This is a genomic window from Burkholderia sp. KJ006, from assembly GCF_000262695.1.
GTDB lineage: Bacteria > Pseudomonadota > Gammaproteobacteria > Burkholderiales > Burkholderiaceae > Burkholderia > Burkholderia vietnamiensis.
In genome coordinates this window covers 1202283-1317625 of record NC_017921.1, presented here as the reverse complement: position 1 = coordinate 1317625, position 115343 = coordinate 1202283, and the positions used below count along the sequence as shown (strand labels likewise).

Below are 115343 nucleotides of genomic sequence, written 5' to 3'. Positions count from 1 at the left end.
GCCGGCTTGCTGTCGGGGATGCTCGCGTGCGGGCTGTCCGCTGCGCTGTACCGCGTCGAAGACGGCTTCGCGAAACTGCCGGTCCACTGGATGTGGTGGCCGGCGCTGGGCGCGGTGGTGATCGGCATCGGCGGCTGGCTCGAGCCGCGCGCGCTCGGCGTCGGCTACGACGTGATCGGCGATCTGCTGCACCAGCACATCGCGCTGAAGATCGCACTCGCGCTGTTGATCGTGAAGGCCGTGATGTGGGTGATCGCGCTCGGCTCCGGCACCTCGGGCGGCGTGCTCGCGCCGCTGCTGATGCTCGGCGCGGGGCTCGGCACCGTGTTGTCGCCGGTGTTGCCCGGCGGCGATCCGGCGCTGTGGCCGCTGGTGTGCATGGCCGCGACGCTCGGCGCCACGCTCGGCGCGCCGTTGACGGCGATCGTGTTCGCGTTCGGCCTCACGCACGACGCGAACGCGCTGCTGCCGCTGCTCGCGGCAACGCTCGTCGCGCACGGCTTCGCGACCGTCGTGATGAAGCGCTCGATCATGACGGAGAAGATCGCGCGCCGCGGTTATCACATCTATCGCGAATACGGCGTCGATCCGCTCGAGCGGCACGACGTGGCCGAAGTGATGACGCCGGCCGAGGCGCTCGTCGCGGTCGACGGCGCCACGACGCTCGACGCCGTCGACGCGCAGTACTTCGGCGCGAAGCAGACGCATCGCGCGTACCCCGTCGTGCAGAACGGCCGTCTGCTCGGCGTCGTCGATCGTGCAACGCTCGACGCGCATCGCGCGCAAGCCGGCCCCGGCGCCACGCTCGCCAGCGTATTCGCCGAGCGTGCGCCGGCGGTCGCGCAGGCGCACGAGACGTGCCGCGTGGTCGCGTCGAGGCTCGCGATGCTCGGGCTCGAACGGCTGCCGGTCGTCGACGATCCGCAGTCGCTGCGCATCGTCGGCATCGTGTCGCGCAGCGACCTGATCAAGCCCGCGCTCCAGCACTTCGACGACGAGCACAAGCGCGAGCGGTTCCGTCCCGTCGTACCGGTCAACCTGCGCAACGCCCGCGCACGCAACGCCGGCTGAGCGTTGCGGCGTGCGCACTGCCCCGCCGCCCCGTGCTACGAACATCGTCGCGTTTAAACTTCGTTAACAATTCGTCAGACGAAATTTTGTCATCATGATGCTCATGCGACGGGGCCACCATTCAGCCATTCCACTCGTCATTCAATAAAGACGCGGCGCGACTTGCAGGCACATGCAGCGCGCCGCCGTATCACACCACCACACCCTCGGGGCAGCGAGCGGACCACGCAGCGCATCGTTGCGCATGCAGCGACACCGCGAACGTGCGGATTGCAGTTTGGCAAGCGCGTTAACAACTTGTTGCGCAATCGCCGGAACCGCATATGTCGGACGCAATCTCACAAGCACGCAGTTCTGCTGCGCATCCCACTCAATCAATCACGACTCGAGGGAGATACAACGTGAATCTGAAATATTTACCGTTCATCGCACTGACCGTGGCAATTTCTGCACATGCGGCCGATCCGGCCATGCAGAATGTGGGACAAAGCCAGAAGCCCGCGCAGGACGTGTCTGCGTGCATCGCGAAGACCTGGGCCGACAAGTCGCAGCAACAGGTGATTTCGCAGAACGTGCTGGCCAATGGCCTCGCGACCGACGTCTACGCACCGGGCCAGCAGCCACCGAACGGCGCGGCCGCGATGGTGCGCCCGGCGCGGCAACCCGGCGCGAAAACGTGGGTCGGCATGCGCGGCGACGCGGCATTGGCCGGCGACATCAACGCCTGTCTGTAACGGCGAGTCGGACGGCCTTGCGCCGTCCCGATGCGACAAGCCCCGCTTCTGCGGGGCTTGTCATTTTTGCGCGCCGGCCGCGCGCACCATGCATCGCGGCCGGCGTGCCTGCGTTCGCGCTTACAGGTAGCTGCAGACGTAGTCGAGCGTGTCGAGCACCTCGATGTCGAAGCGGCTGTTGCCCGGCACCGAGAACGATTCGCCGGCGCCGTAGGTTTGCCATTCGTTGCTGCCCGCGAGCTTCACGCGGCACTTGCCGGCCTGCACTTCCATCAATTCGGGCGCGTCCGTGCCGAAGTTGAGCGCGCACGGCAGGATCACGCCGAGCGTCTTGCGCGTGCCGTCCGGGAAGAGCACGGTATGCGACACGCACTTGCCGTCGAAATAGACGTTCGCGCGCTTGACGACCGATACGTTGTCGAATTGGGTTGCACTGGTCATGTGATGCCTCTGATTGCTGGATGCCGGTTGGCGTGTTGTCGAAAGCCGGCCGGGGCGGCAGGCCGGCCGCTATGATACCGGCTCGCAGGCGGCGGTCGATCGGCCGCCGTACCGGATCATCCGGATTTCCCTCCAGTCCGTCGTGCGCGACGTGCCATGCGGTTCATCGCAGCCCCTTGCGACGCGCGGAATCGCGCAGGCAATCGAGCAGCATCGCGGCGGCCGGCGTGAGCGGACTGTCGCGGCGCGTGACGACCTGAACCGACACGGCGGGCAGCCGCTCGCGAATCGGCAGCACCGTGAGCCGGTCGCGCGCCCATTCGCCTTGCAGCAATTGCTCGGGCATCGACGCGAGCAGATCGCAGCCGGTCATCAGGCTGTGCGCGAGCCCGAAGCTCGGACATTCGACGATCCGCTGCGGCAGCGGCAACCCATACGCGACGAACGAATTGAACAGCACCTGGGTCGAGCTTTCCGGCGACGGATTCATCAACCAGTCGGCATCGACGAGCTCGGCGAGCGACGTGGCCGACGCGAGCGGATGCTCTTTGCGCGCGACGATCAGCGAGCGGCTCGCGTAGAGCTCCGCGTGATCGAATTCCGCCGCGAGCAGTTCGGGCACGACGACGGCCACCGCGAAATCGAGCGAGCCGTCGTGCAGCCGCGGCAGCGCGACGCCCGGAAAGCCTTCGATCAGGTTGACGCGCGCGACCGGAAAGCGCCGCCGAAACGCGCGGAACGCATCGGGCAGGATCGTCACCGCGGCGGCCGGCGTGATCGCCGCGGCGACCGAGCCGGTCATCGCGCCCTGCGCCTGCTCGATGTCGTCGCGCGCCCGCTGCATCTCGGCGACGATCAGCCGTGCGCGCACCTGCAGTTGCTGACCGAACGCGGTCAGCTGCACGCCGCGCGCGGTACGCACGACGAGCGACACGCCGAGCGCGATTTCCAGCTCCTTGACCGCCTTCGTCAGCGCTGCCGGCGACACGTTCAGGCGCCGCGCGGCCGCGCGGATGCTCCCTTCGTCCGCAACGGTGACGAATGCTTTGAGTTGATGGTATTTCATGGGGACACGCGTGAATCGGGGAAGCCCGCGCCCCGCGACGCAGGCCGGCTCGGGGTATTCCCGGGCGGCAACCGGTGGTGAGCACCAAAGCAATTTAGCAGCTTCTGGTGCGCGAAAGAAATTTATATGCTTGCTCGTCATATGCGTATCGAGCATCCCACCGCGCCGCCAGGAGAGTCCATGCTGCAAGCCGTGAACCCCGTCATTCCGGGCATCGCCGCGATCGCCGCCGAGCCGGTCGACGCGCGTCGCCGCATCCACGCTCACCCGCACCCCGCAGTCGAGAAGACGCTCGCGAGCGCTGCGTTCGGCGGCTGCATGGCGCACGACTGCGGCCATGATTTCTATGACGATATCGTCGCGATCGCCGCGAGCGAGCGGGTGCGCGCGGCCGAACGCCGGCTCGCGGCCTGACGGCCTTCATCACGCAGTTCTGCGCCTCAGCAGGGGAACCTCATGGAAACGTCCGCCCTTCCGCTCGCCGGCTCGCCGGCCGATGCGCGCGCCGCCGCGCACAAGCGCCGCCTGATCGCGGCCGCCGCCGTCGGCAATGCGCTGGAGTTCTACGACTTCACGGTCTACAGCTTCTTCGCGATCCTGATCGGCAAGCTGTTCTTTCCGGTGCATTCGTCGTTCGGGCAGTTGATGCTGGCCGTCGCGAGCTTCGGTGTCGGCTTCGTCACGCGGCCGCTCGGCGGCCTCGTGATCGGCATGTACGCCGATCGCGCCGGCCGCAAGAACGCGATGATCGTCACGCTGCTGCTGATGGCGCTCGGCACCGCGACGATCGCGGTCGCGCCGACCTTCGCGCAGATCGGCATCGCCGCGCCGCTGTTGCTGGTGCTCGCGCGCCTGCTGCAAGGGTTCGCATCGGGCGGCGAAGTCGGCGCGTCGACGACGCTGCTGCTCGAACAAGCGCCGCAGCATCGCCGCGGCTACTACGCGTCGTTCCAGTTCTCGAGCCAGGGGCTCGCCGCGCTGGCCGGTGCGCTCACCGGCGTCGCGCTGACCTCGACGCTCACTGCCGCGCAGCTCGAAAGCTGGGGCTGGCGCGTGCCGTTCGTCATCGGCACGCTGTTCGTGCCGCTCGGCTACTGGCTGCGCCGCACCGTCGACGAAGTGCCGGCCGCCGCGCCTGCAACGCACGCCGCGCAACCCGCGGTCGCATCGCTGCCGCTCGCCGACGTGCTGCGTCATCACGGCAAGGCCGTGTTCGCGGGGCTCGGCGTGACGATCGGCGGCACGTCGATCCACTACATCATCGTGTTCTACATGGCGATCTACGGCGTGCAGGTACTGCATCTGCCGACGTGGCTGTCGATGACGGCCGGTTGCGTCGCCGGCGCGATCCTGATGCTGGTCACGCCGATCGGCGGCTATCTGTCGGACGTCTACGGGCGCAACCGGATCGTCTGGTGGACGCGCATCGCGCTGATGGTCGCGATCTATCCGGCGTTCATCGCGTTGAATCGCTGGCCGGGCGCCGCGTCGCTGCTGTCGATCATCGCCGCGCTGTCGATCGTGCACGCGATCAACATCGGCGCGACCGGCGCGATGCTCGGCGAGCTGTTTCCGCGTGCGGTGCGCGCGACCGGCGGCGCGCTGGTGTACAGCGTGGGCGTCGCGATCTTCGGCGGCTTCGCGCAGTTCTTCGTCACGTGGCTGATCGCGGCGACCGGCAATCCGAACGCGCCCGCGTGGTATGCGATCGGATGCGGCACGCTGACGCTGCTCGCGATCCGCTCCATGGACGAGAAGGCCGGCAAATCCCTCGATTGAGCGGCGCGTGACGCGCCTGCTGTGAACGACCGCGGCAACGCACGGCCCATCATCGTCCGTGCATTGCCCGCGGCTCGCGCGACGTTCAGAACGTGTGCATCATCCCGACGTAGGCGCCGGTCTGCGATTCGCCGGTCAGCGGGCTCGTGCCGGACGTCGCGTCGCGCGGCGATGCGAGCAGCGAGAAGTTCGAATTGCCGCCGTTGCGCACGTACGCGACCGTGCCGTACAGGAAGGTGCGCTTCGACAGGTTGTAGGTCGTGCCGAGCACATACATCATCGCGTGGCCGGACGGATCGTGCGAGGCATCGCCGCCGCCGTCGCCGACCTTCACGTAGTAGCCGCCGCCCGTCACCGCCCACTGCGGCGTGGCCGTGTAGGTCGCGCCGAGCCAGTAGTGATCGGCACGGTCCGCGACGCCGGCCGGGCTGTCCGGCGCCTGGTAGTGCGTATACGCGCCCTGGATCTTGAACTGCGACACCTTCACGTTCGCGCCGACGAAATACTCGCGCGACGCCGTGAAAATGTTGCTCATCTTGCCGTTGCGGTCGCGCAGCTCGTCGTAGATGCCGCGCACGTCGAGCAGCGGCGAGTGGTACGAGATCATGATCCCGTCCGAGCGGCCGAAATCGTCGGCCGCGCCGTAGTTGAAGCCGCGCGACTGGTTGCCGAACGCATACTGCGCCTGCACGTCGAAGCCGCCGATCACGGGGCTGTGATATTCGACGTTGTTGCTGCTCTGCTGCCAGTTGCGGCCGCGCACGAGCGACGCCGACGAAAACGCCTGCTGGACGAACGGATCGAATTCCCACACGCCGTCGCTGTCGATGAACAGGTTGCGGCCAGCCTGCAGCTGGCCCCACGTGTCGCTCTTCAGGCCGACGTACGCGCGGCGCGACCACATGCGTCCGCCGCCCGTCGTGCCGTTCATCACCTGGAACGCGGTTTCCAGATTGAAGACCGTCGACATCCCGCCGCCGAGATCCTCGAAGCCCTTCAGGCCGAACATGCTGGTGCCCCAGTCGCCGCCCTCCGCGCTCCAGCGCGTCGCGCTGCCGCTCGGCGTCGCGATGTGGTTCAGGTATTCGACGCCGCCGTCGATGCGGCCGTACAGCGTCACGCTCGTCTGCGCGAGCGCGGTGGCCGGCGCGGCGGCTGCCATCAGCCATGCGAAGTGTTTGAGTCGCAAAATGATGCCCCCTCGGAGTCTCGACCGTCCGGCACGCGCCCCATGCGCGCGCCGGCGGCCCGTTCATCCTCGATCGATCGAAAAACGTCCGGGGCCTGCCGCGCACAGTGCGAGCAGGCCGCCGGCGATCGCGATGTTCTTGTAGAAATGAATCATGTTGTCGATCTGCGCGCCGCCCGTCATCGTCCAGTAGCGATGGCCGATGAGTGCGGTGCCGATCGTATACAGCGCCAGCAGCAGCGCGAGCGCGCGCGTCTGGAACCCGACCAGGATGGCGATGCCGGCGAACAGCTCCATCACGACGGCGATCGCCGCCGAGACGATCGGCGCCGGCGCGCCTTCGCTGCCCATGAACGCGATCGTGCCGGAGAAGTCGACGATCTTCTTCCAGCCGAACATCACGAACAGGATCACGAGCAGGATGCGGGACAGCAGCAGCAGCACATCGCGCTGGGACGCGAGAAACGGTTGATTCGGTGTCATGGTGTGATCAACGAAAGCGGTGCGCGCAACCGCACGCACCGGATTGCCTGTGAACCGGGGCGAACGACGCTCGCGCCGCCCGCCCCGCTCTGCAACAACCGGCATCGGGGCCAACCGATGTGCTGTGCTCCTCCTGTCGTCCGTGTTGCCGCGACTTCCGCGCGCGTCAGCGCGCCTTCGCGACGTCCTGCTCGGTCACCTTCGCGGCCGGGTTGCCGAACTGCCCGGTCAGGTAGTTCGTCAGCGCGGCGATCTGCGCATCCGACAGCTCGTTGCGGAACGCGGGCATCCCGACGTCCTCGCTGCCGGCCTTGCGCTGCACGCCGTTCAGGATCACCTGCACGAGGTTCGACGGATTCGACGCACCGACCGTCGAGTTGTGGAACAGCGACGGGTAGTAACCGTCAGGCGTGCCCTTGCCCTGCATCTGATGGCAGGTCGCGCAGTTGCCGAGATACAGCCGCGCCGGATCGATGCCCGACGACGCAAGCCCGACGCCGCGCAGCTTCAGCCCTTCCTCGGCCGGCTTGCCCCACGACGAACGCGACTGCTTCGCATCGCCGTCGGCGACGGCCGGCACCGTGCGGATATACGTCGCGATCGCGCCGATGTCCGAGTCGGTCATCTTCGAGAAGCTGTGCTGGACCGCCTCGGCCATCGGGCCGGCCGCCTGCGCGAGCCCCGGCACGCTGCCGGTGCGCAGATACTGGACGAGCTGCTGCTGCGTCCAGCCGCCGATCCCGGCGTTCGGGTCCGACGTGATGTTGTAGCCGTCCCAGCCCGCCAGCACCGAGCCCGACAGGAAGCTGCCGCCCGTTTCGTCGAGCGACTTTTCCTGCATCGCGATGCCGCGCGGCGTGTGGCACGTGCTGCAGTGCGCGAGGCCCTGCACGAGGTACGCGCCGCGGTTCCACTCGGCGCTCTGCGACGGCTTCGGCTGGTACGCGCCGTCCTTCAGGAACAGCCAGTTCCAGATCTTCAGCGGCCAGCGCGCGCTCAGCAGCGCGGGGATCTCGTTCTTCGGCGGCGTCTGGCGGACCGGCTCGACGCCGTGCATGAAGTAGGCGTACAACGCCTGCACGTCGTCGTCGTTGATCTTCGCGTACGACACGTACGGCATCGCCGGATACAGGTTGTCGCCGTTCTTCGACACGCCGTGGCGCACCGCGCGCTCGAAGTCCTCGAAGGTCCACTTGCCGATGCCGGTGTCCGGGTCGGGCGTGATGTTGCTCGTATAGATCTTGCCGAGCTTCGGCACCGGCATGCCGAGGCCGCCCGCGAACGGCTTGCCGCCCTTCGCGGTGTGACATGCCATGCAGTCGCCGGCGACGGCGAGATATTCGCCGCGCTTGATCTGCGCGGGATCGGCCGAGTCGGCCGCGCGCGCGAAGCCCGGCAGTGCGAGGCAGCCGGCCACGAGGAAGGTGAGAGTAGATTTCCGCACGGTCAGACTTCCTTCTTCAGCGTGTCCGAGATGCGCAGCGCCAGCGCCGCGATCGTCAGCGTCACGTTCACCGTGCCGACGGTCGGCATCGTCGCGCTGCTCGAGATGAACAGGTTCGGATGGTCGAACGTGCGGCAGTCCTTGTCGACGACGGAGTCGCGCGCATCGGCGCCCATGATCGTCGAGCCGGTGATGTGGTTGTTCGGCGCGAACTCGTCGTTGAACACGACGTCCGTGCCGCCCAGCACCTGCGCGGCGGTCGCGTAGACCTCGCGCGTGTGCACCGCGCCGCGCTTCACGTAGTCGTCGATCGCGTAGGTGATTTCCGGACGCGGAATGCCGATCGCATCGGTCGCCGTCTTGCTCGGCACGATGCGGTTCTCGGGCTGCGGCAGGATTTCGTGGAAACAGTCGAACTGCACGTAGCGCGCGGAGCGGTCGCGGATCTGCGAGTCCAGCTCGGCCGGCTTCATCAGCTTGCCGGCCTTGAAGATCTTCTGCGTCTCCTGGTTGATGCGCGACATGTTCGACAGGTGGATCTTCTTCGCGGCTTCGGTCGCGCGGAACGGACCGTCGCGGAAGCCGATCAGCGACGTCATTTCCTGCGGGCCGCGGCCCGGCCACAGCTTCTCGCTCGCATAGAACGACACGCCGGTGCCCGGATGGTCCATCAGGTTGCGGCCGACCATGTCGGAGCTGTTCGCGACGCCGTTCGGAAAATCGCGGTTCGCCGACATCAGCAGGATCTTCGGCGTCTCGATGCCGTTCGCGGCGAGCACGAAGTACTTGCCCTCGACGCGATGGTCGGCGCCCGTCTTGTCCTTGTAGATCGCGGCGACGATGCGCTTGTCCGGGCCGGTCTCCAGCTTGTAGACGACCGCGCTGTCGATCAGCTTCGCGCCCGCCTGCTCGGCCTTCTCGACGTGCACGATGCCGTTGTACATCGCGCCGATCGGGCAGATCGGCATGCAGTTGTTGTTGCCGCAACAGGTCGGCCGGCCGTCGTACGGCCGGCTGTTGCGCGCCACCGGCTCGGTGACCACGTGGTACTTCGCGTCATGGGCGTTCAGCGCGCTCTTGATCGTCTGCTCGTTGAACGACAACGGCAGCGGCGGCATCGGATACGGCTGCTTGCGTGGCGAGTACAGATCTTCCTCGGGGCCGGGGCCCCACACGCCGAGCTCTTCCTCCGCGCGCTGGTAATAGTGTTCGAGATCGTCGTACTGGATCGGCCAGTCGCGACCGACGCCGTACACCGTCTTCATCTTGAAGTCGTTCGGGATGAAGCGCCACGCCGACGCGGCCCAGTGCCACGTCGTGCCGCCCACCGCACGGATGTACTGCGAATTGAACTTGTGCTCGCCCTTCAGGATCAGGTAGTCGTTGGGCGGGCCGTATTCCGGATGCGGTGCCCAGGGGCTCGACGGGTACGGCGCCATGAAGTCCGTCTTGTCCGGCTGGTTGCGAAAGCGCTCGACGATTTCCCAGCGCGGCATGCGCGGGCCTGCCTCGAGCAGGATCACCGATTTGCCGGTCGACGCGAGCTGGTGCGCGACGATCGCGCCCGCGACACCGGACCCGACGACCACGACGTCGGCTTTTTGCGTATCGGTACCGGCCATCAGACTTGCCTCTCGATCGGTTTTTCGGCCCAGAAGCCGGGTTTGTTGGGGCAATACGAAGGAATCACGAGCGTGTCGGAGACGACGTCGAACATCAATGCTTCTTCGTAGGCAATCACGACGTTGTCGACGATGCCGAGATACCACGCGCCGAGAATCGTCAGCGCGGAGGCTTCCTGGTCCGCGCTCAACGAGCCGGACGCGAGCGCGCCGGCGAGCTGCGACAGACCGTCGGCGGTCTTGAAGGAGCCCTTCTGCAATGCTTGCAGATAGCGTTCGCCGAGCACGCGGCTCAGCCCTTTCTTGCCCGTCAACGCTTCGGAGAGCGTCATGAACGTGTCGAGCGGCGCGTTGCCGGGACTGTCGGCCAGGGCCCGCAACGCCAGCGAGCCGGTCAGGCCCGCCGCCGTCAGCGCCAGTGCGCCCTGCAGCCATTGACGCCGCGTGATGCCGCTTGCGGCTGCGTCGCTGTCGCGACGCGATTGGGGGGTGTTGTCGTTGTGCATGTTTCCTTCTCTCGAACACCGGATTCGGGAAAACCACGCTTGATATTTATCAAACTTTCGCGCGGCCCTGAAATGTACGCGCTCAATCCGAATTGGACAATCCTTTTATAGTTCAATAATTGTTCCGCAATCCGACACGATCCGGATTTCGCCGAGATTGTGTGTCGGCCGCGCGACAACGGGCGCGCCCGGTCGCGCTGTCGCAAGCCCGTCACACACCGCTTCCCGCCCTCCGCTCGCCTGCCCGTCGGTTAGAATCCCGTGCAATCAAACAGAAAGCTTCCCTCCGAGGGCATCGAGCGATGAAGCAGCACGACAAACACAACAAAGCCAATCGAACTCACCACATCACACGGCTGCTCTGGCGCATCGGCGCGCTCGCCGCACTCGGCGCCGCGACCGCGGTGTCGCTGCACGCCGGCGCCGCGCGCACCGTGAGCGTGTCGCCGCAAGGCACCGCCACGCAAGTCCGGCAAAGCGTCGTCAAGTTCGACGAAGCGATGGTCCCGTTCGGCTCGGCGTCCGCGCCGGCTCCCGCGCGCATGACCTGCACCGATGCCGCCGCCGCGCGCGGCCAGGGCCACTGGCTCGACGACAAGACCTGGGTCTACGACTTCGAGAACGACCTGCCGCCGGGCGTGCGCTGTTCGCTCGCGCTCAACGACACGCTGCGCTCGGTCGCCGGCAATGCGCTCGCCGGCCCCCGCCGCTTCATGTTTCAAACCGGCGGCCCGTTCCCGGTCAGCATCCGCCCCGGCTCGCACGAGATCGAGGAGCGCCAGGTGTTCGTGCTGAAGCTGAACGGCCCGGCCGAGCCGCGCTCCGCGCTCGCCAACATCTGGTGCGAAGCGGCCGGCATCGGCAACCGGATTCCGGTCACCGCCGCCGACGACACCACCCGCGCCGCGCTGCTCGATCACTTCGGGCTCAAGAAGGACGCCGCGCGCGTGCTGACGCTGTCGTGCGCGCAGGCGCTGCCCGCCAGCGCGAAGATGCAGCTCGTCTACGGCCGCGGCGTCGCGAGCCCGAGCGGCATCGCGAACGACACCGAGCGCCGCTTCGACTTCACCGTGCGCGAGCCGTTCGCCGCGAGCTTCTCGTGCGAGCGCGAGAACGCGAAGGCGCCCTGCACGCCGCTGCGGCCGCTCACGCTGTCGTTCAACGCGCCGATCACCCGCAAGAACGCCGAAGCGATCCGGCTGCGCGGCCCTGACGGTTCGCTTTCACCGACCTTCGCCGCCGACGACCACAGCGACGAAGTGACGACCGTCACGTTCAACCCGCCGCTGCCCGCGCAGACGAACCTGACGCTCGAGCTGCCGTCCGGGCTGCGCGACGTGACCGACCGGCCGCTCGCGAACGCCGACCTGTTCCCGCTTGCAACGCGTACCGCGCCGATGCCGCCGCTTGCAAAATTTTCGTCGGGCACGTTCGGCATCGTCGAACGCTTCGCGGAGCCCGGCACGCCTGCGCTGGTGCCCGTCACGCTGCGCAACGTCGAAGCCGATCTCCACGTCGCGGGCCTGAACACGGCCGATGCGCAATTCTCGAACCTGAAGGTCGACGACGACACCGCGATCCGCGAATGGATGCGCACCGTCGCGCGCTTCGACAACTGGTCGATGACGGCCGGCACGATCGACGAGCAGATCCCGGGGCTACTGCGGCGCAAGGGCCAGCACCCCGTCTACGTGCCGCTGCAGGCCGGGGAAAAGATGCCCGCGCCGGCCGATCGCCGCATCGACGTGCGCTCGCTGTCGCTGCTCGCCGGCGCACCGGGCGCGCACGCGCTGACGCTGCCGAAGGCCGATCCGAAGACGCTGCGCCCGTTCGAGATCGTCGGCGTGCCGATCGACAAGCCGGGCTTCTACGTGCTCGAACTCGCGTCGCCGGCGCTCGGCCGCTCTCTGCTCGCGAAGCCGTCGAGCATGTACGTGCGCACCACGGTGCTGGTCACCAATCTCGGCGTGCACCTGAAACAGGGCCGCGAGAACAACCTCGTGTGGGTCACGACGCTCGACAAGGGCAAGCCGGTGCCGAACGCGCAGATTCGCGTCTCGGATTGCAACGGCGACGAAATCGCAGCGGGCAAGACCGACGCGCAAGGGCTGCTGAAGATCGACGGCCCGTTCGAGCCGCAGCGCGAATGCCACACGTCGGAGCGAGGCTTCGACGATTACTTCGTGTCCGCGCGCGTCGACGATCCGAAGACGGGCCCCGACATGGCCTTCGTCAGCTCGAACTGGAACCGCGGGATCGAAGCGTGGCGCTTCAACGTGCCGACCGACACCGACAGCGCGCCGACCGTGCGTGCGCATACCGTGTTCGACCGCACGCTGCTGCGGGCCGGCGAGACGGTGTCGATGAAGCACTTCGTGCGCACCGAGACGCTGCAGAGCCTCGCGTTCCCCGCGCAATACCCGAGCCGCGTGACGATCCGCCACCTCGGCTCCGACCAGACCTACAAGCTGCCGCTCACGTGGTCGGCCGACCATAGCGCGGACACGCGGTTCACGCTGCCGCAGGCGGCGAAGCTCGGCGAATACAGCGTCACGCTCGAAGGCGGCCCGGACGACGCGCCCACCTCCAGTTACTACAGCGGCAGCTTCCGCGTCGAGGCGTTCCGCCTGCCGGTGCTCAAAGGCACCATCGGCGCGCGCGACGCGCAGAAGAGTCCGCTCGTCGCGGTCAAGGAAGCGCCGCTCGCGGTGCAGATCGACTACGTGTCGGGCGGCGGCGCATCGAACCTGCCGGTGCAGGTGTCGGCGCTGATGAAATGGGCGTCGCCGCCGTTCGCCGACCGCTTCGAGGACTTCAGCTTCGCGCCCTATCGTCCCGAGCGCAGCGACGGCAACGCCGACGACGACGCGCAGGACGGCGACAACACGCCGGCCGCGAACGACGATCCCGACGCGACCCGCCTGATCGCCGACAAGCTGCCGCTCACGCTCGACCGCAACGGCGCAGGCTCGGTCACGCTGAAGGGCCTGCCGGACGTCGACGCGCCGAAGCGCGTCGCGCTCGAGGCCACCTTCGCGGACCCGAACGGCGAAGTGCAGACGATCCGCGGCGACACGATCCTCTGGCCGGCCGCCGTGGTGGCCGGCATCAAGGCCGGCCATTGGGTGTCGGTCGGCCAGCGCGTGCCGGTGCAGGCGCTCGCGGTCGACCTGCAGGGCAAGCCGCGCGCGTCGGTGCCGATCGAGATCAGGGGCGTCGCGCACGTCACGACGTCGTCGCGCAAGCGGATGGTCGGCGGCTTCTACGCGTACGACAACAAGAGCGACACGCGCGAGCTCGGCGTGCTGTGCTCGGGCAAGACCGACGACAAGGGCCGCATGGCCTGCGACGCGAAGCTCGAACAGGCCGGCAACGTGCAGCTGATCGCGGTCGCGAAGGACGGCGACGGCCGCGTGTCGAACGCGGCGACGTCGGTGTGGGTCACGCGCGAGGACGACCTGTGGTTCGGCGGCGACAACACCGACCGGATCGACGTGATCCCCGAGAAAACCTCGTACGAGCCGGGCGAAACCGCGCGCTTCCAGGTGCGCATGCCGTTCCGCTACGCCACCGCGCTGGTCGCGGTCGAACGCGGCGGCGTGATGGAGACGCACATCGTCGAGCTGAACGGCAAGAACCCGACCGTCGACCTGAAGGTCGGCGAATCGTGGGGGCCGAACGTCTACGTGTCGGTGCTCGCGCTGCGCGGCCGGATACGCGAAGTGCCGTGGTACTCGTTCTTCACGTGGGGCTGGAAGGCGCCGGTCGAATGGGCGCGCGCGTTCTGGACGGAAGGCCGCCACTACGAGGCGCCGACCGCGTTCGTCGATCTGTCGAAACCGGCGTTCCGCTACGGCCTCGGCGAAATCAAGGTCGGCACGGCCGTGCATCGCCTCGGCGTGACCGTGACCACCGACGCGACGCGCTACACGGTGCGCGGCAAGGCGCAGGCGCACGTGAAGGTCACGCTGCCGAACGGACAGCCGGCCCCGGCCGGCACGCAGATCGCCGTCGCGGCCGTCGACGAGGCGCTGCTCGAACTGATGCCGAACAACAGCTGGGACCTGCTCGGCGCGATGCTGCAGCGCCGTGCATACGGCGTCGAGACGGCCACTGCGCAGATGGAGATCGTCGGCCGCCGCCACTTCGGCCGCAAGGCCGTGCCGGCCGGCGGCGGCGGCGGCAGCGCGCCGACGCGCGAGCTGTTCGACACGCTGCTGCTGTGGAATCCGCGCGTGACGCTCGACGCGAACGGCAGCGCAACCGTCGAGGTGCCGCTGAACGATGCGCTCACGCGCTTCCGGATCGTCGCGATCGCGGCGGTCGGCCCCGACCGCTTCGGCACCGGCAGCACGTCGATCCGCAGCACGCAGGATCTCCAGCTGATTTCCGGCCTGCCGCCGCTGGTGCGCGAAGGCGATGCGTTCCGCGCGCAGCTCACGCTGCGCAACACGACCGAGCGCGCGATGCAGGTGGTCGTGACGCCGCACGTGACGGGCCTCGACGTCGCGCCGCAGTCCGTCTCGCTCGCGGCCAACGCGGCCGCCGAGGTCGCGTGGACCATCACCGTGCCGCAACAGGCGCTCGACGCGGCCGGCGCGCTGAACTGGCGCATCGACGCGGCCGAGCAAGGTGGCAAGCATGCGTCCGACGCGCTCGCCGTCACGCAGAAGGTCGTGCCGGCGCTGCCGGTCACCGTGCAGCAGGCGACGCTCGCGCAGGTCGACGGCACGCTGACGTTGCCGGTCGCGCCACCCGCGGGCGCCGTGAGCGACGCGCAGGGCGCGACGCGCGGCGGCATCGCCGTATCGCTGCAAGCGAAGCTCGCCGACGGCCTGCCCGGCGTGCGCCGCTGGTTCGAGCGCTATCCGTACCGCTGCCTCGAACAGCAGACGTCGCGCGCGATCGGCCTGCACGATGCCGCGCAATGGCAGGCGCTGGTCGCGCGCATGCCCGTCTATCTCGACAGCGACGGGCTCGCCAGCTACTTCCCGCCGCCGTCGGACGATGCGCACTACGGCAGCCCGACGCTGTCGTCGTACCTGCTCGTGGTCGCCGACGAGGCCGGCCGCCTCGACCCGCGCTTCGCGCTGCCGGATGACCTGCGCACGCAGCTCGAAGCCGGCCTCGCGCGCTTCGTCGACGGCCGCGTCGAGCGCAACGCCTGGGCGCCGCGCCAGGATCGCGACCTGCGCAAGCTCGCCGCGATCGAGGCGCTGTCGCGGTACGGCGCCGCGCAAGGCCGCATGCTCGGCTCGATCGAAATCGCGCCGAACCAGTGGCCGACGTCGGCGGTGATCGACTATCACGCGATCCTCAGGCGCGTGAAGGACATCCCGCAGCGCGACGCGAAACTGGCGCAGGCCGAACAGATCCTGCGCGCACGCCTGACCTACCAGGGTACGCAGCTCGTCTTCTCGACCGCGCGCGACGACGACCTGTGGTGGCTGATGACGAGCAACGAGACCAACGCCGCGCGCCTCGCGCTCGAGTTCGCCGGCGACCCGGCGTGGAAGGACGAGATGCCGCGCGTGACGGCCGGCCTGCTCGCGCTGCAACGCCAGGGCGCGTGGCAGACGACCACGTCGAACGCACTCGGCCAGCTCGCCGTCGAGCGCTTCTCGCATACCTACGAGAGCACGCCGGTCGCCGGCACGACGAAGGTCGCGCTCGGCGGCAGCGAGCGCGCGATCTCGTGGTCGCAGGCGCCGGCAGCCGATGCGGGCGGATCGGCCACCGCGGCCACCGCGGCGACCCGCGCGGCCGCCGCGCGCAGCGTGCTGATGCCGTGGCCGCGCGCGACGCAGGGGCCGGCCACGCTGTCGGTCACGCAGGACGGCACCGGCCGCCCGTGGGCGACGGTCGAGAGCCTCGCGGCCGTGCCGCTGCGCGCGCCGTTCGCGGCCGGCTACCGGATCGCGAAGACGATCACGCCCGTGTCGCCGGCCGCGCGCGGCGTGCTGACCCGCGGCGACGTGGTGCGCGTGCGCCTCGACATCGACGCGCAGAGCGACATGACGTGGGTGGTCGTCAACGATCCGATTCCGTCCGGCGCGACGATCCTCGGCTCGGGCCTCGGCCGCGATTCGGAAGCCGCGACGCAGGACGAGAAGCGGCCCGACGGCGCATGGCCGGCCTTCGTCGAGCGCGACTTCGACGGCTACCGCGCGTATTACGACTATCTGCCGAAGGGCAAATTCTCGGTCGAGTACACGGTGCGGCTGAACAACGTCGGCACCTTCGGGCTGCCGCCGACGCGCGTCGAGGCGCTGTATGCGCCGTCGGTGTACGGGCTGTGGCCGAACCCGCCGATGACGGTCAAGCCGGCCGACGCGGGCAAGTGACGGGCGCGCGATGAACGATCGTGCATCGGCGCGGCCGGCGCGTTTCGCCGTTCGCGCATGGGCCGCCGCGGTGTCGGCCGTGCTGCTGGCCGCGCCGCTCGTCGCGCACGCGCTGCCGGGCTACGACGACGTGCGCCGCAACTGGCGCAGCTCCGACTGGGTGCTGCTCGCCCGCGACGGCACGCCGCTGCAGCGCACCCGCGTCGACCTCAGCGAACGGCGCGGCGACTGGGTGTCGCTCGCCGACGTGTCGCCCGCGTTCCGCGACGCGATCGTCGTGTCCGAGGACAAGCGCTTCTACGCGCACAGCGGCGTCGACTGGCGCGGGATCGCGGGCGCGGCCTGGGGCAACCTGTGGAACGAGCGCACCCGTGGCGCGTCGACCGTGACGATGCAGCTGGCCGGGCTGCTCAGCGATTCGCCGCGCCGCTCGGGGCAGCGCTCGCTGCCGCAGAAGGCGACGCAGGCGATGAACGCGCTGCTGCTCGAACGCGGCTGGCGCAAGGATCAGATCCTCGAGGCGTACCTGAATCTCGTGCCGTTCCGGGGCGAGACGGTGGGGCTCGCCGCGCTGTCGCAGGTGCTGTTCGGCAAGGCGCCGTCCGGCCTCGACGCGCGCGAAGCCGCGATCGCGGCCGCGCTGGTGCGCGCGCCCAACGCCGCGCCGGCGAAGGTCGCCGAGCGCGCGTGCCGGATCCTGCGCGACATGCAGGCAGGCCAGGCCTGCACGTCGCTCGACGGCTACGTGCAGCTCGTGCTCGCGCGCCCGGCCAACAGCGTGCGCGACGACGGCGCCGCGCTCGCCCCGCACTTCGCGCGGCGGATCGCGGCCGAGGTCAGGCCCGCGGCCGGCGCGCAGGTGCGCACGACGCTCGATGCGCCGCTGCAGCGCTTCGCGCGCGACACGCTGCTGCGCGCGTTGACCGAGCTGAATGCTCCGGCCCACCGGCGCAACGTGCAGGACGGCGCGGTGGTGGTGATCGACAACGCGAGCGGCGAGATTCGTGCGTGGGTCGGCTCGTCGGGCGCGTTGTCGAGCGCGCGCGACGTCGACGCCGTGCTCGCGCCGCGTCAGGCCGGCTCGACGCTCAAGCCGTTCCTCTATGCGCAGGCGCTCGACGAGAAGCGGCTGACGGCGGCGTCGCTACTCGACGACGCGCCGATCAACCTCGCGGCCGGCGGCGGCCTCTACATTCCGCAGAACTACGACAAGGATTTCAAGGGCTGGGTCAGCGTACGCAGCGCGCTCGGCGGCTCGCTGAACGTGCCGGCCGTGCGCACGCTCGTGCTCGTCACGCCGCACCGCTTCGCGCGCACGCTGCGAGCGCTCGGCCTGCCGCTCGCGCAGGAAGGCGATTACTACGGGTTCAGCCTCGCGCTCGGCAGCGCGGACGTCACGCTGCTGACGCTGACCAACGCGTATCGCGCGCTGGCGAACGGCGGCGTCGCGCGCAAGGTCGTCGACCTGCCCGCTGCGCCGTCGGCGCGCGCCGACGGCGGCACGCGCGTGTTCAGCGAAGCGGCCAGCTTCGTCGTCACCGACATCCTGTCGGACAACAACGCGCGCGTGCGCACGTTCGGCTTCGACAACCCGCTCGCGACGCCCTTCTTCTCGGCCGTCAAGACCGGCACGAGCAAGGACATGCGCGACAACTGGACGGTCGGCTTCACGTCGCGCTACACGGTCGGCGTGTGGGTCGGCAACGCGGACGGCTCGCCGATGTGGGACGTGTCGGGCGTCACGGGCGCGTCGCCGGTGTGGTCGGCCGTGGTCGGCTATCTGCACCGTGCGCTGCCGAGCCGCGCGCCGGCGCCGCCGGCCGGCGTCGAAACGCGGCGCATCACGTTCGAGCGCGACGTCGAGCCGTCGCGCAACGAGTGGTTCGTCGCGGGCACGGCGCTCGACACGATCCGGCTCGCGGCGCCCCTCACGCCGGGTCACGACGGCGCGCGTGCGCCGCTCGCGATCGGCGCGCCGACCGACGGCACGATCTTCGCGATCGATCCGGACATTCCGCCGAACAATCAGCGGATCTGGTTCGAGCGTTCGTCGGGGCACGCCGCGCGGTTCGCCTGGCGGCTCGACGATCGGGTGATCGGACATGCCGACCGCGTTGCGTGGATGCCGTGGCCGGGCCGGCACCGGCTCGAACTCGTCGATGCGCGCGGCAACGTCGCCGACGCGATCGGCTTCGAGGTGCGCGGCGCGTTCGCGCGCAAGGGCGCGCGCAAACCGTGATGCCGTCTGCGCCGGCAGCGCACGAAAGGGTAAGCAGTACGCGGATCGCAGACCTAGAATACGAAGCGTGCGCCGGCGCGTCGGCGCGCCGCGTCCCCTCTCACGATCCGCCGATCGCCCGACCATGAACCTCCGACCTCCGCGCTTGCTCCGGCCCATCCTGGGCGCCGCCTTCGTGGCCACGCTCGCAGGCTGCAACGGCGAAGCCTGCTTCGGCGTCGACGTGTGCTCCAACGACACCCTGCCATCGGTCGCGCTGTCCGGCACGGCCGCCACCGGCGCGCCGCTCGCGAGCGCGGCGGTGACGGTGAGCTGCGTGCAGGGCTCGGCCACCACGCTGACCGACGGCGGCGGCAACTACCGCGTCGCCCTCAACGCCGCGCTGCCGTGCGTGATCGCGGTCGCGTCGGGCGGCACGAGCCTGCATTCGCTCGCGTACGCGGGCGGCACGTTCAACACGACGCCCGAAACCGAGCTGCTGCTCGTCTATCTCGCCGCGCAGCTCGGCGCGAACCCGGCCGGGCTGATCGGCAATTTTCCGCGCAATACGCATTTCCAGCAGGCAATGGGCAGCGCGAACACGGTGCTGGCCGCGCAATCGGCGGTCGTGGCGAACCTGCAGCAGCGCTATTCGGTCACGCTGTCGACGCCCGCCTTCCTGACGACGCCGTTCGTGGTCGGACAGCCGGGCGTCGACGGCGATCTCGGCGCGCTCGCGGCCGCAGGTGCGATCGACGCCAGCGGCATGCCGGCCGCGGCCGCCGTTGCGCTGCTGACGCAGGCGGGCGCCGCGCAGCCGCTGTGAGCGGGCGGCGCGCCGCCGCGCACAAGTCTCAAGTCACGCGCCGGCCGCGCTCAGGTCGCTTCCCCGCTCGCGCACGCGACGCTGACCGGCTGCTGCTGGGTCAGATGGCGCAGCAGCTTCGTCACCATCCACACGACGACGAACGCCAGCACGACGAAGAACACCGCGAGCGGCGTCAGCACGTGAATCGACACGAAGCCGGCCAGCCCCATCATCGCGGACGACACGAGCAGCAGCGCGCAGCCGAGGATCGCGCTGGTCAGCCCGGCGATATGCGGAAACAGCGAATTGCCCTTGGCCATCAGCGTCGGATACATCGCGCCCGCGCAGAAACCCATCACGAGCACCGGCGTCGCGAGCGTCCACACGCGCAGGCCGACGGTCAGCGCGAGCACCAGCATCGCGACCGCGGCGCCCGCCATCACGCGCGCACCGATACGCAAGCGCTGCTCGGCGCTCGGCAGCCCGCGCCCGTGAATCCGGTTCGACAGCCCGCCGAGGAAATACATCAGCCCGATGCCGAGCGCCAGATAGCCGAAGAAGGTCGGCGGCTTGTGCAGCGTGGTCTGCACCATGAACGGCCCGACGATGTTGAACACCAGCAGGATGCTGTAGCACAGCCCCTGCGCGAGGAAGCAGCTCTGGAACACCGGGCTCGCGAGTACCCTGCCCGCATTCGCGAACAGCGTGCGCGGCGCGAGATGCACCGGTTTCGGCAAGGTCTCGCGATAGCGCCACAGCAGCGCCCACATCGCGAGCGAGTACACCAGCAGGAACACCAGGCAGGCGCGCCAGCCGAACCATTCCTGCAGGTGCGCGCCGATCACCGGCGCGACGATCGGCGCGAGGCCCCACGCGATCGACATGTAGGTGAACGCGTGCATCAGCGCCTGACCGGAGAACGAATCGGTGATGATCGCCTTCGCGAGCAGGTTCGTCGTCGCGATCCCGAAGCCCTGCAGGCAGCGCGCGAGCAGGAAGGTCTCGAGGTTCGGCGCGCCGAGCGACAGCAGGCAGCCGATCGTGTAGATCACGAGACCGAACGCGAGCACGCGCTTGCGGCCGTACGCATCGGCGATGGGGCCGAAGATCAGCTGGCCCAGCGCATACGCGGCCATGTAGCCGGACACGCTCGACTGGATCGCCTGCGGCGTGGTCGCGAACGAACGCGCCATGTCGGGCAGCGCCGGCACGTAGATGTCGATCGCCAGCTGGCCGGCGGACGAGAACAGGCAGATCAGGAACAACAGGAAGCGCGGCGAATTCGATTCGCGCGCGGAAGTGAGCGAGGCGTTCATGACGGGCGGGAAGGATACGGGCGGCGGCATCGCTGCATGCCGGCGCGTTCGGATAGCGAACAGCCGTGCGCAGCGAAGCGCCTATTGTGCCCTTTGTTGCGCGCGCCGGCCGGAATCCCCTGGCGCGGGAGAGGTTGAATGGGGCGGCGGCGCGGGGGGACATAGGCGCCGGTGGCATGGCGGCACGGTGCGCCGTGCACCGCGAGCTTCGAGCTTCGAGCTGTCGGCTGGGCGTTGCGAGCTGTCGGCTCGGCGTTGCAGGCGTCGGCTGCAGCGTCCCGCCTACGTCCATCCGACCGGCTACGCCGCGGTTTTAATCCTGTTTTAAGCCGACCCACGCATAGTCGCCGATGGCTCCGTCCGTGAGCCGCACGATTCGTTCAATGTTGATTCGATCAGTATCGTTTGATGGAGATACGAATATGCGATTCCGTTCGTATATGGCGGCAGGCGCGGTAGCGCTGATGCCCGTGCTCGCGATCGCCGGGCAAGCCGCGCAGGCGCCGGCCGCACAACCGGTGTTCGTCAACGTCGATGGGCAGGCCGTGCCGGTCAAGGCCGATACGCGCGTCGTCCAGACGGCGCTCGGCCCGATGAAGGTCAGCACGTGGAGCTGGCACAGCCCGCATGGCGGCGCGAGCTTCGAGATGCAGACGTCGTCGACGTCGGGCGACGTGGCGCCCGCAACCGCATGGCGGCAGATGCAGGCCGCGCAGTACCGGATGCAGGCCGCTCAGGCGCAGATGGCCGCCATGCAGCAGATGATGGCGCTGCAGCACGCGGCGCTCGCCAACCTGTTCGCGATGCCGGCGCCGCAACCCGTCGGCTTCGCGATGCCGATGTGGGCAATGCCGGAGCCGGTCGTCGTGATCGTGCCGGCGCAGCCGTCCACACGTACGGTCGCGCCTGCACCGTCGGCGCCGGCCAGGCCCGCGGCGCGCGGGCCGGAGATCAAGGCCTGACGCGAGCGACCCCGCACAAAACCAAAACCGAAACCGCCGGCCGCCGCGCCGGCGGTTTTCGTTTGCAACCGTGTCGCCGCGGCCTGCTCAGTACTGCGCGCGATCGGTCGGGTTTCTGAACAGCTGCTTCATCTCGGGCGACAACGGGTAGTTCAGGCTCACGCCCTTCGGCGGTATCGGCTGCATGAACCAGCGGTCGTAGAGTTGCTCGGCCGCGCCGGAGGTCTGCAACTGCGCGATCACGCGATCGACCAGCTGCTTGAACGCGGGATCGTCCTTGCGCAGCATGCACGCGTAGTTTTCGTGGACGAGCGGCGTGCCCGCCACCGTGTAGGCGCCCGGATTGCGATCCTTCGCGATTTCGCCGTACAGCAGCGGCTCGTCCATCACGAACGCGACCGCACGCCCGGTCGTGACGTTCATGAACGCTTCGGCGTGGTCCTTCGCGCTGATGATCGTCATGTTCATCGCCTTCTCTTCGTTGAGCTTGCGCAGCAGCCGCTCGTCCGACGTGCCGGCCGTCGTCGCGACGGTCTTGCCGGCCAGATCCGCGAAGTCCTTCACGCCGGAATCCTTGCGCGTGCTGAAGCGGATCCCGTACAGAAAGATGCTGTTGGAGAACGCGGCCTGCTTCTGGCGCTCCAGCGTGTTGGTCGTCGATCCGCATTCGAAGTCGATCGTGCCGTTCTGCAGCAGCGGAATGCGGTTCTGCGACGTGATCGGAATCTCCTTCACCGTCAGGTTCGGCGCCTTCAATTCGGCCTTCAGCGCGTCGATGATGCGCGCCGCGATGTCGCGCGAGTAGCCGATGTTGTTCTGCTGGTTGTCCGAATACGAGAACGGCACCGACGATTCACGGATACCCAGCGACACGACGCCGGTGTCCTTGATCTTCTTCAGCGTGCCGGTCAGCGCCTGCGCGTGCGCGGCGCCGGCCAGCGCACCGGCCAGCACGAGGGCCAGCCAACGAAAGCGGCGATCCATGCTTTTCTCCTGACGAAACGTTGATCGAATCGCGATCCTACGCCCGACAATATTCGCGCCGCATCGGCCAACGCGTAGTGACGCGTCGAGCCGGCGGCCCGCCGCGCGGGCGCGCGCGTTGCCGTGGCGCGCAAACCTCGTCCTCTCCGTCATCAGGGCCGCCGCAGCGCATCCGGTCGCGCACGGGCGAGCGCGCGGCCCGACAGGAATCGCAAACACCGCTGCGATGCAGCAACGAAATCGTTTGCGCAAACGCTGCCTTTTCTACCAAAACATACTCAAGAACCCCGCTGGACGGCCGTTACCCAATGCATGGCGCGTCGCAGCAAGCCGCTGCAATCGCCAGACAAAAAAGACCAGATCCGGCATCGGCCGGACCACGCACTACCGCCGGCACGACGGTTATCCACGAGGACGAAGTTTCACCATGAGAGCCAATCGTTTCGATTTCGCACTGGCCCGCACCGCTCACGCGCGCGTGCTCGCCGGCATGTTGTCGGCAGCCGCCCTGCTCCCCATCGCCGGCTGCGGCGGCGGTGGCGGCGACGGCTCGAGCCCGGCGACTGCAGCGCCGGCCCCCGCGCCGACGCCGGCTCCCGCACCTGCTCCGGCGCCCGCGCCCGCGCCGACCAACGGCACCACCTGTGCGGCCCAGCAGGCCGCGGTGCAGATGGCCGCGCAGACGGTCGCGCCGACCGAGCCGCCGGTCGATCATCTGATCGTCAGGCTGAAGCCGTCGACGGGAACGCGCGCGATGGCCGCGCTCGACGTCGGCACGCGGCTCGACGCGGTGATCCAGCGCTCGATGACGCGCTGGAGCGCGCCGACGACCAGCGGCGCCGCGCGTGCCTATGCGGCCGCGACGACGTCGCTGAACGTGCAGGTCGAGCGCACGCTGGCGAACGGGGCGGCCGTCCTGTCGATCGGCCAGCGCATCGCATCGGACGACGCGGCCGCACTGGCCGCCGCATTCGCGGCCGACAGCGACGTCGACTACGCGGAACCGGATCACCCGATGCACGTCCGCGACACGCCGAGCGACCCCTCGTACAGCCAGCAATGGTATCTGTCCGACCCGGCGGTCGGCATCAACACGCCGCCCGCATGGACGCGCACCAAGGGCGCGCCGACCGTCGTCACGGCGGTGCTCGACACCGGCTACCGGCCGCACCCCGATCTCGTCGCGAACCTGCTGCCGGGCTACAACTTCATCTCGAACGCCAACACCAGCAACAACGGCCAGGCGCGCAGCAACGACGCGACGGACCCGGGCGACTGGGTCACGCAGCAGGAACTCGACGACGCGACCGGCCCGTACTACCACTGCGCGAGCGAACCGAACAACAGCAGCTGGCACGGCACGCGCGTGATGGGCGTGATCGGCGCCGGCGCGAACAACGGGATCGGCGTGGCGGGCGTGTCGTGGCTCGGCCGCATCCTGCCGGTGCGCGTGCTCGGCAAGTGCGGCGGCACGACCAGCGACATCGCGGACGCGATGCGCTGGGCGGCCGGCATTCCGGTCAACGGCGTGCCGACGAATCCGACGCCCGCGAAGGTCATCAACCTGAGCCTCGGCGGCGTCGGTGCGTGCAGCACGACGTTCCAGCAGGCGATCGACGACGTGAATGCGAAGGGCGTGACGGTCGTCGTGGCCGCCGGCAACGACGGCCTGTCGACCGGCCTCGACCAGCCGGCGAACTGCCGCGGCGTCATCAGCGTCGGCGCAACCGACGCCACCGGCCGGCGCGCATCGTTCAGCAACTTCGGCGCCGACGTCTCGCTGAGCGCGCCGGGCGTGGGCATCCTGTCGACCGCCAACAGCGGCACGACCGTGCCGGGTGCCGACTCGTACGGCACCGCGAGCGGCACGAGCCTCGCGACGCCGCAGGTGTCGGGCATCGTCTCGCTGATGCTGGCGGTGAACGGCAACCTCACGCCGGCGCAGATTCAGCAGAAGCTGCAAGGCGGCGCACGCGCGGCGATGCTGCCCGCCGCCACGACGTCGTGCACCGCCCTGCCGGCCGGCGCCGGTATCGCCGATGCGGGCGCGGCCGTCACGGCCGCCGCGCAATAAGCGCTGCGTCGCCGCGACACGAACGCGCGCATGCCGGCCCGGCGTGCGCGCGTTTTTTCATCGCCGCGCGTGACGGCAGCATGCCGAAGCATCGATGAAAACGCCGTAAAAACGCGGGTAAAGGCGGTAAAGGGTTGACGCTTCGCGCAACGAACCATTACCATCGCCCCCGTCTGATTACATGGAGTGTTCCGTGAACACCGATGCGAGTTGTAGTTGGTCGTCGACCAACCCGACTGCTGCCTGAGGAAACGCGCAGAGCCTCGTCTTCTGCCGCATCCCTGGACAGCAGGATGCGGCGTCCTTCCGGCCTGACCGGCCAGAATCCCCGCCCGATTTTTCGCTGACGCCGAAGCGCGTCGCCGCGCAGCGCCACGCTGCCGCGTGCGTGCATTCGCGCGACGCACTGCGCGCTGCCGCGCGTATTTCATTCACGTGCCGACCGGCCGTGCGCACGCTCGCGTGCGCGGCCGCCGATCGCTCGTGCCGCCCATCCACGACCGAAGGAGCGCAGATGAACGCAGACGACAGTAGTCGATTACCGCTCGCCGGTGCGGCGTTGCGCATCGGCTCTGCGCGCGCAGTCGCCGCGCCGGCGAGCGTTTCCCCCTTTTCCGATCCACAGCCGATCGCGCGTGTCGCGACGCGGCGGGAAGCGTTCGCGCGTCGATAACGTCGCGACCGCTCCCGGCGCGCCGCCGCATGCGCCAGGAGCGAGTCATGACACAACGAAACCCATCCAGGAACCCGCAGCGCGGCTTCGTCGGCGCCGGCAACGGCCGGCAGAACGAACCGCGCATCATGCGCATCGCGCAGGAAGCCGGCCGTCCGCTCGAGCAGACCTTCGAGGCGCTGCGCACCGGTGCACGCGGCCTCACGCACGGCCAGGCCGCCGACCGGCTGCAGCACCACGGCCCCAACGAAATCGCGCACGACAAGCCGCCGCACTGGACGCGCCAGTTGCTGCACGCGTTTCACAATCCGTTCGTCTACGTGCTGCTGGTGCTCGCCGCGATCAGCTTCTGCACCGACGTCTGGTTCGCGGCGCCCGACGATCGCGACTACGTCGGCATGACGATCCTGCTCGCGATGGTGACGATCAGCGCATTACTGCGCTTCGTGCAGGAATTCCGGTCGCGGCGCGCCGCCGAGAAACTCAAGGCGATGGTGCGGACGACGGCCACCGTGCAGCGCGCGGCAACCGACACGTGCGAGCCGACGCGCCGCGACGTGCCGATGTGCGACGTGGTGGTCGGCGACATCGTGCATCTGTCGGCCGGCGACATGATCCCCGCCGACGTGCGCCTCATCACGTCGCGCGACCTGTTCATCAGCCAGGCCGTGCTGACCGGCGAAGCGCTGCCGGTCGAGAAGTACGACACGCTCGGCGCGGTCGCCGGCAAGTCGGCGCAAGCACATGCGCCGGCTGCGGCCGGCGCGCCGCATGACACGCCGCCCGCCGCGTCGACGTCGCTGCTCGATCTCGAGAACGTCTGCTTCATGGGCACCAACGTGGTCAGCGGCACCGCGACGGCCGTGGTCGTCGCGACCGGCGACGATACCTACTTCGGCACGCTCGCGCGCAACGTGGTAAGCCACAAGCGCATCGAGACGAGCTTCGATCGCGGCGTCGCGAGCGTGAGCTGGCTGCTGATCAAGTTCATGTTCGTGATGGTGCCGGTCGTGTTCATGATCAACGGGCTGACCAAGGGCGACTGGCTGAGCGCGCTGACCTTCGCGCTCGCCGTGGCCGTCGGCCTCACGCCCGAAATGCTGCCGATGATCGTCAGCGCGAATCTCGCGCGCGGCGCGATCGCGATGGCGCGCCGCAAGGTCGTCGTGAAGCGGCTGAACTCGGTGCAGAACTTCGGCGCGATGGACGTGCTGTGCACCGACAAGACGGGCACGCTCACGCAGGACCGCATCATCCTCGAGCACCATCTCGACCTGGCCGGACGGCGCGACGAGGACATCCTGCGGCTCGGCTGGCTCAACAGCTTCCATCAAAGCGGCCAGAAGAACCTGATCGACGTCGCGATCGTCGCGCGCGCGGACGAGCTCGGCGACCGTGTGAAGCCGCACGGCTACACGAAGATCGACGAACTGCCGTTCGACTTCGTGCGGCGCCGCCTGTCGGTCGTCGTCGGCGATGCGCATGGCGCGCATCTGCTGATCTGCAAGGGCGCGGTCGAGGAAATGCTCGCGGTGTCGACCCACGTGCAGGACGAGCACGGCGTGCGTCCGCTCGACAGCGTCGCGCGCGAGCGGCTGCTCGAACAGGCGAGCGCGTACAACGACGACGGTTTCCGCGTGCTGGTGGTCGCGACGCGCGCGATCCCGCCCGCCGAGCAACGCGAGCAGTACCGCACCGCCGACGAGCGCGACCTCGTCGTGCGCGGCTTCCTGACGTTTCTCGATCCGCCGAAGGAATCGGCCGCGCCGGCGCTCGCCGCGTTGCGCGAAAACGGCGTCGCGGTGAAGGTGCTGACGGGCGACAACGCGACCGTCACGATCAAGGTCTGCCGCCAGGTCGGGTTGCAGCCGGGCACGCCGCTGCTCGGCGCCGACATCGATGGGCTCGACGACGCGACGCTCGCGCAGGCCGTCGAACGCACGACGGTGTTCGCGAAGCTCACGCCGTTGCAGAAGGCGCGCATCGTCCGCGCGCTGCAGGCGAACGGCCATACGGTCGGCTTCCTCGGCGACGGCATCAACGACGCGCCGGCGCTGCGCGACGCCGACGTCGGCATCTCGGTGGACAGCGGCGCCGACATCGCGAAGGAGACCGCCGACATCATCCTGCTCGAAAAGAGCCTGATGGTGCTGGAGGAAGGCGTGATCAAGGGCCGCGAGACCTTCGGCAACATCCTCAAGTACCTGAACATGACGGCCAGCTCGAACTTCGGCAACGTGTTCTCGGTGCTCGTCGCGAGTGCGTTCCTGCCGTGGGAGCCGATGCTCGCGACCCAGCTGCTGGTGCTGAACCTGATCTACGACACGTCGCAGATGCTGCTGCCGTGGGATCGGATGGACCCCGAGTTCCTCAAGAAGCCGCGCAAGTGGGAGGCCGGCAACATCGGCCGCTTCATGCTGTGGGTCGGGCCGACGTCGTCGGTGTTCGACATCACGACCTACGTGCTGATGTGGACCGTGTTCGGCGCCGGCGCGATGTATCACCTGCACGGCGGCGCGGGCGGCCAGATCGTGATGAACTCGGGCTGGTTCATCGAGAGCCTCGTCTCGCAGACGCTCGTCGTGCATCTGCTGCGCACGCAGAAGATCCCGTTCCTGCAGAGCACGGCCGCGCTGCCGGTGCTGCTGTCGACGTTCACCGCGATCGCCGTCGGCTGCTGGCTGCCGTTCTCGCCGTTCGCGGACGCGCTCGGCTTCATGCATCTGCCCGGCACGTACTGGCTGTGGCTCGCGGCGACGATGGCCGGCTACATCCTGCTCGCGCAGATCGTCAAGACGCTCTATGTGCGCCGTTACAAGCAGTGGTTCTGAACCGCGTCGAACGTAGCGCAGCGGGCCGCCTTCGGGCGGCCCGCTTTTTATCGCGCATCGTTCGCGCCGAACAGCTGCGCGGCGAGCACGCGGCCCTCGTCGGTCAACGCGGCGCGGCCGGTGCCGTCGTCGTTCAACGTCGTCGCGGTGATCCCGGCCGCGTCGAGCTGCGTCAGCACGCGACGCAGCATGCTCATCGGCAACTGCGCGCGCTTCGCGATCTTCGGCAGCGACCACGTACCGCCGGACGGCGCGTGCGCGGCCTCGTTCAGCGTCGCGAGCGTCGCCACGAGCGCGGGGTCCAGCGGGGAGTCGTCAGGTTCTGAAGTCATGGATCGAGATCGGTGCGCCGGTGCCGACCGGCATTCAGGCAGCAGGTGCGTGGCGGACGCGCTGCGTGCGCTCACGCGCCCTTCAACGCCGCGCGCATGAACGACACGAAGCGCGTGGTCACGGGATCGTCGCGGCCGGACAACCACGCCAGGCCGACGCGCCATTTCGCGTCGCGACCGGCGAGCGGCAGCACGGTCGCATCGCGCAGCAGATATTGCGCGCTCGACGGGATGAACGCAACGCCTACGCCGGCCGCGACCGACGTGAGGACCGATTGCACGTCTTCCGCCTGCTGCATGACGTGCGGCACGAAGCGCCGCGCACCGCACCACTGCTCGATCTGCGCGGCGAGGCCGGGGCCGCGCGCACGCTGCAGCGCGATGAAGCCGATTTCGTTGAGGGCGTCGAGATCGGTCGGCACGCGCTTGAAGCCGAGATGCGGCGGCGCGGCGAGCGCGAGCGCCTCGTCGGTCACCCTGAACGAAGACAGGCCTTCGTCGGCCGGCAAGCGCAGGAAGCCGGCATCGAGCTTGCCGGAACGCAGCCGGCGCGTCTGCTCGGACGACGACAGGTCGCTCAGCGTGATCGCGATGCCCGGATTGCACCGCCGGAATTCCGCGATCAGCTTCGGCACGAGCGTCAGCACGGACAGGCAGATGCCGAGCCGCAACTGCCCGCGCTGGCCGCTCGTGACCTCGCGCGCACGCGCGAGCATCTCGTCGGCATCGTGCACGAGCGCCTGCGCATCGGGCAGGAAGCGCTCGCCGAACGCCGTGAGTTCTGCACCGTGACGCCCGCGCTCGAACAGCCGGCCGCCGAGGCTCGCCTCGAGCGCACCGATCTGCTTGCTCAATGCCGGCTGGCTCATGTGCAGCGCGTCGGCCGCACGGCTGAAATGACTCAGCTCGGTGACCGTCAGGAAGGAGCGAAGCAGTTTCAATTCCATTCTTTAAATGAATCCGATCGATCAAAACATTCATTTTACTGATCGAATCCGATGGCGTTCAATACGCACATGCCCTTCCTTGAACATACCGCGATGACCTTCGATCCTGCGGCCGCATGCGCGGCCGATCATTCATCCGACACGGCGGTCGTCGACGAATCCGCAGCGAAGCCCGACGCCGACGCGACAGCGAACGAGCGGCGCGCGGCGCGCGCGGGCGGCCGCGGCCGCCGCGTGCGCTTCGGCGACGTGCCCGACGACGCGCCGCCGCAACGCGTCACGGGCGCGATCGCGCTCAGCTTCGCGGTCGTGTCACGGCGACACTGGCCGCGCTGACGTCGCCGACGATTACCTCGCACGTTCCGCTCCGATCGGCCGCGACGCATCGCAGGAACCCTCACGAACCCGCACGCATCGATCGTCATCGCCCTGCGATCGACCGTATAATTTCCCGCTCCCGTCCACTGTCCACGTGTTTCGCGCTGCCGTAGCGCACGCGAGAAGGAGTACTTCGCTTGACCGGCCTCATCGCGCGCCTGCGCCGCGCCCGCACCCCTCTGATCATCGCGCTGTCGTTCGTGACGCTCGCGTTCGCGGCCAATGCGTCGGCCGCGAACGCGCATCGGACCGCGTCGACGCACGCGCATCCGAAAGTCGTCAAGAGCAAGGCCGCGCATCGCACGCACAAGGCCATCAAGCATCGCCGACCGCGCGTCACGCACCATCCGGTCAAGCATCACGCGGCGCCCGCGCCGCAGCATCGCCGCGCCAAAGGCACGCATCGCAAGCCCCGCACGAACGCGAACCGCCCGCGTCGCATCGAACCGCCACGCCTGCTCGCAAGCTGCGGCTACACGCCGCGCGCCGTGCGCACACTGCACTCGCGCGCCGCGTACGTCGTCGATGTCGACTCCGGCACGCCGCTGCTCGCGCGCAACGCGCGCACGGTGCGGCCGATCGCATCGATCTCGAAGCTGATGACCGCGCTCGTCGCCCGCGATGCCGACCGGCCGCTGAACGGCGTGCTGCGCGTCACGGCGCGCGATCGCGACACGATCAAGTTCACCGGCTCGCGGCTGCCGGTCGGCGCCGAACTGTCGCGCCGGCAGATGTTTCATATCGCGCTGATGTCGTCGGAAAACCGCGCGGCCGCCGCGCTGAGCCGCGATTATCCGGGCGGCCGCGCCGCCTTCGTCGGCGCGATGAACCGCAAAGCGCGCCAGCTCGGCATGCGCGCGACGCATTTCCGCGAACCGACCGGACTGTCGCCGCGCAACGTATCGACCGCCGAGGATCTCGCGCGGCTCGTCGGCGCCGCCGCGCACGACCCGCTGATCCGCTATTTCTCGACCGACACGTCGACGACCATCGAAGCCGGCGACGGCGAGCTGCTGTATGTGAATTCCGATCCGCTGGTGCGCTACGGCCGGCTGCCGATCCGTTTGCAGAAAACCGGCTTCATCAACGAATCGGGGCATGGCGTCGTGATGCGCACGCGCGTGCACGGGCGGCGCGAAACCATCGTGCTGCTCGGCGCGTCGACGCGCGCGGGCGTGTCCAGCGATGCGCTGAAAATCCATCGCTGGCTGAGCTGCTCGATTCAGTAAGCGCCGCTCTTCCGGCGCAGGAGCGATGCGATGGAGCATGAGTACCGGTTCAACGCGTTCGGCCGCCTGCTTGCCGTCGTCCGCACAGGCGACGGCTGGCGCGTGTTCGATCTCGGCGCCGACGGCAAGCGCAGGCCGGCCGGGCTGCAGATTCCGGCGACGCTCGCGGCAGACGAACTCGCCCAATATCTCGGCGACCTGCTCCACGAGCATGCGTCACCGAAGTACCCCGACGTCGTGCCCGTTGCGTCGCCAGCGCGCGGGTAGCGGCGCGTCTCGCCGATTCAAAGCCGCGACGCGACGCCCTCTCGTTTGCCTCGACTCGTAGCCGCATGCCGCCCCATATCGACAGTTAAACTTGCAAGTTAGGCTGTCGTATTCTATGCTTGGCCGCATGAATCCGCCACGCACATCCGGCGTTACCGCCGACACCGTCGCCACCGACCTGACGCTCGCGGTCGGCCAGTTGATCCGCCGTTTGCGCTCCGAAATCGACTCCGAAGGGCTCGGTATGTCGCAGACGAGCGCGCTCGCGCGGCTCGAACGACAGGGCCCGATGACGACCGCCGAGCTCGCGCGCGCCGAAGCCATGAAGCCGCAGTCAATGAAGGCGATCCTCGCGAGCCTCGAGGAAGACGGGCTCGTCGAACGCGAGCCGCATCCGACCGACGGCCGGCAAATCCTGTTCCTGCTGACCGCGGCCGGCCGCGAAGCGCGGCGCAAGCGCAACGCGGCGAAGCACGCGTGGCTCGGCGCCGCGATCGGCAAGCTCGAACCTGACGAAATGCGCACGCTCGCCGACGCGATCGCACTGATCCGGCGTCTCGGCGAGCAATGACCGCCGCCCGCATGCCGCGCGGCCGTCGCGCGCATGCGTTCCATCGTCCCCTTCACGGAGCATCGACACCATGAGCACGACCCGGCTCGACCCGAACACGGCGCTCGTCGTCATCGATCTGCAAAAAGGCATCGTCGCGCTGCCGGCCTGCCATCCGAGCGCCACGGTGATCGCGCACGCGCGCGAACTGCTCGACGCGTTCCGCGGCCGCGGCCTGCCGGTCGTGCTCGTCAACGTCGCGGGCGGCGCACCGGGCCGCACGCAACAACCGCCGCGCACCGCGGCGCTGCCGCCCGACTGGACCGAACTGCTGCCCGAGCTCGACCGTCAGCCGGGCGACCATGTCGTGACGAAGCACACCTGGGGCGCGTTTACCGCGACCGATCTCGACGCGTACCTGAAAGCCGCCGGCGTCACGCAGATCGTGCTCGCCGGGATCGCGACCAGCATCGGCGTCGAATCGACTGCGCGGCAGGCATACGACCTCGGCTACAACGTGACGCTCGCCGTCGACGCGATGACCGACCTCAGCGCCGACGCGCACGCGAACAGCGTCGAACGGGTGTTTCCGCGCCTCGGCGAAACGGGTTCGACGCGCGACATCGTCGCGCTGCTCGCGCGCCGCGACGCGTGAGCGAGCGACACGCGCAGCCGGTGGAGAACCGCCCGGCCGCCCCGCTCGATCCGATGGTCTGGAAAGTCAGCGCGGTCGCGACGCTCGGCTCGCTGCTGTCGCAGCTCGACGCGACGATCGTCAACGTCTCGCTGTCGAGCCTCGCGACCGACCTGCACGCGAGCCTGTCGACGATCCAATGGGTGACGAGCGGCTACCTGCTCGCGCTCACGCTGGTGTTGCCGCTGAACGGCTGGCTGGTCGGGCGCATCGGCGCGAAGGCGCTGTACCTGTGGTGTTTCTCCGCGTTCATGTTGACGTCGGCGCTGTGCGGGCTCGCGTGGTCGGCGGCGTCGCTGATCGCGTTCCGCGTGCTGCAGGGCGTCAGCGGCGGGCTGCTCGCGCCGATGGCGCAAATGATGATCGCGCGCGCGGCCGGCCAGCAGATGGCGCGCGTGATCGGCTATGCGGCGGTGCCGGTTCTGCTCGCACCGCTCCTCGGCCCGGTCGTCGCCGGCGCGGTCCTGCAGCACGCCTCGTGGCGCTGGCTGTTTCTCGTGAACCTGCCGGTCGGCGTGCTCGCGCTCGGGCTCGCCGTCTGGTTGCTGCCCGCCGACCGCGACGAGACGCAGCGCCGCGCGCTCGACTGGGTCGGCCTCGCGCTGCTGTCGCCGGCGCTCGTGCTGTTCCTGTACGGCGCGCAGCGGATCGAAGCCGCGCCCGGCATCGCCGCCGTCGCGGCCGCGATGCTGCTGCTCGCCGCGTTCCTGCGTGTCGAGCGGCGCCTGCGCGAACGGGCGCTGATCGACGTCGCGCTGTTTCGCTCGCGCGTGTTCGGCGCGGCCGCCGCCACCCAGTTCCTGTCGAACGGCGCGGTCTACGCGGGCCAGATGTTGATTCCGGTGTTTCTGATCCAGGCGTGCGGCCGCTCGCCCGGCGAGATCGGTTGGCTGCTCGCACCGCTCGGGCTCGGCATGCTCGTCACCTATCCGTCGATGGGCGCGCTGACGAGCCGGTTCGGCGTGCGGCGGGTCGCCGCCGCCGGCGCGCTGCTCGCGCTGATCGCGACGCTGCCGTTCGCGTACCTCGCGTTGCACGGCTTCGATCGCGACGTGCTGATGCCCGCGCTGTTTCTGCGCGGGATGGGTCAGAGCGCGATCGGCACGCCGTCGATTTCCGCCGCGTATGCGTCGGTCGAACGGCGCAGCCTGCCGATGGCGACGACGTCGCTGAATATCGTGCAGCGCCTCGGCGGGCCGACCTTCACGACGCTCTGTACGCTGTTTCTCGCGTGGCGGCTGCACGTCGAGACGGCGACGAGCGGCTCGCCGAGCGTCGCGTACGCGTGGGCCTTCGGCCTGTTGTGCGCATTGCATGCGGCGAGCTTCGCGACGGCGCTGCGGCTGCCGCTGCGGGCAAGCGGTGCGGGCGAACGGCCGCCCGGCGGCACGCGCTGAGGTTCGACGCAGCGGCCGGCAACGGGCCGCCGCCCGCCATCGCGCGGCGCGGCACAGCGCGCGCTCATCCCGCCGCTCACCGCACCGCGCATTCGGCCGCAAGCCGGCCGAGCACCTTCAACGCCTCCTCGATCTGCCGCGACCACGGGTAGCTGTAGTTGAGCCGGATGAAGTGCCGGTAATTGCCGCTCGCCGAGAACATATGGCCGGGCCCGACCGTGATGCGCTGCGCGAGCGCGAGCGCATACAGCTTCATCGCGTCGACCTGTGGCGCCAGCTCGACCCACAGCACGTAGCCGCCGCGCGGTTGCGACAGCCGCGTGCCCTCGGGGAAGAAGCGCCGCACCATCGCGCTCATCACGCTCGCCTGCTGCGCATACTGCTTGCGCATGCGCCGCAGATGGAAATCGTAGCCGTCGTACTTCAGGTATTCGGCAATCGCGAGTTGCTCGATGGCGGGCGTCGCGAGCGTGTTCAGGAATTTGAGCTTCTCGACCTGGTCACGATAGCGGCCCGGCATCGCCCAGCCGATCCGGTAGCGCGGCGACAGGCTCTTCGTGAACGACGCGCAATGCAATACGAGCCCGTCGCGATCGTACGACTTCAGCGCGCTCGGCGTCGTATCGCCGAAATGCAGCTCGTGATAGACGTCGTTCTCGATCGCCGGCACGCCGTGCTGCGCGAGCAGCTCGACGAGTGCGCGCTTGCGCGCGTCGGACATCTCGAAGCCGAGCGGATTCTGGAAATTCGGCATCACCATGCACGCGGCGATGCGCTCGCTCGCCAGGATCCGTGCGAGCGCATCGAGATCGATGCCGTCGCCCGGGTGCGTCGGCACTTCGAGCGCGCGCATCCCCATCCGCTCGATCGCATGCAGCATCGCGTAAAAGGTCGGCGACTCCACCGCGATCGTGTCGCCCGGCTTCGCGACGGCCTGCAGGCACAGGTTGATCGCTTCGGTCGCGCCGATCGTCACCACGATCTCGCCGGGCTCGACCGCGACGCCGCGCTCCGCATAGCGCCGCGCGATGTGGCGGATCAGCTCCTGGTTGCCGGGCGGCAAGTCGTCGATCACGCCCCAGCGCGTGCGGCGCCGCCCGATCGCCTGGGCGTAGCGCGCGAGACGCTGCACCGGGAAATGCGACGCGTCGGGATACGGTGAGCCGAGCGGCACGGCGTCGTCGCGCGCGATCGAGCGCAGCGTCGACAGCACGAGCCGGCTCACGTCGACGGCCGACGGCTCGGCGGCCGGCGTCGACACGTGCAACTCGGCGTCGGCCGGCGCGGCGGCCCGCGCGCGCACGAAATAGCCCGACTGCGGCCGGCTTTCGATCAGCCCGCGGCTTTCCAGCACGAGGTACGCGCGCAGCACGGTCGTCACGCTGAGCTGTTGCTGCCGGCTCGCCTGCCGCACCGACGGAATGCGCTCGCCGGGCCGGTACACGCCGCGCTCGATCTGCGCCTGGAGATCGTCGGCGAGTCGTTCGTATCGCTTCACGCGCGCTCCTTTCAGCTTCCCTTCAACGATGCCGTCGCGGGCCCGAATGGCTCGTACGGCCCGAATGGCCGCAACTGTACTCTTTTTTGATATGAGAAGGTGTACACACAGCGGTCACGGCGCCGCGCGTACCCTGCACGCACCAACCCCGACACACGCATCATGAAAAAGAAAACCGCCACCGCGCGCATCGAACCATATACGCACCCGGCCGCCGGCTGGGGCGCGCTGAAAGCCGTCACGATCAACCTGATCAAGGAGAAGGTCGCCGGCGGCAACTACCGCACGCTGCTGCGCCAGAACCAGCCGGACGGCTTCGACTGCCCCGGCTGCGCGTGGCCGGACCGCCAGCACGCGTCGACGTTCGAATTCTGCGAGAACGGCGTGAAGGCGGTCGCCGCCGAAGCGACCAGCAAGCGCGTGACGCCCGCGTTCTTCGCCGCGCACACGGTCACCGAACTGCTCGAGCAATCCGATTTCGAGCTCGAGCAGCACGGCCGGCTGACCGATCCAATGGTGTACGACGCGCAGACCGATCATTACGTGCCGATCGCCTGGGACGACGCGTTCGCGCTGATCGCGCGCCACCTGCGCGCGCTGCCGGACCCGAACCAGGCCGCGTTCTACACGTCCGGGCGCGCCAGCAACGAGGCCGCGTTCCTGTACCAGCTGCTGGTACGGCGGTACGGCACCAACAACTTCCCCGATTGCTCGAACATGTGCCACGAGGCGACGAGCCGCGGGCTGCCGGCGTCGGTCGGCGTCGGCAAGGGCACCGTCACGCTCGACGATTTCGAGCATGCGGACCTGCTGCTGATCTTCGGCCAGAACCCGGCGACCAATCATCCGCGCATGCTCGGCGAGCTGCGCGAATGCGCGAAGCGCGGCGCGACCATCGTGTCGATCAACCCGCTGAAAGAGCGCGGCCTCGAGCGCTTCGCCGATCCGCAAAGCCCGCTGGAAATGCTGACGATGTCGGGCACGAAGATCGCCTCGACGTTCATCCAGCCGACCATCGGCGGCGATTTCGCGCTGCTCAAGGGCATCGCGAAGCGCGTGCTCGAACTCGACGACGACGCGCGCGCCGCCGGTACGCCGCGCGTGCTCGACACCGCGTTCATCGACACGCACACAGCCGGCTTCGACGCGTTCGCCGCCGATCTGCGCGACGAAAGCTGGGCCGCGCTGAGCGCCGAAAGCGGCGTGCCGTACGAGCAGATCGACGCGCTCGCGCAGCGCTACGCGCGCAGCGAACGCGTGATCGCGACGTGGGGAATGGGCATCACGCAGCACAAGCACTCGGTCGCGACCGTGCAGATGCTGACCAACCTGATGCTGATGCGCGGCAACATCGGCCGGCCGGGCGCGGGCCTGTGCCCGGTGCGCGGCCATTCGAACGTGCAGGGCAACCGCACGGTCGGCATCGAGGAAAAGCCGACCCAGGCGTTCCTCGACCGGCTCGGCAAAGTGTTCGACTTCGCGCCGCCGCGCGCGCACGGCTACGACGTCGTCGAGACGATCGAAGCGATGCGCGACGGCCGCGTGAAGGTGCTGATCGGCCTCGGCGGCAACTTCGCGATGGCGACGCCCGACACGCCGCGCACGTGGGAAGGCATGCGCCGCTGCGACCTGACCGTGCACATCACGACGAAGCTGAACCGCAGCCACCTGATCCACGGCCGCGACGCGCTGATCCTGCCGACGCTCGGCCGCACCGAGATCGACCTGCAGGACGGCGTAGCGCAAGGCGTGACGGTCGAGGATTCGATGAGCATGGTGCACGTGTCGTACGGGATGAACCAGCCGGCCTCGGCGAACCTGATGTCGGAGCCGGCGATCGTCGCGCACCTCGGTCATGCGCTGTTCGGCAGCGGCACGATCGACTGGCTCGCGTACAAGGACGACTACGCGAAGATCCGCGACGCGATCGAGGCGACCTTCGACGGCTTCCACGATTACAACGCGCGCATCGCGCGGCCGGGCGGCTTCCACCTGCGCGTCGCGTCGCGCGATCGCGAATGGCTGACGCCGACCGGCAAGGCGAACTTCATCGCGCACGCGCTGCCGGCCGACACGCCGATCCAGCGCGCCCGCGCGCTGCACGGCGAACGCCTGATGACGCTGATGACGACGCGCTCGCACGATCAGTACAACACGACCGTCTACGGGCTCGACGACCGCTATCGCGGCGTATACGGCCAGCGCCGCGTGGTGTTCGTCAACCGCGACGACCTCGCGATGCTCGGGCTGCAGGCCGGCGAATGGGTCGACATGGAGACCGTCTGGCACGACGGCATCGTGCGCCGCGCCGACGGCTTCCTGCTGGTCGAATACGACATCCCGCGCGGCTGCATCGGCGCGTACTACCCGGAAACGAACCCGCTGGTGCCGCTCGACAGCGTCGGCGACGTCTGCAACACGCCGACGTCGAAGTCGGTGCCCGTGCTGCTGCATCGCGCGGCGGCGCCGGCGGCGGCCGCCGCCTGACGGAGCGCCGCGATGATCATTCGCCCGCGCGAACACTGGCTGCGGATGCTGCTCGTCTGGAACGGCTCGGTGCTGCCGACGATCCTGCCGCAACTGGTGCTGACGCTCGCGATCAGCCTCGTCGCAGTGTGGGGCGGCGGCCGCGTGCTCGGCGAGAAGGTGCCGCTGAATCCGACGCCGTTCACGCTGATCGGCCTCACGCTCGCGATCTTCGCAGGGTTCCGCAACAACGCGAGCTACGAACGCTACCGCGAAGGGCGGCAACTGTGGGGCGGCATGCTGACCGCCACGCGCACACTGGTGTCGCAGGCGCTCTGCTACGGCGCGATCGGCGACGACGCGGCCGCGCGCCGCGCGTTCGTGCACAAGGTCGTCGCGTTCGTCTATGCGCTCAAGCATCAGCTGCGCGGCACCGATCCGGCGGCCGACCTGCGTGCGCGGCTCGACGACGAGGCCTGCGCGCGCATCGCCGCCGCGCGCTTCGCGCCGGTCGCGCTCGTCCATGAACTGCGCGGCGCGTTCGCCGCGCGGGCGGACGCGGGCAAGCTCGCCGAGACGCGGCTGTGGATGCTCGATGCGCGGCTCGACGAACTCGTGGCGATGGTGAGCGGCTGCGAGCGCATCGCGTCGACGCCGATCCCGTTCTCCTACGACGTGCTGCTGCACCGGACCATCTATGCGTACTGCGCGCTGCTGCCGTTCGGTCTGGTCGACTCGATCGGCGCGGCGACGCCGTTCGTCACCGTGTTCGTCGCCTACACGCTGATCGCGCTCGACGCGATCGCTCATGCGATCGCCGAGCCGTTCGGCGACGGCCCGAACCATCTGGCACTCGATGCGATCGCGCGGACGATCGAGCGCTCGTTGCTCGAGTTGAATCAGGAGCCGCTGCCGGACGAGCTGACGCCGGGGCCGTCGTATCGGCTCACGTGATGTGATGCGGCCGCGCCGGTTGTATCGAATCGTTTCAGCAGTCAACTCGCGTCGTATGCCGCAGGTATACTCCGACGTCAATCCAGCCGCCTGCCGTGTCGACCGTCACCGTCGGCGCGATGCCGGCGGTTTCGTCGCGAAGCCGCCCGTTTCGCGTCCCCCGCTCGCCGGCCCCGACACGACCTGCACGACGATCCCGACCATGAAACGATTCCTGCTGCTCCTTCCCGCCGCCCTGCTCGCCGCCTGCGGCTCCGCGCCGTCGTCCGACTCCGCTTCGTCGGGCTCGGCGCCGATGATCTACGTGTCGTCGGCGCGCCCGGCCTATGCGATCGCGAGCTGCCTCGACAACCGCCTGTCCGACACCGAGCGGTCGCAGCACAACGGCGTGACCGACATCACCGTCGGGTCGCGCTCCTACTTCGTCACGCTGACGCCGTCGGCCAACGGCTCGGTGATCAAGGTCGTGCGCGGCTCGGGCAGCGAGCCGGCGGAGGAAGCGATGCGCTTCGCGATCGCGCGCTGCGCGATCTGAGCGCCGCGCGGGCGGCAAGCGTCCGCCCGCACCGCCGAATATTTTCATCCGGGCCGGCGTCGATGAGAGAATCGCACCACGATTGCCTTTCCACGGAGCCCGCATGAAGCATCTGCTGTCCCGCCTGTTCGTCAGCGCCGCGCTCGTCGCACTCGTTCCGGCGCTGCCGGCGCAGGCCGCGACGCCGCCCGGCATCTTCGTCGTCGCCACCCAGCTCGGCGAATTCACGACGCTCGATCCGAGCGAAATCTACGAGCTGGTGCCGTCCGAGTACGTCGCGAACACCTACGAGCGGCTCGTGCGGGTCGACCTGAAGGATCCGACGCGCTTCGACGGGCAAATCGCGCAATCGTGGACGGTCGGCGCCGACGGCGTGACCTACACGTTCAAGCTGCGGCCCGGCGTCGCGTTCCATTCGGGCAACCCGGTCAGCGCCGACGACGTCGCGTGGTCGCTGCAACGCACGGTGCTGCTCGACAAGGGCCCGGCCGGCGTGCTCGCCGATCTCGGCCTGACGAAGGCGAACGTGATGCAAAAGGTGCGCGCGGTCGATCCGCAAACCTTCGTGCTCGAAACCGACCGCAAATACGCACCGAGCTTCGTGCTGAACGTGCTCAGCGCGTGCCCGGCGTCGGTGCTCGACAAGAAGCTGCTGATGTCGCATCAGCAGGGCAACGACTTCGGCAGCGGCTGGCTGAGGACCAACGACGCGGGCTCCGGGCCGTACCAGCTCGTCAAGTGGACGCCGAACGAGAGCATCGTGCTGCAGCGTTTCGACAAGTACCGCACGCCGTATCCGATGAAGCGCATCGTGCTGCGCCACGTGCCGGAGGCGTCCGCGCAGCGGCTGCTGCTCGAAAACGGCGACGTCGACGCCGCGCGCAACCTGAGCCCCGACAGCCTCGCCGCATTGAGCAAGGCCGGCAAGATCCGGATCGCGTCGTGGCCGGTGTCGGCGCTGCTGTACGTGAGCCTGAACACGAAGAACCCGAACCTCGCGAAGCCCGACGTGCAGCAGGCGATGAAGTGGCTCGTCGATTACGACGGCATTCAGCGCAACATCGTCAGCACCACCTACAAGGTCCATCAGACTTTCCTGCCGGAAGGCTTCCTCGGCACGCTGAAATCGAATCCGTACAAGCTCGACGTCGCGAAGGCGAAGGCGCTGCTCGCGAAGGCCGGATTGCCGAACGGCTTCGACGTGACGATGGACATGCCGAACGATTACCCGTACATCGAGATCGCGCAGGCGCTGCAGGCGAATTTCGCGCAAGCAGGCATCCGCGTGAAGCTGATCCCCGGCGACGCGAAGCAGGCGATCGGCAAGTACCGCGCACGCCAGCACGACATCTTCATCGGCGAATGGTCGCCCGACTACATGGACCCGAACAGCAACGCGCGCGGCTTCGCGTGGAATCCGGACAACTCGGACCAGTCGAAGACGAAGATGCTTGCGTGGCGCAACAGCTGGGACATCCCGCAGCTCACGAAGGACACCGAGGCCGCGCTGGTGGAGCCGTCGCCGGCGAAGCGCGCGCAGCGCTACGAAGCGCTGCAGAAGGCGGTGCTCGCGAACTCCCCGTTCATCATCATGTTCGAGAAGGTCGTGCAGGTCGCGACGCGTCCCGGCACGACGGGGCCGGAGATCGGACCGATCAACGACCTCGTGTCGTACCGGACGCTCGCGAAGTAATCGTCGCCGCCGGCGCGGCCACGTCGCCGCGCGCCGCGTGGCGGCGATCTTCAACGACCGGCATCGCCGCGGATACCGCGCCCGGTACGCGTCGCGGGACGAACACGCGCATTGGAACGGGCACGCCGTGTGCGTGGCGATCGACGACAACGACCGACCGTGGTGCGAAATGCACATGCCGTTCCCGCGCAGCGCCGGACCTGCAGCAGCAAGCTGCCCGCCCGTATCGCGTTCAATTGAATGCCGCCCATACCAGGTACGCGTTCAGCCCGACGATCACGACCGTCGCCGCGCCGGCGACGATCCGCAGCGGCATCCGCATCGCGTAAGCGCCCATCACGTCGGTGCGCGCCGACAGCATCAGCAGCGCGATCATCGGCATCGGCAGCACGAAGCTCAGTACGACCTGACTGACCACCATCGCGCGCGTGACGTCGCAGCCGAGCGCGACCACCGCGAACGCGGGGGCGATCGTCACCGCGCGCCGCTGCCAGATCGACATGCGGCGGCGGATGAAGCCCTGCATCACGACCTGCCCGGCCATCGTGCCGACCACCGAGCTCGACACACCGGAGGTCAGCAGCGCGACGAGAAACAGCGCGCCGGCCGCCGGCCCGAGCACCGGGATCAGCGTGTGATAGGCGTCGCCGATGTCGGTCATGCCCGGCGCGATCGCGTGAAACGCCGACGACGCCATCATCACCATCGCGAGATTCACGAACCCGGCGAGCCCCAGCGCGATCACGACCTCGCGGTTCGAGAAACGCACGAGCCGCCGCCGCTCTGCGTCGTTGCGCGGCGCTGCGCGATCCTGCGTGAGCCCCGAATGCAGATACAGCGTGTGCGGCATGATCGTCGCGCCGATGATGCCGACTGCGATCGTCAGCGCCGCATGGTCCGGAATCTGCGGGACCACCAGATGGAACGCGGCTGCCTGCCAGTCCTGCGGCGCGATCAGCAGTTCGCCGAGATAGCACGCGCCGATCACGCCGACCAGCGTCGCGATCGCGGCCTCCAGCGGCCGGAAGCCGCGTTTTTCGAGCGCCAGGATCGCGCAGGTTGCGAACGCGGTCGCGATCATCCCCGCGAACAGCGACAGGTGGCACAACAGCCCGAACGCGAGCGCGCCGCCGAGGAATTCGGCGAGATCGGTCGCCATCGCGGCGATCTCCGACGCGATCCACATGCCCCACACGACGGGCGCCGGGAAGCGCTCGCGGCACAGCTCGGCGAGATTGCGGCCGGTCACGATGCCGAGCTTCGCCGACATCGCCTGGAACAGCATCGCGATCGCGTTCGCGGCCAGCACGACCCAGAGCAGCCGGTAGCCGTACGCGGCGCCGGCCTGGATGTTGGTCGCGAAGTTGCCGGGGTCCATGTAGCCGATCGACGCGATCACGGCCGGGCCGACGAACGGCAGCAGCGCGGCGACGCCGGTGCGGCGCCCTTCCAGCGCGGCGCGCGCCGCGCCGTCGCTGGGCTCGGCGGACCGGCCGTTCAGCGCGAAGCCGCCGGCGGTTTTGCTCGGGACAGGAATCATGGTGAGTATTCCGTTCGAATGAAGTGGACCGATTCGGGGTTCGGCCCGCCAGGCCAGCAAGCCGCATGCCGGCCACGGCAGGACGCTGGCGGCGTTACAGCGGCACGACGTCGGGGCGATTGCGCGGGAACTGCGCGATCACGTCCGGCGCGATGTTCAGGTGCGCTTCGACGAGCTGCGGCGGCGTGTGCGCGAGCCAGTCGGACAACGACACCTCTGCATAGCGGTCGGCCTTGAAGATCTCGAGGAACACGAGATCGGTGCGGCCGGTGTTCTGCACGTAGTGACCGAGGCTCTTCTTCACATAGCCGACGTCGCCTGCGCGGAAGTCGGCCGTCTGCGCCTTCGGCCCCGTGTCGAACACGGTCATCCGCGCTTCGCCTTGCAGGTAGTACTGCCATTCGTCGGCGTTCGGGTGCCAGTGCAGCTCGCGCATGCCGCCCGGGTGCACGGTGACGAGCGCCGCCGCGACGGTCGTCGACACGTTGAAGTTGGTGCTGTCCGCGATCCGCACTTCGCCGCCGCGCGTCTTCCTGACCGGCTTCATGTCGCCGAGCGAAAACACGAACGGATGCGGCGGCGCACCGGCCGACGCGGCCGACGCACGCTGCGCGTCCGCGAGCGGGCCCGGTTCGTCGCCCTGGAAGATCCACAGGTTGTCGAGCGGCACGTTTTTGAACGCGTCGGCCGGCACGCCGAAGTTCAGCGCGAGCACGTCGGGCGGCGTATGCGCGATCCAGTCGGTCAGCAACAGCGTGTTGAATTCCGACGCGCGACCGTTATCGAAGGCGAGCAGGAATTCGGCGCCGTCGCTGCCGAGGCCCTGCAGCGAATGTGGCAGGCCGGGCGGGAAATACCACAGATCGCCGGTCTTGACGTCCTGCACCGACGGCCGTCCGAGCTCGTCGAGCACCGTGATCCGGCAACGGCCGTCGAGCATGATGGCCCACTCGGCCTGCTGGTGCCAGTGCATCTCGCGAATGCCGCCGCGCGTCAGCCGCATATTGACGCCGGAAATGGTTTCGGAAATCGCGAAATCGTCCTGCGTCACTTCGCGCGCCCATCCGCCATTCTGAATGCGTTTATGGGCATTATTGAAAGATGCCCAGAATAACGGCATCCCGTTGATATCGGTGGCCGGCGGATCCTGAAAAGACGGGAATTGATTGGCGATGGCCGGATTTTTAGGCCCCGGGTCGGACAGGCTCTGGCGGTTGCGGGCATTCACCGCGCCTTCCGGCGGGCTATCCGGGTTACCGAACGAAGCGGCCTTCGCCGTTACCGCAATGCCCGCGGCGGCAATTGCGCCGGCCGTACTCGTCAACATTCTACGTCGAGAAAGATTCGTCATGATTTCCTCTTCATTTTTACATTCGAGAGAATTCCCATTACGGAATACCGGCCGTTTTCGAATCATCGAAAATCGAACATCCCGTGACGCAAGTTAAATCCATATTCATCTAAAAATTAAATGAATTATTAAGCTGAATTAATGAATAAAACTGATCGACTTTAATTTTGTAATTATTGCGATGCAGCAGCGGATGAATATCGAGAAAAAGAGAGCGGGATGCGCGCCGCGCGATGACGGCTCGATGCCATCGACGGGAACGCGAAAGTGCGAATGCGCCGGCTTTCAGCTGCTCAGTCCGGACGGCGGCCGGGTCACTCCCGCGGCAGGTCGGCAAGTCGTTGCGCAGCGAAGCGCAATCCGCCGAGGATGCGTTCGGCGATCCGCGCCGGAAACCCGGCCGGCAGCGCCGCGCCGACCGATTCGATCACGTGCGGCGTCATCGCTACGAGTCGTTCGACGATCGGCGTAGCGATATCGCCGAGCAGGCAATATTCCGCCATCGCAGTGAAGTGCCGACGCGTGATGTCGCGCATCGCATAGTGCTTGCGCTTGCCGTGCACGGCCATCGCGAGCTTCGCCTTGTGCCACGACCACTGGTTCGCGCCGTCCCCCTCGACCGGCCAGATTGACATCACGTCGTAGAGCGGCGTCAGACGGAAGCGGCCGCCCGGCAGCAGGCGCAGGCTGAAGTTCTTTGCATGCCCGTCCGGCGCGGCGAGCATCCAGAACACCACCAGCGCGGTAAACAGCGTGTCGAGGTCGGCCTGCGCCGTTTCCGACCGGCGCAGGATGCCGGCCAGATCGGGCACGCCGGGGCCGCCCTGCGATTCGTATTTCAGATGCGGCGGCACGCCGAGCGCCTGGCAAAAATCCTCTTGCGGCAAGCGCAACAGCCACCCGCCGTCACGATGCAGCGCGCGATCGAAGCGCGCGACGGACAGCACCTTGTGTGCGCCGAAACGCAGGATGTCGGCATGCGCCGTCGGCAGGCCGAACGCGCGCAGGATCGCAAGGCACAGCCACTCGTTTTCGACGGATGTCGTCAGATCCGCACGCTTGTTGCCGACCAGCCCGAGCGGCAACTTGAGGATATGCGTGGTCGGCGTCGAGCCATGCGGACGCATCCAGCGCCCGTCGTGAAACAGCAGCGCGGTCTTTTCCTGCGCGCCGGCCAGCGACAGGCGGAAGTCGTCGTCGTCCTGCGCACCGCCCGCCGCCCCGCTCGCCTGATCGAGCACGCGCGCCACGTCGTCGTCGGACAACGGCGTACCGTCGATCCGGTCATGGCCGGTCGGCGTTTCATCCTCGCCGAGCAACTGCACCGCGCCGACGCAGTCCCGGCCGAGTGCGGCGAGCAGATCGAACGGCTCGGTCGTCGCCGTGCCGAACCGCGACGCAAGCCGGCGCCGGATCGCGTCGCTGTCGGGCAGCAGGTTGTCGAAGTAGTGATTCACGCGCTCGCCGCGCAACGGCGCAGGACCGATGCCGAACGGCAGCGACAGCGACAGCGGGCGGCCGGCATCCGACTGTTTCCAGCCGGCGTCGTACAGCAGTTCCATGTCGCCGCGCGGGGGAATCCGCCAGATTCCGACCCGCACGCCATTGGCCCAGATCGATAGCGCGCGGCTGTGCGATTTGCGTCCCATCGATTACCACTCGACGTCGGCAGCGTCGCGCCCGTCCTTCGTGCGGATGCTGAGCTCGAGACCGTACAGCGCGGTCAATTCGAGCAACTGCTTGAGCGACAGGCTTTCGGTGCGGATCGTTTCCAGCGACGACAGGCGCGATTGGCCGACGCCGATGCGTGCCGCCGCCTCGGCTTGCGTCAGCCCCTTGGCCTGACGCGCGGACGACAGGATTTCGCCCAGTTGAGCAGGGGTATTGACGATGAGATTCACGGCGGGCGTCCTGGATGCAATCTATGCAGTATATCTCTGACAGGCATAAACGTAAATTATTTCTAACAGGCATAAACGCAAAGTATTCCTGTCAGTAATATTTTCACACTGCAGAGCGCTGCTGCCGGCCGTAGCACGTATGCCAACCCCTATCACCCCTCGTCCGTCCATAGTTTTTATTCGCTGGCGCTCATGATTTTGGCTTTGTCAGATATATGACATCTAATCATCAAATGACAGCGATCTAACATTTCGATGACCTGCACGTTCGCCCACACCGTCGAATCGCACTTTGCCGAGCTGACGCCGACCGCAAAACGCATCGCCAGCTACATGCTCGCGAACCTCGATCGGCTCGGCCTCGAAACCGCCGACCAGATCGCGCAGCAGACCGGCACCAGCGGCATCTCGGTCGGACGCTTCCTGCGCAGCATCGGCTACCGGAACCTCGACGACCTGAAACGCGAACTGCGCGGCGGCGGCAACGATCGCCCATGGATGATCACCGACCGGCTCGACGAGTACCGCCGCGCCGCCGCCGCGCCTGCGACCGCCGACGCGCGCGACGGCGATCGTAGCGGCAGCCCGCTCGCCGCATCGCTCGAGCGCGAGCTCGACGCGATCCGCCACGTGTACCGGCTTGCCGAAGAACCGGTGTTCGCGCAGGTCGCGGACCGCATCGCCGACGCCGACGCGGTGTTCATCCTCGGCATCCAGTCGACGCGCGGCATCAGCAACGCATTCAGCAGCTACCTCGAATACCTGCGCCCGCGCGTGTTCTATTCCGACGGCCAGTCGGGCTCGTACGTCGATTCGCTGAACTCCGAATTCGAGCGGCCGTACTGCATCGTCACCGACACGCGCGCGTATTCGCGCAGCGCGCGCCGCTATTGCCAGGCAGCCGCCGAGCGCGGCCAGCCGTTCGCGCTGGTCACCGACCTGTATTGCCCGTGGGCGCGCGAATGGCCGGCCGACCTGCTGCAGGTGAAGACCGACGTCGGCCAGTTCTGGGATTCGCTCGCGCCGCTCACCTGCCTGTTCAACCTGCTGATCACCGCGGTGGTCGATCGCCTCGGTCCGGCGATCGACCGGCGCGTCGCGCGCAACCGCGAGTTGCAGCGCACGTTCGACCAATTCGAATCCTGAGCGAACCGGACCGCCGATGAACCCTCACCGCCTCGTCGAAATCACCCCCGCCACGCATCGCGTCGAGATCGATCTCGTCTACGCGAGCGCGCGCAACCTGACCGGCAAGCCGATCTACCGCCACACGCACTGCCTGCTGCTCGAACCGGCGGAAGCCGCGCTGCGTCGCGCGATCGACGTCGCCGCGCAGGCCGGCTTCACGCTGCGCATCTACGACGCGTATCGGCCGCCGCAGGCGCAGCAGGTGTTGTGGGATTTCCTGCCCGATCCGAACTTCGTCGCCGACCTCGGCCGCGGCTCGAACCACAGCCGCGGCACCGCGCTCGACCTGACGCTGGTCGGCGCGGACGGCGCGCCGCTCGACATGGGCACCGGCTTCGACGAGATGGTGGCCGCGTCGGGCCACTTCCATGCGGGGCTGCCCGAGCACGTGCAGCGTAACCGGCTGCTGCTGCTCGGCGTGATGCACGCGGCCGGCTTCGCGCATATCGACAGCGAGTGGTGGCATTACGAATTGCCCGGCTCACGCGCGTTGCCGCAGATCGACAACGCCGCGAGCGGCCCGTGGCAACTGATGTAGCGGCGAGGCACGCCGCCGTTTCGATGCACGTGCAACGACTTCAACGACTTCAACGAAAGATGGAGAAGCGCCCATGAAACTCCCGATCTCCCGGCTCGTCGCGGCGCTCGCCGCCGCGTCCGTTCTCGCCGCCGTTCCGCTTCGCGCCGCGCACGCGGCCACGCCGAAGGACATGTTCGTGATGGCGACGCTGCTCGACGAATTCACGACGCTCGACCCCGGCGAGATCTACGAGCTGGTGCCCGAGGAATACGTGGCGAACACCTACGATCGCCTCGTGCGCGTGGACCTGCGCGACCCGTCGAAATTCAACGGCGACGTCGCGCAATCGTGGACGGTCAGCGCCGACGGGCTGACCTATACGTTCAAGCTGCGCACGGGCCTGAAGTTCCACTCGGGCAATCCGCTGACCGCCGACGACGTCGCGTGGTCGATCCAGCGCACGGTGCTGCTCGACAAGGGGCCGGCGGCCGTGCTCACCGGCATCGGCCTCACGAAGGCGAACGTCGCGGCGAACGTGAAGAAGCTCGACGACCAGACGGTGTCGATCACGACCGACCAGAAATACGCGCCGACCTTCGTGCTGAACGTGCTCGGCTCGTGGCCGGCGTCGGTGCTGGACCGCAAGCTGCTGCTGTCGCACCAGCAGGGCAACGACTTCGGCAACGCGTGGCTGAAGACCAACGAGGCCGGCTCCGGCGCATACCGGCTCGTCAAGTGGACGGCTGGCGACAGCATCGTGCTGCAACGCTTCGACGGCTACCGGCTGCCGCTCGCGATGAAGCGCATCGTGCTGCGCCACGTGCCGGAAGCGGCAAGCCAGCGCCTGCTGCTGGAGAACGGCGACGTCGATGCGGCGCGCGACCTGAGCCCCGACGATCTCGCGTCGGTCGTGAAGTCGGGCAAGGCAAAGGTCGCGGCCTCGCCGCAGGCGACGCTGCTGTACCTGGGCCTGAACACGAAGAACCCGACGCTCGCGAAGCCGGAGGTGCAGGAAGCGCTGAAATGGCTGGTCGACTATTCCGGCATCCAGGCCAACGTCGTCAAGACGACCTACAAGGTGCACCAGACCTTCCTGCCGGAAGGCTTCCTCGGCACGCTCAATTCGAACCCGTACAAGCTCGACGTCGCGAAGGCGAAGGCGCTGCTCGCGAAGGCCGGCGTGCCGAACGGCTTCTCGGTGACGATGGACGTGCGCAACGACTATCCGTACACCGAGATCGCGCAGGCCGTGCAGGCCAACTTCGCGCAGGCGGGCGTCAAGGTGCAGCTGATTCCGGGCGACAACAAGCAGACGCTCGCGAAGTACCGCGCACGCCAGCACGACATCTACATCGGCGAATGGTCGGCCGACTACATCGATCCGCACAGCAACGCGCAGGGTTTCGCCTGGAACCCCGACAACTCCGACAAGTCGAGCTATAAAATGCTCGCCTGGCGCAACAGCTGGGACATTCCTCAACTGACGAAGGACACCGACGCCGCGCTCGCCGAACCCACTGCCGCGCAACGCGCGCAGCGCTATCAGGCGATGCAGAAGGCGATGCTCGCGCGCTCGCCGTTCGTGATCATGTTCGAGAAGGTCGCGCAGGTCGCGACGCGGCCGGGCGTGAGCGGGCTCGAAGTCGGGCCGATCAACGATCTCGTGTCGTACCGTAACCTGAAGAAGCAATAACACTCGCCGCATGTCGACTCCCGTCTCCTCCCTCGAAGCGCTGCGCACGCTGCCCGCGCGACGCCCGGCCGTACGCTGGGCGCTGCGCGTGCTGCGCTGGGCGCTCACGCTCGCCGTCACGTTCGCGGGGCTGCTCGCGCTGACGTTCGTGATCGGGCGCAAGGTGCCGATCGACCCCGTGCTCGCGATCCTCGGCGATCGCGCGTCGGCCGACGCTTACGCGGCCGAGCGCATCGCGCTCGGCCTCGACAAGCCGCTCGCGACGCAGTTCCTGATCTACGTGCGCGACGTGCTGCACGGCAATCTCGGGATCTCGCTGCTGACGTCGAACCCCGTGCTCGACGACATCCGCCGTGTGTTCCCCGCGACGCTCGAGCTCGCGACCATCGCGACGTTGATCGGCATCGCGCTCGGCGTGCCGCTCGGCGTCGTGGCCGCGGTCCGGCACAACCGGCCGGTCGACCACATCGCGCGCTTCGTCGGGTTGATCGGCAACTCGGTGCCGGTGTTCTGGCTCGGGCTGATGGGGCTGCTGCTGTTCTATGCGCGGCTGCACTGGGTGGCCGGCCCCGGCCGGCTCGATCCCGTGTACGACGGCATGGTCGACCCGCGCACCGGCAGCCTGCTGATCGACTCGGCGCTCGCGGGCGAATGGGACGTGTTCCGCAACGCGGTGTCGCACATCGCGCTGCCGGCCGCGATCCTCGGCTATTACTCGGTCGCGTATCTGAGCCGGATGACGCGCTCGTTCATGCTCGACCAGCTGAGCCAGGAATACATCGTCACCGCGCGTGCGAAGGGGCTGTCGGAGCGGCGCGTGATCTGGCGGCACGCGTTCGGCAACATCGCGGTGCCGCTGCTCACCGTGATCGCGCTGACCTACAGCAACCTGCTCGAGGGCTCGGTGCTGACCGAGATCGTGTTCGCGTGGCCGGGCCTCGGCTCGTACCTGACCGGCGCGCTGCTGAATGCCGACATGAGCGCGGTGCTCGGCGCGACGCTCGTGATCGGCGCGATGTTCATCACCGTCAACCTGCTGACCGACGCGCTGTATCGCGTGTTCGATCCGCGTGCGCGCTGAGGGCCGCTTCGCCATGACCGCTTCCTGCTGCGCTGCCCTTCCCTTCCTGCCGAAGATCGTCCGCCCATGAACATCGAGCGTCCCACGCTGCGTGCGTGGCTTCTTTCCGACGCCCCCGCGTCGCGTTCGCAGGCCGCGTTCGGCCTCGCGTACCGTCGCTGGCGCCGCTTCGCCACCAATCCGCTGAACCTGTTCGGGCTCGCGATCCTGGTCGCGCTGATCGCGGTCGCGATCGTCGGGCCGCTGATCATGCCGCACGATCCGCTGCGTCAGGTGCTGTCCGACCGGCTGCTGCCGCCCGGCTCGCCATCGCACTGGCTCGGCACCGACCAGCTCGGCCGGGACATCCTGTCGCGGCTGATCGGCGGCTCGCGCATCACGCTCGGCATCGCGCTGCTGGTGGTCGTGATCGTGGTGCCGATCGGCCTGCTGATCGGCACCACGGCCGGCTATTGCGGCGGCTTCGTCGACAGCGTGCTGATGCGCATCACCGACATCGCGCTCGCGTTCCCGAAGATCGTGCTCGCGCTCGCGTTCGCGGCCGCGCTCGGGCCCGGCGTGATCAACGCGGTGGTCGCGATTTCGATCACCGCGTGGCCCGCATACGCGCGGCTCGCGCGCGCCGAGACGATCCGCATCGCGCAGGCCGACTACATTCATGCGGCGCGACTGCAAGGCGCGTCGGGGCCGCGCATCCTGCTGCGCTACATCGTCCCGCTGTGCATGTCGTCGGTGATCGTGCGCGCGACGCTCGACATGGCCGGCATCATCCTGACCGTCGCGGGCCTCGGCTTCCTCGGCCTCGGCGCGCAGCCGCCGAGCCCCGAATGGGGCTTCATGGTCGCGTCGGGCCGCAACGTGCTGCTCGACGCGTGGTGGGTCGCGACGCTGCCCGGCGCGGCGATCCTGCTGGTGAGCCTAGCGTTCAACCTGCTCGGCGACGGGCTGCGCGACGTCTTCGATCCGCGTCATGGAGCGTGACATGCAAGCGAATTCCACTGAAACGGCCGCGCCGCTTTGCGAGATCGACGGGCTGAAGATCGGCTTTCGCGGGCACGACGGCGTCGTGTCCGACGCGGTGCGCGACCTGTCGCTGACGCTCGCGCCCGGCGAGCGGCTCGGCATCGTCGGCGAATCGGGCTCCGGCAAATCTCTGACCGGCCGCGCGCTGCTCGGGCTGCTGCCGGACGCCGCGCGCTGGTCGGCGCGCACCATGCGCTTCGCCGGCCGCGACCTGCTCGCGATGACGCCCGGCGAGCGCCGCAGGCTGTGCGGCAGCCAGATGGGGATGATCCTGCAGGATCCGAAGTATTCGCTGAACCCGGTGATGACCGTCGCGAAGCAGATGGCCGAAGCGTTCCGGCGGCACGAGCCGGGGCTGCGCGGCCGCGCGTTGCGCGAGCGGATCGTCGACGCGCTCGCGGCCGTGCAGATCCGCGATCCGGCCCGCGTCGCCGATGCGTATCCGCACGAGCTGTCGGGCGGGATGGGCCAGCGCGTGATGATCGCGATGATGGTGTCGACCGGCCCGCGGCTGCTGATCGCCGACGAGCCGACCTCGGCGCTCGACGTCGCGGTGTCGATGCAGGTGCTCGCGGTGCTCGACGCGATGATCGCGCAGCACGGCACGGGGCTGATGTTCATCAGCCACGACCTGCCGCTCGTGATGTCGTTCTGCGATCGCGTCGCGGTGATGTATGCAGGCCGCGTGGTCGAAACCTGCGCGGCGCGCGACCTGCGCGATGCGACGCATCCATATACGCGCGGGCTGCTCGCGGCGAATCCGCCGCTCGTGAACCCGCCCGACGAACTCCCCGTGCTGCGGCGCGATCCGGCGTGGCTCGAGGCCGCGCCGCCCGCAAGCATGCCGATGCAACCACCGGAGGCCACACGATGATCGACGTCGATCACGTCTCGATCCGCTTTCCCACTCGCACGGGCCACGTCGATGCGGTGCGCGACGCGAGCTTCGCGGTCCGCGACGGCGAGGTGTTCGGGCTCGTCGGCGAATCGGGCTCCGGCAAGTCGACGCTGCTGCGCGCGCTGACCGGCCTCGTCCCGCTCGCCGGCGGCAGCCTGTCGATCGACGGCCGGGCCGTCGGCGGCACGCCCGATCGCGCCTCGCGCCGCCACGTGCAGATGGTGTTCCAGGATCCGTACGCATCGCTGCATCCGCGCTTCACGGTCGATCAGACGCTGCGCGAGCCGCTGTCGATCCACCGGATCGACGACGCCGATGCACGCATTGCGCGTGCGCTGTCGGAAGTCGGGCTCGGGCCGACGTTCCGCTTCCGCTATCCGCACCAGCTGTCGGGCGGGCAGCGCCAGCGCGTCGCGATCGCGCGCGCGCTGATCGTCGAGCCGCGCGTGCTGCTGCTCGACGAGCCGACCTCCGCGCTCGACGTGTCGGTGCAGGCCGAGATCCTGAACCTGCTGCGCCGCCTGCATCGCGAACGCAAGCTGACGATGATCGTCGTGAGCCACAATCTCGCGGTGATCGGCTTTCTGTGTCAGCGCGTCGCGGTGATGCAGCACGGCCAGATCGTCGAGCAGTTGCGGATCGAGGACGTGCGTGCCGGACAGGTCGCGCGCGACTACACGCGCACGCTGCTGCGCGCGACCGAAGGGTATCGCCGTCTCGATCCGGTTGCCTGACACGCGCGCGACGCATGGGCGTGCAATACTCGGCACCCCGCGCGCCGGTGCATCGGTGTGCCGAGCAATGGAACCTGCGCAGCGCGCGCTGGTCCATTGCTGTTCGTCAACAACTCAATGGCAACAGGGAGGCGTTCATGCTGCAATTCATCGAAACGCTGGTGGTCGGGCTCATCGTCGGCCTGCTCGCGCGCGCATTCAAACCCGGCGACGACAAGATGGGCATCCTGATGACCATCGTACTCGGCGTCGTCGGCTCGCTCATCGCGGGCTATGTCGGCCGCGCCGCCGGCTGGTATGCGCCCGGCCAGGGCGCGGGCTGGATCGCGTCGATCGTCGGCGCGATCGTGCTGCTCGTGATCGTCGGGGCCGTACGCAAGCGCGCGGGCTGAGCGAAGCTGCGGTAGCACGAGGCGGCCGCCCGGAATGGGCGGCCGTTTTTTTGGGTTCTTCGTGGAGTGCAGAAGAGGCACGTCGGTGATCGGCCAGTTCAATTGCCTGTATCGATTGCCTGGCGCTCGCCTGGTACACCCCAGCCGCTAGACGCGCGAGGACGTTAGCCCGACTGTCTCGAGGTGACCAACAAGGGCATCGATGAAAACGCGGACCTTTGCCGACATGCTGCGGTGAGTCGGATACAGCGCGTGAAGCTCGATGGGTTCTCGTCTCAATGACGGAAGCACCCGCACCAAGGTACCTGCCCTCAAGGCGGGAGCAGCGAGGTAGCTTGGAAGAAAACCAATCCCGCCCCCGCCTTCAAGCACGATCTTCTGCGCAGCCGCATCAGGAATAATTGCGCTACCACGCGGCCGTATGGTCAATTCCGCCTGGCCATCCTGAAACACCCAGCTCGTGGGCGCCTCTCGAACGACGAGCCGATGTCCATGAAGCTCGCTTGCCGCCATCGGCGCGCCCGACCGCGACAGGTAGGATGGACTTGCGCACAGCCACAATTCGACCGGCGGCAGCCTGCGTGCGACGAGCGACGAGTCGGGAAGTGTACCGACGCGCACCGCTACGTCGATACCTTCGCGCGCGATGTCGACGTAGTTCGAGTCCGTCGTCAGCTCGACGGTGAGCGCCGGATAGCGGTCGAGAAACTCGGGCAGCATGGGCGCAACGAGCCCCTGTGCGAACGATTGCGTCGTGTTGATGCGTAGCAGCCCGCGCGGTTCCCCCGCGTAGCCATCGATGATCGCCTGCGCTTCCTGCAGGTCGTGAACTGCCCGCGACGCGTAGGGCAGCAGCAGTTTTCCCGCATCGGTCAGCCGGAAGTGTCGGGTGGACCGGTCGAAGAGCGCCGATCCAATCTCCGTCTCCAACCGGACGAGTGCCCGGCTTACGGACGATTTGGGCGACTTCAGCGTGCGTGCCGTGCCTGAAAGGCTTCCGCTATCGGCTAAGCGAAGAAATATGATGAGGTCGGCCTGGTCCATTTCGTGTCGTTTTCCGGAACGCGGAGTCTCGATTCAGCCATCTTATATTCAAATTCGGCACGACCTAGACTTCTCCTCGACGCCGTCCACCGAGCGTCGTGACGAACCGAGGGAGTCATGGACAATACACACACGAGCTGTTTGGTCGTCGGCGCCGCCGGCAATCTTGGGCACCGAATCATCGATGCGTTACTTCGCACGCGACCCGCCGGTGAGATCCGCGCGGGAGTGCGCGGCGGTTCAGCAGGTAAACACGGCAATCGTGCAAGGCAGTGGCTTGCGAACGGCGTAACCGTCGTCAATACTGACCTGGACGACCCGCTCAGCCTCGAGCAAGCCTGTGCCGGCGTCGATACCGTTATTTCGGCAGTTCAGGGTGGCCCCGACATCATCGTCGATGGCCAGGCCCGTTTGCTCGAGGCAGCGCTCGCGGCAGGCGTCCGGCGATTGGTCCCGTCGGACTTCTCCGAGAACCTGTTCTCGATTCCGGAAGGCATCAACCCTTACCTCGACATGCGGCGGACCTTCGATCGCAAGGTCGCGCCGAGCGGCATTGGCCACACCCACATCCTGAACGGTGCCTTCATGGAGGCCGTGTTCTCCAACCCCGGCCTGATCGACGCCAAAGCGGGCACGATCGCTTACTGGGGCGACGACGAGGTGCCCCTCGATTTCACGTCCATGAACGACGTTGCAGCCTGGACCGTGGCTGCCGTCGAGGATCCGGCGGCGGCTAACAGGATAGTGTCCGTGGCAGGCGACTGCCGCACCATTGCCCAGATCGCAGCGGACTATGCAGCAGCGACCGGCAAGGAGCTTCATCGGGTGCGTCGAGGCTCGATCGCGGACGGCTATGCCGAGCTACGGCGAATGGCGAAGGCCGGTGCTCATCCGATGGCAATGCTGCCGCTCCAGTATCTGCTGCCGATGATGTCGGGCGAAGGCACCTTGCGCGACATCGCAAATGACCAATATCCGACCGTGCGGCCGACATCGCTCCTGGACTTCATGAAACGTCACTACGAAGGCGCACGCACGAAATTCGACAGCTAAACTTGCAAGTTAGACTGTCGTGATCTATGCTTTTCGCAAGGCCGCGCTCGGGAGCGCCGCCTTGCGCTGGAAGGTGCCGCCTCTGACCTGACGTTGGCGGTCGGCCAGTTTTCTTGCACCGGTCGTGGTTCATCGATTCCGGCGAACCGAATCTGTCGCGCTCCAGCGGGCTTGCCCGCCTGGACCGCGAGAGCCTTCCTCGCAGATGTCGATCGAGACAGTTCGAGCCTCACGACGTCGCGACCCGGGCTGCTGCCAATCCTTTCGGCTGCCGACTCGGCGATTCCGCGCGTCCCTATCCATTCATGCGTTTCACTCCCTTCGAAAGGACGAGTCATGAGCTTCGTTTCAGCCTTCTTTGCAGGTGCCTTCTTGTGCAACGCGATGCCGCACCTGACTGCCGGTCTGCGCGGCGAAGTTTTTCCGTCTCCGTTTTCGCAGCCGCCCGGAAAGGGGCCATCGTCGCCGCTCGTCAATGTCCTTTGGGGCTTTCTGAACGCACTGATCGGCTTGGCGCTGCTGCTCCAGCATCCGTTCCCGCCCGGGGTGAACGTTGATAGCGCGGCGATGCTCGCCGGCGTGCTGGTCATAGGTGTCTTCTCATCGGTTCACTTCGGCCGTGTACGCCGCGAAGGCTTGTTTTGAGCGTGCACGACGTCGGCACGCGAGTGCCCACCTGCGCAATTTACCGACGGCGACCACGACGAACCCATTGTTGGTACTGCGATCCACACGATCGCCGTTGGTTGACTCCCCAACGATTGGCCGGCAAACCGCCGTTCCTTCCACAGCGCTTGCATGCGCCATCCGTACTACCCCGAGTTGCAGTAGTACAAGTTCGAGATAGATTGATCACCGGAACCCGACGTCCCTTGCGTGCCGTCGTCTCCCCGTTCTCACTCAAGAGGTTCGATGAACTTGCCGTTTACGCATACAGCACCGCAGCGTTGACGGCCTGCCATTCGAGCGGCCTCGCTGCGACGCGCTTCCACTCTGGAGCCTGTCATGAAGCATCGCCGTGCTACCGCCTCGTTCGCCCTCGCTGCCGCGCTTCTGGTTTCATCGTCTTCCTTCGCGGCCGGCGCGTCCGGCATAGTTCGCTTCACCGGCATGATCGTCGAGCCGCCCTGCTCGTTCACGGTCGACAGCGCCGATGCGCAGCATGCGCGCATGCGTCCCGATTGCCCGCGCCCGGCCACCGGCCAAGTCGCGTTCGTCGACGCGGCCACGCTGCGCACGGTCGCCACCACGTCGTTCTCCCAGGGTTCGCGCACGATCGTCGTCCCCGAGCGCGCCGGCACCGCCCATGCGCCGCTGATCGCCGTCGTCACCTACCAGTAGGAAGCGTCGCCCGATACTGCGCGCGTCAGTCGCGATGGCAGGCGATCCAGTCGCTGAACGCGCGGATCTTCTGCTGACTGCCGATGCTCTCCGGATAGACGAAGTAGTAGCGCGCGCCGGTCTCGAGCACGATGTCGAACGGCCGCTCGAGCCGGTGTGCGCGGACGTCGTCGTCGACGAGCGTCACGTCGCCGATCGCGACGCCGAAGCCCTGCATCGCCGCATTCGTCGCGAGGTCGAGCGTGTCGAAGGTCGGGCCGCGCTGCGCGTCGACGCCGCGCTCGCCCGCATGCTCGAGCCACGCGCGCCAGTCGCGATGATCGCGCGTCGGATGCAGCAGCGTATGGCGCACGAGATCGCCGGCCGCGTCGAGCGGCGCGGCGTGCCGCAGCTCCGGTGCGCACACCGGCGTCAGCCGCTCGTCGAACAACGGCAGCGCGACGACGCCCGCGCCCGGCGACGTACCGTAGACGATCGCCGCATCGAACGGCTCGGTCGAGAAATCGACGACGTGCTGCCACGCGGTCGTGATCTGCACGTGCAGATCCGGATGCTCGCCCTGGAACCGCATGATGCGCGGCAGCATCCAGCGGATCACGCAGGTCGGCACCTTCAGCGCGAGATCGGTGCGCTGCCGCGTGAGCTTCATCGAGATGTCCTCGATGCGCGCGAAGCTCTCGTTGACGACCGGCAGCAACTGCTCGCCCTCCGGCGTCAGCAGAAGGCCCTTCGCGTGCCGCTTGAACAGCGGAAAACCGTAGTGCGCCTCGAGCGCCTGGATCTGGCGGCTCACCGCCCCCTGCGTGACGCACAGCTGCTCGGCCGCACGCGTGAAGCTGCGGTGGCGGGCCACCGTGGAGAAGATCTGCAGCGCGTGCAGAGGCGGAAGTCGGCGCATGGCGAGGCAGGTAAGCAGACGAACTGCGCGAACCAACGGCGCGCATGAAGCGCGCATCGCGCAGGCACACCGCGCGCCGGGACGGGCGCGGGCTGACCGACACGATAAGCGAAATGGCGGCGTTGCGCGAGCCGCGTCGCTCGCGCAGCGCGCTCAGGCCGTGGCGGTGAGCGCTCCGGTCGCGATGCGCGCCGCCGACGCGACGACGTCCGCGCGCGCAGCGGCGTCGGCCTGCGCTTGCGTGAACGACACCGCGAGCACGATCGGCGCGCGCGACGGCGGCCACACCACCGCGACCTCGGTCGTCGTGCCGTAACCGCCGGTGCCGCGCTTGGCCGCCACGCGCGAGCCCGGCGGCACGCCGGCCGCGATGCCGGTCGCGTCGGGCGCGCCGGCCGTCATCCAGTCGGTGAGCTGCGCGCGCTGCGCTTGCTGCAGCGTGTCGCCGAGCAGCAGCCGCTGCAGCGTATCGACCATCGCAACCGGCGTCGACGTGTCACGCTCGTCGCCGGGCGCGGCACGGTTCAGCTCGGGCTCCCAGCGATCGAGCCGGAACACGGTGTCGCCGCTTTCGTGCGCGAACGCCGTGACGGCCTGCGGGCCGCCGAGCACGTTCATCAGCAGGTTCCCCGCGCCCTTGTCACCCGACTGCAGCATTGCGGCGCAGAGTTGCGCGATCGTCATGCCCGTGTCGACGTGGCTCTCCGTCACCGGCGAGCCGGCCACGACTTCGTAACGGCGATACAGGATGCGACGCGGCAGCAGCGATGCATCGAGCGACGCACGCGCGAGGATCGCGGCGGCCGCGACGACCGCATAGGTGCCGCACAGTGGGAAGCGCTCGCGCGCATGATGCGCGATGCGCGTGCCGTTCGACGTGTCGAGCGCGGCGACGCCGAGCCGGCCGTTCGACGCCTTATCGAGTGCGGCGAGCTCGCTGCGGGCAACATGCGCGCGCCCCTGATCGGCAATGGGAGCCGACGTGCACGCGGCGACGAACGGCGCGGACACGGCGGCGAGCAACAGCGAACGACGAGTCGGAGAATGGTCCATGAATGAAGGCGTTCAGTCGGAAACGGTGGCGAAGCGGTGCGTGGCGCAATACGCGCGGGCATTGGCGAGGCACGCGCGCGTTCATGGCGGCGGCCGGCTCGCGACGATGTGGCCGCGCCTCGCGCGACACGTTCGTCGCCGCCGCGAACGGCGGCCCTCGCGTGAACAGGCCCTAGCGTAGCAGCGAGCGCCGCCGCGTTCCAGCGGCGCGCCGCTTCAGCCTTGCGAAGAAGGCAGATAAGGCATCGGATTGACCGGCTTGCCGTCGCGCCTCACCTCGAACAGCAGCGCGACATGCGCGTTGTCCACGTCGCCCATTTCGGCGATCGCATCGCCCTGGCGCACGATGTCGCCCGTCTTCACGAGCACCCGGCGGCTATGCGCGTACGCGGTCAGAAAATCCGCATTGTGCTGGACGATGATCAGGCTGCCGTAATCGTTCAGGCCCGTGCCCGCATACATCACGCGGCCGTCGGCGGCCGCGCGCACCGGGTCGCCCGGCCGGCCGGCGATCTGAATGCCGCGGTTCTGGCCGGGACGGAACGCATCGACGATCTTGCCGCGGGCCGGCCACGTCAGCGACACCGCGCTCGCGTGCCGCCTGGTTTCGTTGACGACCCGGCGCTCGTTCGCCGGCGACACGTTCGGCTGCGCGGCAGCCGCGGGATTGGTCTGCGCGGCGGGAGCGGCCGGAACGGCACCAGCCGTCGCGTCGCTCGCGCGCTGCGCCGGTGCCGGCTGCTGCTGCCGGACGATGCGCAGCACCTGTCCGCGCCGCAACCTGGCGTGCGCATCGAGCTTGTTCCAGGTACGCAGCTCGGCCACGCTGCAAGCGTGCGCGGCCGCGATGGCGCTCAGCGTGTCGCCGCGCTTCACCACGTACTTCCGTACGACGAGGATCGGGGCAGCCGGCGGCACCGGTGTAGCCGGCAGTGCAGCGGCGGGCTGCTCCGACGACGGTCCCGCGAGCGTATCGCTCGGCGGAACGGGTTCCGTACTTGCACAACCGGCCATGACGAGCACGGCGGCCAGGCCGGGCAGCCAGGCCGCGTTGCGGTACATCTCGCACAGTTTCATGGACGATCGACTCCCGTTTGACAATCTTTCAAGCATCTCAAAAACGGAACGGCCGACGTGTAACCGGATGCAAACAATGATGACAAACGATCACGAGGCGCGCGTCGGCGGGACCTTCGTTCTCGGTAATACGGTCGGAATCGGAAAAACTTGACGGTTTCCTGCACGCCAGGCGGAAATTTTCTCGCCCGAGGACCGCCGGAACGGCATTCGGACGGCCGGCGCGGCCTTCATCGCAGCCAGTCGACCAGCTCGGCGCAGGCCCATGCGACGCCGATGCACAGGAACAACAGGTGCAACGCGATCTTGAACGACACACCCCACGACGGCTCGTCGCGCATCCCGGTCTCCTCCTGGATCGATATGCGGCGATGATCGGTGACCGATCGCGCCCCGAAAATGCGGAAGCGGCGAACCGTGTCTCAGGCTCAGCCTGAGGCACGAGGCACGAGGTCCGAGGCCGGCCCGAGACCGGCGCGGCCGTTCCTGCTAACTTATCGGCCATTCCCGTCCTGACGCCCCGCTCCGACCATGCGCTTCGATCTGACCGACCTGCGGCTCTTTCTGAACATCTGCGAGGCCGGCACGATCACGGGCGGCGCCGAGCGGACCCACATCACGTTGCAGGCCGCGAGCGAGCGCATCCGCGGCATGGAGGACGAACTGGGCGTACCGCTGCTGCACCGGGCGAAGTCGGGCGTGCAGGCGACCGATGCCGGCCATGCGCTCGAGCATCACGCACGCACGGTGCTGCAACAGATCGATCAGATGCGCGGCGAGCTGCAGCAATACGGCCAGGGGCTGCGCGGGCACATCCGGCTGCTGTGCAATACGGCGTCGCTGAGCGAATACCTGCCCGACGCGCTCGCCGCATACCTGCCGCATCATCCGAAACTGTCGATCAGCGTCGAGGAGCGTTCGAGCCAGGAGATCGTGCATGCGATTCGCAACAAGACCGCGGAGGTCGGCATCGTCGCCGATTCGGTCGGCCTCGACGGGCTCGAGCAGCGGCGCTTCCGCGAGGACTGGCTGATCGCGGTCGTGCCGGCCGCGCATCCGCTCGCCGCACGCGAGCACGTCGCGTTCGACGAAATCGTCGATGCGGACTTCATCGGGCTCACCGACGGCAGCGCGCTGCAGGTCCATCTCGCCGAGCAGGCGCGTGCGCTCGGCAAGCGAATCCGCTACCGTGTCCAGTTGAAGAGCTTCGACGCGATCTGCCGCGTGATCGAAAGCGGCGTCGGGATCGGCATCGTGTCGCGCCATGCGGCCGAGCGCGCGGCGCAGACGCTGGACGTGCGGCTCGTCGAGCTGTCCGACGCATGGAGCCATCGCAAGCTGACGCTGTGCGCGCGCTCGTTCGACCAGTTGCCGAAATATACGCAGGCGTTCGTATCGTTTCTGTCGAACGACACGCCGCCGCGCTGAGCGACACGCGGCCATCGAAGCAACCGGAGGACATACGAGGAGGCATTGCCATCATGACCGAATCCGACCTCGCGATCCGCTATCGCGCATACATCGAGTGCCTGAACCGTCAGGATTGGGCGGCGCTGGGCGACTACGTCGCCGACAACGTGATCCACAACGATCGGCCGCTGGGCCTGGCCGGCTACCGCGCGATGCTGCAGCAGGATTTCCGCGACATCCCGGATCTGCGTTTCGAGATCCGGCTGCTCGTGTGCGAGCCGCCGCGCATCGCGGCGCGGCTGCGCTTCGCGTGTGCGCCGCGCGGCACGTTCATGGGGCTGGCCGTCGACGGCAGGCGCGTGACCTTCGCCGAAAACGTCTTCTACGAGTTCGACGACGACAGGATCCGGCAGGTCTGGTCGGTCATCGACAAGGCCGCGATCGAAGCGCAGCTGTGATGGTCGCGCGCGGCCGCGGGCGCGGCGGCGGCCGGCGCTGCACTACGCTGCCCGCTCAGAACTTGTGGCGAATCGCGGCGCGCACCGCGAACTGGTTCGACGACGACGACGGCCCGTCGGTCCCGACGACATAGCCGCCGTCCGCCGCGGTGCCGGTCTTGTCGCCGGCCACTTTCTGCCAGGCGCCCTGCAGATAGACGTCGGTGCGCTTCGACAGGCTGTAGTCGGCCATCAGCCCGACGGTGTGGTACTTCGGCTTGAACGAACCGGCCGCAGCGTCGAACTTGCCGTCGGTGTACACGTACTGCGCGCCCAGATAGAAATCTGGCGTGAGCTGGTACTTGCCGTTGACCTCGAAGTTCTGGAACTTGGTCGCGCTCAGCCCGAGCCCCGAGAACGTCGATGCCGGCAGGTAGACCGTCGACACCGGGTTCTTCACGTCCGTCTTCGTATAGACGAAGCCGACCGTCGCCGGGCCGAACGTGTAGTTGATGCCGCCGCCGAAGATGCGCAGGCGGTCGGCGACGAAGTTCGCGTCGTCGGCGGCGATCGCGCCGGCGTTACCGGCGCCCGGGTTGTTCGCCTGCAGATACGCGGCCGCGACCTGCAGCCCGGCCAGCGAATACTGCGCGCCGAGGCTGTACTGGCGGTTGTTCGAGAAGCCGGTGCTGTTGCTGAAGCTGTAGGTGCCGCCGAACGTCAGGCCGTTCCAGTCGGCGCTCGCGTACTTGACCGTGTTGTTGACGCGGAACGAGTTGTCGGTGTTGTCGTTGTCGAACGGATGCGAGAACAGCGTGCCGCCCCAGTTGCCGTTGGCCGTGAGCGGCGCGAGGTAGTCGACGACCGAGTCGTACTGGCGGCCGAAGCTGAGCGTACCGAAGCGCGATTCGCTGAGCCCGACGAACGCCTGGCGGCCGAACATGCGGCCGCCCTGGCCGAGCCGCCCGTTGTTCACGTCGAAGCCGTTTTCCAGCGTGAAGATCGCCTTCAGCCCGCCGCCGAGATCCTCGCTGCCCTTCAGGCCCCAGCGGCTGCCCTGCGCGTAGCCGCTCGCGAGCTGGTAATTGGTCTTGCCGAGCCCGTTGACGTTCACGTTGTTGGTGTAGTTGAAGCCTTCGTCGATCAGGCCATACAGCGTCACACTGTTCTGCGCAAAGACCGGCGCGGCACAAGCGGCCAGCGCGGCGGTGAGAATGACGTGCTTCTTCATGACGAATCTCCGGAGCCTGGGCCGGGTTGGTCGAGCAACCGGCGCATGTTTGGTCTGTTGTTTACGTGGCCCGCCGTGCGGACGACGCGGTGTGCGGCCGCGTGAGGACAAAATGGTGTCACGTCGGAAATCGTCCGTCCATCGGGCTGCGGGTGCGCGGCGCAAACCGTTGCGCTCGTCCAACTGCGTACTGCGGCGTACTGCGCCGGCGGCCCGCCGCGGCTTGCCGGCGTTGGCCGGACGGGCCGCCATCCGCGTAAACCCGGTGGCAGCGGCATCGGTGGCACAATGCGCATCCGTTCGCCATTTCTTCACGAAGTCATGCTTCACCCCGATTCCTGCGCGGCACGTGCCAGCCGCGCATGCGGCGGGCGCCGGGAGGCGCTCCGATGACCGCGCCGGCCCGGGCCGGCCGCTACGCCGAGCTCGATTTCTTCCGCGGCCTGGTGCTGCTCGTGATCGTCGTCGACCACATCGGCGGCAGCATCCTGTCGCGCGTCACGCTGCACGCGTATGCGCTGTGCGACGCGGCCGAGGTATTCGTGTTCCTCGGCGGCTTCGCGACCGCCATCGCTTACAACTCGCTTGCGGAGCGCCACGACGAGGCAGCCGCGCGCCAGCGCTTCATCCGGCGCGCGTTCGAGATCTATCGTGCGTTCCTCGTGACGGCCGGCCTGATGCTGCTGATCACGGCCATGCTGAACGCGTTCTCGATCGACGGCCCGAACATGCCGACCAACGATCTCGACGGCCTGCTCGAGAAGCCGCTCGTCGCGCTGCGCGACATCCTGCTGTTCCGTCGCCAGCCGTATCTCGCGTCGGTGCTGCCGATGTACGCGTTCTTCGCGCTGCTGGTTCCGCTCGCGCTGCCGCTCGCGCGCACGCAGCCGTGGCTGCTGCTCGCGTTCAGCGGCTCGCTGTGGTACGCGGCGCCGCATGCCGCGCGCTTCCTGCCGACCGTCGAAGGCGTGCCCTGGGACTTCAACCCGTTCGCGTGGCAGTTCCTGTTCGTGCTCGGCGTGATCGCGCGCTGCCAGCCCGTCTACCAGACGCTCGCGCCGAAACCGCAGGGCTGGCTGCTCACGGCCGTCTCGCTCGCGATCGTCGCCGCGGGCGCGTACTACCGGCTGCGCATCGAGCCGTTCCCGACCGATCCGTCGATCAAGCAGAACCTCGGTGCGCTGCGGCTCGCGAACTTCGTCGCGATCGCGTGGCTCGCGGCCAAGCTCGTCCACCTCGGCTGGATGAAGAAGGTCGCGCATGCGATGCCGTGGATCGGCACGATCGGCCGCCAGGGGCTGCTGTGCTTCGTCGCGGGCACCGGCATCTCGCTCGCGGTCGACTCGCTGCTGTACCAGGCGACCGAAGGCTATCTCGACGTGCCGCTCGGGCTGACCGCCGATGTCGTCGCGATGGGGCTGCTGTATCTGGTCGCGAAACTCTATGGGCCGCTCGTGTCGCGGCTGCCGTCGCCGTTCCGTTCGCGACGATGACCGGCCGAGCCGTCATGCGCGGCTGCTACGATAGCGGTCGCCTCCATTGAAACGCTTCGCCATGCGCCGCTTCGTCCTGCCAATCACCGCCGTGCTGCTCGCCGCCACGCTCGCCACCGCTCACGCCACGCCGGGCGGGCCCGCGGTGTCGCCGGGCGCGTCGCCCGCCGCGGCTGCGCCGGCCGCTCAGGAATCGGCGCTCAATCCGGGCAGCAGCATCGCGCTGCGTTCGTTCCGGTCGGCGGCGCTGAAGCGCGACTGGTCGTACACCGTGTACCTGCCGCCCGGCTACAACGCGGAAGGCGCGCGTTATCCGGTGCTGTACCTGCTGCACGGCAACGCCGGCAACGCGAACGACTGGATCACGCAGGGCCGGCTGCAGGTCACGGCCGACACGCTGATCGAGCGCCACGAGATCCCGCCCGTCGTGATCGTGATGCCGCAGGGCGGCACCGACTGGTACGTCGACCGCAAGGAGAAGATGCAGAGCGCGTTCCTCAACGATCTGCTGCCGGAGGTCGAGGCGCATTTCGCGGTGTCGAACCAGCGCGCGGGCCGCGCGATCGGCGGCGTGTCGATGGGCGGCTTCGGCGCGCTGCGCTTCGCGCTGCTCGAACCGGGCCTGTTCTGCGGCGCGATGCTGCTGAGCCCCGCGATCTACGCGAACGAGCCGCCGCTGAATTCCGCCGCGCGTTATGTGGGCGTGTTCGGCGACCGGCAATTCGATCCGCGCGTATGGCACGAGCTCAACTATCCGGCGCTGATGCGCGCTTATTTCACGCGCACGTGGCGCGTGCCGATGTTCATCGCGGCCGGCGACGACGACCTCACGATCCAGGCCGAATCGAGCCTGTTGTACACGCAGCTGCGCCGCGCGCAGAATCCGGCCGAACTGCGCGTCGTCGACGGCGGGCATACGTGGGACGTGTGGCGCGGGCTGCTCGGCCAGGGGCTGAGATACGTGCTCGAATGCGTGAGGTAAGGACGCGGGATCTTGCGCGGGCCGCCCGGCATCGGCGCTGGCACCGGTGGGCGCAGTCACGGGCCGATCGCTTGCGGCAGACCTGCGCGTCAGCGTTCGTGATAGACGGCGAGCCATACGGACGGCTCATCCGGATGCGTCCATGCGACCCGATGACGACAGTGCGGTTCGATCAGCAGGTAGTCGCCGGCGCGCATCTCGAGCCGCGACCCATCGGCTTCGAACTCGAGCACCGCCGCGCCGGACAGCAACGCTACCCATTCGGCGCGCGTATCGTCGTACCAGAACCCAGCGGGACTCGCGTGGCCCATCGACACGATTCGCTCGATATCGACGCGCGCGCCGTGGACGAGCACGTCGACCTGCTCGTCGCGGCTGCGGCTTGCTTCGGGACTGAACAGGTTGCCGGTGTGAAGTTGCATCGTCTGATCCTCGTGTTCGCCCTTGGGTCAAGGTGGTTGACGCTCACTGTAGCCCACTGTCGCGCAGCGTCATGTCGACGGCCGGAACGCCGCAACCTTGTTTCGCCCGGTCGCATTCGCGCGGTATAGCGCCCGATCCGCGGCCTTGATCATGCTGTCGGCTTCCTCATCGCGCTCGGGCGTCCAGCTGGCCAGGCCGATGCTTGCGGTCACGTGCCCATGCTCGCTGCCGACGTGTTCGAGCGCCAGCTCGTCGATTGCCGCGCGAATGCGCTCGGCGATCCGCGCGGCGCCCGGCTCGGGCGTGTCGGGCAACAGCACGACGAACTCCTCGCCGCCGTAGCGGGCTGCGCTGTCGACCGGCCGGCGAATGTTGTCGCCGATGCAGCGCGCCACCGCCGCGAGCGCGTCGTCGCCGGCCTGATGACCATAGGTGTCGTTATAGGCCTTGAAACGGTCGACGTCGACGAACAACAGCGAGAACACCGAGCGCGCGCGCCGTGCGCGACGCCATTCGCGCTCCAGGACTTCCGCGAAGCTGCGGCGATTGCCGAGGCCGGTGAGACCGTCGGTGCGCGCGAGCAGCACGAGTTCCGATTCCGCGCGCATCCGATGCCGCAGCTGCGCGCCGAGCATCACCGACACCGCGATGAACGCCGCACCGAACGTTGCGACCAGCGCGCCGATCGTCGCGGCGCGGTGCCGCCACGACGCGTAGATGTCCTGCTCCGCTTCGGCGACCATCACGATCAGCGGCAGCTTCGGCAGATGCCTGAAGTAGTACAGACGGCGCACGCCGTCGAGCGACGATTTTTCCGAGAACACGCCGTCGCGCGCGGCCTGGAAGCGCCCGAAGGTTGCCCCGCGGCTGACGTCGCGGCCGATGGTTTGCGCATCGTATGGCTGACGCATCACCACGACGCCGTCGTCGCGGATCAGCGACATCGAGCCGTGCTGTCCGAGCGACAGGCCGGCAAACAGCTGGTGGAAGTATTCGAGGTTCAGTGCGATGAGGACGACGCCGGCAAACGAGCCGTCCGGATTCGAGATCCGCCGCGTGAGGCCGATGCTCAGCGCGCCGCCGCGCAGCCGCGACGCGAACGGATCGCTGACATAGAGCCCGACATCCGGATGGTCGCGGTGGACGGTGAAGTACTTGCGATCGGCAAAATTGCCGCGGCGCGGCACGTCGGTAGCCGAATCGAGGACGATGTTACCGTCGGCATCGAGCACCAGCATCGAGCCGAGAAAGCGCGCGGTCATCGCGTTGTCGAACAGCACTGCGCGGCGCACGCTCGGCGGCGCATTCATCACGTCGGGACGCTTCAGGCCGTCGATGACGGCCTGCAGCGACAGGTCGTAGAGCTCGAAGTTGCGTTGGATGTCGCGCTCGACGATCAGGCCGAGGTTGCGCGACGTTTCGCTTGCCCGCTCGAGCGCGTCGGTGCGGCTCTGGAACAGTTGCAGCACGCACAGGCCCATGAGCGCGCAGGCAACCGCGATGCCGATCACGACGATGGTTATGGGAGCCGCCGGCCTCGACTGCATGTGTCTCCTTTGCGACGGAACGGGTGCGTACGCGCATGCCTCGATTACTTCATACTAAAAAAGGTGCGGGCGCAGATCAAGCGGCGGAGTTAGTTGGTGCGTGGGCGAGGGTTGCGCGTTGGGGCCGGCGCCGGTTGTATTTTTTTCACGCGGATCGAAAATCGTTCAAGTGCGTGAAGCGGGCGATCTGTGCGGGGTGGGCGGGTAAGCGTTGAACTTCGGGGGGCTGATGCAGATCGGTTTCGATGGCGTTTGGTGCACCCATGCCTACCGGGGCCGCATATGACTAAGTGAGACTCCCGGCCGCCAGGCTATTCGCCGTAGTACGACGTCGACCGGGCAATGACGCGATTTTCGCCGGGCGGACATGCGCACATGACGATGTCGCCGTCGAGTACACCGTGTGTATTGCCTACACCCCACGTTTTCGCCGTACCGAAAATCGACCCGGTCTGGCCGCAACGGCCGCAGGACGCTCGGCCCATGTGATAAGCATAGGGTTGTCCGTGGTCCAGATCGGACTCGTCACCATCGAGCACGTGACCGCCCGTTGTCGTTGCATTGCCTTTCAGCGCCATCATTTTGTGCATTTCCCGCTACCTCCGATTTTTCCAAGCCCAGTCATCTGCTATCCGGCCGATCCAGGATCATTCGGTAGCCCGATACACCGCATCTCGTTGCGCCGCTCAAGATCGAATAGCGTAATTGCTCAACCCTCATCCTGCGTACCGGGCTGCACCGACGCTTTCGGCTTCGGCGCCGGCGCGCTCTGCTGCGGCGCCGATCGCACGATCGGCCGATCCTTCGCGTCGACCAGCACAAGCGTGTTGTCGCGCACCTCGATCTTCACCGGATCGGTCTTTTTCCACTGCTTCTTCGACACCGCCAGTTTCCACACCGCGCCGTCCCCCGGCTCACGGAAGAACGCCACGACGCCGACCACCTGCGCGTCCGGGTTCATCGGCTCGACCACGCTGGCGCTCGCGCCCGGGCGCAACACGACATCCTTGGTCGCCAGCAGATCCGCCTTCAGCACATCGAGATCGTTGGTCTGCAACTGGGTATAGTCGAGTTGCTCGAAGGTCTTCGCGTCCTTCAACTGATAGAGCCTCACCACCGTCGACAACGGCTGCCCCGCTGCGTTGGCATTGAGCGACGAGCGGGCGACGAGGTCCAGGTTCATCGTCTTCACCTGCGTCGTGAAGGCCCATTTCGCAGCGTCCACCGTGCTGTCCTTCACGGCCTGGCCGACGCCGCAACCGGCGGTCGCAACGACCACCACGGTGGCCACTGCACCGGCCAGGCTTCGTCCAATCGGTATCCTTAAAATGTTCATCTGATTGTTGTCCATGTTTCGAGTTCTGCGTCGCGTTGTGCCAGCGATTCGTACTGCGGGCTTATACGGTTTCCGTCGCCCCGCTCCAGCGCCCCAGCTGCACCCGTGTCACGCGAGTGGGTCCGTGCCCTACCGCAGGCGGCGACCCGAGCTGCGTGGTCAGGCCGAGGTTCGCCTGACCGGCGGCCAACAACGGTTCCGGCATCAGGTCGGGATGCACCTGCATCTCGAGCAGCGCTTCGCTTTCGTAGCCGAGGTAGAAGCGCAGCAACGCGGTGATCTGCCGGTATGCCGGTTGCCCGGGCACCAGCGCGGCGACCGCTTCGCGCGTGTGCGGCGTGATCACGATGCGCACCGTGTTCGCCCGATCGTAGAACCCGCGTCCGAGCAGACATTGTTCGCCGAGCGCTGCAGGCTCGAAATCGTTGACGGTACGCCACACCGGATAGAACTCCTCGACGTCGATCGCGGCATCCGGTATCGCATGTGTCAGCACGCCGGCGAGCCCTTCCGCGGTACGCGTTTTCTGCGCGGCCAGCCCGAGCATCGACAGCAGTGCGCGCGCGCCGACGTCGCGCGGCAGCCCCCAGTCCGGCGCGCGCGTTTCAGGCGAGCGGAACCCCAGTCCGACGAGACTGAGCGCGCCGCGCGACACCGTATCGAAGCCGTCGGGCCGAAAGCCGGCCGGATAGCGGTACTTCCGCCAGATCCGGTAGAACTGCGTCGCGATCCGGTGATGAAACAGATCAAGGAACGCTGCAAGCGGCTCGGCGCCGTCGCGGTTCTGCGCCACTTCGTCGACGAAGTACGCCGGCATCCGCGCGTCGACGCCGTACAAACCAAGGAACGTCGTACGCACCGCAACCGGCTTCGCAGGATCGTCCGCGTCGTATTCGACTGCATCGATCTCGCGCGCCGGAAACCCAAGTTGGCCACGCGAGCGGAACCGGACCGGATCCGTCGCGGGCGAATCGGTGGCGCCGAGCGGCGCTGCATCGGGTGACGCCAGTTCGATCAACGCGCAGAAGCGATAGAAATTCATCCGATGCGCCTGATCCAACAGCGCCGGCAACAACAACCGGTCCGCGTGGGCTGGCGGCAAGGTCGTCAAGCTGCGTTCCGACGGGGTCGCGAGTGCGTTCAAAACGGCGCTCCTTCGCCCTTCGTATCGGGCCATTCGAGCCGCTGACCAGTCGGCTGCGACACGATGACGAGCTTCGTGTACAGGTTGACCGTCGCATAGAGGCCGAGGAACCGGTTCAGCATGGCGCCGAACAGCTCGAGATCGCCGTTGCCCGCGAAACGCGTGCTGTCGATCGTCACCGCAATCTCGACGCCGCGCATCAAGCCGCCCTTCACGAGCTTCTGCAATGGCCGGTGACGCACGTCGGCGATCGCCTCGATGCGCCGCCGGTTCAACTCCCCGTCCGTCCAGTCGTACAACGCGAGCGAGCCGCGCAGGATTTCCGCATCGAGCAGCGACAGATAGTTCGGCGCCAGATGGGACAGCACACGCCATTGGAAGCGATCGCCGGTCGGCGGGTAGACCGGCAGCGTCGGTGCGGTCAGATTACGCACTGCCGCGATGTTGGTGAAGCCCGCGCGCATCCGCGTGATGCTGGCATCGCGCAGCGCCTTGCGCGGCAGCATGCCGTTGGTGCCCGTCACCGACAGCGACAGCGTTTCCGCGGGCAGCGCATGCTCGCTTTCCCAAGCGTGGCCGCCCAGCACGACCCACGTATCGAACCGTCCGGAAGGCGCGCGTCGCACGTGCGAATGGAAATATCGCTCGGGCATCGTATGGCGCAGCATGCCGCCACGATGGCGGAATGCCGCGAACGGCGCATATTCGAAGCGTCGGCCGCGATCGATGCCGTGCACCGCGTCGATCGAGTAGATATCGACCAACGGGCCGTGCTGCTCGCGCGCCCGTACCCGGTACTCGGTCTCGAACTGAGTGACCTTGACCGGATCGGCCTGAACGGGAAACAGGTTGATGATCGGCGTGCAGTAGAGCCGCACGTTCTGCGCGTTGAAACGCATGTCGTCCTGCCACGGCTTTGCCAGCACGATCTCGACGTCGACATGCGGCGCGGACGGTGGAAGCGCCTGGATGTCGAGCCCGAGCAGGTCGACGAACATGAACTTCTCGGGGAACGTGAAGTACTCCAGCAGCAACTGGTAGCCGCCAAACGCGTTGTCGGCCTTCGGCCACAGACGTTCGTTGCCCGCGTAGCCGGCCGCCTCGATCCGAAGCCCCGGCATATCTTGAGGCGCACCGGGGCGATCTTCCGGGAAACCGGGCACACGCACGTGCATTGCCAGCGGTTTCGCCGTCAACGCGGCATGCAGTGCAAGCGCAATCGGGCGGTCCGCGTCGAGATACAGCCGCAGTCGCGGTACATGCAGTCGTTCACGCTGAGCTTGTGGCTGAATCGCCAGGCGCAACCGGATGACCGAGCGACCGTCTTCGCGCGCCCACGCGCCTGCGTCGGTGAGCGTGATCGGGTAGAGATCGATCGGCTGCGTCGTGCGGTACACGCATTCGACGTGTGCGGGTGCGCCCTCTGTGTGGCCCGTCGCGATCGGTCCGGACGTCACCTCGAGGCCGGCGCCGAGCGTCTCGTGCTTTTGCAGCGCACCCATGCCCGGCGTGAGCTCGAGGATCGACAACGACGGAATCATGCGCAGATAGTGCGGCCACAGCATGCTGACGAGCCCTTCGGTCAACTCGGGCAGCTCGTCGTCGAGCTTGTGACGCAGGCGGCCCATCAGGAACGCGAAGCCTTCGAGCAGCCGCTCCACATGAGGGTCGCGCTCGCCTCCGCGATCCAGGCCCAGCTCGCGCGCGCGATCGGGAAATGCATCGGCAAACTCCCGGCCGGCGTCGCGCAAATAGCGCATCTCCGCCTCGTAATAGCGCAGGATCTCGTTATCCTTGATCGGATTCGTCATTCAGTGTCCTGTTGTGTCATTCGGGCAGCGCCCCGCCGGGGATCGGCACGGACGCGTGGCGCGCCGCGGCGAGCGCGCCCGGCGGAAGCGGCGGCGGCTGCAACGCCGTACCGGCCGCTCGGGACGGCGTCGTTCGGGGCACAAAGACGCGTGAAGGCAATGCGAACCCGCGCAACGCCAGCAGTTCGAGCGGCCCCTTGCCGACATCGGTACGCATCAGATAGGTCAGCGGATACGCCAGCGATGCCGGCGCGGGAGCGAGCGGCGCCTGCGCGGTCAACGACTCGCCATCGTCCGTCTTCGCGGCGCCTGCCTTCGACTGCGGCGCCTGCGGCGCGGCCTGCCAAGTGATCAGATAGGTGGCCGTATCCACCGGGCTCACGTGTGCTCGCTCCAGCAGCCGGACCAGCGCCCACCGGCCGCCGAATTCCATGTTCAGGTTCGTGCCCGCTCGCTCGGTCTGCCATTCGAGACGCGTGCCGGCCTTCTGCGGCTCGTTCGACGGCCACGTGAACGTCTGCCACGTCTCCTGCTGGTTGTAGTAGTGCAGCTTTTGACCGTCTACCGTCAGGCGCGTGTCCGTCACGCCGAGGCTGGGTACCGGTTTGAGGTCGAATGCGTACTGCGGCTCGCCCTGCGCCAGCAGGTGATTGGCGATCCGCTGCAGCATGTTGATCGCATTGAGAAAGGCCGGATCGATCGTGCGCGCCGCGCTGCTCGCGCCTGAACCGCTCGATGCCGGCACCCATTGGTCGCCCTGCAACGTCAGCACGCCCGCCAGCTGCGTGGCGAGGAACGAGCCGACCAAGCCGCCCTGCGGTCGCAGGAAGCGCGACAGCTCGGGCAACGATGCGTCGTTGTTGGTGTTGGCGAACGGATAGCGGCCGGCAAACGAGCGGTTCCAGCTCGCGACGACGGTCTGGCGCCATGCGTCGTTCAAGCTCGCCTGTGCCGGCTCCAGAATGGCCTGAGTGGCTTGCGTGACCGGCTGCACGAACAACGACTGCCCCATCCCCGCCCACTGCTCGCCGAGACTGGCGGCGACAAGCTGCGCATAGGCGAGCGTGTCGGCCAGTTCCGAACTCTTGCCTTGGAACAGCGACTGCGCGACTTGTCGCGACTCGCTATCGGCGTCCGGGCTGTCGGCGATTTGTTGCAGCTTCAGACGCAGCATCGTGATGCGTTCGATGAAACGCTGCAGGCTCAGGTCGCTCGTTGCGCCTGCCGTCGCAGCGTTCCCCGGTGCGATCAGATGCAACACGGGGCCGAACGACACGCCGAGCGGTCCGGCCGGGTCGGGCGCGGCCGGCTGCGGCGCATTGTCCTTGCTCGCGAACATGTTCTGCGCCTTGTTCACCAGAGTGTCGGACAGCGATGTCTTCACGACGCCCGCTCCGCCCTGGAACTCGAGCGACTTCATCAGCGAGATCACCGGCGACTGCCGCGAATCGGCGATGAGTTTCAACTGCGCGACGGCGGCCGGCAAGGTCCGCGCCGGTTCGCACGTGATGCTGTTCATGAAGGTTTGCCAACGGTCCGCATAGTCCGCGAAGTAGCGCGTGCGCAACGACGCGCGCAGCGCCTCGGGCGTCGCGGCCGACGCGTTGCGATTGGCGCCGGTCGCGCCGAGCACCCAGTCGGCCGTCACGCCATTGCGTTTCGCCATGTCGTCGATCGCGGCCTCGATGGTCCCGTCCCATGCCTGACGCGTGTACGCGCCGGGCACGCTGGCCGTGGTTTTCAGCAGTCCGCGCGTGTCGGTGCCATCGGTCAGAGACGCGAGCGTCTGGTCCGGGTACTTGTGGCCGACCGATTCGAGGATGCCCTGATAGATCGTGTCTTCCGAGTTTTTCACGCCGATCACGGCGAGCAAGGTCTGGCGGGCGCCCGCGACGAGCTCGTCGCGCGCGGCGATGCGCCAGTCGGGATGCGCGCCGAGGTGCTGCGCGTAGAACGCCAGCAGCCGCTGCGACAGGTCGAGCTTTTCGCCCGGAGACAGTCCGATGCCGCCGTTCCAATGGCGCACCAGTTGCGGCGTCATGAACGCTGCATCGGCGCGCGACGGGTCCGCCATCATCAGGTACGTCTTGAGCGCGGCGTGACCGTCGCGAGCGAGACGATTGACCTGGTCATCGACTTGGGTGGTCGGCATCTGCGTGAGATCGACCAGTTGCCCCTCGATGTCCTGTTGCACGGGCGCAAGCAGTTGCGGGCGCGCTTCGCGCGCATAGGGCTTCCATAATGCGGTGAGCACGTCCTGATCGTGATTCAGGCCGAAGCGCGAGAACAGTGTCGGACGCTCGACGCGCGCTTCGTAGAACTCGATGCGCTGCTGGAGCGCGAGCAAGGCGCGCAGACGGGTCGCCGGACTGTTGGCGCCGTTGAACGTGCGAAGCACGTCATTCGTCAGCGCCAGGCCGCGGGCATTCGTCAGGCCCGAGATGAGCATGCCGGCGCCCCACAGTCCGACGGCGGCCAGCGCAATTCCCGAGACCATCGTGAAAGGATGCGTCGCCGTGCGGCGGCCCGGCGTACGCCTGGCTGCATCGGTCAGATAGCGCCACAACGGAAAGTGAAGACTGTCGGTGCCCGTTGTCGTCGCTCCGGATGCCGGCCACGGTGCGAACATCACACCGGCAACCGGTTGGGCACGACGTTGCCAGTCGGACAAGCTCGCGATCCAGCGAGCCAGCGGTGCGCTGCGCGTATCGAGACGGATCGAGAGATCTGACGCGTAGCGGTCGGCAGGGTTGTGCGCGAGCTGGCCGACACTGACGTCGGCCAAGCGATGGCGTAATTCGAGTAGCGCGGTTTCGATTGCAGGCGCATCAGCAGCGTGCGGGATTTCACAACCGGTGACGGGCGTATCCACACGGTGAACGGTGTCCGTGCCGTCGAGATCGAGGATGAATACCGGCGCAGACCAACGCAGCAGGTGCGTGATACGCGCGAGGTGGATGCCCCATGGACTTGTCGTGCCGCGAACTGCGTCGGGCAGCAATGTCGATTCGTCGACCATCAGGATGATCGCGTCGAGCGGACGCGTGCGACGAAAGCAACGAATCTGCTTCAGCCACATCTCGTCGGGACGACCGTCCGATCCGGTGCGTCCCCACAGCAGCACCGCGTCATCCATGAGCAGCCAACCGCGTTCTTTGAGCTCGGGCAACAAGCGGCCAATAGTTGTCTCGTCGCCCGTCAACAGCAGCCAGGGGCGCGTATAAGCCCATCGAAACCATCGGATTTGCTTCATCTGGAAGCGGAGGTCTTTCAACTGCAAGGCGGCCGATTCAACCTGCTTCTTCCCGGCGTCGGCAGCGGGGTTGATCGGAGGAGGAGGCTCGAGCCCATGATCTTTGGACGCCTGCTGCGCACCGAGCTGCACGAGCCCGCGTCGCTGCAAAGTGAGACCGATCGCTGCCAACAGCATCACTCCAGCGCCGAGGATAGCTAACCGATTTTGGGAGAACCACGCCTTCAGATCCTTGAGATCGACGGTGTACAGAATCAACGCCGTCACGGCCGCGATCGCCGCGATGACGAGCAGGCACCGGCCCAATATGCGTCTTTTCAACGTCACCTCAGATTTCCTTTTGTCTTTTTTTCGGCTGAGCACCGCGAACGATGCAGAGATGCAGCACCTCGTCACCCGGCTCACGCCAGGCGACGAGGTGTGGTTCCCCTTCCTTCGATGCTTCATACGCAGTGGCGAGCGCAATCCAGCTGGTGGCTGGCCCCGCCTCACCCACGATGTGATCGAAGGATCTTTCGATCGGTCTCACCTTAGTGTCGGTAGTAAACGCCGCCGTAATCGCACCGGACTCCGCTTCGCATCGGCTGAACCAGGCGTGAGTGATGTGATCGGGTGAGAGCTGCATCTGCACGAGTTGCTTCAGGTCTGCGTCGCGCGCGTCTGCCGTGCTGATCATCGGACGAAAGACACGGCCCGGCTCCTCGTCGGCCGATTCCATCAGGAGCGCTGCGGCCCCCTCGCTGAAGGTATGCCTGGTCGCACTGTCTGGCCAAATTTGTACAGTAATGAGCAAATGCGGCTCGGTACCGACAAGGTCGACCTGCTGCGTAAGAAACGATGCACAATCCACTGCCGGTTCGGTGTCAATCTTGAATTTGCAAGCAGGCGCGAACCTGCAAAGCGCATCCTCTGCATCCGCTTTCCAGCCGAGCAGGGATTCTTCCGGTGCGTCGGCGACAACCAGCTTGACGCGCAACTCCTTCCGCTCAGCAAGCGCCACCTGCAACTTTTCTGCGATTTGATTGAGCAACTTCTCGCGTCGTTGCTTAAGCGTCTTGTTCTTTGACCATGGAAACGTGCTCGCCCGCCCTCTATTCACTGGGAGGTCCGCATCGGCCTCCCTCATCCCAGCAGCTGGAACAAGTATCGGCAGGATGGCCACGGAAGCCGTTACACAAACGTGGCGTCGGCACCATGATTGCCAAAGAGACATGATCCGCTCTTGCTCACGCTCCAGTTCTTCCGCAGCCGTCTGTTCGCGCTCCCAGCGGTCCAGCCGAATGCCGAGCGCTATCGCGCAAGACACAAGCGGAGCGCCGATGAGCAGTCCCCAGAATTGAAGCCCGTGCGTGGATTTTCCATGAGGCCACAGCAGCAATAAGGCGCCCGCAGCGCCGACCGCGAGTGCCAAGAGACCGGGCACCCATACTCGAAGTTCAGGCGGCTTCGGGTAGGAAACTGAGGTCAGCGTTGGAATAGGCCAAGACATAGTGAAGTAACCAGACGACGATCGATGCGTAGCCTTCAGCGCTGCAACTGCGGAGAGACAAGATCAACCAATCGCTGCGCCTGATTGACCAGTTTGGGATACTCGCTTTGGGAGGGCAGTTTTTTCGCAAAGCATTGCTCATAGGTGATCGATGTCTGTAGATTCGACACAGAACACGCCGGCATACCCTTTACCGTAGCTTTCTCGGTGAAAATGAAAATGCGATCGCCCTGCATGACCGTCACGGCGAGGTTGTCGGGGGGACTAGGTGCGGGGTCATCCTGTCCGACGGCAAACACAATCGCCCGCGCGATTGAATCGCCGCCTCGTGCAGCCACCGGTATTTCGCCATAGGAATAAACGGCTGCATCTCCGTTGAGCGTTGCGGTCGCATTGTAAAATTCTTCAGTCCCCAGCATTTTCCGAAGCGTCGAATAATGCTTGAAATCTTTCCGATGAACCGCCAACCATGACTCCATAATCGGCACAGTCGTAACGAAAAGTAGTGTTTTGGCATCGAATGATTTCACCTCGACTCCGTCCAATCCATCGTACTCGTCGTCCGACCTTGAACCAATAACGCTCTTGCCGCTTCTCGGAAAGCCTTTCGCATTGACCGCGCCCACCAGTCTTTGCAATTTGATCCGCACGTCTTGCATCGCTTTATCGGCGGCCCGACTCAACCGTTCGCTCCCTTGATCGGAGTATTTCGCATGAACGGCTTCGACCGCGTTGTTTCTCGAGGTAACGTAATCGCGGATCGATGTTTCCGAAAAGACCGAAATTGACGTCACCAGAAGAGCGGTTCCAACGATTTTTAAAAGTCTGCTTTTCATTTGATTTTGATGGCCCATAGAAATTTCGTTTTTCGTATTCCGATCAAATTCTAGGAGCCTCCGTATTCTCTCAGGTACTTGTCGAAGTCCGCCTTCATATCGGTCATCGTGTAGCCTTGGTCTTGCCCTCCACCAGGAAGCGATGGCCATTGACGCTTGCGAAGCAGACTCACTGCCTGATCGATATCACCCTGCCGGATATAACCCAAAGCACTGGGAGCGGGCAGACATTCCGGTTTCGGGCCAAAACGTCCCGGCTCGCCCTCCATCAACCACACCGCATAGCGGTCTTGGGTCTGGGGAGTGAAGTCTGAAGGTAACGCGCCGGTGCCCAGAGCGTGTCCTCTTTTCCATGATGACCTGGCAATCTGGTATGCACCTTGGTGGTCTTCCGCTTTTTGGGGATTGGATGGATAGGTTGAAAAATCCTTGATCCCGTTCTGAATCTTGTAGACGCCTTGCGATGCAAAATAGGTCTTTTCATCGCCGAATGAAAAAAACGCTTTGGCCTCCCGTGACCGGATGATCTTCAAAAAAGCTTTCATGCGCGCAAGGGCAAGTGGATCGAAGTATCCAGGCTTGCGATAGATCCCGCTCACCTCATAGAAATGCGTACCCCCGCCTCCACTGAAGCAAAGATAGTTTCGTTTGAAGTCGCTGACATAGTAGTGGTACGTGCGTATGTCAATGTGACCGGGCTGGCCACGACCGTCAGCCGTTTCCGCGTCACCCTTGACGTGGTAGACGATCACGTCGCCGGGTAAGGCCCATCTCGCATCCGGAAGCTGATCGGTGACATTCACGAATCCCTGCGACATCAAGAATTCTCCCGCCACCTTCGCATAGCTACCCCCCGCCGCGTCAAAATCTCCTTTCTTGTTTTTTATGAACTTGATCGCGTTGCCTCGCCACAGCGCGATCTTCACATACATGTAGCATTGCCCCTTCGATTTTTTGGAAGGCTTGCTTCCATACGTAATCGAACCATCCGCGATCTTCTTCAGATTGACGACCGTGGCCGACGACGGCATCGAGTGCTCCGTCTGGCCCTCCGCAATGGAGATCAGCGATTGCACCGCAGTGAGATTTCGTGGCGCACTACTCGTGTTGGCAGCACCGCCCTGTGCAGACGCCGGTGTTTGCGGCCGGACCACTGTCCCTGCCACCGGGTTCGAGTCGAGCCCGAAGATGTCTTCGATGAAGTGCCATGCCGCATGTACCTTGTGGCTTGCCCAGTCGGTAAATGTTTCGGTCGGTGCCGCTTGCGGATGTCCAAGTTTGTCCCGAGCGGCGGTCGTAGTGGTCGACGGCGCACGTTTCCCGGAACTCCCTTTAGCGATCGTGGTGCCTTTCTTCGGCAAGGGAGTCGTCGACGGCTTTGCTGAACCGACTGGCGGCGTCGAGGACGCCGCCGCACCCGGCCTCCCGTCCGTGGCCTTTATCGTTTCGGAATTTCCCGACGTCGCAGCGGCCGGGGTGTTGTCGTTTGTGGTACTTGGTGCACTCGAAGCCCCGCCCGCCGTCGACTCATCTTGAGACGAATAGGCTGGATGCGATTGCGAGCTACGTGTGTCATCGACGGGTGGCGATGGCTCACGCGCCGCGTCGTCGGACGAACCAGCGTGTGGCTGCGTCTCGCTTTCCAACACCATGCTTCCGCTCATCAGCGTCGCCGATGTGTCGGCTGTTGGCACGGTGTAACAGGCGACCTGTTTGTAAGCGCCACTGTCCGTCAATACCAAAACCGCGCAGTCCGCCCCCGCGGAGAACGAATTGACGGGAGCGGCCTTGCCATCGCCATCCGTCACCCCGTCAATGATTGCGCCGTCGGATTCGAAGCGGTATTTGAGCCCATTGATCGGCGTGCCGTCGAGGCCGACAAACACGTGATCGAGCACCGGCGCGCCCGACTCCAGGCCCGAGCGTGGCGCAGAGTCCTGCGTCGTCGTGGCCTCCGGCAACGGCCCGTCGTTAGACGAAGCAGTCGATGCTGTCTGGGTTGCAGGAAATTTGTCGGCCTGGGCAACCGCGGACGTGGTCGTGTCTCCCGATGCGGGAGCGCCCGTCGATGTAGTCGTGATTTCAGATGCTGCTTCGTTCGTCGTCGCCGATTCTTGAACAGGCACTTGTGCGTTGGAAGCGGCACCATCGACCGGGAGAACCGTTGTCGATCCCGTTGCTGCATCGTCAAAAGTCGTTGCCATGTGCGTGCTTCCCTATTCCTGAGGCTCGTTGTCGATCTCGGCGTGCTTCGAGTCGAGAAACAGACGCCAAGGATCGTTGCCGATGTGGTACTTCAGCTTTGAAGACTGTTTGGTGAACGTACGCCCCGTATACCCTGCTTCGTCGAGCATGCCGCTATCAACGATCCGCCCGGTTGAGTCTTTCACCGCATACGGAATATGGTGCAAGGGAAGCGAGAATTCCTTGCCGAGCAGCGGACTGACATCGAGCCGTTGGCTGAACATTTCAATGCCAGCGGGGACGGGCAATTGCGGAACCGGCAGATTCAGAGACTGCGCTCCCTGCTTCTGAATGGTGAGTACTTTCAGGAATAGGTCGCCCGGGCCGCCCAGTGTGATATTGCCGTCCGCGATCTTGATGAACGCCCCGCCACACTCGAGAATGAGTTCTTTCGCGGCGGAGAGATTCACCTTTCCGTTCGCACTGGCGATGCTTACATCCTTCTCTGCCGTGAGTGCCATGGCGTTGCTCTGCGCCTGCAACTCGACTGGCCCCTTAGCCGCAAAGATCTTGATTCCAAGCTTCTGCGCGAACAACGAGACCGCCTCGCCCGCGGCCGCCGTGAAACGCTTCATCACGCTGAAGTCAGCGTTCTTGCCAGCCACCGCCGAGATACTCTCCTTCGCAGCCATCTGCACGCCGCCGCCTGCCACGACGCCGATCGAGGCCGGCGCACTCGCCAGTAAGCCCGGCTGCTTCAGACCGTCGAACTCGTCCTTCATCTGCTGTTGCGCATCCGTGCCGGCCGGAATCGCCTTAGCCGTACGCGCCGCGTCGCCCAGCGACTTCGCCAACGCCAGCGCCTGCTCCAGTTGCGCGATCGTCTCCTGCATGTCGAGTTGCTTCCCGCTCGCACCCGGGCGGTCGTAGGCCGTCAGATGCAGCCCCTTGCCCGCGCGCTCGACACCGTGACCCGACGTGCGCAGTTCGAAACCCTCACCGCGCCGCTCCAGTTTCTCGTCGACCAGATAGCCAAGATCGAGATGGCTCGTACCCGAATGCTCGGTGCTGAGCTTGACGCCCTCCTGCCCCGCCCAGTCCTCCATCCGCAGTTTGTTGTTCGACTGCGTGCGAATCACGTTGCGCGACAGCCAGCGGCGATCGCTCGTCACCAGATCGCGCGCCTGACTGTGATGGTGGAAACCGATGATCTCCGGCTTGTCGGGGTCCGCGTCCCGGAACGCGATCACCGCTTCATCGTTGTCCAGCGCCGAGAAGTGGAAGCCCGTCTGTAACTTGCCCGCGAAGGGCTTTGCCAGCCGCAGCGGCACGCTTTCCCCGCCCGCCGGCCAGTCCGCGAAGTCCACGTCGAACCGGACCGTGTAGTAGCCTGCCGCCGTCAGGTAAGCGTATTTGTAGTTGTCGGGGCTCGTCACCCGAGCGCTCAGCGTCCCGGCAATCTTCGGCCACTTCGCGTCTTCGAGCTGGAGCCGGAAGCGCCGGTTAGCGGGAATCGCCTTATAGCTGTTCGTATAGGCCCGATCGCGCGCGCCGCGATGCGTCACTTCGATCACCACCTGTCCGTCGGGTGCATCGGGCAATACCGTGTCGAGATTCAGCACGCGCCCGGCCTGCAGCGCCAGCACGTTGCTCTCGCCTTCGTACACGATCTGCCATGCGATCGCCGCTTCATGGCGCAGTTGCGCCTCCCATTTCGCGCCGTCCTGATCGAGATGGTGAGTGCCGTAGACGTAGGTCTGGCCGTACGTGGTCGGATCCTGCGGTGCAACGTTTGCGTCGTCCCGGAAACGCTCCCACGCCTGCTCGGGGTTGTAATCGGCCACGACAAACGACTGCGGCACGGTCACCGTATGCGTCTTGAGTGCGGTCACCGCCTCGGCGCCGGTCGCCTCCAGCCCCGCAGTCTCGCGATACGCCGCCGTCAAGTGCGGGTCCCACTGGTAATGGTCGACGTCGTCGGCAAACACCACCTGATCGCCATGCTCGGTCTCGACGATGTAGCTGTAGATGCCGGCCTTCTGCATCAGCATCTGAACATACGACAGGTCGTCGAGCTTGTACTGGAAGCGGAACAGGTGCTTCGGATACTCGCGGCGCAGCCGGAATGCGAACTGGTGGCCTTCCAAGCCATGGCTGCGCAGCACTGCCTCAATGATCTGCGGCGTCGTCTGGTGCTGGTAGATACGGCTGGTGCTCACCGCTTCCAGTCGCGCGAAGTGCGACTTCAGCACGATCTCGTACTTGGTGAAGTCCGCGGTGGTCTGCAGCGTCGAGAAGCGCGCGATAAAACCGGAGAAACGATGTGGCACACCATCGTCAGGCACGATCGTGCAGACCGCGTCGCGATTCAGATAGTCAGTGCGGGCCAGCTGCAGCGGATGCGTGAGCACCACTCGCACCTCGGTGGGATATCCCATCCGCTCGACCGCCATCACCGACACGACCGAGAGTGCAACTGCGCTCTCGGTCCCCGGCACCTCGAAGAAATATGCCTGGCGCCCCGACACCCCGGTCAAGTCCGATACGAACCGCCTCGCATCGTCAAACAGGTTCGACATTGTTGTAACCCCGTATCCAGATAGCGCTGCTAAACACCCGCCTCGCGCTCAGAGCCGAGGAAGAACAGTAACTACACTCGCCCTTGTCGTGGAAGAGCGAGCGTGCATTATTCAGGCCGTTTGTTGTATTTATCCGAAGTCTGACAATTGTTCACGTATTTCGCTATTTTTAAGATGTTCGCCATGCTATATGTCGCATTCCTCTGTTATCCGGCCATGCCAGATGCAACGTCCGATGAGTGAAGGCGCTCAGTGCGACCAATACACCGACGCCAAATTATCTTCAGAAATGCGCATAAATACGATTGCGTGCATCGATTCCGATTTGATCGATTGGTATCTGGCTGAATTGGACGATCAACTCGGCAGACAGCTCGACGCCATCCTCCACCACTGCGCATTTCAGACACTCGAATCGACGTGGCGCGGCCTGCAATTCCTGGTGGATCGGACTGATTTTCGACAAAACGTCAAAATCGAGGTGCTTGATGTCTCGAAAGAAGCGCTGCGTCAAGACTTCGAAGATGCACCGGACATCATCCAGAGTGGCCTGTTCCGGCTGACATACGTCGGCGAATACGACATGCCGGGCGGGCAGCCCATCGCCGCGATCGTCTCGGCCTTTGAATTCGATCACGGCGGCCCGGACATCGCACTATTGCGCAATATCTCGAAAGTCGCGGCCGCGGCCCATATGCCGTTCATCGGCGCCGTCTCGCCTGCGTTCTTCGGGAAAACCACGATGGAAGCCGTCGCAGGCATCCGCGATCTGCCGAGCTGGTTCGAGCGGGCCGAATACCTGAAGTGGAAAGGCTTCCGTGAAACTGAGGATGCACGCTACATCGCGCTCACAATGCCGCGATTCCTTGCACGTTTGCCGTACGGATTCGATACGATGCCCGTGCGCGCATTCAATTACACCGAGAATGTCAGGGAATCTGGTCGCAGCGCATATCTGTGGACAAGCGCGGCGTTCGCTTTTGCGGTCAATATCGTGCGCAGCTTCGTACGAAACGGTTGGTGTGTGCAGATTCGCGGCCCGCAAGCGGGTGGCGTCATCAATGACATTCCCGCGCATCGGTACGACCTCGGCGCCGGGCAACTGGGTAAGATTTCCACGGACGCATTGATTTCGGAAACACGCGAGAATGAATTCGCCGATATCGGCCTAATTCCCCTTTCGTATACCCGCAATCACGATCAAACGTGTTTCTTCTCGGCGCATTCAACGCAACGGCCGCGATCTTACGATGCACGCGACGCCTCCGCGAATAGCCGGATCAATGCCCGTTTACCGTACATCTTCTTGCTGTCACGGATCGCACATTACCTGAAGCTCATCCAGCGCGAAAACATCGGCACGACGCGCGATAGCCGATTGCTGGAGCTCGAGCTGAATACCTGGATTAAATCGCTTGTCACGGAAATGACCGATCCCGGCGATGAACTTCAGGCGGCACACCCGCTGCGGCACGCCAAGGTCACGGTCGAGGACATCGAGGACAACCCGGGGTTCTTCCGCATCAAGCTGTTCATCGTCCCGCATTTTCAGATCGAGGGCGTCGACATCAACCTCTCCCTGGTTTCGCAGATGCCTAAAGCGAAACATTGAACGCGTTCCGTCGCGCACCTCTACACCGCTACTTCCATTCCAGAATCCAACAAGATGAAGATAACCAGACCGCTGTGGGCCAAGGGGATTTTCATGACGCCGCAGCACTTCCAGCAGCAGGCGATATGGGAACAATACGTCCATGACCGTGTAGCACGTATCGCGAGCCCCGACGCTTGGGGTGCCGTCAACGTTGCGCTCGACAGCGAAGCACTGAGCGTCAATCGACTGCAGTGCACGGCGCTCGGGCTGCGCCTGCCGGACGGTACGCTGATCGATAGTGAAACGGCCGACTGGCTTCCTGCGGCACGCAGTCTCGACGACGTGCCGACAACGGTCGACACTGTGACCGTGCTTGCTGGTGTAGCACTGATGGACGCTCAGGGCGGCAACTGCGTCGAACCCGGCGAAAAGCCTGCGCGGCCGCGGCGCGTGACCCGCGAATACAAGCACGTTGCCGATCTGAACGGCGACGGACAGGAAGAAATCAGTGTCGAGCGCAACGTGGTAGCCCTTCTGTTCGACTTCGAGCAGGCCGGAGACTACGTCACCTGTCCGATCGCGCGGCTCGTGCGCACGCCACAAGGGCGGTTCGAACAGGACAAGAGCTTCGTCCCGCCGTGCCTGTTCCTGTCGGCGAGCGATCGCCTCGTGCATCGCGCGCAGCGCATCTCCGAAATCCTGTCTGCCAAGAGCGCCAGCCTTGCGGTGCGCCGCAAAGAGCGCTCGGATCAGATCGCCGATTTCGCCGTGTCCGACGTGGCGCTCTTCTGGCTATTGCATAGCGTCAATAGCACCTGGCCCGAACTCGCCCGTCTCGTACAGGCGCCAGACCAGCATCCGGAACGGCTCTACGCCGTGCTTGCCCGCTTGGCCGGTTCACTGCTGACGTTCTCTACGACCGAGTCGCTCCAGGCGATTCCGCTATACGATCACCACGCACCGGAGCCGATGTTTGCCGAGCTCGAATCGCTGATCAGAACACTGCTCGACGCCGTGATTCCGTCCCGAGTCGTGCCGATTGCACTCGAGCGCGTGCGCGCGACCATATGGGTTGGCCGAATCAACGACGAGCGGCTGACGGAAGGCGCTGAATACTATCTGTCGGTTCAGGCCGCCATGCCCGCACACGCCCTCATCGAGCACCTGCCGCGCCTCTGCAAGGTCGGCGCACCGGACGAAGTCGAGCAGATCGTCAATTCCGCACTGCTCGGCATCGCACTGCGACCGATGTCGCGCCTGCCTGCCGCGATTCCCGTGCGGATAGAAAACCAGTACTTCGCGCTGGACAGCAACGATGCCGCGTTCAAACGGATGATCGACGCGCATGCCTGCCAGATCTACGTGCCGGCGTCGATTCCTGAAGCGTCGCTCGAGCTGTATGCGGTGCTGCCGTCATGAGTGCGGTGACGATGGCAGATTCGCCCCTGCTCCCGGTTGCGTTACGTGACACGGCACGCACGGTCACCGCACTGGCCGAAGAGCCGCTGTCGTTCGACGCGCTTCGAGGCCAATGCAACACGCAGATCGACCAACTGCGCTCCGATCTGGGCTTGCGGGGCCTCCAGGATCACGTGATCAACGATGCGGTCTACGCGCTGTGCGCACTGCTCGACGAGGCCGCATTGAAGCACCTCACGGGAGAAGCTCGCGAAAGCTGGGAGAAGCGGCCGCTCCAGGAGGAACGTTTCTCGAGAAACGATGCCGGCGAGGAGTTGGTACGACGCATCGAGGATCGCTTGCTCGAGCCACGGTCGCCGCGGGTGCTGCTTGCGATATTCGCCGCGGTGCTGTCGCTTGGCTTCACCGGACGGTTTGCGATGGACGGGAGTACAGCGCGTGCGGCGCTTATTCGCACCCTCGACGAACGGCTTGGGCGCACGACTGCGGCGGAGGACAACCCCGCAGCGGCTGCTTCGATCGTGGTGAACAGCACCGACGCCCGCCCGCAGCGCATTTCTCCGCTGACTTGGGTGGTCGCCTCGTGCGTCGCCGTCGGCGTCGCCTGGTTCATGGTCGATCGATGGTTCATCGCGTCGATTGCTCAGCTGGCGCGATAGAGGAGATTGGCCATGTGGACAGGTCCTGGGTTGTTCGAGCGAATCACCCGACATTTTGCGGACGGTTCGGCAGTAGACGACTTCGCCGCGGAGGTTCAGGTCTTTCTTTCGGTTCGCGACAATATCGAGCGCATCTTGAACAGCCGACGCGGATCGCTCGCTCATCTCCCGGACTACGGGCTGGATGACCTATCGGCGATCTATCGGCATCTGCCGTCCTCCGCGCACAAGCTCCAGCGCGCGATCGAGGCCACCCTGCTCGCCTACGAACCGCGGCTCAAGAAGGTGGAAATCGAAATTCATCCGCCCGAACCAGGCATGTTGATCAGCTTCACGATGGCTTGTCATTTGCATCGCGAAGGCTTGGTCCGCTTCGGCACGAATTTCATGCCGGACGGTAAGACCCGCCTGCGCATGCTCCAGGCTGCACTGGATCGGTACTGACTCCCCCATGGCACCGGTGAAGAACAAATGAGCAAGATCATGATGGCCCTGAAGGGCAATACGACCACGACCGGTGGTGTCGTGCTTGACGGTGACGGGGCCATGCTGGATGACGGCGTGCCGCTCGCAAAACATATGGGGCTGGCGTCATGCCCGCGCTGCGGTCAGAACGGGCCCATTTTCGGAACGGCATTGAGCTGGGGACTGACGAGCACGCGGGGCGTGCGCGACAACGACATCGTGATGTGCCGATGCCCGCCCGGGACCAACCGCGTCATCGCACGCTCGACCATTTACGACGAGTAGACGACGCTCCGATCGCGGCCTTCGGAGAAATCCGATCGACGAGCCGCACACGCGAGGACGGTGCGGATGAACGCGTTCTACCGAATCGCGCCTTCTTCCTCGCCGAAGTCCTGCACCTGATCGGCACCATTCCATACTCCGCCGGCAGCGACGAGTCGGTCGCGCGTTCGCGCGGCATCTGCCGGGATAGCCAGGGCAGAATCTCGGATGACTGCCGCATGCGGCCAGACACTCTCCCACGGCCCGCAAGCCACCGAGCCCGACACACGCGCCCCCCCCACACCCTCCCCACCCAGCATTCCTCCCAATCTCCTACACTGTCTATTCCCGACGAGCGGCGCACGGCCGCCCTTCCCGCCATCGCGATGCGCACGTCACGCGGCGCATCGCCCGACAGGAGCACCGGATGCGATACGAACTCTATTACTGGCCCGAAATCCAGGGCCGCGGCGAATACGTGCGGCTCGCGCTCGAAGCGGCCGACGCCGACTACGTCGACGTCGCGCGCGAAACGGGCCGCGGCATGGGCGTGTCCGCGATGACGCGGATGATGGACAGCACGAAGGCCGAATGCGTGCCGTTCGCGCCGCCGTTCCTGAAAGCGGGCGACGTAGTCGTCGGGCAGACCGCGAACATCCTGCTGTTCCTCGGCCCACGGCTCGGGCTCGCGCCCGACGACGAAGCCGGCCGGCTGTGGGTTCACCAGTTGCAGTTGACGGTCGCCGATTTCGTCACCGAAATCCACGACACGCATCACCCGATCGGCAGCGACCTGTACTACGAAGATCAAAAGGCGGAGGCCGCCGAGCGCGCGGCCGATTTCATCGCCCACCGGCTACCTAAATTCCTCGGCTACTTCGACCGCGTCCTCGCGCAGAATCCACACGACAGCGGCTACCTCGCGGGCGACGCGTTGAGCTACGCGGATCTGTCGATGTTCCAGCTGATCGAAGGCCTGCGCTACGCGTTCCCGAACGCGATGAAGCATGCAGCGCGCAAAGTCGGCGGCCTCGTCGCGCTGCACGACCGCGTCGCCGAGCATCCGGGCGTCGCGCGCTATCTGGCATCGGAGCGCCGCATCGCGTTCAACGAGATGGGGATCTTCCGGCACTACCCCGAGCTCGACAGCTAGCGGCGCATGTCGCGTCAGTCGCCGTAGCGATAGCGGTTGCGCATCGCGTCCAGCGGATTGCCGTCGGCCAGCACGCCGCCGAGGCTGTGGATCACCGCGCTCGCCGCGTTGATCGCCGTCTGCACCGCGCCCTCGATCCAGCCGCCCGTAAACGAGCAGCAGCAGCCGGCCAAGTAAATGCCACGGTCCGTCGAAGGCTCGGCGGCCGTCTGGAACTGGTAGAACAGCGCCTGCGAATGGATGTCCTCGCCCGGATAGTTCAGCTTGAACGCGCCGAGCGCATAGCGGTCCGACAGCCAGTCGTGGCTCGTCACGTTGCGCGCGTAATCGTCGTCGAGCGGACGCAGGTGTGCGGCGAACGCCGGCGACACGACACCGATCTCGGCCACGAGGCGCTGGAACCGTTCGACCTTGTCCGTGAGCGACAGGATCTTGTGCGAATCGTCTTCCCACGTGTAGCTGATCAGCACGACGCCGTGCGCGTCGCAATCGTCGGGCGCGTAGTCGAGGCAGTAGATGCCGCGCGCCAGCGTGTCGGTCTGGATGTTGTGCGGCAGCCCGTGCTTGAGCCAGAACTTGTCGCGGGTCAGCACGAACAGCTTCGACGAACTGACCATGTGCGTATCGTTGATCGCGCGCACGACCTCGGGCGCGAACAGGTTCGCGATGCCGGTGATGCCCATGCCGACCTGCATCGCCCGCGTCGTCGTCGCGACGATCACGCGGTCGAACACCTGCGTCGTCCCATCGTCGAGCGTCAGCGCGAAGGTGCCGTCCGGCTGCTTCTCGACGCGCCGCACGGCCGCGTGCACGACGCGGTCGCGTACGCGCGCGGCTTGCCCGCCGTCGTCGAGCAACCGCTGCGCGAGCGCGAAGATGCCGGCCGGAATCAGCCGCTGGTCGACTTCGAGTTCGTTGACGACGATCCGCAGGATTTCGAGGAACGACGCGCGATAGACCGGCTGAAAACCGCCCGAGCCGATCCCGAGCGTGCCGAACAGCCGCAGGTCCTCGCTCCTGCGCCAGCGCACGCCGCCGGGCGGCGTCGCGCCCGTGAAGATCTTGACGATCGCCGAGTAGAACGACTCGTCGCCGAACCGGTCGATGTACTGCTGCCAGCCGCGACGCGCGTCGTCGTAGCAATGCGCGCGCAGCAGCGCCGTCAGCTCGGCCGGCGCGGGCAGCTGCGTGCCGTCGTCGAGCCGCACGCCGTCGCGTATGAACGCGCGCCAGCCGCGGTCGACGCGGTCGAACAGCGCAGGCGGGCGCTCGCCCGCGGGCCAGCGATACGCGTGCCCCTGGTAATGGATCTCGGTATCGACGACACCCGGATCGGGAAACGTCGACGAGCTGTCGATGCCGAACCGCTCGAGATAGTGGTACAGCGCGGCCTGCGATGGCGGGAAACGCATCGCGCCCATTTCGGCGAGCAGGTGCGGATGGTCGGGATTGATCGACTGCGACAGCAGCCGGCCGCCCACGCGCGCCGGGTTCGCCTCGAACACGACGAGCTGCCGCGCACCCGCGCGCAGCAGCTCGCACGCGGCGACGAGGCCGCCCACGCCAGCGCCGACGATCGCGATCCGCGCGTCGCGCGCGCCATCCGCCGGCAGCGTGCCGAGGTGTCCGCCGGTGCGGGCCAGGAAGGCGCCGTAGTCGTACAGCGTGTCGATGTACGGCAGCGTGCGCGACAGAAATTCAGGAGCGTTCATGGGATCGGGGTCGGTAAGGAGCGTGCGCGGCGCACGCGGTCACATCGGCAGCTGGATGCTGCCGAGCGGCGCGTCGGCATTGACGAGATCGACGCGCTTCACGTGGATGCGCAACGCGTCGTCGCGCACCGCCAGCGCGTGCGTGTACCAGCCGGCGAACAAGGTCTGCTCGTCGCGCCGTGTTTCGACGTAGTGAAACGGCGTGCGCAGCAGGTACGCGCCGTGATCGGGCTCAGCGCGATCGACCTGCGGCCGCTGCAGCAGATGATGACCGCGGCTCGCCGGCTGCTGCGAGAACGTGCGGCGCCCGCCGAGCCGCTCGATGCGGATGCGCAGCAGCAGCAGGTCCTCGTCCATCAGCGCGCCGTGCAGCTCGGTGTCGGGCTGATCCGGCGACAGCGGCATCCAGTAGCGCGCATCGTCCGCGTACATCGAGAGCCATTCGTCGTAGCGCCGCTCGTCGAGCAGGCGCGCCTCGCGATAGACGAACGCGACGAGCTCATCGTCACTGAATACGCGCATCGGCGGCCTCCTGCGTCGACGCGGGCGCGATGTAGCGCAGCCATGCGCGGAACTGGTTGCGGATCTGCTGCTCGCTGGTGCCGTTCGTCACGAACGTCGGCTGCGCGAACTCCTGCGGATCGAACAGACGACCGACGTGCACCCAGTCGCGCGACTGCGTCGCGAGCCCGCGCTGCGCGCGCTCGTACATCTCGAGATCGTCGTGCGCGACGATCGACGTCGGCGCATTGATCAGGCGGTTGTATGCGAGCGTGCGCTCGAACAGCGAGTCCGGTGCGCCGACCAGCCGGAACGACCACGACTCGACCAGCGTGCGATCGACGGCGAGCGGCTTGAACACGCGCAGGATCTGGATCGGCCCCTTCACCATCGCATTCGGGAACAGCACGGTGTTGTGACGCACCTCGCCGAGAATGCGCGCGGCGCGCGCTTCGCCATAGGCGGCGACCATCTTCTCGTGATAGCCGGGAATCGGCGTATAGCGCGCATGGATCGAATCGGCGGTGCCGGTATGCCCGTGCCCGTTGGGCCACACGCGCAGCCCCATCTGCTCGAAGAACGCGTGCGGCTGGATGAACGGCTCGAGCAGTTCGACCGCCATCGGCTTCGCGTGCTGCGCGCCGTCGCGCTCCCACACGCGCACGGCCGTGCCGGCCGACGATTCGTGCGCGACCATCGGATGACAGGTGTCGGTCTGGTTCTCGACCAGCATTTTCCAGTTGCAGCCGTGCACGTAGCGGAACACGCCGCCGGCGACTTCGACGCGCCCTTCCGGCGAACGGTCGACCAGATTGTCGAGCGACGACAGCGCGTCGCCGAAATACGCGTGAAAATCGACGCCGGACGGGTTCAGCCGGCAGAACACGAAGCCGCGATGGTCATGCACCGCGCCGACCGCCTGCATCCCCTTGCTCGCCTCGCACGATGCGAAGCCCGTGTTCTCGTAGCCGCGCCGCAGCGGGATCGCGTAGAGGCTGCCGTCGGTCCGATACGACCACGCGTGATACGGGCAGCGGAAGAACGCGCCCGTGTTGCCGCACGCGTCCGTCACCAGCTGCGTGCCCTTGTGCGAGCAGCGATTGTGGAGCACCCGCACCGACCCGTCGTCGTGGCGCACCATCACGACCGGCTCCGCGCCGATCGTCGTCGTCACGTAGTCGCCCGTCCGCGGAATCTGGCTCGTGTGGCCGACGTAGACCCACGTGTTGCGGAACAGCTCGCGCATCTCCAGCTCGAAGATGCGCGGCGACAGATAGAGGTCCTTGTGCACCTCGGTGTCGCGCACGAGCGACGCCGGCTCGTCGATGAACGGTTGCGCCGTCATGCGTGCCTCCGGCTGCGCACGCGCGAACGCCGCGCGCCGGCGCGGCGCGCGGTGTCGATTGCTTTTGTTGTCATCTCTCAGGTTCTGCTTGATATGGCGCCCGGAAGCGCATGCGCGTGCCGCCGCACCGCGCGGCACGCGTCGTTGCGGGTAACGGTCAGCCCGTCACCGGTGTTTCGTGCAGCCGCAGCCAGCCGATGCGGCCGTCCGCATCGCGTTCGAACACGACGGTCGAGCGGCGCACGGTACGCCGGCCGGCTTCGTCGGTCTGCGTCTCGCGATACGCGATCGCCGCGCCGCGCTGCCATGCGCTCACTTCGTGCAGCTCGTCGATCGCGATGCGCAGGCCGGGCCGCGCGCCGTAGCCGCGCGAGAACAGGATGTCGATATCGGCGTAGTCGAGCGCATGGCCCTGCAGCGAGATCATCGAGAACGCGCGCGAGAAGCGCGCGAGCAGCGGCGCGAGCGCGTCGCGCGTGGCGCGGCCGGACAGCCATTGCTCGATGTCGACGTGCGCATCGATCACTTCCTGGAAATACGGGTTTGACGGATTCATGCTGGAACTCACGAACGTTGGGAAGCCGCGCGCGCGGCAGGCGCACGATGCGTGGCGAGGCGTGCGACGAACGGCAGCGGCAGCAGCGTCGCCAGCGCGGCCAGCCCGAAGCATTGCTGGTAAGGCAGCTGCGCGGCGCCGCCCTGCAGCGACAGCAGCAGGTTCAGCGCGCTGCCCAGCACCGCGACGCCGAGACAGAAACTCAGTTGCCGATTGATGTTCCACAGCGCGCTCGCGTCGCCCATCCGCGCGGCCGGCACGTCGACGAACGCCGCGCTTTGCGACGTGCTCGTGCACATGCTGGCGCCCAGCCCCATCGCGACGAACGCGAGCACGCGCCCGGCCTCGAGCGCGGCGAGCGGCGTCGCGAGCAGCACGATGCCGATCGCATCGATCGCGATCCCGCAGACGAACAGCGGTTTCGGCCCCCACTTCGGAAAGCAGCGGCGCGTGGTCGCGATCGCGGCGAACGACGCGATCGCCCACGGCACCATCAGCGCGCCCGTATGGGTCGCACTGAGCCCGAGCGCGTTCTGCAGATACAGCGCGGCGACGAGGTTCACGCCCGTGAACACGCCGGGCACGCACAGATAGACGATCAGCCCGATGCGCAGCAGCGGCTGCGCGACCAGGCGCAGATCGAGCAACGGCGCCGCGGCGCGGCGCGCATGCAAGACATACGCGGCGCCGGCCGCGCTCGCGATCGCGAGCGGCACGAGCGCGTCGCCGCCCGCACCCGGCTGGCCCGCGAACGTGAGCCCGAGCAGCAGCGCGACGAGCGCCGTGGCGCTCAACCCGAGGCCGCGAAAGTCCAGCGCCGGCTGGTTGCCGTCCGGCGCGTCGGCCGGCAGCCATGCGAACGCGAGCACGCTCGTGAGCGCGGCGAGCGGCAGCATCCCGAAGAAGATCGCGCGCCACGATGCGCGGTCCACGACCACGCCGCCGAGCGCTGGCGACAACGCGGGCACGAGCAGCGCGACCATCATCACGATCGACGTCAGATGCGCGCGCGCCTCGGGCGGATACGCGCGATACGCCATCGTCTGGCCGACGGGGATCAGCAAGCCGCCGCCGAGGCCCTGCACCAGCCGCCATGCCAGCAAGGCGCCGATCGACGCCGACAGGCCGACGCCGAGGCTGCCCAACGCGAACAGCAGCAGCGATGCGATCAGCAGCCGGCGCTCGCCGAAGCGCCGCGCGAGCCAGGTGCCGAGCGGAATCACCACCGTGAGCCCGAGGACGTACGTGTTGCCGATCCACGCGAGCTGCGCGACCGACGCGTGCAGCTCGCGCTGGATCGTCGGATAGGCCGCGTTGATGACGAACATGTTCGCCAGGTCGATCGCGAACCCGAGCAGGTAGACGGCAGCGATTTTCGAGCGATCGGTCATGACGGCGGAAAACGTACGGAACGCCGCAGTGTAAGGTTCGGCGCGGCCGTCGATAAGACCGTCCGGGCGGCCACACTGGTCGAAAAATTTTGACAATCGAGGCACCATGTCGGTTTTCCGCCCAGCATCCGACACGCTATGGTGAGTCTCGATCGTTTCGCCGTCTTCCGCGCCGTCGTGGAAACGGGGTCGTTTACGGCCGCCGCCGCCCAGCTGAATCAGGCGCGCGCCGCCGTCAGTTTCAACATCAAGCAGCTGGAGGCCGAGCTCGGCGTCACGCTGCTCACGCGCACCACGCGGCGCGTCGAGCTGACCGACGCGGGCGAGCGCTTCTACGCGCGCTGCGTGCGCGTGCTGGAGGAAGCCGAAAGCGCGATCGACGACGCGCGCAGCGAGCATGGCGGGATGCACGGCGTGCTGCGCGTGACGTCCACGGTCGAGTACGGAACGATGGTCGTCGCGCCGGCGCTGCACGCGTTCATGCAGCGCCACCCGGCGCTACGCGTGCGGCTCGAGACCCATGCGACTCAGGTCGACCTGGTGCGCGAGCGTGTCGACGTCGCGATTCGGCTCGGCCGCCTCGAGCAGTTCCAGGATCTGCCCTACCGCGGCGCGTGCCTCGCGACCTACGAGGTGCGGCCGGTGATCGCGCCTTCGCTGCTCGCCGAGGCCGGCCTGTCGCAGATCGGCTCGCCGGAGCTGCTTGCCCGGCTGCCGCAACTCGGCCATACGCGGCTCGAGCGGATCGCCACGTGGACGCTCACCGATCGCGACGGCAACCCGCATGCGTTTCGCCCGGGCGCGAAGCCGCGCGTGGTGGTCGACAACGCGTCGGTGCTGCGCGTGCTCGCGCGGCAAGGCAGCGGCGTCGCGCTGCTGCCCGAGTGGCTCGTGCGCGACGACCTTGCGAGCGGCGCGCTGGTCGATGCGCTGCCCGGCTACCGGTTTCCGCCGCAGGCCGTCTATGCGCTGTACCCGTCGACCGCACACGTGCCGCAGAAGGTGCGCGCGTGGGTCGACTTCATGAAAGCGTATCTGGCCTGAGCCGGCGCCGCATGCGCAGGCTCACGCGCGTGCCGCATCGTCCCGCAGCCGTGCGTCGACGCGTGCCGCGATCGCCAGCAGGCGGCGGTCGCCGCCCCACGGGCCTTCGAGCATGAGCCCGACCGGCAGCCCCGTTTGCGCGGAGCGGCCGGCCGGCAGCGACACCGACGGTACGCCGGCGAGCGACGCGGGCGAGGTCTGACGCGCGACGCGCGCGAACAGCGCCGCGTCCTGCGCGGCCGTCATCGCAGCGGTGGCGTCGAGCAACGGCGCCTCGCCCGGCACCGTCGGCATCGCGATGCAGTCGACCGGCGTACCGAATGCGTCGTCGTACCAGCGCACGATGCGCCGACGCCAATCGAGCGCATCGGCGTAGGACTGTGCATCGATCGGCGCGGATACGAACGAACGGAAGATCGCGCGGACGTCGTCGCTCGCGATCCGTTCGACGAACGTGTCGAACGGGATGCCGAGCCGTTGCGTCGCGAAACGACGCCAGTACAGGCTGGCCTCGAATGCCGCAATCGGAAAGCCGCACGCTTCGCTCGCGTCGTGCAGCTGCCGCGCGGGCAACGGCACGAGCGTCGCGCCGGCCGCCGCGCAGGACGCGAGCGCGCGTTCGATGCAGGCCGCGACGCTGGGATCCAGCTCGTCGAAATACGGCGCGGCCGGCACGCCGATGCGCAGCTGCGACCAGCCGGGTGCGGCGGCAATGCCGTCGTCACGCGTCAGCACCGCATCGAGCAGGAGCAGATCGTCGATGTGCCGGGCGATCGGCCCGACCGTATCGCGCGTGTGCGACAGCGACAGCACGCCGTGCGACGAATAGCGCTGCGCGGACGGCCGCAAGCCGTACACGCCGCAAAATGCGGCGGGAATGCGCACCGAACCGCCGGTGTCGGTGCCGAGGCCGAACGGAATGCCGGCCGCGACGACCGCGGCCGTACCGCCGCTCGAGCCGCCCGCGATACGGCGCGGGTCGTGCGGGTTGCCGACCGCACCGAACTGCCGGTTGCCGCTCGTGATGCCGAACGCGAGCTCGTGCATGTTGGCCTTGCCGAGCGGCACCGCGCCGGCGTCGAGCAGGCGCCGGACGGTCAGCGCATCGTGCGTCGCGCGATAGCCGTTCACTGCGGGGCTCGCGCCGAGCGTCGGCAGGTCGGCGGTGTCGAGGTTGTCCTTGATGACGAACGGCACGCCGGCGAGCGGCAGCGCGTCGCCTTGTGCGATACGCACATCGATGCGCTCGGCCGTGCGGCGTGCGAGTTCGGCATCGACGTGCACCATCGCATTGAGCGGCGCAATGGCGGCGAGGCGCGCGAGTGCATCATCGGCCACGTCGACGGCACGGCACGCGCCGTGGCACACCGCGTCGGCAAGCCCGCGCACGCTCGCATCGGAAATGAAGGGAGAGGAAGAAACGCGGTTCGGCTGTGTTGTCATGTTGTGTGCTGGACGCGGAATCGATCGGGAAACGGGCGGCGTACCGAAGGCCCTGTCCGGCATGCCGCGCGCAGCGCGATGGTAGCCCGGCGCGCGGGCAGGCGCACGTGGGGCATCATGCAGGCGGTTGGGAACGGTCGGGGCGTAGGCGGCCGGGCGCGCGGCGAATTGCAGGCCGAATCGAATCGCAAGCGGCATGGTGCGGATGCGGCGGATACCTCGGATGCCGTGGATGCTGATGCCGCTGATGCCGCCGATGCCGCCGATGGACCGACGGCGCGCGCGCCGTCGGTCCATCAAGCGCACGGCTCGAACCCCATCTGCTCGCGGCCCAGCCCCGTCAGATCGCGCTCGCATGCGCGCCCGTCGAAATCGACCTCGAAATGATCGGCCGGAAAATCCGGCGGGCTCTCGCCGCGCACGAACGCCTGCCGCTGCCGTTGCAGGTACGCATCGTTCTTCGGGCAGCCGGGCGCGGCCGCGATGTACATCACGTTGCTGTCGCCGCTGCCGCGATGCACGTCTTCGACCGCATGCACGACGTCGCCGTGCCAGAACACCGCGTCGCCCGGCTCCATCTGCGGAATCGGCACCAGCGCATCGAGCAGCAGCGCATGCCACTCGGGCAGGATCGACAGCGCGCGGCCGGGCCGCGCGCCGCACAGGTCGTCGTCGGCGACATCGTCCAGCAGCGCGCGCAGCACGACATACGCCATCGCGTTCGCGACCGGGATCAGCTGCAGCGCGCCGTCGCCGGGGCCTTGCGGCGTCAGCGCGGTCCAGCCCTGGAACGTACGGAACATCGAACACACGGCCGGCGACGCAATCTCCTCGACGTCGGGCCGGAACGCCGCGTCGAACGGGTCGTAATCGCGCCAGCGGCCGGCCAGCACGTGCCGATACACGTGCCGGAAATTCGGCCCGAGCCAGCGTTCGACCGACCCGCCGTCGACGTGCGGCGACAGCCCGAGCGTCGTCGAACCCGGCGGCCGGCGACGGATGCGATCCGCGTACGCGGGAACCCGGTCGGGATCGAAATGCGGGCGTGCGCCATCGGCATGACGCCACAGCCGGTTCAGGAACACGCGCGCCTGCGTCAGCGCCGGCGACTGGCGCGCGGCCACCTGCGGCTTCGACCAGTAGACGCCGTAGATCTGCGGCTTGCCGGACGCGAGGTTGCCGAAGTAGCGATCGTCGGCGCGCGCGTGCAGCCGCTCGGCGAAGCGGTTCGCCTCGAGATACGCACCGATCTCGTCGTTCCAGTCGCGCGCCTGCCGCGCATCGAACACGCCGCGGATCACCGCCGCGCCGTGTGCACGGATTGCGTCGATCGTGCGCGGCTCGACCGCGCCGTTCGCGATCTCCGCGAACCGCAGCACCGGAATCGCATCGCGGCCGTGCGCGTGCGTGCGGCGGATCGCGTCGACCTGCCGCGCGATGTCCCCTTCCAGCTCGAGGAACGTCGTCGCATAGCCGGGCAGGTCCGCACGCAGCGCCCGTTTCGCCGCGCGGATCGCGGACGGCACATCGTCTATCGTCAGGGGCATCGTCGTCTCCTCGCTGAACCATGTCGTGATGAGCGCTCAGCGTACGGCCGATACGTCGCCGCGATCGATACTATCCAGCCGACAATCGATACAATCCGGACAACCTAGCCAGGGCGATGGCAGACGACGCACAGCTTGTTGCCGTCCGGATCGCGGAAGTACGCGCCGTAGTAGTCGCGGTGATAGTGGGGCCGCAGGCCGGGCGGCCCCTCGCAGGTGCCGCCGTGCTGCAGCGCGAGCGCGTGGCAGCGGTCGACCTGCGCGCGCGAGTGCGCATCGAACGCGATCGTATGGCCGTTGCCCGGCTCGGGCTGGTGGCCGTCGAGCGGCCGCCCGAAGAAGAACAGCGGCCGATCGGTGTCGGCCGGCATCCAGCCCGACCAGCCGTCCGGCTCGCGGAACTTCAGGCGCAACCCGAGTTCCGCGAACAGCGGCGCGTAAAAATCGTACGCGCGTGCGGTATCGCTGACGCCCACGCAAACATGTGAAAACATGGCTTCGCTCCGTCGTGACGATCGACCACGATCATGCCACGGTGCGATGCCGCCGTCGCCCGGAGGCCGCGATGAAGCCGCAATACGAACACGTGACGTACGCTCCCGGCTGCTCGATCCGCGTGTATCACCGCCAGCTCGCACGCATTCCGTTCGAATGGCATCGGCATCCGGAATACGAACTGACGCTCACGCTGAACAGCCGCGGCCGGCGCTTCATCGGCGATCACGTTGCCCGCTACGCGGACGACGATCTGGTGCTCGTCCCGCCGAACCTGCCGCACACCTGGTCGTCGAATGCGCGCATCGATCGCGCCGCGCCCGAAGTCGCGCTCGTCGTGTGGTTCGACGGCGACTGGGCCCACCGCGTCGCCGACTGCTGCGCCGAATATGCGCCGCTGCGCTCGCTGCTGCGGCGCGCGGCGTCGGGCCTCGCGTTCGACGCCGATACGGCGCGCGCGATGCGCGCCCGGCTGCCGCGCTTGCTCGATGCGTCGCCGCGCGTGCGGCTCGCCGCCGTACTCGACACGCTCGCGGAACTCGCCGAAGCCGGCGGCGAGCCGCTGGCCGGCGCGCACGCGCGCAGCCGGTCCGAGCGGATCGAGTCGTCCGTCGACGCGTCCGCTCCGGAAGCCGAACGCGTCGAGCGCGTGCTCGATGCGATCGATCGCCGGTTCCACGAGCCGCTGCGCATCGACGCGCTCGCGGCCATCGCGCATCTGTCCGAACGCTCGCTGCAACGGCTGTTCGCGCGCCATCTCGGCGAAAGCGTCGGCCGCTACCTGCAGCGGTTGCGGCTCGCGCACGCGTGTCGCCATCTGGCCGGCACCGACTGGCCGATCGCGACGGTCGCCGCGCGCTGCGGCATTCCGAGCGTCGCGAACTTCAACCGTCAGTTCCTCGCCGCACGCGGCATGACGCCGCGCGCATACCGGCGCCTGTTCGCGCAGCATGGCCATGCGTCGGGCGTCGACGTGCCGGGCGCCGATGCCTCGGCTGCCGACGCGCCATCGCTCGACACACGCCCACCGTCGCTGGAACGCAGCACCCGCACGCGCCGCGCGCACAAATGAAAACACCCCGGCGGGATGACCCACCGGGGTGTCGGGGCGTTGCGTTCGCCGGACGCGAACGGCGTTGCGGCCGTTCGCGCCGCGCACGACTTAACGTGCGTTGAGCGGCTTCGCTTCGCGCGGCGTGTCGCCGATGAACAGCTGACGCGGACGGCCGATCTTTTGCTCCGGATCCGCAATCATTTCGTTCCACTGTGCGATCCAGCCGACCGTACGTGCCATCGCGAAGATACACGTGAACATCGACGTCGGGATGCCCAGCGCGCGCTGCACGATACCCGAGTAGAAGTCGACGTTCGGGTACAGCTTGCGCGACACGAAGTACTCGTCTTCCAGCGCGATCTTCTCGAGCTGCATCGCGAGCTTGAACAGCGGGTCGTCGTGCAGGCCCAGTTCGTTCAGCACTTCGTAGCACGTTTCGCGCATCAGCTTCGCACGCGGGTCGTAGTTCTTGTACACGCGGTGACCGAAGCCCATCAGCTTCACGCCCGAATTCTTGTCCTTCACCTGCTTGATGAATTCGGGGATGTTGTCCGGCGAGCCGATCTGCTCGAGCATGTTCAGCGCGGCTTCGTTCGCACCACCGTGCGCCGGGCCCCACAGACACGCGATACCGGCCGCGATACACGCGAACGGGTTCGCGCCCGACGAGCCGGCCAGGCGGACCGTCGACGTCGATGCGTTCTGCTCGTGGTCAGCGTGCAGGATCAGGATACGGTCGAGCGCGCGGACGAGCACGTCGTTGACCTTGTACTCTTCGCACGGGTTCGAGAACATCATGTGCATGAAGTTCGCGCTGTACGACAGCGAGTTCTTCGGATACACGAACGGCTGGCCGATGCTGTACTTGTATGCCATCGCGACGAGCGTCGGCAGCTTGGCGATCATGCGGATCGCCGACACTTCGCGGTGACGCGGGTCGTTGATGTCGAGCGAGTCGTGGTAGAACGCCGACAGCGCGCCGACTGCGGCGACCAGGATCGCCATCGGGTGCGCGTCGCGGCGGAAGCCGCGGAAGAAGAAGTGCATCTGCTCGTGCACCATCGTGTGCTTCGTGACGGTGTCGACGAATTCCTTCTTCTGTGCCGCGTTCGGCAGTTCGCCCTTCAGCAGCAGGTAGCAGGACTCGAGGAAGTCCGCGTTCTGCGCGAGGTTGTCGATCGGGTAGCCGCGGTACAGCAGTTCGCCCTTGTCGCCGTCGATGTACGTGATCGCCGAGTTGCACGAAGCCGTCGACATGAAGCCCGGGTCGTAAGTGAACTTGCCGGTTTGGCCGTACAGCTTGCGGATGTCGATTACGTCCGGGCCCATCGTCCCCTTGTAAATCGGCATTTCGACGCTCGGCGAGTTGTCGCTGAACGATAGCGTGGCTTTAACATCAGACGGAGTCATGGCACATCCTCAATCGAAATAAAGAAACGGGATTCGATAACGGGCGTAACGCTTTAAACGTTGCGCAGCATCTCCAACAGCCGGTGAACATCCGGGCTGTCTAGGTCGCCCTCTGGTTCCTTGCGCGCGAGGAGCAAGTCCATCAGGTCGTTGTCGCTCAGATCGAGCAGGCGCGACAACGCGCCTACGTCTGCATCGGTGAGGTCATGCTCGTGTCTGCTGAAGAAACGCTCGAACAGAATGTCGTTCTCCAGCAGACCCCGCCGCGCGCGCCAACGCAGGCGCGCGCGACGGTGCGGGTCGGATTGATGCGAGTCGTCGCTCATTTCAACCTTAAACCGCGCGGCGAACCATCAGTTCCTTGATCTTGCCGATCGCCTTCGTCGGATTCAGGCCCTTCGGGCACACGTCGACGCAGTTCATGATCGTATGGCAACGGAACAGACGGTACGGATCTTCCAGATTGTCGAGACGCTCGCCGGTGGCGGTGTCGCGGCTGTCGGCGATGAACCGGTAAGCCTGCAGCAGGCCCGCCGGGCCCACGAACTTGTCCGGGTTCCACCAGAAGCTCGGGCACGACGTCGAGCAGCTCGCACACAGAATGCACTCGTACACGCCGTCGAGCTCGTCGCGCTCTTCCGGCGACTGCAGGCGTTCCTTCTCCGGCGGCGGCGCGTCGTTGATCAGGTACGGCTTGATCGAGTGATACTGGTTGAAGAAGTGCGTCATGTCGACGATCAGGTCGCGCACCACCGGCAGCCCCGGCAGCGGACGCAGCACGATCTTCTGCGGCAGATCGTTCAGGTTCGTCAGGCACGCGAGACCGTTCTTGCCGTTGATGTTCATCGCGTCCGAGCCGCACACGCCTTCGCGGCACGAGCGGCGGAACGACAGCGTCTCGTCCACGGCCTTCAGCTTCACCAGCGCGTCGAGCAGCATGCGCTCATGCTGGATCTCGAGCTCGTACGTCTGCATGCGCGGCGCCGCGTCCTTGTCCGGATCGTAGCGATAGAGTTCAAAAATGCGTTTTGCCATTTCGGATTCCTTTGACTCGGCTTAGAACGTGCGCGGCTTCGGCGGCACGGAGTCGACCGTCAGCGGCTTCATTTGAACCGGCTTGTAGTCGAGGCGATCGCCTTCGCTGTACCACAGCGTGTGGCGCAGCCAGTTGTCGTCGTCGCGGTGCTCGTAGTCGCTGTGCGCGTGTGCGCCGCGGCTTTCCTTGCGCGCTTCGGCCGACACCATCGTCGCACGGGCCACTTCGATCAGGTTCTCCAGCTCGAGCGCTTCGATGCGCGCGGTGTTGAACACCTTCGACTTGTCCTTCAGGTGGATGTTTTCCACCCGCTCCTTCAGGCCGGCCATCTGGTCCACGCCTTCCTTCAGCAGCGCCGAGGTACGGAACACGCCCGCATGCTTCTGCATCGTCGAGCGGATGTCGTTCGCGACGTCCTGCGTGTATTCGCCCGACGTCGACTTCTCGAGCTTCGCCAGGCGTGCCAGCGAGTATTCGCCCGCGTCGGCCGGCAGCGGCTTGTGGTCGCGCTGGTTCTTCACGTGCTGGACGATGTGGTTGCCGGCCGCGCGGCCGAACACCACTAGGTCGAGCAGCGAGTTCGTGCCCAGGCGGTTCGCGCCGTGCACCGACACGCACGAGCATTCGCCGACCGCGTAGAAGCCGTTGACCGGCTCCTTGTGATCGCGCGACGTGCCCACGACCTGACCGTGGATGTTGGTCGGAATGCCGCCCATCTGGTAGTGGATCGTCGGCACGACCGGGATCGGTTCCTTGATGCAGTCGACGTTCGCGAACCGCAGCGCGATCTCGCGGATCGACGGCAGACGCTTCATGATCGTCTCCGCGCCGATGTGCGACAGATCCAGCAGCACGTGGTCCTTGTTCGGACCGACGCCGCGGCCTTCCTTGATTTCCTGGTCCATCGAGCGCGACACGAAGTCACGCGGCGCCAGATCCTTCAGCGTCGGCGCATAGCGCTCCATGAAGCGCTCGCCGTTCGAGTTGCGCAGAATGCCGCCCTCGCCGCGCACGCCTTCCGTGATCAGCACGCCCGCGCCGGCCACGCCGGTCGGGTGGAACTGCCAGAACTCCATGTCCTGCAGCGCGATGCCCGAGCGAGCGGCCATGCCCAGCCCGTCGCCCGTGTTGATGAACGCGTTCGTCGATGCCGCGAAGATCCGGCCAGCGCCGCCCGTCGCGAACAGCGTCGTCTTGCCTTCCATGATGTAGACGTCGCCCGTCTCCATCTCGAGGGCCGTCACGCCGAGCACGTCGCCGTCCGCGTCGCGGATCAGGTCGAGCGCCATCCATTCGACGAAGAACTGCGTCTTCGCCTCGACGTTCTGCTGGTACAGCGTGTGCAGCAGCGCGTGACCGGTACGGTCGGCGGCCGCGCAGGCGCGCTGCACCGGCTTCTCGCCGTAGTTCGCAGTGTGGCCGCCGAACGGGCGCTGATAGATCGTGCCGTCCGCGTTGCGGTCGAACGGCATGCCGAAGTGCTCGAGCTCGTACACGACGTTCGGCGCTTCACGGCACATGAACTCGATCGCGTCCTGGTCGCCGAGCCAGTCGGAACCCTTGATCGTGTCGTAGAAATGGAAGTGCCAGTTGTCTTCGCTCATGTTGCCGAGCGACGCGCCGATGCCGCCTTGTGCCGCGACCGTGTGCGAACGGGTCGGGAACACCTTCGACAGCACGCCGACCGACAGGCCCGCACGCGACAGTTGCAGCGCTGCGCGCAAGCCCGAGCCGCCCGCGCCGACGATCACCACGTCGAACTTGCGGCGCGGCAGGGAAGTTTTGATTGCAGCCATTCTTTACACTCTCCAGAGAATCTGCGCGGCGTAGCCCGCACATGCGAGCAGCCAGACGATGGTCAGCGATTGCAGCAGCAGGCGCACACCGACGGGCTTCACGTAGTCCATCCAGATGTCGCGCACGCCGACCCATGCGTGGTAGAAGAGGGAAAGCAGCGTCACGAAGGTCGCGAGCTTCATCCATTGCGCGGAGAAGATCGATGCCCAGCCTTCGTACGAGAAGTCATGCGCGCCGAAAAACAGGACGAGCAGAATGACCGTGTAGACCGCCATGATCGTGGCGGTGACGCGCTGCGCGAGCCAGTCGCGCAGGCCGTAGTGAGCGCCGACGACGAGGCGCTTCGAGCCGATTCGGTTGTTGGCTGCCATTTTCTTAGAATGCTCCGAACAGTTTGAGTGCCATGGCGATCGTCAGCGCGATCGAGACGACAAACACGACCACGGCCGTACGCTTGCCGCCTTCCTTCGAGACGGCGTCATGGTTGACGTCCATCAACAGGTGGCGAATGCCGGCGCAGAAATGGTGGAGGAACGCCCAGGACAACGCGAGGACGATCAGCTTGACGACGATGTTGGAGAGGAAAGACTTGAAGACTTCGAAGCTGAGCTCCGACGTGAGGCTCTGATCGAAGAGGAACAGCAGGAACGGCAGGAACAGGAACAGCAGCGCGCCGCTGATTCGATGGAGAATCGACAATATCGCCGCCGCAGGCATGCGATATTTCATCGTGATGTCGCCGAATCCGATGTTCCGGTATTCCGGCCTCGGCTTTCTTACTGCGTCAGTCATGCTAGACCCCTACTATGTTGTCACACTAATCCGCGATTTTAGCGCCTTTTTATATCGCGCTGCAGCGAAAGTCTGCTCTGGATCGTTACGCAAACGCGAACAAAAGGCGGCCCGATACGTGCTACGCGAACGTGGGGAGAACGCGCGCCCGCAGCTTGGCCGATACGTCGTCAGCTCAAGTCATTGTGATAGTAATACCCGGTTGTGACATACCAGCCGCGCCGCACTTCCACCGGCCGATCGCCGTACGTATAGGACACCCGCTCCACCGACAGCAACGGAAAACCCGCCGGCACGCGCAGCAGATCGGCAACCGCCGGCTCCGCCGCCACCGCCCGGATCTTTTCCGTCGCGCGAATCATGCGCGTGCCGAACTCCGTCTCGAACATCGCATAGAGCGGCCCCTTGTATTCGCTCAAGCGCTCGAACGACAGCCCGCGGAACATCGCTCCGGGCAGCCAGATCTCGTCGAGCACCGTCGCGTCGCCCTCGAACGCCAGCAGCCGGCGCACCTGCACCACCGGGTCGGCCGGCTTCAGGTCGAGCTGCCGCGCGATCTCGGCCGGCGCCCGCAAGCGCCGGCATTCGAGCACGCGACTCACGTGCGGATGCTCGGCGCCGTCGTCGGCGAGCAGCCGCAGAAAGCGGAACTGCGCGCGATCTTCGTTGTGCGTTGCAACAAACGTACCCTTGCCCTGCCGCCTGACGACGAGATTCTCGGCGGCCAGTTCGTCGATCGCCTTGCGCACGGTGCCCTGGCTGACCTTGTAACGGGCCGCGAGCTCCACCTCGCTCGGGATGATCTCGCCCGGCTTCCATTCGCCCGATTCCAGACTCTGCGTGATCAACGACTTGATCTGCTGGTATAACGGACTGAAAGTCGGCGACGGCGCGGCAGGCGCCGGCACGGAATCGCCCGCGCCCGGCTGCCCTGGGCTGCCTGCGCCGGTCGGATTCGCGTTGTTCGCCTGGTTCGATGTCATGGCGCGCATTTCATCACAAACCGCGCTTTTCCGTCCACTCAAATTCAGCAAAACATCTGTCTTATATAAGACATATGATACCGTTTGACTTTGGCCACGCCCGCTCCTACACTCCCGGTCGAGCAAGGGTTCGCGGGTGCAAAACGCGTCCCCGGCTACGTGCCACGGCCGTCTCCAGGTTCACCGCGTCTGCCTTTCGCGAGTCCTCCGCCCTGCTTCACTGCAACGCTACGCGTAACGCGCATAGAATGGCGTTTTGCCTAGCGTCCATCGCTTCATCCCGTCCTGGAGATTTTCAATGGCTAAGCCCGCAAAGCGCGTTGCCGTCACCGGCGCCGCAGGTCAAATCGCTTACTCCCTGCTGTTCCGCATCGCGAACGGCGACCTGCTCGGCAAGGACCAGCCGGTCATCCTGCAACTGCTCGACCTCCCGCAAGCCCAAGCCGCCGTCAAAGGCGTCGTGATGGAACTCGAAGATTGCGCGTTCCCGCTGCTCGCGGGCGTCGTGATCACCGACGATCCGAAGGTTGCATTCAAGGATGCAGACGTCGCACTGCTCGTCGGCGCACGTCCGCGCTCGAAGGGCATGGAGCGCAAGGACCTGCTGTCGGCCAACGCCGAGATCTTCACGGTCCAGGGCGCCGCGCTGAACGAAGTCGCGAGCCGCGACGTCAAGGTGCTGGTGGTCGGCAACCCGGCCAACACGAACGCCTACATCGCGATGAAGTCGGCGCCGGATCTGCCGAAGAAGAACTTCACGGCCATGCTGCGCCTCGACCACAACCGCGCGCTGTCGCAACTCGCAGCGAAGACGGGCAAGCCGGTCGCATCGATCGAGAAGCTCGCCGTGTGGGGCAACCACTCGCCGACGATGTACCCCGACTTCCGCTTCGCGACCGCCGAAGGCGAGTCGATGCTGAAGCTCGTCAACGACGACGTGTGGAACCGCGAAACGTTCATCCCGACCGTCGGCAAGCGCGGCGCGGCGATCATCGAAGCGCGCGGCCTGTCGTCGGCAGCGTCGGCAGCCAATGCGGCGATCGACCACGTGCGTGACTGGGTGCTCGGCACGAACGGCAAGTGGGTCACGATGGGCATCCCGTCGGACGGCTCGTACGGCATCCCCGAAGACATCATCTACGGCGTGCCGGTCACCTGCGAAAACGGCGAATACAAGCGCGTCGAAGGCCTCGAGATCGATGCGTTCTCGCGCGAGAAGATGGACGGCACGCTCGCCGAGCTGCTCGAAGAGCGCGACGGCGTCGCACACCTGCTGAAGAACTAAGCAGGCTGCGTGGCCGGGCCGCCCGCGGGCGGGCCGGCCACGGCACGGGCGGCCGGCGCGCAGCCAGCCAGCCGCGCCGCCCGATCCGATCCGATCCGGGCACGTTTTGCCGCCGGCGCGCAGCGCGCGCCGGCCCAGAACGTGGCCGGATCCGATTTCTCCCCGATGATCCGCTTCCCTGGCGTAGAAGAGATGTCCGCGCTCACTCCTGCACAAGTGCTGTACGACGGGGCGTCGCCGCCCGCGATCCTGCCCTGCTGCGATCACTACGCGGGCAGCGAGAAGCTGATGCGCAAATCGCTCGCGCTCCAGGCCGAACTCGGCCCGGTGTTCGACATCACGCTCGACTGCGAGGACGGCGCGGCCGTCGGCCAGGAAGCCGCACACGCGCAGCTCGTCGCCGAATTCCTCGGCAGCGCCGAGAACCGCTTCGGACGCGTCGGCGTCCGCATTCACGACTTTTCCCATCCGCACTGGCGCGACGACGTGCGCATCGTGCTGCGCGCCGCGCGCGCGCCCGCCTACGTCACGCTGCCGAAGGTCGCCGGCGCCGCCGATGCGGCCGAGATGATCGCGTTCATCGAAGGCACGCGCCGCGAGCTCGGGCTCGCGCAGCCGATTCCGGTCGACGTGCTGGTCGAGACGCACGGCGCGCTCGCACAGGCCGCGACGCTCGCCGCGCTGCCGCTGGTCGGCACGCTGAGCTTCGGGCTGATGGATTTCGTGTCCGCCCATCACGGCGCGATTCCCGATGCGGCGATGCGCTCGCCGGGCCAGTTCGATCACCCGCTCGTGCGCCGCGCGAAGCTGGAGATCGCCGCGGCCTGCCACGCGCACGGCAAGACGCCGTCGCACAACGTCACGACCGACGTGCGCGACATGAGCGTCGTGGCCGGCGATGCGCGCCGCGCGCGCGACGAATTCGCCTTCACGCGGATGTGGAGCATCCATCCGGCGCAGATCCGTCCGATCGTCGACGCATTCGCGCCGCGCACCGACGAGGTCGCGCTGGCCGCCGAGATCCTGCTGGCCGCGCAGGCCGCCGACTGGGGCCCGACGCGCCACGGCGACACGCTGCACGACCGCGCGAGCTACCGCTATTACTGGTCGGTGCTGCGCCGCGCGAAAGCGACCGGCCAGGCCGTGCCGCGCGAAGCCGCGCCGCTGTTCGGGCCGGCCGGCGCAGGCTCCGGTTAAGCCGGCCGAGCCGCCGACATGCGGATTTCATCGAATCTCCGGCGCGCGAACGCGACACAGGTTTGCGAAACGACAAAAAACGTAACCGAGCCCGAAAACCTGAAATATGCGCAGCCAAATAGGTCAAAATAGCGGCCGCTGCGCGCTTCCGGGGGCGCGTGCAGTTTCAAACCGGCCGGCGGCGTCAGCAGCCGGCCCTTGTCAACTGATAATCGAAAGGTTCTGACTCCATGAAGAAACTCCTGATCGCTACCGCCATCGGCGCGTTGTCCGCCACGCTGCTGGTGTCGGCGCCGAGCGCGTTCGCCCAGGGTACGGCCACGACTGCGAAGAAGACGGCCAAGCGCCCGGCACCGGCCAAGCGCCTGATTCCGCGCAGCAAGAAGTCCCTCGCGCGTGCCGCGGCGAAGGTCGATCCGGTACCGGACGGCGCAGTGAGGTGGGCGTGCAAGGACGGCCTGTCGTTCGACCTCGCCGGCGACATGAAGCGCGACCAGCTGGTCACGGTCCACTGGGCGAAGAAGAACTACAAGCTGCCGCGTCAGGCCACGACGACCGGCGCCGACACGTTCTACGATCCGGCCGCCGGCTTCAAGCTGGTCGTGATCCCGACCAAGGCGATGCTGTTCAGCGACGCGAACGGCGGCGAGCGTCTCGCCGACGAATGCGTGACGCCGGAAATGGCGCAAGGCGGCGCCGCACCGACGCAGTCCAACGAGCTGAAGCCGGCGACGAACTAAGCGCGCCCAGGCCCTCGATGTCCGCCCCGGTCTCCAACGTCCGCCCTGCGCCGGATTCGGTACTCGTCGACATCGTCGACTACGTGCTCGACACCGGCATCGACAGCGCGCTCGCGCTGGAGACGGCGCGTCATTGCCTGATCGACACGCTCGGATGCGGACTCGAGGCGCTCTCCTACCCTGCCTGCACCAAGCTGCTCGGCCCCGTCGTGCCGGGCACGATCGTGCCGAACGGCGCGAAGGTGCCGGGCACGTCCTTCCAGCTCGATCCCGTACAGGCCGCGTTCGACATCGGCGCGATGATCCGCTGGCTGGACTTCAACGACACCTGGCTCGCCGCCGAATGGGGTCATCCGTCCGACAACCTCGGCGGGATCCTGGCGACGGCCGACTGGCTGTCCCGCACGGCCGTCGCGGCCGGCAGGAAGCCGCTCGCGATGCGCGACGTGCTCGTCGCGATGATCCAGGCCCACGAGATCCAGGGCTGCCTCGCACTCGAGAATTCTTTCAATGCCGTCGGGCTCGACCACGTGCTGCTGGTCAAGGTCGCGTCGACCGCCGTGGTCGGCCGCCTGCTCGGGCTCACGCGCGACGAGCTGCTCAATGCGGTGTCGAACGCGTTCGTCGACGGCCACGCGTTGCGCACCTACCGCCATGCGCCGAACACCGGCTCGCGCAAGTCGTGGGCGGCCGGCGACGCGACGTCGCGCGCGGTGCGCCTCGCGCTGATCGCGAAGACCGGCGAGATGGGCTACCCGTCCGCGCTGACCGCGAAGACCTGGGGCTTCTACGACGTGCTGTTCCGCGGGCAGCCGTTCCGCTTCCAGCGCCCGTACGGCACCTACGTGATGGAGAACGTGCTGTTCAAGATCGCGTTCCCCGCCGAATTCCATGCGCAGACGGCCGTCGAGGCCGCGCTGCAGCTGCACGCGCGGCTCGCCGCGGCCGGCCGCACGACCGACGAGATCAGCCGCATCACGATCCGCACGCACGCGGCCGCGATCCGCATCATCGACAAGCAGGGGCCCCTCGCCAATCCGGCCGACCGCGACCACTGCATCCAGTACATGGTGGCCGTGCCGCTGCTGTTCGGCCGGCTGAGCGCGGCCGACTACGAAGACGCGACCGCCGCCGATCCGCGCATCGACGCGCTGCGCGCGAAGACCGTGTGCGTCGAGGATCCGCAGTTCACGAAGGACTACCACGACCCGGCCAAGCGCTCGATCGCGAACGCGCTGACGATCGAATTCGCGGACGGGTCGACGCTTGCCGAGGTGACGGTCGAATATCCGATCGGCCATCAGCGACGCCGTGCCGACGGCATCCCGCTGCTGATCGAGAAATTCCGGACCAACCTTGCCCGCCGTTTCCCGGCAAAGCAGCAACAAGCGATTCTCGACGTGTCGCTGGACCAGGCAAAGCTCGATGCGATGCCGGTCAATGAGTACGTCGATCTGTATATGATCTAGCCGTCAGATACAGGACTCTTTGTTTCCTAGCCTTAAACCCAGGAAAATCACCATGGCCCACAATCTCCACAAGACCCTCAAGGAATTCGACAGCGGTTCCGGCAAAGGCAAGTTCTACTCGCTGCCGCAGCTCGGCAAGGAACTGAAGACGAAGATCGAACGCCTGCCGGTGTCGATCCGCATCGTGCTCGAGTCCGTGCTGCGCAACTACGACGGCAAGAAGATCACCGAAGAACACATCGAGCAGCTCGCGAACTGGCAGCCGACCGCGAAGCGGGTCGACGAGATTCCGTTCGTGGTGTCGCGCGTCGTGCTGCAGGACTTCACCGGCGTGCCGCTGCTCGCCGATATCGCGGCCATGCGCGGTGTCGCGCAGCGTTCGGGCAAGGATCCGAAGAAGATCGAGCCGCTGGTGCCGGTCGATCTCGTCGTCGACCACTCGGTGCAGATCGACTACTTCCGTCAGAAGGATGCGCTCGACCTGAACATGAAGCTGGAATTCCAGCGCAACAACGAGCGCTACCAGTTCATGAAGTGGGGCATGCAGGCGTTCGACACGTTCAAGGTCGTGCCGCCGGGCGTCGGCATCGTCCACCAGGTGAACCTGGAATACCTCGCGCGCGGCGTGCACAAGAAGGCCGACGGCGGCGACACCGTGTACTACCCGGACACCCTCGTCGGCACCGACAGCCACACGACGATGATCAACGGCATCGGCGTGGTCGGCTGGGGCGTGGGCGGCATCGAGGCGGAAGCCGGCATGCTCGGCCAGCCGGTGTACTTCCTGACGCCGGACGTCGTCGGCGTCGAGCTGAAGGGCAAGCTGCGCGAAGGCGTGACGGCCACCGACCTGGTGCTGACGATCACCGAAATGCTGCGCAAGGAGAAGGTCGTCGGCAAGTTCGTCGAGTTCTTCGGCGAAGGCACGAAGTCGCTGTCGTTGCCGGACCGCGCGACGATCGGCAACATGGCGCCGGAATACGGCGCGACGATGGGCTTCTTCCCGGTCGACGAAAAGACGATCGAGTACTTCGAAGGCACGGGCCGCACGAAGGCCGAAATCGCCGCGTTCGAGAACTACTTCAAGGCGCAGAAGCTGTTCGGCATCCCGAAGGCAGGCGACATCGACTACACGAAGACGGTCACGCTCGACCTCGCGACGGTCGCGCCGTCGCTGGCCGGCCCGAAGCGCCCGCAGGACCGCATCGAAATCGGCAACGTGAAGTCGACGTTCACCGAGCTGTTCTCGAAGCCGGTCGCCGAAAACGGCTTCGCGAAGAAGGCCGAGGACCTGAACGCGCAGTACACGACGAGCAACGGCGTCGACGTGAAGAACGGCGACGTGCTGATCGCCGCGATCACGTCGTGCACGAACACGTCGAACCCGAGCGTGCTGCTGGCCGCCGGCCTGCTCGCGAAGAAGGCCGTGGAAGCCGGCCTGACGGTCGCGCCGCACATCAAGACGTCGCTCGCGCCGGGATCGCGCATCGTCACCGAATACCTGACGAAGACGGGCCTGCTGCCGTACCTCGCGAAGCTCGGCTTCGAAGTCGCCGCGTACGGCTGCACGACCTGCATCGGCAACGCGGGCGACCTGACGCCGGAGCTGAACGAAGCGATCACGAAGAACGACATCGTCGCGGCGGCCGTGCTGTCGGGCAACCGTAACTTCGAGGCGCGCATCCACCCGAACATCCGCGCGAACTTCCTCGCGTCGCCGCCGCTCGTCGTCGCCTACGCGATCGCCGGCAACATCACGCGCGACCTGATGACGGAGCCGGTCGGCAAGGGCAAGGACGGCTACGACATCTACCTCGGCGACATCTGGCCGACCAGCGACGAAATCCACGCGCTGCTCAAGTTCGCGCTGGACCCGAAGAAGTTCGAGGACAACTACTCGAAGCTCACGAAGAAGGGCGACCTGTGGAGCAAGATCGAGGGCGAAACGGGCCAGGTCTACGACTGGCCGAAGTCGACCTACATCGCCGAGCCGCCGTTCTTCGGCCACGACTTCTCGATGGAGCCGGCCGCGTCGATCCCGACCGTCCAGGGCGCGCGCGCACTGGGCATCTTCGGCGATTCGGTGACGACCGACCACATCAGCCCGGCAGGCTCGATCAAGGAAGACTCGCCGGCAGGCAAGTGGCTGAAGGAGAACGGCGTGCAGAAGGCCGACTTCAACAGCTACGGCTCGCGCCGCGGCAACCATGACGTGATGATGCGCGGCACGTTCGCGAACGTCCGCATCAAGAACCTGATGATCCCGGCGAAGGCCGACGGCACGCGCGTCGAAGGCGGTCTGACGATCCACCAGCCGAGCGGCGAACAGCTGTCGATCTACGACGCCGCGATGAAGTACGTCGGCGCCGGCACGCCGACCGTCGTGTTCGCGGGCGAAGAGTACGGCACGGGCTCGTCGCGCGACTGGGCCGCGAAGGGCACCCAGCTGCTCGGCGTGAAGGCCGTCATCGCACGCAGCTTCGAGCGCATCCACCGCTCGAACCTGGTCGGCATGGGCGTGCTGCCGCTGCAGTTCAAGGGCGCGGACAGCGTGCAGTCGCTCGGCATCACCGGCGAAGAGACCTACGACATCGAAGGCCTCGGCGACGACTTCAAGCCGCAGCAGGACGTCACGCTGGTGATCCACCGCAAGAACGGCGAAACGACCCGCGTGCCGGTGCTGCTGCGCATCGATACGCCGATCGAAGTCGACTACTACAAGCACGGCGGGATCCTGCCGTTCGTGCTGCGCTCGCTGCTCGCAGCGTAAGCGCCCTGCTTTTGCAGGTGCCGCAGCCGCCTCGCGGCGGTTGCGGCCGATTTGGATACCCGACCTCGTGTCGGGTTTTTTTTCGTCCGTACAAAGGCGCGCGCCGCAGCGGCCGGCGGCGCTAGGCTTGCTTGCCGCCGCGCGCCTTCGCACCCGCAGCGGCGCGTGCGTTCTTCTTCAGATGCGCGCGGTTGTAGTCGATCGCCGCGCGAATCAGGCGCTGCAGCGCGCGCCGGTCGAGCTTGTCGCCTTCCATGAAGTCGATCGCGCGGCGCGCGTTGCCGTCGAGGCCCGCGTTGAACAGCCCATCGGGATCGGCCAGCTGCGCGCCGTGCATGAACGTGAGCTTGACCTTGCCCTTGTGCGCGTTCGCGACCGCGATCATCCCGTCGCACGACCAGACGGGGCTGCCCATCCACTTCCATTCCTCGACGATGCCGGCGTCGGCCGCGAGGATCGTCGCGCGCAGCTCGGCAAAGACGTCGCGGCGCCAGTCGGCGATTCCGGCGATCAGCGCGTCGATGCGCGCGGACGGCGTCAGGTCGTGCCCGGCGGCGCTCATGCGTCGGCCTCCCCGCCCTCGTCCTGGCGTGCGAGCAGTTGTTCGAGCGACGCGAAGAACTTCGGCCAGCCGTGCTGCGCGCCACGGTACGCCTGCTCCTGATCGGTGCGGAAGCCGCTTTGCTCCATTCGCAGCAGCGTGCCGTGCGGCGTGGGCGTGAGCGTCCACGTGACGACGCTTTCGAGGCCATGAGCGGCCCACGTGTACGACAGCGCGCGGTGCGGCTCGATCGTCGGCACGGTGCAGTCGACCGAACCCCAGTCGGCGCGAAAACTGAACGCGCGGCCCGCCACCGGTTCGAAATCGCTCTGCATCAGCCACGCGTCGAGCAGATGCGGTTGCGTGAGCGCACGCCAGATCTTCTCGGGCGGATGCGACAGCTCCCGTTCGACGACGACGGTACGGGTTGCGGCGGGATTGGGGTTCATTGGTCCATTCTCCTGAGCAGATCTTCGAGCGCATCGAACCGGTTCTGCCAGAAGGCGGTCATCTGGCCGGCCCAGTCGAGCAACGGAGTCAGCGCCTGCGGCTGCGCGCTGTAGTGCGTCTGCCGGCCCGCGTGACGGTCGCTCACGAGCCCGGCCTGCTTCAGTACACCCAGATGCTTCGACACGGCCGGCTGCGACACGCCGGCGCGGGCCGTCAGCGCGGCGACCGTCAGCTCGCCTTCCGCACACAGTCGCTCGAACAGCGCGCGGCGCGTCGGATCGGCAAGTGTTCTGAACAGCAGGTCGTGCGGGCTTTGCATGCTGGAATCAATAACTTCGTGGTTATGGATTGGAGAATAGCTCGGGGACGGCGCGCGTCAAACATTGGTTGCGATCGGATGTCGCGCGGGGCACGCGCAAGCCGGGTAGACCGAATGCGCGCAAACGCCGCCGCACCGGCGCGCCGCGGACATCGGACGCGCGGCCGAACCCGGCGTCCGGATGCGTTCGAGCAATTCCTCTAATCGGCTCACGCTCTTCGCGAACCGAAAGGACGCTGCAAGGCTCGGCGATGCGACGTTCCACAGTTCGGGAAACCGGCACGTCCGAACGGGTCGAGAATTCCCGCCGTCGCGGCTCGCGCTGCACGCGTCCCGGCCCCGCGCCACCGGGCGCCCACATAGTGCGACGCGCGCCGCATTCCGGCGCGGAGGCGAACGACGCGTGCGCGCACGGCAGCGCCGCGCAATTGCGCACATTCCGATACCGCAACGAACGCGTCATGCGCTCGAACGGCGCGGACGGTCGCACCGGCGCGCCGCAAACCGGTTCCGTCCGTCCGCGCATGCCGTTGCGCGCGCACCCGACGCAGTGCCCGCGCGCGGCACGCCGGTGTCAGAACTGACAGCTATGGAAACTGCCAGCTACCTGAACGACCCCGACACCCTACGCTCGTCACCGCTCGCAGCCCCACAAGGGTTGCGGCTTCCAGCAACGTCGTCTCTCCCGAAAAAGGATTCCCGATGAAAAGGAACGCGCGGTTCGCCCTATCCCTCCCGTCGCCCCGCCGCCTCGCGTGCGCGTGGCCGCTCGTGTTCGCCGCCGGTGCGGCGCATGCGAGCACGGACTGGGTCGATACCCACACGAAGGCCTTTCTGACCGGCCCGCAGCTGATGGCGCGCAGCACGGCGCCGTCGCTCGAACTCGCGGCCGGCGAGACGGCCGACATCGTCGTCAGCCTGAAGCTGCGCAACGCGGCGCAGCTCAAGCAGCTCGCCCGCGACGTGAACCGGCCCGGCAACGCGCATTACGGCCAGTACCTGACGCACGAGCAGTTCCTCGCGGACTACGCGCCGACCGAAGCGCAGGTGAAGTCGGTCGTCGACTATCTGCGCAAGAGCGGGTTCGTGAACATCGAGGTCGCGCCGAACCGGCTGCTGGTGTCGGCGCACGGCACGGCGGGCACCGTGAAGACCGCGTTCAACACGTCGCTCGTGCACTTCCAGTACGCGGGCCGCGCCGGGTTCGCGAACGCGTCGACGGCGCAGGTGCCGCGCGCGCTCGGCGACGTCGTCGGCTCGGTGCTCGGCTTGCAGAACGTCGCACGCGCGCGCCCGATGCTGCGCATCGGCAACGTCGCGAAGCCACAGGCGCTCGCGGCCGGCACGGCCACCGGCCACTATCCGAAGGAGTTCCCCGGCCTCTACAACGCGACCGGCGTGCCGACGGCGGCCGGCGTGACGGTGGGAATCGTCACGATCGGCGGCGTATCGCAAACGCTGCAGGACCTGAAGCAGTTCACGTCG

99 protein-coding genes (2 of these 99 cut by a window edge) are annotated in these 115343 nt (G+C 66.8%); 49 read left to right on the top strand and 50 right to left on the bottom strand.

All coding sequences use genetic code 11. From position 1 onward, the window contains the following. Positions 1-1071: the 3' portion of a chloride channel protein gene (locus tag MYA_RS19920; RefSeq protein ID WP_011882351.1), read on the top strand. The gene continues 717 nt to the left of window position 1, outside the view; the window shows 1071 of its 1788 coding nt (coding positions 718-1788); its start codon lies off the left edge, out of view; the stop codon is at positions 1069-1071. Between the two features lie 401 nt (positions 1072-1472). Then, the gene (locus MYA_RS19915; RefSeq protein WP_014724786.1) at positions 1473-1805 is read left to right on the top strand and encodes a hypothetical protein; all 333 of its coding nucleotides are present in this window, start codon (positions 1473-1475) and stop codon (positions 1803-1805) included. A 120-nt stretch (positions 1806-1925) separates the two neighbouring features. Here the strand turns inward: MYA_RS19915 and ppnP are convergent, their stop codons facing one another. Beyond that, on the bottom strand, positions 1926-2246 hold the full coding sequence (ppnP, locus tag MYA_RS19910) for a pyrimidine/purine nucleoside phosphorylase (protein ID WP_014724785.1): 321 nt from the start codon (positions 2244-2246) through the stop codon (positions 1926-1928). A 163-nt stretch (positions 2247-2409) separates the two neighbouring features. Beyond that, entirely contained in the window at positions 2410-3312 is a 903-nt protein-coding gene (locus MYA_RS19905) for a LysR substrate-binding domain-containing protein (RefSeq protein ID WP_014724784.1), read from the bottom strand. 180 nt (positions 3313-3492) lie between these two features. Here MYA_RS19905 and MYA_RS19900 point away from each other — a divergent pair, with 180 nt between their 5' ends. Both MYA_RS19900 and MYA_RS19895 read left to right on the top strand, forming a co-directional pair. After that, a complete protein-coding gene (locus MYA_RS19900) occupies positions 3493-3726 on the top strand; it encodes a hypothetical protein (protein WP_014724783.1) in 234 nt (77 codons plus the stop codon). Between the two features lie 42 nt (positions 3727-3768). Next, positions 3769-5091 (top strand): MFS transporter, encoded by a 1323-nt coding sequence (locus MYA_RS19895; RefSeq protein WP_014724782.1) that lies wholly within the window; start codon positions 3769-3771, stop codon positions 5089-5091. An 85-nt stretch (positions 5092-5176) separates the two neighbouring features. On the opposite strand, the gene MYA_RS19890 is transcribed toward MYA_RS19895, so the two are convergent. The 5 genes from MYA_RS19890 to MYA_RS19870 all read right to left on the bottom strand — a co-directional run bounded on the left by MYA_RS19890 (position 5177) and on the right by MYA_RS19870 (position 10335). Further along, on the bottom strand, positions 5177-6253 hold the full coding sequence (locus MYA_RS19890) for a porin (protein WP_441301375.1): 1077 nt from the start codon (positions 6251-6253) through the stop codon (positions 5177-5179). A gap of 90 nt (positions 6254-6343) precedes the next feature. Continuing rightward, positions 6344-6763 (bottom strand): DoxX family protein, encoded by a 420-nt coding sequence (locus MYA_RS19885; protein WP_014724781.1) that lies wholly within the window; start codon positions 6761-6763, stop codon positions 6344-6346. A 166-nt stretch (positions 6764-6929) separates the two neighbouring features. Continuing rightward, a complete protein-coding gene (locus MYA_RS19880; RefSeq protein WP_014724780.1) occupies positions 6930-8207 on the bottom strand; it encodes a c-type cytochrome in 1278 nt (425 codons plus the stop codon). Positions 8208-8209: 2 nt separating this feature from the next. Next, complete coding sequence (locus MYA_RS19875; protein ID WP_014724779.1) at positions 8210-9829, bottom strand: GMC family oxidoreductase; 1620 nt, start codon at positions 9827-9829, stop codon at positions 8210-8212. Continuing rightward, a complete protein-coding gene (locus MYA_RS19870; protein ID WP_011882361.1) occupies positions 9829-10335 on the bottom strand; it encodes a sugar dehydrogenase complex small subunit in 507 nt (168 codons plus the stop codon). The genes MYA_RS19875 and MYA_RS19870 overlap by 1 nt, the downstream gene beginning before the upstream one ends. A 302-nt stretch (positions 10336-10637) precedes the next feature. Between MYA_RS19870 and MYA_RS19865 the strand changes: the two genes are divergently transcribed. From MYA_RS19865 to MYA_RS19855, 3 genes are all read left to right on the top strand, one after another. After that, positions 10638-16679 carry an MG2 domain-containing protein gene (locus MYA_RS19865; protein ID WP_014724778.1) on the top strand — a complete coding sequence of 2014 codons (6042 nt, stop codon included), beginning with the start codon at positions 10638-10640 and terminating at the stop codon, positions 16677-16679. Between the two features lie 10 nt (positions 16680-16689). Continuing rightward, entirely contained in the window at positions 16690-18918 is a 2229-nt protein-coding gene (gene pbpC, locus MYA_RS19860) for a penicillin-binding protein 1C (protein ID WP_014724777.1), read from the top strand. A 124-nt stretch (positions 18919-19042) separates the two neighbouring features. After that, the gene (locus MYA_RS19855) at positions 19043-19723 is read left to right on the top strand and encodes a hypothetical protein (protein WP_041494113.1); all 681 of its coding nucleotides are present in this window, start codon (positions 19043-19045) and stop codon (positions 19721-19723) included. 50 nt (positions 19724-19773) lie between these two features. Here MYA_RS19855 and MYA_RS19850 read toward each other — a convergent pair whose 3' ends face one another. Continuing rightward, positions 19774-21021 carry a multidrug effflux MFS transporter gene (locus MYA_RS19850; RefSeq protein ID WP_041494112.1) on the bottom strand — a complete coding sequence of 416 codons (1248 nt, stop codon included), beginning with the start codon at positions 21019-21021 and terminating at the stop codon, positions 19774-19776. Between the two features lie 422 nt (positions 21022-21443). On the opposite strand from MYA_RS19850, the gene MYA_RS19845 reads away from it, so the two are divergent. Further along, complete coding sequence (locus MYA_RS19845) at positions 21444-21983, top strand: hypothetical protein (RefSeq protein ID WP_011882366.1); 540 nt, start codon at positions 21444-21446, stop codon at positions 21981-21983. 87 nt (positions 21984-22070) lie between these two features. Here the strand turns inward: MYA_RS19845 and MYA_RS19840 are convergent, their stop codons facing one another. Further along, positions 22071-22967: a glutamate/aspartate ABC transporter substrate-binding protein gene (locus MYA_RS19840; protein ID WP_011882367.1), complete on the bottom strand. Its 897-nt coding sequence runs from the start codon at positions 22965-22967 to the stop codon at positions 22071-22073. A 427-nt stretch (positions 22968-23394) separates the two neighbouring features. Here MYA_RS19840 and MYA_RS19835 point away from each other — a divergent pair, with 427 nt between their 5' ends. After that, positions 23395-25041 carry a S8 family peptidase gene (locus tag MYA_RS19835; RefSeq protein ID WP_014724772.1) on the top strand — a complete coding sequence of 549 codons (1647 nt, stop codon included), beginning with the start codon at positions 23395-23397 and terminating at the stop codon, positions 25039-25041. Between the two features lie 720 nt (positions 25042-25761). Then, positions 25762-28545, top strand: a complete 2784-nt coding sequence (gene mgtA, locus MYA_RS19830; RefSeq protein ID WP_014724770.1) for a magnesium-translocating P-type ATPase — start codon at positions 25762-25764, stop codon at positions 28543-28545. 47 nt (positions 28546-28592) lie between these two features. Here mgtA and MYA_RS19825 read toward each other — a convergent pair whose 3' ends face one another. Both MYA_RS19825 and MYA_RS19820 read right to left on the bottom strand, forming a co-directional pair. Further along, positions 28593-28877, bottom strand: coding sequence for a hypothetical protein (locus tag MYA_RS19825; RefSeq protein ID WP_034195131.1), 285 nt, complete (start codon positions 28875-28877; stop codon positions 28593-28595). Between the two features lie 71 nt (positions 28878-28948). Further along, on the bottom strand, positions 28949-29824 hold the full coding sequence (locus tag MYA_RS19820; protein ID WP_014724768.1) for a LysR family transcriptional regulator: 876 nt from the start codon (positions 29822-29824) through the stop codon (positions 28949-28951). A gap of 93 nt (positions 29825-29917) precedes the next feature. On the opposite strand from MYA_RS19820, the gene MYA_RS19815 reads away from it, so the two are divergent. From MYA_RS19815 to MYA_RS19790, 6 genes are all read left to right on the top strand, one after another. Then, positions 29918-30160 (top strand): hypothetical protein, encoded by a 243-nt coding sequence (locus MYA_RS19815; RefSeq protein ID WP_081058252.1) that lies wholly within the window; start codon positions 29918-29920, stop codon positions 30158-30160. A 179-nt stretch (positions 30161-30339) separates the two neighbouring features. After that, the gene (locus tag MYA_RS19810) at positions 30340-31431 is read left to right on the top strand and encodes a serine hydrolase (RefSeq protein ID WP_041494110.1); all 1092 of its coding nucleotides are present in this window, start codon (positions 30340-30342) and stop codon (positions 31429-31431) included. Positions 31432-31461: 30 nt separating this feature from the next. Further along, positions 31462-31698, top strand: coding sequence for a DUF7661 family protein (locus MYA_RS19805; RefSeq protein ID WP_011882375.1), 237 nt, complete (start codon positions 31462-31464; stop codon positions 31696-31698). A gap of 115 nt (positions 31699-31813) precedes the next feature. Beyond that, positions 31814-32269 (top strand): MarR family winged helix-turn-helix transcriptional regulator, encoded by a 456-nt coding sequence (locus tag MYA_RS19800; protein WP_011882376.1) that lies wholly within the window; start codon positions 31814-31816, stop codon positions 32267-32269. A gap of 70 nt (positions 32270-32339) precedes the next feature. Next, positions 32340-32903, top strand: coding sequence for an isochorismatase family protein (locus MYA_RS19795; protein ID WP_011882377.1), 564 nt, complete (start codon positions 32340-32342; stop codon positions 32901-32903). Positions 32904-32956: 53 nt separating this feature from the next. Beyond that, positions 32957-34339 carry a DHA2 family efflux MFS transporter permease subunit gene (locus MYA_RS19790; RefSeq protein WP_085954521.1) on the top strand — a complete coding sequence of 461 codons (1383 nt, stop codon included), beginning with the start codon at positions 32957-32959 and terminating at the stop codon, positions 34337-34339. Between the two features lie 76 nt (positions 34340-34415). On the opposite strand, the gene MYA_RS19785 is transcribed toward MYA_RS19790, so the two are convergent. Then, positions 34416-35837, bottom strand: coding sequence for an aminotransferase-like domain-containing protein (locus MYA_RS19785; RefSeq protein WP_014724765.1), 1422 nt, complete (start codon positions 35835-35837; stop codon positions 34416-34418). A 162-nt stretch (positions 35838-35999) separates the two neighbouring features. On the opposite strand from MYA_RS19785, the gene MYA_RS19780 reads away from it, so the two are divergent. From MYA_RS19780 to MYA_RS19765, 4 genes are all read left to right on the top strand, one after another. Further along, on the top strand, positions 36000-38324 hold the full coding sequence (locus MYA_RS19780; RefSeq protein WP_014724764.1) for an FdhF/YdeP family oxidoreductase: 2325 nt from the start codon (positions 36000-36002) through the stop codon (positions 38322-38324). A 12-nt stretch (positions 38325-38336) separates the two neighbouring features. Beyond that, complete coding sequence (locus MYA_RS19775) at positions 38337-39257, top strand: bestrophin family protein (protein ID WP_014724763.1); 921 nt, start codon at positions 38337-38339, stop codon at positions 39255-39257. A gap of 202 nt (positions 39258-39459) precedes the next feature. Continuing rightward, entirely contained in the window at positions 39460-39792 is a 333-nt protein-coding gene (locus MYA_RS19770) for a hypothetical protein (protein ID WP_011882382.1), read from the top strand. Between the two features lie 103 nt (positions 39793-39895). After that, complete coding sequence (locus MYA_RS19765) at positions 39896-41485, top strand: ABC transporter substrate-binding protein (protein WP_011882383.1); 1590 nt, start codon at positions 39896-39898, stop codon at positions 41483-41485. Between the two features lie 232 nt (positions 41486-41717). On the opposite strand, the gene MYA_RS19760 is transcribed toward MYA_RS19765, so the two are convergent. The 4 genes from MYA_RS19760 to MYA_RS19745 all read right to left on the bottom strand — a co-directional run bounded on the left by MYA_RS19760 (position 41718) and on the right by MYA_RS19745 (position 46277). Continuing rightward, complete coding sequence (locus MYA_RS19760) at positions 41718-43025, bottom strand: Nramp family divalent metal transporter (RefSeq protein WP_014724760.1); 1308 nt, start codon at positions 43023-43025, stop codon at positions 41718-41720. A 94-nt stretch (positions 43026-43119) separates the two neighbouring features. Then, positions 43120-44376, bottom strand: a complete 1257-nt coding sequence (locus MYA_RS19755; RefSeq protein WP_041494109.1) for an oxalate decarboxylase family bicupin — start codon at positions 44374-44376, stop codon at positions 43120-43122. A 314-nt stretch (positions 44377-44690) separates the two neighbouring features. Beyond that, positions 44691-46025, bottom strand: coding sequence for a type II toxin-antitoxin system HipA family toxin (locus MYA_RS19750; RefSeq protein WP_014724758.1), 1335 nt, complete (start codon positions 46023-46025; stop codon positions 44691-44693). Positions 46026-46028: 3 nt separating this feature from the next. Continuing rightward, a complete protein-coding gene (locus tag MYA_RS19745) occupies positions 46029-46277 on the bottom strand; it encodes a helix-turn-helix domain-containing protein (RefSeq protein ID WP_011882387.1) in 249 nt (82 codons plus the stop codon). Positions 46278-46532: 255 nt separating this feature from the next. Here MYA_RS19745 and sapR point away from each other — a divergent pair, with 255 nt between their 5' ends. The 8 genes from sapR (at position 46533) to MYA_RS19705 (ending at position 53806) form a co-directional block, all read left to right on the top strand. Beyond that, positions 46533-47423 (top strand): sap1 transcriptional regulator SapR, encoded by an 891-nt coding sequence (sapR, locus tag MYA_RS19740; protein ID WP_034195142.1) that lies wholly within the window; start codon positions 46533-46535, stop codon positions 47421-47423. Positions 47424-47439: 16 nt separating this feature from the next. Next, a complete protein-coding gene (gene ddpX, locus MYA_RS19735; RefSeq protein ID WP_014724757.1) occupies positions 47440-48003 on the top strand; it encodes a D-alanyl-D-alanine dipeptidase in 564 nt (187 codons plus the stop codon). Between the two features lie 73 nt (positions 48004-48076). Further along, positions 48077-49678, top strand: coding sequence for an ABC transporter substrate-binding protein (locus MYA_RS19730; RefSeq protein ID WP_011882390.1), 1602 nt, complete (start codon positions 48077-48079; stop codon positions 49676-49678). 10 nt (positions 49679-49688) lie between these two features. Continuing rightward, positions 49689-50759: an ABC transporter permease gene (locus MYA_RS19725; protein ID WP_014724756.1), complete on the top strand. Its 1071-nt coding sequence runs from the start codon at positions 49689-49691 to the stop codon at positions 50757-50759. Positions 50760-50825: 66 nt separating this feature from the next. After that, complete coding sequence (gene nikC / locus MYA_RS19720; protein WP_011882392.1) at positions 50826-51740, top strand: nickel transporter permease; 915 nt, start codon at positions 50826-50828, stop codon at positions 51738-51740. 1 nt (position 51741) lies between these two features. After that, positions 51742-52656 carry an ABC transporter ATP-binding protein gene (locus MYA_RS19715; RefSeq protein ID WP_014724755.1) on the top strand — a complete coding sequence of 305 codons (915 nt, stop codon included), beginning with the start codon at positions 51742-51744 and terminating at the stop codon, positions 52654-52656. Beyond that, positions 52653-53414: an ABC transporter ATP-binding protein gene (locus MYA_RS19710; RefSeq protein WP_014724754.1), complete on the top strand. Its 762-nt coding sequence runs from the start codon at positions 52653-52655 to the stop codon at positions 53412-53414. Before MYA_RS19715 ends, MYA_RS19710 begins: the two co-directional genes overlap by 4 nt. Positions 53415-53551: 137 nt before the next feature. After that, positions 53552-53806, top strand: coding sequence for a GlsB/YeaQ/YmgE family stress response membrane protein (locus tag MYA_RS19705; protein ID WP_011882395.1), 255 nt, complete (start codon positions 53552-53554; stop codon positions 53804-53806). A gap of 147 nt (positions 53807-53953) precedes the next feature. Here MYA_RS19705 and MYA_RS19700 read toward each other — a convergent pair whose 3' ends face one another. Further along, entirely contained in the window at positions 53954-54850 is an 897-nt protein-coding gene (locus MYA_RS19700; protein ID WP_011882396.1) for a LysR family transcriptional regulator, read from the bottom strand. 117 nt (positions 54851-54967) lie between these two features. Here MYA_RS19700 and MYA_RS19695 point away from each other — a divergent pair, with 117 nt between their 5' ends. From MYA_RS19695 to MYA_RS19685, 3 genes are all read left to right on the top strand, one after another. Continuing rightward, positions 54968-55903: an NmrA family NAD(P)-binding protein gene (locus MYA_RS19695; protein WP_034195147.1), complete on the top strand. Its 936-nt coding sequence runs from the start codon at positions 54968-54970 to the stop codon at positions 55901-55903. Positions 55904-56239: 336 nt separating this feature from the next. After that, positions 56240-56548, top strand: coding sequence for a hypothetical protein (locus MYA_RS19690; protein ID WP_011882398.1), 309 nt, complete (start codon positions 56240-56242; stop codon positions 56546-56548). 360 nt (positions 56549-56908) lie between these two features. Further along, entirely contained in the window at positions 56909-57244 is a 336-nt protein-coding gene (locus MYA_RS19685; protein WP_014724751.1) for a hypothetical protein, read from the top strand. 25 nt (positions 57245-57269) lie between these two features. Here the strand turns inward: MYA_RS19685 and MYA_RS19680 are convergent, their stop codons facing one another. The 3 genes from MYA_RS19680 to MYA_RS19670 form a co-directional block, all read right to left on the bottom strand. Beyond that, a complete protein-coding gene (locus MYA_RS19680; RefSeq protein WP_014724750.1) occupies positions 57270-58142 on the bottom strand; it encodes a LysR substrate-binding domain-containing protein in 873 nt (290 codons plus the stop codon). Positions 58143-58295: 153 nt separating this feature from the next. After that, a complete protein-coding gene (gene bla, locus MYA_RS19675) occupies positions 58296-59195 on the bottom strand; it encodes a class A beta-lactamase (RefSeq protein WP_011882401.1) in 900 nt (299 codons plus the stop codon). A gap of 216 nt (positions 59196-59411) precedes the next feature. After that, positions 59412-60272 (bottom strand): peptidoglycan DD-metalloendopeptidase family protein, encoded by an 861-nt coding sequence (locus tag MYA_RS19670; RefSeq protein ID WP_014724749.1) that lies wholly within the window; start codon positions 60270-60272, stop codon positions 59412-59414. A gap of 531 nt (positions 60273-60803) precedes the next feature. Here MYA_RS19670 and MYA_RS19665 point away from each other — a divergent pair. Together MYA_RS19665 and MYA_RS19660 are read left to right on the top strand one after the other, a co-directional pair. Continuing rightward, on the top strand, positions 60804-61700 hold the full coding sequence (locus MYA_RS19665) for a LysR substrate-binding domain-containing protein (protein WP_014724748.1): 897 nt from the start codon (positions 60804-60806) through the stop codon (positions 61698-61700). Positions 61701-61753: 53 nt separating this feature from the next. Continuing rightward, entirely contained in the window at positions 61754-62140 is a 387-nt protein-coding gene (locus MYA_RS19660; RefSeq protein WP_011882405.1) for an ester cyclase, read from the top strand. Positions 62141-62195: 55 nt separating this feature from the next. Here the strand turns inward: MYA_RS19660 and MYA_RS19655 are convergent, their stop codons facing one another. After that, a complete protein-coding gene (locus MYA_RS19655) occupies positions 62196-63350 on the bottom strand; it encodes a porin (protein WP_014724747.1) in 1155 nt (384 codons plus the stop codon). A 389-nt stretch (positions 63351-63739) separates the two neighbouring features. Here MYA_RS19655 and MYA_RS19650 point away from each other — a divergent pair, with 389 nt between their 5' ends. Both MYA_RS19650 and MYA_RS19645 read left to right on the top strand, forming a co-directional pair. Beyond that, entirely contained in the window at positions 63740-64843 is a 1104-nt protein-coding gene (locus MYA_RS19650; RefSeq protein WP_011882407.1) for an OpgC domain-containing protein, read from the top strand. 61 nt (positions 64844-64904) lie between these two features. Next, positions 64905-65825: an alpha/beta hydrolase gene (locus tag MYA_RS19645; protein WP_014724746.1), complete on the top strand. Its 921-nt coding sequence runs from the start codon at positions 64905-64907 to the stop codon at positions 65823-65825. Between the two features lie 89 nt (positions 65826-65914). Here the strand turns inward: MYA_RS19645 and MYA_RS19640 are convergent, their stop codons facing one another. From MYA_RS19640 to MYA_RS19595, 11 genes are all read right to left on the bottom strand, one after another. Beyond that, positions 65915-66247, bottom strand: a complete 333-nt coding sequence (locus MYA_RS19640) for a cupin domain-containing protein (RefSeq protein WP_014724745.1) — start codon at positions 66245-66247, stop codon at positions 65915-65917. A 69-nt stretch (positions 66248-66316) separates the two neighbouring features. Next, positions 66317-67795 (bottom strand): sensor domain-containing diguanylate cyclase, encoded by a 1479-nt coding sequence (locus tag MYA_RS19635; RefSeq protein ID WP_014724744.1) that lies wholly within the window; start codon positions 67793-67795, stop codon positions 66317-66319. A 311-nt stretch (positions 67796-68106) separates the two neighbouring features. Then, positions 68107-68376 carry a PAAR domain-containing protein gene (locus MYA_RS30090; RefSeq protein ID WP_224056530.1) on the bottom strand — a complete coding sequence of 90 codons (270 nt, stop codon included), beginning with the start codon at positions 68374-68376 and terminating at the stop codon, positions 68107-68109. Between the two features lie 128 nt (positions 68377-68504). Continuing rightward, entirely contained in the window at positions 68505-69146 is a 642-nt protein-coding gene (gene tssJ / locus MYA_RS19630) for a type VI secretion system lipoprotein TssJ (protein ID WP_014724743.1), read from the bottom strand. A gap of 46 nt (positions 69147-69192) precedes the next feature. After that, positions 69193-70173 carry a type VI secretion system baseplate subunit TssG gene (tssG, locus tag MYA_RS19625; protein ID WP_224056529.1) on the bottom strand — a complete coding sequence of 327 codons (981 nt, stop codon included), beginning with the start codon at positions 70171-70173 and terminating at the stop codon, positions 69193-69195. 98 nt (positions 70174-70271) lie between these two features. Then, a complete protein-coding gene (gene tssF, locus MYA_RS19620; RefSeq protein WP_014724741.1) occupies positions 70272-72086 on the bottom strand; it encodes a type VI secretion system baseplate subunit TssF in 1815 nt (604 codons plus the stop codon). A 16-nt stretch (positions 72087-72102) separates the two neighbouring features. Continuing rightward, on the bottom strand, positions 72103-75666 hold the full coding sequence (locus tag MYA_RS19615; RefSeq protein WP_014724740.1) for an ImcF-related family protein: 3564 nt from the start codon (positions 75664-75666) through the stop codon (positions 72103-72105). Position 75667: 1 nt separating this feature from the next. Beyond that, on the bottom strand, positions 75668-76750 hold the full coding sequence (locus MYA_RS19610) for a hypothetical protein (protein ID WP_238539584.1): 1083 nt from the start codon (positions 76748-76750) through the stop codon (positions 75668-75670). A gap of 113 nt (positions 76751-76863) precedes the next feature. Continuing rightward, positions 76864-77682, bottom strand: coding sequence for a hypothetical protein (locus MYA_RS31335; protein WP_060082186.1), 819 nt, complete (start codon positions 77680-77682; stop codon positions 76864-76866). Between the two features lie 32 nt (positions 77683-77714). Further along, positions 77715-79868 (bottom strand): hypothetical protein, encoded by a 2154-nt coding sequence (locus MYA_RS19600; protein WP_011881741.1) that lies wholly within the window; start codon positions 79866-79868, stop codon positions 77715-77717. A 12-nt stretch (positions 79869-79880) separates the two neighbouring features. After that, positions 79881-82427, bottom strand: a complete 2547-nt coding sequence (locus MYA_RS19595; protein WP_041494105.1) for a DUF2345 domain-containing protein — start codon at positions 82425-82427, stop codon at positions 79881-79883. Between the two features lie 289 nt (positions 82428-82716). On the opposite strand from MYA_RS19595, the gene tssC reads away from it, so the two are divergent. From tssC to MYA_RS19565, 6 genes are all read left to right on the top strand, one after another. Then, positions 82717-84039 (top strand): type VI secretion system contractile sheath large subunit, encoded by a 1323-nt coding sequence (gene tssC, locus MYA_RS19590; RefSeq protein WP_014724738.1) that lies wholly within the window; start codon positions 82717-82719, stop codon positions 84037-84039. A gap of 54 nt (positions 84040-84093) precedes the next feature. Beyond that, positions 84094-85440 (top strand): type VI secretion system baseplate subunit TssK, encoded by a 1347-nt coding sequence (tssK, locus tag MYA_RS19585; protein WP_041494104.1) that lies wholly within the window; start codon positions 84094-84096, stop codon positions 85438-85440. Further along, entirely contained in the window at positions 85437-86099 is a 663-nt protein-coding gene (locus MYA_RS19580; protein WP_041494103.1) for a DotU family type IV/VI secretion system protein, read from the top strand. Before tssK ends, MYA_RS19580 begins: the two co-directional genes overlap by 4 nt. Before the next feature lie 12 nt (positions 86100-86111). Next, on the top strand, positions 86112-86543 hold the full coding sequence (gene tssE / locus MYA_RS19575) for a type VI secretion system baseplate subunit TssE (protein WP_014724735.1): 432 nt from the start codon (positions 86112-86114) through the stop codon (positions 86541-86543). 27 nt (positions 86544-86570) lie between these two features. Beyond that, a complete protein-coding gene (locus MYA_RS19570) occupies positions 86571-86849 on the top strand; it encodes a PAAR domain-containing protein (RefSeq protein ID WP_011881732.1) in 279 nt (92 codons plus the stop codon). Positions 86850-87255: 406 nt separating this feature from the next. Then, positions 87256-87981, top strand: a complete 726-nt coding sequence (locus MYA_RS19565; protein WP_014724733.1) for a glutathione S-transferase — start codon at positions 87256-87258, stop codon at positions 87979-87981. A 14-nt stretch (positions 87982-87995) separates the two neighbouring features. Here the strand turns inward: MYA_RS19565 and MYA_RS19560 are convergent, their stop codons facing one another. From MYA_RS19560 to MYA_RS19540, 5 genes are all read right to left on the bottom strand, one after another. Beyond that, entirely contained in the window at positions 87996-89693 is a 1698-nt protein-coding gene (locus tag MYA_RS19560; protein WP_011881730.1) for a flavin monoamine oxidase family protein, read from the bottom strand. A gap of 39 nt (positions 89694-89732) precedes the next feature. Continuing rightward, complete coding sequence (locus tag MYA_RS19555) at positions 89733-90215, bottom strand: aromatic-ring-hydroxylating dioxygenase subunit beta (protein WP_011881729.1); 483 nt, start codon at positions 90213-90215, stop codon at positions 89733-89735. Further along, the gene (locus tag MYA_RS19550) at positions 90199-91539 is read right to left on the bottom strand and encodes a Rieske 2Fe-2S domain-containing protein (protein ID WP_041494102.1); all 1341 of its coding nucleotides are present in this window, start codon (positions 91537-91539) and stop codon (positions 90199-90201) included. Before MYA_RS19550 ends, MYA_RS19555 begins: the two co-directional genes overlap by 17 nt. A 157-nt stretch (positions 91540-91696) precedes the next feature. Next, positions 91697-92095 carry a hypothetical protein gene (locus tag MYA_RS19545; protein ID WP_011881727.1) on the bottom strand — a complete coding sequence of 133 codons (399 nt, stop codon included), beginning with the start codon at positions 92093-92095 and terminating at the stop codon, positions 91697-91699. A gap of 8 nt (positions 92096-92103) precedes the next feature. Continuing rightward, positions 92104-93486 carry an MFS transporter gene (locus MYA_RS19540; RefSeq protein WP_041494101.1) on the bottom strand — a complete coding sequence of 461 codons (1383 nt, stop codon included), beginning with the start codon at positions 93484-93486 and terminating at the stop codon, positions 92104-92106. 138 nt (positions 93487-93624) lie between these two features. Here MYA_RS19540 and MYA_RS19535 point away from each other — a divergent pair, with 138 nt between their 5' ends. Next, entirely contained in the window at positions 93625-94530 is a 906-nt protein-coding gene (locus MYA_RS19535; protein ID WP_011881725.1) for a LysR family transcriptional regulator, read from the top strand. A 21-nt stretch (positions 94531-94551) separates the two neighbouring features. On the opposite strand, the gene iaaH is transcribed toward MYA_RS19535, so the two are convergent. The 3 genes from iaaH to MYA_RS19520 form a co-directional block, all read right to left on the bottom strand. Next, a complete protein-coding gene (gene iaaH / locus MYA_RS19530; RefSeq protein ID WP_148278599.1) occupies positions 94552-95973 on the bottom strand; it encodes an indoleacetamide hydrolase in 1422 nt (473 codons plus the stop codon). 296 nt (positions 95974-96269) lie between these two features. Beyond that, positions 96270-97520 carry a DUF1479 domain-containing protein gene (locus MYA_RS19525; protein WP_014724729.1) on the bottom strand — a complete coding sequence of 417 codons (1251 nt, stop codon included), beginning with the start codon at positions 97518-97520 and terminating at the stop codon, positions 96270-96272. A 104-nt stretch (positions 97521-97624) separates the two neighbouring features. Continuing rightward, positions 97625-98014 carry a VOC family protein gene (locus MYA_RS19520; protein WP_011881722.1) on the bottom strand — a complete coding sequence of 130 codons (390 nt, stop codon included), beginning with the start codon at positions 98012-98014 and terminating at the stop codon, positions 97625-97627. Positions 98015-98085: 71 nt separating this feature from the next. Between MYA_RS19520 and MYA_RS19515 the strand changes: the two genes are divergently transcribed. After that, the gene (locus MYA_RS19515; RefSeq protein WP_041494276.1) at positions 98086-99087 is read left to right on the top strand and encodes a helix-turn-helix domain-containing protein; all 1002 of its coding nucleotides are present in this window, start codon (positions 98086-98088) and stop codon (positions 99085-99087) included. A 90-nt stretch (positions 99088-99177) separates the two neighbouring features. Here MYA_RS19515 and gltA read toward each other — a convergent pair whose 3' ends face one another. From gltA to MYA_RS19480, 7 genes are all read right to left on the bottom strand, one after another. Then, positions 99178-100479: a citrate synthase gene (gene gltA / locus MYA_RS19510; RefSeq protein ID WP_011881720.1), complete on the bottom strand. Its 1302-nt coding sequence runs from the start codon at positions 100477-100479 to the stop codon at positions 99178-99180. 53 nt (positions 100480-100532) lie between these two features. Continuing rightward, on the bottom strand, positions 100533-100805 hold the full coding sequence (locus tag MYA_RS19505) for an FAD assembly factor SdhE (protein ID WP_011881719.1): 273 nt from the start codon (positions 100803-100805) through the stop codon (positions 100533-100535). A gap of 7 nt (positions 100806-100812) precedes the next feature. Next, positions 100813-101514, bottom strand: coding sequence for a succinate dehydrogenase iron-sulfur subunit (locus tag MYA_RS19500; protein WP_011881718.1), 702 nt, complete (start codon positions 101512-101514; stop codon positions 100813-100815). Positions 101515-101535: 21 nt separating this feature from the next. After that, positions 101536-103311, bottom strand: a complete 1776-nt coding sequence (gene sdhA, locus MYA_RS19495) for a succinate dehydrogenase flavoprotein subunit (RefSeq protein WP_011881717.1) — start codon at positions 103309-103311, stop codon at positions 101536-101538. 3 nt (positions 103312-103314) lie between these two features. Then, complete coding sequence (gene sdhD / locus MYA_RS19490) at positions 103315-103683, bottom strand: succinate dehydrogenase, hydrophobic membrane anchor protein (RefSeq protein WP_006399546.1); 369 nt, start codon at positions 103681-103683, stop codon at positions 103315-103317. Positions 103684-103687: 4 nt separating this feature from the next. Beyond that, a complete protein-coding gene (gene sdhC, locus MYA_RS19485) occupies positions 103688-104104 on the bottom strand; it encodes a succinate dehydrogenase, cytochrome b556 subunit (protein ID WP_011881716.1) in 417 nt (138 codons plus the stop codon). Between the two features lie 170 nt (positions 104105-104274). Continuing rightward, the gene (locus MYA_RS19480) at positions 104275-105087 is read right to left on the bottom strand and encodes a GntR family transcriptional regulator (protein WP_193043975.1); all 813 of its coding nucleotides are present in this window, start codon (positions 105085-105087) and stop codon (positions 104275-104277) included. A 298-nt stretch (positions 105088-105385) separates the two neighbouring features. Between MYA_RS19480 and MYA_RS19475 the strand changes: the two genes are divergently transcribed. The 5 genes from MYA_RS19475 to acnA all read left to right on the top strand — a co-directional run bounded on the left by MYA_RS19475 (position 105386) and on the right by acnA (position 112548). Next, positions 105386-106372: a malate dehydrogenase gene (locus MYA_RS19475; RefSeq protein WP_011881714.1), complete on the top strand. Its 987-nt coding sequence runs from the start codon at positions 105386-105388 to the stop codon at positions 106370-106372. 192 nt (positions 106373-106564) lie between these two features. Beyond that, positions 106565-107569 carry an HpcH/HpaI aldolase/citrate lyase family protein gene (locus MYA_RS19470; RefSeq protein ID WP_041494099.1) on the top strand — a complete coding sequence of 335 codons (1005 nt, stop codon included), beginning with the start codon at positions 106565-106567 and terminating at the stop codon, positions 107567-107569. 230 nt (positions 107570-107799) lie between these two features. Further along, positions 107800-108309: a hypothetical protein gene (locus tag MYA_RS19465; protein WP_014724726.1), complete on the top strand. Its 510-nt coding sequence runs from the start codon at positions 107800-107802 to the stop codon at positions 108307-108309. A 17-nt stretch (positions 108310-108326) separates the two neighbouring features. Beyond that, positions 108327-109778 carry a bifunctional 2-methylcitrate dehydratase/aconitate hydratase gene (locus MYA_RS19460; protein WP_014724725.1) on the top strand — a complete coding sequence of 484 codons (1452 nt, stop codon included), beginning with the start codon at positions 108327-108329 and terminating at the stop codon, positions 109776-109778. A gap of 52 nt (positions 109779-109830) precedes the next feature. Next, the gene (acnA, locus tag MYA_RS19455; RefSeq protein ID WP_011881710.1) at positions 109831-112548 is read left to right on the top strand and encodes an aconitate hydratase AcnA; all 2718 of its coding nucleotides are present in this window, start codon (positions 109831-109833) and stop codon (positions 112546-112548) included. 121 nt (positions 112549-112669) lie between these two features. Here acnA and MYA_RS19450 read toward each other — a convergent pair whose 3' ends face one another. Genes MYA_RS19450 through MYA_RS19440 form a run of 3 tightly spaced genes read right to left on the bottom strand, consistent with a single transcriptional unit; the run spans position 112670 to position 113858 of the window. Further along, on the bottom strand, positions 112670-113110 hold the full coding sequence (locus MYA_RS19450; RefSeq protein WP_011881709.1) for a DUF1801 domain-containing protein: 441 nt from the start codon (positions 113108-113110) through the stop codon (positions 112670-112672). Then, on the bottom strand, positions 113107-113538 hold the full coding sequence (locus tag MYA_RS19445) for an SRPBCC family protein (protein ID WP_014724724.1): 432 nt from the start codon (positions 113536-113538) through the stop codon (positions 113107-113109). Before MYA_RS19445 ends, MYA_RS19450 begins: the two co-directional genes overlap by 4 nt. Continuing rightward, positions 113535-113858 carry an ArsR/SmtB family transcription factor gene (locus MYA_RS19440; RefSeq protein ID WP_014724723.1) on the bottom strand — a complete coding sequence of 108 codons (324 nt, stop codon included), beginning with the start codon at positions 113856-113858 and terminating at the stop codon, positions 113535-113537. Before MYA_RS19440 ends, MYA_RS19445 begins: the two co-directional genes overlap by 4 nt. 702 nt (positions 113859-114560) lie before the next feature. On the opposite strand from MYA_RS19440, the gene MYA_RS19430 reads away from it, so the two are divergent. Next, on the top strand, positions 114561-115343 hold the start of the coding sequence (locus tag MYA_RS19430; protein ID WP_011881705.1) for a S53 family peptidase. Its footprint extends 957 nt past the window's final position; the window shows 783 of its 1740 coding nt (coding positions 1-783); it begins with the start codon at positions 114561-114563; its stop codon lies off the right edge, out of view.

Coding starts and splice junctions, on each gene's coding strand:
- MYA_RS19465 (WP_014724726.1), top strand. CDS start 107,800: ATGAAGAAACTCCTGATCGCTACCGCCATCGGCGCGTTGTCCGCCACG.
- MYA_RS19805 (WP_011882375.1), top strand. CDS start 31,462: ATGGAGCATGAGTACCGGTTCAACGCGTTCGGCCGCCTGCTTGCCGTC.
- MYA_RS19855 (WP_041494113.1), top strand. CDS start 19,043: ATGAACCTCCGACCTCCGCGCTTGCTCCGGCCCATCCTGGGCGCCGCC.
- MYA_RS19565 (WP_014724733.1), top strand. CDS start 87,256: ATGCGATACGAACTCTATTACTGGCCCGAAATCCAGGGCCGCGGCGAA.
- MYA_RS19635 (WP_014724744.1), bottom strand. CDS start 67,795: ATGCAGTCGAGGCCGGCGGCTCCCATAACCATCGTCGTGATCGGCATC.
- MYA_RS19670 (WP_014724749.1), bottom strand. CDS start 60,272: ATGAAACTGTGCGAGATGTACCGCAACGCGGCCTGGCTGCCCGGCCTG.
- MYA_RS19535 (WP_011881725.1), top strand. CDS start 93,625: ATGGTGAGTCTCGATCGTTTCGCCGTCTTCCGCGCCGTCGTGGAAACG.
- ddpX (WP_014724757.1), top strand. CDS start 47,440: ATGAACCCTCACCGCCTCGTCGAAATCACCCCCGCCACGCATCGCGTC.
- MYA_RS19730 (WP_011882390.1), top strand. CDS start 48,077: ATGAAACTCCCGATCTCCCGGCTCGTCGCGGCGCTCGCCGCCGCGTCC.
- MYA_RS19775 (WP_014724763.1), top strand. CDS start 38,337: ATGATCATTCGCCCGCGCGAACACTGGCTGCGGATGCTGCTCGTCTGG.
- pbpC (WP_014724777.1), top strand. CDS start 16,690: ATGAACGATCGTGCATCGGCGCGGCCGGCGCGTTTCGCCGTTCGCGCA.
- MYA_RS19900 (WP_014724783.1), top strand. CDS start 3,493: ATGCTGCAAGCCGTGAACCCCGTCATTCCGGGCATCGCCGCGATCGCC.
- MYA_RS19665 (WP_014724748.1), top strand. CDS start 60,804: ATGCGCTTCGATCTGACCGACCTGCGGCTCTTTCTGAACATCTGCGAG.
- MYA_RS19645 (WP_014724746.1), top strand. CDS start 64,905: ATGCGCCGCTTCGTCCTGCCAATCACCGCCGTGCTGCTCGCCGCCACG.
- MYA_RS19450 (WP_011881709.1), bottom strand. CDS start 113,110: ATGAGCGCCGCCGGGCACGACCTGACGCCGTCCGCGCGCATCGACGCG.
- MYA_RS19560 (WP_011881730.1), bottom strand. CDS start 89,693: ATGAACGCTCCTGAATTTCTGTCGCGCACGCTGCCGTACATCGACACG.
- MYA_RS19600 (WP_011881741.1), bottom strand. CDS start 79,868: ATGGCAACGACTTTTGACGATGCAGCAACGGGATCGACAACGGTTCTC.
- sapR (WP_034195142.1), top strand. CDS start 46,533: ATGACCTGCACGTTCGCCCACACCGTCGAATCGCACTTTGCCGAGCTG.
- MYA_RS19505 (WP_011881719.1), bottom strand. CDS start 100,805: ATGAGCGACGACTCGCATCAATCCGACCCGCACCGTCGCGCGCGCCTG.
- MYA_RS19755 (WP_041494109.1), bottom strand. CDS start 44,376: ATGACGAATCTTTCTCGACGTAGAATGTTGACGAGTACGGCCGGCGCA.
- MYA_RS19705 (WP_011882395.1), top strand. CDS start 53,552: ATGCTGCAATTCATCGAAACGCTGGTGGTCGGGCTCATCGTCGGCCTG.
- MYA_RS19850 (WP_041494112.1), bottom strand. CDS start 21,021: ATGAACGCCTCGCTCACTTCCGCGCGCGAATCGAATTCGCCGCGCTTC.
- MYA_RS31335 (WP_060082186.1), bottom strand. CDS start 77,682: ATGGGCCATCAAAATCAAATGAAAAGCAGACTTTTAAAAATCGTTGGA.
- MYA_RS19765 (WP_011882383.1), top strand. CDS start 39,896: ATGAAGCATCTGCTGTCCCGCCTGTTCGTCAGCGCCGCGCTCGTCGCA.
- tssF (WP_014724741.1), bottom strand. CDS start 72,086: ATGACGAATCCGATCAAGGATAACGAGATCCTGCGCTATTACGAGGCG.
- MYA_RS19795 (WP_011882377.1), top strand. CDS start 32,340: ATGAGCACGACCCGGCTCGACCCGAACACGGCGCTCGTCGTCATCGAT.
- MYA_RS19515 (WP_041494276.1), top strand. CDS start 98,086: ATGAAGCCGCAATACGAACACGTGACGTACGCTCCCGGCTGCTCGATC.
- MYA_RS19715 (WP_014724755.1), top strand. CDS start 51,742: ATGCAAGCGAATTCCACTGAAACGGCCGCGCCGCTTTGCGAGATCGAC.
- MYA_RS19845 (WP_011882366.1), top strand. CDS start 21,444: ATGCGATTCCGTTCGTATATGGCGGCAGGCGCGGTAGCGCTGATGCCC.
- MYA_RS19595 (WP_041494105.1), bottom strand. CDS start 82,427: ATGTCGAACCTGTTTGACGATGCGAGGCGGTTCGTATCGGACTTGACC.
- MYA_RS19780 (WP_014724764.1), top strand. CDS start 36,000: ATGAAAAAGAAAACCGCCACCGCGCGCATCGAACCATATACGCACCCG.
- MYA_RS19875 (WP_014724779.1), bottom strand. CDS start 9,829: ATGGCCGGTACCGATACGCAAAAAGCCGACGTCGTGGTCGTCGGGTCC.
- MYA_RS19650 (WP_011882407.1), top strand. CDS start 63,740: ATGACCGCGCCGGCCCGGGCCGGCCGCTACGCCGAGCTCGATTTCTTC.
- MYA_RS19660 (WP_011882405.1), top strand. CDS start 61,754: ATGACCGAATCCGACCTCGCGATCCGCTATCGCGCATACATCGAGTGC.
- MYA_RS19905 (WP_014724784.1), bottom strand. CDS start 3,312: ATGAAATACCATCAACTCAAAGCATTCGTCACCGTTGCGGACGAAGGG.
- MYA_RS19470 (WP_041494099.1), top strand. CDS start 106,565: ATGTCCGCGCTCACTCCTGCACAAGTGCTGTACGACGGGGCGTCGCCG.
- MYA_RS19550 (WP_041494102.1), bottom strand. CDS start 91,539: ATGACGGCGCAACCGTTCATCGACGAGCCGGCGTCGCTCGTGCGCGAC.
- MYA_RS19695 (WP_034195147.1), top strand. CDS start 54,968: ATGGACAATACACACACGAGCTGTTTGGTCGTCGGCGCCGCCGGCAAT.
- iaaH (WP_148278599.1), bottom strand. CDS start 95,973: ATGACAACACAGCCGAACCGCGTTTCTTCCTCTCCCTTCATTTCCGAT.
- sdhA (WP_011881717.1), bottom strand. CDS start 103,311: ATGGCTGCAATCAAAACTTCCCTGCCGCGCCGCAAGTTCGACGTGGTG.
- MYA_RS19525 (WP_014724729.1), bottom strand. CDS start 97,520: ATGCCCCTGACGATAGACGATGTGCCGTCCGCGATCCGCGCGGCGAAA.
- gltA (WP_011881720.1), bottom strand. CDS start 100,479: ATGACTCCGTCTGATGTTAAAGCCACGCTATCGTTCAGCGACAACTCG.
- MYA_RS19770 (WP_011882382.1), top strand. CDS start 39,460: ATGAAACGATTCCTGCTGCTCCTTCCCGCCGCCCTGCTCGCCGCCTGC.
- MYA_RS19885 (WP_014724781.1), bottom strand. CDS start 6,763: ATGACACCGAATCAACCGTTTCTCGCGTCCCAGCGCGATGTGCTGCTG.
- MYA_RS19545 (WP_011881727.1), bottom strand. CDS start 92,095: ATGAATCCGTCAAACCCGTATTTCCAGGAAGTGATCGATGCGCACGTC.
- MYA_RS19820 (WP_014724768.1), bottom strand. CDS start 29,824: ATGGAATTGAAACTGCTTCGCTCCTTCCTGACGGTCACCGAGCTGAGT.
- nikC (WP_011882392.1), top strand. CDS start 50,826: ATGAACATCGAGCGTCCCACGCTGCGTGCGTGGCTTCTTTCCGACGCC.
- mgtA (WP_014724770.1), top strand. CDS start 25,762: ATGACACAACGAAACCCATCCAGGAACCCGCAGCGCGGCTTCGTCGGC.
- MYA_RS19540 (WP_041494101.1), bottom strand. CDS start 93,486: ATGACCGATCGCTCGAAAATCGCTGCCGTCTACCTGCTCGGGTTCGCG.
- ppnP (WP_014724785.1), bottom strand. CDS start 2,246: ATGACCAGTGCAACCCAATTCGACAACGTATCGGTCGTCAAGCGCGCG.
- MYA_RS19895 (WP_014724782.1), top strand. CDS start 3,769: ATGGAAACGTCCGCCCTTCCGCTCGCCGGCTCGCCGGCCGATGCGCGC.
- MYA_RS19570 (WP_011881732.1), top strand. CDS start 86,571: ATGAGCAAGATCATGATGGCCCTGAAGGGCAATACGACCACGACCGGT.
- MYA_RS19475 (WP_011881714.1), top strand. CDS start 105,386: ATGGCTAAGCCCGCAAAGCGCGTTGCCGTCACCGGCGCCGCAGGTCAA.
- MYA_RS19520 (WP_011881722.1), bottom strand. CDS start 98,014: ATGTTTTCACATGTTTGCGTGGGCGTCAGCGATACCGCACGCGCGTAC.
- MYA_RS30090 (WP_224056530.1), bottom strand. CDS start 68,376: ATGATGGCGCTGAAAGGCAATGCAACGACAACGGGCGGTCACGTGCTC.
- MYA_RS19440 (WP_014724723.1), bottom strand. CDS start 113,858: ATGCAAAGCCCGCACGACCTGCTGTTCAGAACACTTGCCGATCCGACG.
- MYA_RS19750 (WP_014724758.1), bottom strand. CDS start 46,025: ATGGGACGCAAATCGCACAGCCGCGCGCTATCGATCTGGGCCAATGGC.
- MYA_RS19890 (WP_441301375.1), bottom strand. CDS start 6,253: ATGGCAGCCGCCGCGCCGGCCACCGCGCTCGCGCAGACGAGCGTGACG.
- acnA (WP_011881710.1), top strand. CDS start 109,831: ATGGCCCACAATCTCCACAAGACCCTCAAGGAATTCGACAGCGGTTCC.
- MYA_RS19680 (WP_014724750.1), bottom strand. CDS start 58,142: ATGCGCCGACTTCCGCCTCTGCACGCGCTGCAGATCTTCTCCACGGTG.
- MYA_RS19800 (WP_011882376.1), top strand. CDS start 31,814: ATGCTTGGCCGCATGAATCCGCCACGCACATCCGGCGTTACCGCCGAC.
- MYA_RS19685 (WP_014724751.1), top strand. CDS start 56,909: ATGAAGCATCGCCGTGCTACCGCCTCGTTCGCCCTCGCTGCCGCGCTT.
- MYA_RS19555 (WP_011881729.1), bottom strand. CDS start 90,215: ATGCGCGTATTCAGTGACGATGAGCTCGTCGCGTTCGTCTATCGCGAG.
- MYA_RS19700 (WP_011882396.1), bottom strand. CDS start 54,850: ATGGACCAGGCCGACCTCATCATATTTCTTCGCTTAGCCGATAGCGGA.
- MYA_RS19790 (WP_085954521.1), top strand. CDS start 32,957: ATGGTCTGGAAAGTCAGCGCGGTCGCGACGCTCGGCTCGCTGCTGTCG.
- MYA_RS19835 (WP_014724772.1), top strand. CDS start 23,395: ATGAGAGCCAATCGTTTCGATTTCGCACTGGCCCGCACCGCTCACGCG.
- tssC (WP_014724738.1), top strand. CDS start 82,717: ATGCGCATAAATACGATTGCGTGCATCGATTCCGATTTGATCGATTGG.
- MYA_RS19825 (WP_034195131.1), bottom strand. CDS start 28,877: ATGACTTCAGAACCTGACGACTCCCCGCTGGACCCCGCGCTCGTGGCG.
- MYA_RS19690 (WP_011882398.1), top strand. CDS start 56,240: ATGAGCTTCGTTTCAGCCTTCTTTGCAGGTGCCTTCTTGTGCAACGCG.
- MYA_RS19460 (WP_014724725.1), top strand. CDS start 108,327: ATGTCCGCCCCGGTCTCCAACGTCCGCCCTGCGCCGGATTCGGTACTC.
- tssE (WP_014724735.1), top strand. CDS start 86,112: ATGTGGACAGGTCCTGGGTTGTTCGAGCGAATCACCCGACATTTTGCG.
- MYA_RS19710 (WP_014724754.1), top strand. CDS start 52,653: ATGATCGACGTCGATCACGTCTCGATCCGCTTTCCCACTCGCACGGGC.
- MYA_RS19640 (WP_014724745.1), bottom strand. CDS start 66,247: ATGCAACTTCACACCGGCAACCTGTTCAGTCCCGAAGCAAGCCGCAGC.
- MYA_RS19760 (WP_014724760.1), bottom strand. CDS start 43,025: ATGATTCCTGTCCCGAGCAAAACCGCCGGCGGCTTCGCGCTGAACGGC.
- tssK (WP_041494104.1), top strand. CDS start 84,094: ATGAAGATAACCAGACCGCTGTGGGCCAAGGGGATTTTCATGACGCCG.
- MYA_RS19480 (WP_193043975.1), bottom strand. CDS start 105,087: ATGACATCGAACCAGGCGAACAACGCGAATCCGACCGGCGCAGGCAGC.
- bla (WP_011882401.1), bottom strand. CDS start 59,195: ATGGACCATTCTCCGACTCGTCGTTCGCTGTTGCTCGCCGCCGTGTCC.
- tssG (WP_224056529.1), bottom strand. CDS start 70,173: ATGAATTTCTATCGCTTCTGCGCGTTGATCGAACTGGCGTCACCCGAT.
- MYA_RS19840 (WP_011882367.1), bottom strand. CDS start 22,967: ATGGATCGCCGCTTTCGTTGGCTGGCCCTCGTGCTGGCCGGTGCGCTG.
- MYA_RS19500 (WP_011881718.1), bottom strand. CDS start 101,514: ATGGCAAAACGCATTTTTGAACTCTATCGCTACGATCCGGACAAGGAC.
- MYA_RS19815 (WP_081058252.1), top strand. CDS start 29,918: ATGACCTTCGATCCTGCGGCCGCATGCGCGGCCGATCATTCATCCGAC.
- sdhD (WP_006399546.1), bottom strand. CDS start 103,683: ATGGCAGCCAACAACCGAATCGGCTCGAAGCGCCTCGTCGTCGGCGCT.
- sdhC (WP_011881716.1), bottom strand. CDS start 104,104: ATGACTGACGCAGTAAGAAAGCCGAGGCCGGAATACCGGAACATCGGA.
- MYA_RS19445 (WP_014724724.1), bottom strand. CDS start 113,538: ATGAACCCCAATCCCGCCGCAACCCGTACCGTCGTCGTCGAACGGGAG.
- MYA_RS19870 (WP_011882361.1), bottom strand. CDS start 10,335: ATGCACAACGACAACACCCCCCAATCGCGTCGCGACAGCGACGCAGCC.
- MYA_RS19725 (WP_014724756.1), top strand. CDS start 49,689: ATGTCGACTCCCGTCTCCTCCCTCGAAGCGCTGCGCACGCTGCCCGCG.
- MYA_RS19580 (WP_041494103.1), top strand. CDS start 85,437: ATGAGTGCGGTGACGATGGCAGATTCGCCCCTGCTCCCGGTTGCGTTA.
- tssJ (WP_014724743.1), bottom strand. CDS start 69,146: ATGGACAACAATCAGATGAACATTTTAAGGATACCGATTGGACGAAGC.
- MYA_RS19655 (WP_014724747.1), bottom strand. CDS start 63,350: ATGAAGAAGCACGTCATTCTCACCGCCGCGCTGGCCGCTTGTGCCGCG.
- MYA_RS19865 (WP_014724778.1), top strand. CDS start 10,638: ATGAAGCAGCACGACAAACACAACAAAGCCAATCGAACTCACCACATC.